Source organism: Streptomyces sp. NPDC059906 (assembly GCF_042730645.1).
GTDB classification, from domain to species: Bacteria; Actinomycetota; Actinomycetes; order Streptomycetales; family Streptomycetaceae; genus Streptomyces; species Streptomyces rubrogriseus.
Genome location: NZ_JBHWKU010000025.1, coordinates 4,096 through 119,438, shown reverse-complemented (window position 1 = coordinate 119,438; position 115,343 = coordinate 4,096). Strand labels below are relative to the sequence as shown.

Genomic DNA, 115,343 nt, shown 5'->3' with positions numbered 1-115,343 from the left:
CCCCACTCGCCGCCCGCCCGGTCGGCGAGGCGCTTGGTGGAGACGGTGGTGCCGGGCAGCCGGTACCAGTCGACGGTGGGCCAGAACCAGTCCGTGTACTGATCCGCGGCGGTCCCGTTCGCCCACCAGGTGAGCATGCCCGCGCCGGTGTGCCAGCCGCGCGGGTTCTCGCCGTTGCCGCACTCGTAGTGGGCGATGCGGTCACTGGCCATGGCGAGGCCCGCGGTGAAGGCGGGGCGGCGGTGGACGGCGCGGTCCATGGCCGCGAAGAGGTGGTGCCCGGCGGGTTCGGGGACGGCCTCGCCGGGGGCGTCGGCGATCGCGTGCAGCCGGGCCAGGTCGGCGACCGGGAACTGGGGCGCGGTCAGGATCGGGGTGACGGTGTCCCGTTCGGTCCAGCCCTTGATCCGGGCGTACCAGCGCTCCCGCTCGGCGTCGCTCGCCCCGCCCGCGAGGACCGCCATGGCGGCGACGAGCTGCTGGCCGTGGAAGTGGTCGCTGCGCATGACGTGCAGGTCGTCGCTCTTGAGGTAGCCCCGGCTGATGGCCCGCCCGTTGACGACGTCCATGACGAGGCCGTCGTGGATCAGGGGTGCGTAGGCATGTTCGACGCTGTCGAGGACGATCTGCCTGCCCGGGTCGGTCACCTCCCACTCGGAGCCGGCCAGCAGGGTGAACAGCCGGCCGAGGCCGTCCAGCATGACCTGGCCGTACGTCCCCGAGTAGGCGACCCAGGTGTGCTGGACGAACGAGCCGTCGGCGTAGAGCCCGTCCCCCTCGGTGACGTACGGGAAGACCGGCGAGAGGGCGTCGCGGGCCAGGGCGAGCTTGTCCGGCGCCCGGCCGAGGACGCCGCGCAGGGCGACGGAGCGGCACAGGTCGACGCGGTTGGCGCCGGTGGAGGTGCCGGTGTAGTCGCCGAGCATGGCGTCGGGGACGAAGTGGTCGACGGCGGCGCAGGCGGCGGCCACGCGGTCGGCGCCGAGGTGGTCGTGGAGGGCGGCCGTGATGTCCATCAGGAGCCGGGGGCTGCCGATCTGCCATTCCCACCAGTTGCCGTAGCGGGTGGTGGCCGGGTTGTAGACGGTGGCCGAGAGATGGTCGAGGCCGCGCAGGATGTCGGCGAGGAGGGCGGGGTCGCCGGTGGCGCCGGTGCCCTCCTGCACGTACGCCTCGGTCATCGTCCACAGGCGGCCGTAGGCGAAGGTGATGCCGGCCGGCGGGTCGAAGGGGTGGCCGGGCCACAGGGAGGTGGGGGTGGGGGCCATGGTGGCGCGGTGCTCGCGGGCGCGCTCGCCGGTCTCGGCGAGGCGGGAGGCGTACGGCTCGGCCGCCGGGTCGTAGCCGGTGCCGAGGGCGATGTCGAGCCAGCGGCGGCGGAGGGCGTCGTAGGGGTCGGCGGTGGCGGCCGCGGCTCGGGGGACGGCGGTGAGGGCGGCGGCGGCCGCCGCGGCGAGCAGGACCGCGCGGCGGGTGGGGGCGGTGGGGCGCTGTGGGGTCATGCTCATGCCGTTTATCACGCCTGGAGGCGGAGGGGAACGGTGCCGCAACACGTGCGGCGCGGGTGGTTGATGGCGGCGCGGAATAGCCCTAGAGTCGAGACCGTTGGACTGGTTGAACATTCAACTTCAACGCCTTCCTCGGAGGACACCATGACCACCACCCCCGACCTCTCCACGCTGACCGGCGACTACACCGTCGACCCGGCCCACACGACGATCGGCTTCACCGCGCGCCACGCGATGGTCACCAACGTCAAGGGCAAGTTCCTCGACTTCACCGGCACGCTGCACCTGGACGGCACCGACCCGTCCCGCTCCACGGCGTCCCTGGACATCACGATGGACAGCATCGACACGGGTTCCCCCGACCGTGACGGCCACCTGAAGAGCTCGGACTTCTTCAACACGGGCGAGCACCCGACGATGACCTTCCGCTCCACCGGCGCGGAGTCCCTGGGCGGCGACGACTACCGCATCACCGGTGACCTGTCGATCCTCGGCACGACCAAGCCGCTCACCATCGACCTGGAGTTCAACGGCGCCGCCAAGGACCCGTTCGGCAACGAGCGCGTCGGCTTCGAGGGCAAGGCGGAGATCAAGCGCTCGGAGTGGGGGCTCACCTGGAACGCGGCCCTGGAGACGGGCGGCGTACTGGTCTCCGACAAGATCAAGCTGAACTTCGACATCTCGGCGATCAGGCAGGCCTGACGTCCCGCGACCGTCGACGGCGAGGAGCGCTGTGGCGGGCGGCATGCGCGCACCGTAGCGCCGCCGCCCGCGGCCGCCGCCCGTCTCACCCGTCCAGCAGCTCCCGCACCTGGTCGAGGGCGGCACCGAAGGGGTCGGGGAGGACGCCCACCCCGTGGGAGACCAGCGCCCCCTCGTGCAGCAGCATGAGCGTCCGCGCCAGCCGGTCGGCACCGGCCGCGTCGATGTCCCGGGCCAGACCGGTGAACAGGTCGAGCATCCACCGCTTCTGCCCGGTGATGACCGGGTACGCCGGATGGCCCGGATCACTGATCTCCGCGTGCGCGTTGATCATGCTGCACCCCTTGGCCCCGTACCGCCGCGACCACGCGCGCGACGCCTCGAAGACGGCCACCACCCGGGCGGCGGGTCCCTCCCCCGCCGTCGCCAGCCGCCCGGCGAGCAGTTCCCGCCAGCGCTCGTCGCGTCCGGCCAGGTACTCGACGACGATCTGCTCCTTCGAGCCGAAGCGGTCGTACAGCGTCTTCTTGGTCACCCCGGCCTCGGCGGCGATGGTGTCCACGCCGACGGCGTGGATGCCGTGCTCGTAGAACAGCCGCTCTGCGGCTGCCAGCACCCGTCGCGCGCCGGGCGTCATCCGGACGCGGCGCGGTTTCGCTTCCGGACCCATCACCTCTGCACCCATGCCGATGAGTATACCGGTCTGTATAGTGGGCACCCAAGATGAGTAAACCGATCTGTCTACTCTGGATGGGGTCGACGTGAACGTCCTACTCTCGGCCGCCTTCGTGCTGTGCTGGAGCTCCGGCTTCATCGGCGCCAAGCTCGGTGCTCAGACCGCGGCCACACCCACCCTCCTGATGTGGCGCTTCCTGCCGCTCGCCGTGGCCCTGGTCGCCGCGGCGGCCGTTTCCCGGGCCGCCTGGCGGGGCCTGACACCGCGGGTCGCCGGCCGGCAGATCGCCATCGGCGCGCTGTCGCAGAGCGGCTATCTGCTCAGCGTCTACTACGCCATCGAGCTCGGCGTCTCCAGCGGCACCACCGCCCTGATCGACGGCGTCCAGCCACTCGTCGCCGGCGCGCTCGCCGGTCCCCTGCTGCGCCAGTACGTCTCGCGCGGGCAGTGGCTCGGACTGTGGCTGGGGCTGTCGGGGGTGGCCACGGTGACGGTCGCCGACGCCGGGGCGGCGGGCGCGGAGGTGGCCTGGTGGGCGTATCTCGTCCCGTTCCTCGGCATGCTGTCGCTGGTGGCGGCCACCTTCCTGGAGGGCCGCACACGGGTGCCGGTCGCGCCCCGCGTCGCCCTGACGATCCACTGTGCGACCAGCGCCGTCCTCTTCTCCGGACTGGCCCTGGGCCTCGGGGCGGCGGCACCGCCGGCCGGTTCCTCGTTCTGGCTGGCGACCGCCTGGCTGGTGGTCCTGCCGACCTTCGGCGGCTACGGCCTGTACTGGCTGATCCTGCGCCGGTCCGGCATCACCGAGGTCAACACCCTCATGTTCCTGATGGCCCCGGTCACGGCCGTGTGGGGCGCCCTCATGTTCGGTGAGCCGTTCGGCGTCCAGACCGCCCTCGGCCTGGCGGTCGGCCTCGTGGCCGTGGCCGTCGTCCGGCGCGGGAGCGGCGCGCACCGGGGGCGGCCCGTGCGGTCCGGCACGGACCGTCCGGCGGTCGGGGAGCCGACGGCGGACAGGCCGGTGGACAGGCCGACGGCGGACAGGCTGACGACGGGCAGGCCGACGGCCGACAGGCGCTGAGACCCGTCGCGGGCGCCTCAGAAGCCGCCGCCGAAGTCCCCTCCGCCGCCGAAGCCGCCGCCACCGCCGAAGTCACCGCCGCCGAAGCCGCCCCCGAAGTCGCCGGGATCGAAGTCGCCGCCCGAGACGTCGCCGCCCTCGTGGCCGCCGAAGTCTCCGTACCCGGTGCCGTAACCGGCTCCGTAGGCGGGGCCCGCCATCATGCCGCCGAGCATGGTGCCGACCAGCAGGCCGGGCAGGATGCCGGCGCCGAAGTAGCCGCCCGCCCAGGGGCCGTAGGCCGGGCCCGCGTCCCAGTAGGGGCGGCGGCCCTGGTCGGTGTCCACCTCGCGGATCATCGGGTCCCGCCCGTCGGACAGCCGGGCCCGGTCGGCGGCGCAGACCGGGACCTGGCGGGTGGTGCCGCCCGGCGGGGTCCAGGTGGCGTCGGCGACCGAAGGGCCGTGGCGCGGGTCGAAGAAACAGGGCGGACGGCGTTCGGGCAGCGCCCTGCCCTCGCGGCGGGCGGCGAGCTGCGCGAGCGAGAAGCGCCCGTCCTCCACCGCCTGGGTGACGGCACGCACGTCCTCCGGTTTGCGGGCGTCGGCCATGTACGTCTTGGCCTGCTCGTAGGCGTCCAGGGCACGTTCGTAGTCGGCCCGCATCGCGTCGTCGGCGCCCGGTTCCCCGGGGTAGAAGTCCAGGCGGTCCAGCTCCTCGCCGAACGCCGTGATGTCCTCGTCGACCACCACCCGCAGCCGCTCCAGCGCCACCCGCTGCTCCTCCTCGCGGCGGTGGCGGTTGCGCCGGGAGAGCGCGTAGACGCCCGTGCCGCCGACCACCACCACCGCGCCCGCGGTGATCAGGGCGCCGGTGGGCGCGGAGCCGCCGCCGGAGTCCCAGGACGAGGGGGCGGAGCCGCGCACGCTGCGCAGCGCGTCGTCGACGAAGTCGTTCAGCTGGGCCTTGGGATCGCCCGCGCCCTGGACGGCGGTGACCAGGTTGTGCACGCCCTGGCGGCTCAGCACGCTGCTGTCGGCGCGGGCGTCGAAGCGGTCGCCGAGGCGGACGCCGTACAGACCGGTGATGCCGGTCTCGGTGCGGAGGTTCTGGAAGAGGTTCTCGGTCGGGTAGCCGTCCGGGAGGACCGCCACGAAGACCGGTTCGCCCGCGTCCTCGATCTTGTCGGCGAGCGCGTCCGCGTCCGACTCGGACAGCAGGTCGGAAGCGGCCGGGTCCACGTACACCGGACTCTCGCGCAGGGCCGCGCCGATCTCGGAGACACCGGTCTCCGCCTGCGCGCCGGGCGCACCGGCGAGCAGCACCGCCAGCGCGGCGACGACCGGCGCGACCAGGAGGCGTATGAGGACTTGCGCACGAACGCCCTTCATACGTTCGAACTTACCCGAATGGACCTCAATCAGACATAAAGAGTGGATCCAGTAACCGCCCCGCTCACTCGGCGGGCGCGACCCCGGCCCGCAGCAGCCCGTACGTGTACGCGTCCTCCAGGGCCTGCCAGGAGGCGGCGATGACGTTCTCCGCGACGCCCACCGTGGCCCACTCCCCCGTGCCGTCGGACGTGGAGATGAGCACCCTGGTGGTGGACTGGGTGCCGTGCACGCCCTCCAGGATGCGGACCTTGTAGTCGACCAGGTCGAGCTTGGCCAGCTCGGGGTAGATCTTCTCCAGGGCGACACGCAGGGACCGGTCGAGGGCGTTGACCGGGCCGTTGCCCTCGGCGGTGGCGACGATGCGCTCGCCCTTGGCCCAGAGCTTGACCGTGGCCTCGTTGGCGTGGCTGCCGTCGGGGCGGTCCTCGGTGATCGCGCGCCAGGACTCGACGTCGAAGTACTTCAGCGGCCTGCCCTCGGCCTCGGCGCGCAGCAGCAGCTCGAAGCTGGCGTCGGCGGCCTCGTAGGTGTAGCCCGCCAGCTCGCGCTCCTTGACCCGCTCGACGACCCGGCCGACCAGCTCGCGGTCGCCGCCGAGGTCGATGCCGAGTTCCTTGCCCTTCAGCTCGATGGAGGCACGTCCTGCCATGTCGGAGACCAGCATCCGCATGGTGTTGCCGACCAGCTCGGGGTCGATGTGCTGGTAGAGGTCCGGGTCGACCTTGATCGCGGAGGCGTGCAGGCCGGCCTTGTGGGCGAAGGCGGAGACGCCCACGTAGGGCTGGTGGGTGGAGGGGGTGAGGTTGACGACCTCGGCGATGGCGTGGGAGATGCGGGTCATCTCGCGCAGGCGGCCCTCGGGCAGCACCTGCTTGCCGTACTTCAGCTCCAGGGCGGCCACGACCGGGAACAGGTTGGCGTTGCCGACCCGCTCGCCGTAGCCGTTGGCCGTGCACTGGACGTGGGTCGCGCCCGCGTCGACGGCGGCGAGCGTGTTGGCGACGGCGCAGCCGGTGTCGTCCTGGGCGTGGATGCCGAGCCGGGCGCCGGTGTCGGCCAGCACCGTGGCGACCACCGCCTGGATCTGCGCCGGGAGCATGCCGCCGTTGGTGTCGCACAGGATGACGACGTCGGCACCGGCCTCGGAGGCGGTGCGCACGACCGCCTTCGCGTACTCGGGGTTGGCGCGGTAGCCGTCGAAGAAGTGCTCGCAGTCGACGAAGACCCGGCGGCCCTGGGCCTTCAGGTGGGAGACCGTGTCGGCGACCATCGCCAGGTTCTCGTCCAGCGTGGTGCGCAGGGCCAGTTCGACGTGCCGGTCGTGCGACTTGGCGACCAGGGTGATCACCTGGGCGCCGGAGTCGAGCAGCGCCTTGACCTGGTGGTCCTCGGCGGCGGTGGCGCCCGCGCGGCGGGTGGAGCCGAAGGCGACCAGCTGGGCGTGCCGGAAGTCGATCTCCTGCTGGGCGCGGGCGAAGAACTCGGTGTCCCGCGGGTTGGCGCCGGGCCAGCCGCCCTCGATGAAGCCCACACCGAAGTCGTCCAGGTGCCGTGCGATGGCCAGCTTGTCCGCGACCGTGAGGTTGATGCCCTCGCGCTGCGCGCCGTCCCGCAGAGTGGTGTCGAAGACGTGGAACGAATCGTCGAGTTCGCTGGTTGCGGTCATGATCTGAAGGCTCCTGTTGGGGATCTCGGTCTACCGGAATGACCGGTTCCACCGTCCGTCTATGATCCCTCGCGCTCTCTTCCCGGCTCGGGTGGGCCAGGAAAGCGAAAAACCTCTCGCGGGTGCGAGAGGTCTGCGCGCGGGTCGAGGACGACGGTGTCCACCCGTACCTGGTCGTACGTGGTGGTCACTGCGGACCGGCGCGCCTGCTGCCAATAATCATGGCGAACGAGAGCACGGTGGCAGTCTGGCACATTCCGTCCCCCTGTCCATCGCCCGTCTCAGGATGCGAACGGCGACCGTCCGCGGGCGGACTCAGTCCCGCCCGTAGAGGCCGTCCGCCAGGAAGTCCCGTACGTGACCGAGCACCTGCGCCCGGTCCGTCCCCCGCAGTCCGATCGCCACGTGGATGGCGAAGCCGTCGAGGAGTGCCCGCAGCCGGGACGCGAAGCGGTCCGGGTCCACGGCGCGGAACTCGCCGCGCGAGATGCCCTCGGCGAGCAGGGCGGCCAGGTCGCGGTGCCAGGCGCCCTCGATGGCGGCCTGCCGGTCGCGGGCCTCGTCGGGGGCGTTCTGTGAGCGGTTCCACACCTCCAGCCACAGCGTCCAGTGCGGGTCGCGGTGGCCGTCGGGGACGTACAGGTCGACGTAGGCGCCGAGGCGTTCCCGGGCGGTGCCGGGCCGGGTGAGCAGGCGGCCGCGCTCGGCGCCGAGGCGGCCCTCGCTCCACTCCAGGGTGCGCAGCAGCAGTTCGTCCTTGGAGCCGAAGTAGTACAGGAGGTGGCCGCTGCTCATGCCGACCTCGCGGCCGAGCGCCGCCATGGTGAGCTTCTCCAGTCCGCGCTCGGCGATCATCTCCATGGCGGCGGCGAGCACGTCCTCGCGCGGCGGGGCCTGCCTGCGCCCACCACCGGCCATGTGCACTCCCGGGTCTTCTAGGTCCTCGGCCGTTGCTGTTGCTGCGTGATGCAGTGGATGCCGTTACTCAGAGCCCCAGCGACTCTCAGTATTCCGGGCATTTCGGCCAGGAAGGTCCGTCTCGTCACCAGAGCGTGAGGGCTTCGGCTTGAGTACGGTCTCTCGTTTCTGTCTGCCGCTGGTGCGGCAGGGTTGCGCCACCTGCCCGCCCCGTCTCCGCCTTGTGGCGGGGGCGGGTGGTGCGGGTCTTCTGGTCGGCTCCACGAGGCTTCGACGCCGCCGGGGCGGTGTCCTGGTCTCCGGCCACTCCGGTACCAGTGGTGCTGGCTGCCGCGAGCGCGGCGAGGTTGACTGCGGCGTTGTCGTCCCGGTCGATGGCCAGGTGGCAGGCGTCGCATTCGAAGGTCCGGACGTGCAGCGGCAGCTTGGCTTTCACCGCGCCGCACCCGGAACAGGTCTTGGAGGAGGGGAACCAGCGGTCGGCGGCCAGGATGCGGCAGCCGTGGCGCTGGGTTTTGTAGGTGAGCTGGCGGCGGATCTCACCGAATCCGGCGTCGGCGATCCTGCGCGCGAGACGCCGGTTGCGGAGCATCCCGGCGACGTTGAGGTCCTCGACGACGACGGTGCCGTACTCGGCCGCCACGCTCGTGGTGAGCTTGTGCAGGGCGTCTTCGCGGAGGTTCGCGACCCGGTGATGCACCTTGTTGCGGGCGGCGTTGGCCTTCTCCCACCGCTTCGACGGCTTCTGCCCGGTCCTGCGGTCGGGGCCCCGGCGGCGGGACACGACGCGGGAGGTGCGGCGCAGCTGCTCACGCGCCCGGTCGTAGTGCCCGGGGTTGGGCACGGTGCTGATCTCGCCGGAGCTGTCGGCCATCACCGCGAGGGTCTTCACCCCGAGGTCGATACCGACCGCTGCACCGGGCCGGGCGACGCGTTCGAGGTCGCGCTTGGCCTCGGCCTGGAAGGAGACGAACCAGCGTCCGCACTCGTGCCGCACGGTCGCAGACAGGATCCGCGCCGTCCCGGCCTGGACGCGGGTGAGGAGCTTCACCGTGGGCTCATGGGTGCGGATCGCGCCCAGCCTCGGCAGCGTCACGTGCCGGCCGTCGGCGTCCACGCGGATCGCGCCGGTCGTGAACCGGCAGGACAGACGCGCCTTCCGCTTCGACTTGAACCGGGGCATGCCAGTCGCACGGCCACGGCGCTTGCCCTGCTTCGACTTCGCGTAGTTGTCGAACGCGGCGGCAGCGTTCGCGAGACCGGTGGAGTACGCCTCCTTGGAGTTCTCCTCCCACCACGCGGCGAACCTGGGGTCGGTGTGCTTGGCGGCGTTGAACGCCTTCCGCAGAGCGGGCAGCGACCACGGCCGCCACTCCGTCAGCTCCGCCTCGGGAATTCCGTAGGACTCCTCCGCGCGGCGCTGCCACCACGACGCCTCGACCCAGCCGACCGCCCAGTTGTACGCGGCCCGCGCAGCACCGCAGTGCGAGCGCAACACGCGCTCCTGGGCGGCGTTCGGGTCCAGGGCGAAACGGAACGCCTGCACCACGAACCCGGGCTGCGGCTGAAACTTCTTCACTCGGCGGCCTCGCCGGTCGCTACGGCCACCGCTCGAGCCGCCCGGTTCTTCGCCGCCCGCCGCCCGTACAGGCGCGCGCACATCGACGTCAGCACCTCGGTGATGTCCCGCACCAGGTCATCGGCGGTCTCGGCGGTCTCGGCGGGGTCGAGGACGACCAGACGCCGCCCGGACGCCGACAGGACGGCCTCCAGGTGCTCGACCCCGAACCGGGCCAGCCGGTCACGGTACTCGACCACGATCACCCCGGCCTGCGGGTCGGACAGCAGCCGGTGCAGCTTGCGTCGCCGCCCATTCAGCCCCGAACCGACCTCGGTCACGACTTCCGCGACCTGCAGGCCAAGACCAGTGGCCCCCTGGACCACGCGGGCCACCTGCCGGTCAAGGTCCGGCTTCTGGTCCGCCGACGAGACCCGGCAGTACGCCACGACCCGGCCAGACGTCTTCGAGGTGGGCTCGTCGACCAGCCACGTTCCGGATGGCGTCTGGCGCACAGGGACCGGCATACGGCCCTCTTTCGCCCACGCCCACGCGGTCTGGTAGTGCACACCGTTGCGCGCCGCCCACTCGGAAAGCTTCACACGATCAAGATAACCGATGAGAAAGACTGAGGTTCACTGATGAATCACGCAGCAGTTGGTAGCCCCCGCCACCCACGAAGATCGTACGCGCGTCCACCAGGGTCACCGTCCGCTCGGGGAACAGACGGCGGAAGATGCCCGCGGCGAGTTCGTCGTTCGGGTCGCCGAAGGCGCAGAAGACGACGCCGCCGTTGCACACGTAGTGGTTGATGTACGAGTAGTCGACCCAGTCGCCCTCCTCGTCCCTCAGGACCGTCGGTGCGGGAACCTCGACGACCTCCAGGCGGCGGCCCCTGGCGTCGGTCCGGCCGCGCAGGAGCTCCAGGTACATCTGCGAGCGCTCGTGGTCGGGGTGCCGGGGGTCGCGCTGGCTGTGCACGACGACCGTGCCGGGCCGTGCGCAGGCCGCGACGATGTCGACGTGGCCCTGGGTGCCGTACCTGCCGTAGTCACCGGCCAGGTCGGCCTGCTCCTCGCCCTCGGCCACACCGCGCTGACCGTGTGGATCGGCGGGGACGTGATGGTGGGCGTGCTCGGGCGGCTGTTCGGCCTGCCGCAGGGCGGTGCGACGTACGCCGTCGTGTACGGTCTGCTCGCCGCCGCGACCGTCGCGGGCGCGGTGTACGGGTACCGGGTGCTGCTCGCCATGTCGGAGTCGGGTGGTGGGCGGGCATAGGCCGGGGATCCGGGGGCGGAGCCCCCGGCGAGGCCCGCCCCCGCGCCGGGGTCGCGTCAGGCCAGCGTGTGCATCCACCCGTGGGTGTCCTCGGCCGTCCCCCGCTGGATGTCCAGCAGCGCGTCCCGCAGCCGCTGCGTCACCTCGCCGGTCTCGCCCCCGCTCTGCTGCCACTCGGCGCCGGCCCGCTTGACCGTGCCGACCGGCGTGATCACGGCGGCGGTCCCGCAGGCGAAGACCTCGGTGAGCGTGCCGTTCTCCGAGTCGCGCTGCCACTGGTCGACCGAGACCCGGCCCTCCTCGGCCTCGTAGCCGAGGTCGCGGGCGACGGTGAGCAGGGAGTCGCGGGTGACGCCCTCCAGGATGGAGCCGGTGAGGGACGGCGTGATGATCTTGTTTCCGTACACGAAGTACAGGTTCATGCCGCCCAGTTCCTCGACCCACTTGCGCTCGATGGCGTCGAGGTAGCAGACCTGGTCGCAGCCCTTGGTCGCCGCTTCCGCCTGCGCGAGCAGCGACGCCGCGTAGTTGCCGCCGGTCTTGGCGTCGCCCATGCCGCCGGGGACGGCGCGCACGCGGTCCTCGGAGACCCAGATGGAGACCGGCTTGACCCCGCCCGGGAAGTAGGCGCCGGCCGGGGAGGCGATGACGAGGAAGAGGTACTCGTTGGCCGGCCTGACGCCCAGGCCGACCTCGGTCGCGATCATGAACGGGCGCAGGTACAGGGACTCCTCGCCGCCGTGCGCCGGGACCCACTTCTCGTCCTGCCCGACCAGCGCGTCGCAGGCCTCGATGAAGGTGTCCACCGGAAGCTCGGGCATGCCCAGGCGGCGCGAGGACGCCTGGAAGCGGGCGCCGTTCTTCTCCGGGCGGAAGGTGGCGACGGAGCCGTCGGGCCGCCGGTAGGCCTTCAGGCCCTCGAAGATCTCCTGTGCGTAGTGCAGGACCATGGTGGCCGGGTCGAGGGAGAGCGGGGCGTACGGCACCAGCTGGCCGTCGTGCCAGCCGCGGCCCTCGGTCCACTTGATCGTCACCATGTGGTCGGTGAAGTGGCGGCCGAACCCGGGGTTGGCCAGAATCGCCGCCCGCTCGGAGTCCGAGAGCGGGTTGGCGGAGGGCTTGAGCTCGATCGTGGGCGTCGTCATGGGTGGCTGTCCTTCACCGGTTCGTATTGTGACGGGCCGCGATCACGCCCGTACGGCCGGTGGCCGGTGCTAGGACGTCCGAGCATTCCCTCAGGTCGCGGCTTCGCGTTCGATTATCGCGCGCGGCCCGCGACGGGTGAAACGGGGTGAATGCGGCCCAGGATTCGATGGTCGCACCTGGCGGACGCAGGAGAAAGCCGCCGGGTGCCTTGTTCTTCGGACCCGGCGGCTTCGAAAGGTTGGGTTTCGAGTGCGCCGGGGTCAGCCGGCTACTCGTGCGGCGAGCGCGTCGCCGATCTCGGAGGTGCTGCGGGCGGGCAGGCCGCCGCGCTCCCCGAGGTCGGTGGAGACCGCGTGCTCGATCCGGGCGGCCTCGTCCTCGTACCCGAGGTGGCGCAGCAGCAGGGCGACGGACAGGACCGTGGCGGTGGGGTCGGCCTTGCCCTGGCCGGCGATGTCCGGCGCGGAGCCGTGCACCGGCTCGAACATCGAGGGGAAGTCGCCGGACGGGTTGATGTTCCCGCTGGCGGCGACGCCGATGCCGCCGGAGACGGCCGCGGCGAGGTCGGTGATGATGTCGCCGAAGAGGTTGTCGGTGACGATCACGTCGAACCGGGCCGGGTCGGTGACCAGGAAGATGGTCGCGGCGTCGACGTGGATGTAGTCGGTGGTGACCTCGGGGAACTCCGCCGCGACCTTGTTGAAGATGTTGGTCCACAGGTGGCCCGCGAAGGTCAGCACGTTGTTCTTGTGGACCAGCGTGAGCTTCTTGCGGGGGCGGGCCTGGGCGCGGGCGAAGGCGTCGCGGACGACGCGCTCGACGCCGTAGGCGGTGTTGACGGAGACCTCGGTGGCGACCTCGTGCTCGGTGCCCTTGCGGATGGTGCCGCCGTTGCCCGTGTACGGGCCCTCGGTTCCCTCGCGGACGACGACGAAGTCGATCTCGGGCTGGCCGGCGAGCGGGGTGGCGACGCCGGGCAGGAGCTTGCTCGGCCGCAGGTTGACGTGGTGGTCGAAGGCGAAGCGGAGCTTGAGCAGGAAGCCGCGCTCCAGCACGCCGGACGGCACCGACGGGTCACCGATCGCGCCGAGCAGGATGGCGTCGTGCGTCTTGAGGGCGTCGAGGTCGGCGTCGGTGAGGGTCTCACCGGTGGCGTGGTAGCGCCGGGCGCCGAAGTCGAATTCCCTGGTCTCCAGCTTCACATCCTGCGGAAGGACGGCGGAGAGCACCTTGAGACCCTCGGCCACGACCTCCTGGCCGATGCCGTCACCGGGAATCACTGCGAGATTGAGGCTGCGAGACATGACGGCACCCTATCGCTCGTCCCACGGGATGACATGAGGCGTCCGCCATGCGGACGCCACTGTCGTCCGCGCGGCTCAGTGACCGGTGGCGCCGCCGTTGTCCCGGCGGTCGAGGGAGCGCTGGAGGGCGGCCGCGGCGTTCTTGCGGTCGGAGTCGCTGGTACGGGAGAGGTGGCGGACTCGGCGGCGGACGGTCGTCTCGGCCATGGGAATCGACTCCTTCGGCACAAAGGGAGCGCGGAAAGCGAGGGTGGTGTCAGACGCCGGAAGGGGCGGGAAGCGCGGTGCCGCAGGGGTTGCCTGCACGGGCACGGGCTCACGACCGCCATTCGCTCGATCGAGCGGGACGTTCGGCTCCTACAAAGCTAAGGGAGCGCGGAGCGTCTGTCTCCACAATTACTCGGACTTCCTACTATCTGAGACGGCCCCTTGGCTCACACCGCTGCGACCTGCGGAAAAGCCCGGCGGGGCCAGGTCGGTCGACCTGGCCCCGCCGGGCGATTCGCGCGCGGGCGTCAGCCCATGTGCGGGTACGTGTAGTCGGTCGGCGCGACCAGCGTCTCCTTGATGGCGCGGGTCAGCGTCCAGCGCATCAGGTTCTGCGGGGCACCGGCCTTGTCGTTGGTGCCGGAGGCACGGCCGCCGCCGAAGGGCTGCTGGCCGACCACGGCGCCGGTCGACTTGTCGTTGATGTAGAAGTTGCCGGCCGCGTAGCGCAGCTTCTCCATCGTGTACGCGGCCGCCGCACGGTCGCCCGAGACGACCGAGCCGGTGAGCGCGTAGTCCGAGACCGACTCCATCTGGGTCAGCATCGTGTCGTACGCGTCGTCGGCGCTGTCGTCGTACACGTGCACGGCGAGGAACGGGCCGAAGTACTCGGTGCGGAAGACCTCGTTCTCCGGGTCGGTGCACTCGACGACGGTCGGGCGGACGAAGTAGCCGACCGAGTCGTCGTAGGAGCCGCCCGCGACGATCGTGCAGGTCTCGTCCTGCTTGGCGCGGTCGATGGCGGCCTTGTTCTTGGCGAAGGACCGCTCGTCGATGACGGCGCCGACGAAGTTCGACAGGTCGGTGACGTCACCCATGGTGAGGTAGTCGACCTCGGCGGCGAACTCCTCCTTGAACCCGTCGTTCCAGATGGACGCCGGGATGTAGGCGCGCGAGGTGGCGCTGCACTTCTGGCCCTGGTACTCGAAGGCACCGCGGGTCAGCGCGGTCTTGAGCACGGCGCGGTCGGCGCTCGGGTGGGCGACGAGGAAGTCCTTGCCGCCGGTCTCGCCGACCAGGCGCGGGTAGGTGCGGTACTTCTCGATGTTGTTGCCGACCGTCTTCCACAGGTGCTGGAAGGTCTTGGTCGAGCCGGTGAAGTGGATGCCCGCCAGGTCCCGGTGCTCCAGGGCGACCTCGGAGACCGCGATGCCGTCGCCGGTGACGAGGTTGATGACGCCCTTGGGCAGCCCGGCCTCCTCCAGGAGCTGCATGAGCAGCACGGCGGCGTGGGTCTGCGTCGGGGACGGCTTCCAGACCACCACGTTGCCCATCAGGGCCGGGGCGGTGGGCAGGTTGGCCGCGATCGCGCTGAAGTTGAAGGGCGTGATCGCGTAGACGAAGCCCTCCAGCGGGCGGTGGTCCATGCGGTTCCACACGCCCTGGGAGTTGGCCGGGGGCTGCTCGGCCAGGATGTTGCGCGCGTAGTGGACGTTGAAGCGCCAGAAGTCGATCAGCTCGCAGGGGCTGTCGATCTCGGCCTGCTGGGCGGTCTTGGACTGGCCGAGCATGGTGGAGGCGGCGATGGTCTCGCGCCACGGGCCGGACAGCAGCTCGGCGGCGCGCAGGATGATCGCCGCGCGGTCGTCGAAGGACATCGCGCGCCACGCGGGGGCGGCGGCCAGGGCGGCGTCGATCGCGTCCTGGGCGTCCGCTTGCGTGGCGTTGGCGTAGGTGCCCAGGCGGGACTTGTGGTTGTGCGGCTGCACGACGTCGAAGCGCTCGCCGCCGCCCATCCGCTTCACACCACCGATGGTGCAAGGGAGGTCGACCGGGTTGTCGGCCAGCTCCTTGAGCTTGGCCTCCAGACGGGCACGCTCGGGCGAACCGGGCGCGTAGCCGTGCACCGGCTCGTTGACGGGGGTGGGGACCTGGGTCACAGCGTCCATGAGTTCGGTAACTCCTTACTGAGCGGGTTGTGCGAGCGGGTGCGGGCAGGGGGTGCCGGTTGGATCAGGTCGCAGGGAACCCGCGGCACCCTTTATTGCCGGTGAGCGGGGTCTGGTGCGTGCGGCTGCAAGGCGGAGGAGGGAGTCGACGCGATGGGGGTCCCCCCGCGCGAGCGCAGTCGAGCGTGGGGGAGTCGGCGAGTGACGACAACGCCGCAGACGTGCGTGCCAGACCCCGCGTCTGCGGCATGATCCAAGCGGCACCCCCTAGCCCTTGCTGACCATCGAGCGGGCGAAGAACCGGAGGTTCGCCGGCTTCTCCGCCAGACGGCGCATGAAGTAGCCGTACCAGTCGGTGCCGTAGGCGGTGTAGACGCGCATGCGGTGGCCCTCGGCGGCCAGCCGCAGGTGCTCGTCGCCGCGGATGCCGTACAGCATCTGGAACTCGTACTCGTCGAGCTTGCGTCCGGCCGTGCGGGCCAGCTCCTGTCCGATGGAGATCAGGCGCGGGTCGTGCGACCCGATCATCGGGTAGCCCTCGCCCTCCATCAGCGTGCGCAGGATGCGGACGTACGCCTTGTCGATCTCGTGGCGCTGCTGGTACGCGACCTCTGCGGGCTCCTTGTAGGCGCCCTTCACCAACCGTACGCGAGAGCCGCAGTCGGCGAGGCGGCGCGCGTCGGCCTCGGTGCGGAAGAGGTAGGCCTGGATGACGCAGCCGGTCTGCGGGACGTCCTTGCGCAGCTCCTCGTGGATGGCGAACATCGAGTCGAGGGTGGTGTGGTCCTCGGCGTCGAGGGTGACGGTGGTGCCGATCTCGGCGGCGGCCTCGACGACCGGGCGGACGTTGCCCAGGGCCAGCTCGTGGCCGCCGTCCAGCGCCTGGCCGAACATGGAGAGCTTGACGGACATCTCGGCGCGGGTGCCCAGCTCCAGCGGCTTGAGCCGGTCGATCAGCTCCAGGTAGGCGTCGCGGGCGGCCTCGGCCTGCGCGGGGGTGGTGATGTCCTCGCCGACGACGTCCATCGTCAGCTCCAGGCCCTGATCGGTGAGGTCCCGGACGATCGGCACGATCTGGTCGACCGTCTCGCCGGGGATGAACCGGTCGACGACCGGCTTGGTCACGGGCGCGGCCGAGACGAGACGACGCATCCGGTCGCTGCGCGACGCGGCGAGAATCACGGGACCCAGCACGGGGCACCTCCACTTACCAACCAACACAGGGGCCGCTGCCCGACGAAGGGGGAACGGCACGGAGAACCACCGTGAAATCTAAGGATCCTCCCGATCGTCGGCCATCGACAGCTGTCACGCATCCGTGCCGCGGATCTCAGACAGATGTATGAAGGCCGCGCGTAAATGCGGCAGAATGCCCGGGTGACGTCCGATTCCAGAGGTGCCACAGGATCCGGCTCCGGTGGTACGCGTGGTGACTACCAGGAGCTGGTCGACGAGCTCTCCGAGCTGCTGGGCGCGCCCGCGACCCTGGAGAACCGCGACTTCGAGCTGATCGCCTTCGGCGCCTACGACAGCGAGGGCGACCTCGACCCGTCCGCCCTGGACCCGGTGCGCACCCGCTCGATCCTCACCCGGCGCTCCACCGCCGCGGTCCGGGCGTGGTTCGAGAGCTTCGGCATCACCCGCGCGACCGGACCGGTGCGCATCCCGCCGACCCCCGAGGCGGGGGTGTACCGGGGGCGCACCTGTCTGCCGGTACGCCATCGGGGTGTGGTCCTCGGCTATGTCTGGCTCCTGGACACCGACCCGGGGCCGACCGAGCGGCAGCTGGCGGCGGGCATGGAGGTCACGGCGCGGATCGGCGCGCTGCTCGCCGACGAGGCGCAGCACGGCGCGGACCTGAGCCGGGAGCTGCGGGCGGTGCTGACGGCGGAGCGGGACTGGCAGCGGGACATGGCGGTGGCGGAGCTGCGCAGCGCGCTGGGCGCCCGGGCCGAGACCCCGCACGCGGTGGTGTGCGTGGCGCCCTGGCCCTCGGCCGATCCCGACGACGCGCCCTCGGTCCGTACTGTGCCGGGAGCCACGGCGCTGTGCACGGTGCCGTGGGGGGTCTCGGCCGTGTCGCTGGCGCTGCTGGTCCGGCTGCGCTCGGCGGAGGTGCGGACCCCGGCGACGTCGGCGGCGGGGCGGCTGCTGGAGCGGGCGGGGACGGCCACGGGCCGGGGCGGACCGGCGGGTGGCGCCGCGGCCGGTGTCTCCGCGCCGCGCACGGGTCTCGCCGACCTGGGGGCGGCCTGGTCGGAGGCGTCGGCGGCGGCCCGGGCGGCGCGGGCGGAGGAGCGGTTCGGGCCGGTCGCGCAGTGGACGTCGATCGGGGCGTTCCGCCTGCTGACCTCGCTGCCCCCGCGCTCCGCCGACGATCCCGCCGTACGCGCCCTGCTCTCCCCCGCCCACCGCGAACTCGCCCGCACGGCCGAGGTGTACCTGGACTGCGCGGGCCAGGCCGGCCGCACCGCCGCCGAGCTGGGCGTCCACCGCCAGACGCTGTACTACCGGCTGTCCCGCGTCGAACAGCTCACGGGTCTGGACCTGGACGACGGCGAGGACCGGCTGCTGCTGCACATGGCGCTCAAGGCGCGTCGCCTGTAGCGGCCCCGATCACCCGGCGCAGGCCCTCGGTCAGCGCTTCGGCGTCGGGTGCGCTCTTCGGGTCGAAGTTCCACTGGGCGATGAGACCGGTCATCAGGGTGACGTAGAACGCGCCCAGGGTGTCCGTCGTCTCGTCCGTGACGTCCTCCTCCCTGCCGCCCATGAGCAGGGGGATGATGCCGCGTCCGGCCTCGCGCTGGGCGCGGCCGAGGTGGTCGCGCAGCGCGGGCATCCGGTCGCCCATGACCAGCACCTCCATGCTGAGGCCCCAGACGGAGCCGGGCTCCCGCATGGTGCCGATGATGTTGGACCACACCTGCTGGAACCGCTCGACCGAGCCCGGTTCGGTGCCGTCCAGAGCGGGAGTCTCCCCCTCGAAGGCGCCCCCCATCGCCTCGATCAGCTCGATGTACGCCTGGGCGAGCAGGACGTCCTTCGACCCGTAGTGGTAGCCGATGGACGCCAGGTTGGTCCCCGACTCCTTGACGATGTCCCGCGCGGTCGTGCGCGCGAATCCCTTGTCCAGCAGGCAGCGCTTGGCGCCCTCGAGCAGATCCTCACGGTGTCCCATGCCGACACCCTACCCAGCCGCCCATACACGCGTCTTAAACGATCGTCCTAGACAAGCGTATAAGACGTGCGTACAGTCCCCGTCATGACAACGAACCCGTCCCGCGCCGGCCGTCGTGAGTGGACCGCGCTGGGCGTACTGATGCTCCCGCTGCTGCTGGTCTCCATGGACGTCTCCGTCCTCTACTTCGCGATCCCTCAGATCAGCGCCGACCTGGACCCGAGCGGCACCCAGCAGCTGTGGATCTTCGACATCTACGGCTTCGTCCTGGCCGGGCTGCTGATGACGATGGGGGCGCTGGGCGACCGCATCGGCCGGCGCAGGCTCCTCCTCATCGGCGCGGTGGCCTTCGGCGCCGCCTCCGTGCTCGCCGCCTACGCGCACACCGCCGAGACGCTGATCGCGGCCCGCGCGGTCCTCGGCATCGGGGGCGCCACCCTGATGCCGTCGACGATGGCGCTGGTCCGCACGATGTTCACCGACCCCGCCCAGCGGGCGAAGGCGATCGGACTGTGGTCCGGGGTGATGACGGCCGGGATCGCGCTCGGCTCGGTGATGAGCGGCATCCTCGTCGAGCACTTCTGGTGGGGCTCGGTCTTCCTGGTCAACCTGCCCGCGATGGCCCTGCTGCTGGTCCTCGGCCCAGTGCTGCTCCCCGAGTCGAAGAGCCCGTCCCCCGGCCGCTTCGACTGGCTGAGCGTCCCGCTGTCGATGGCGGCGGTCCTCCCCGTCGTCTACGGCCTCAAGGAGCTGCCCTCGGAGGGCTGGAACGTCCGCTACGTCGTCTCGATCACCGTCGGTCTGCTCTTCGCGGCGCTGTTCGTGCACCGCCAGCGCACCTCGGCCTCGCCGATGATCTCGCCCGCCCTCTTCCGCGGGCACGGCTTCACCCCGGCGCTGGTCCTCAACACCCTGTCGGCCTTCGGGATGCTGGGCTCGGCGTACTTCACCACCCAGTACCTCCAGTCGGTCCTGGGCAAGAGCGCGCTGGAGGCCGCGCTGTGGAGCCTGCTGCCGTCGGTGCTCATCGGCGCCGCCGCACCGGTCGCCGCCCAACTGGCCCAGCGCGGTGTCGAGCGCGCGTACCTCGTGACGGCCGGATTCGTCGTCGCGGCGGGCGGCTACGGACTCCTCGCGCTGGCCGGTACGGACTCCCTGTGGCTGGTGCTGGCCGCCTGCGGCGTCCTCGCCGCCGGCATCGTCGTGGTGATGTCCCAGCTCACCGACCTGGCCCTCGGCTCGGCGCCGGTCGAGAAGGCGGGCGCGGCCTCCTCACTGCTGGAGACCGGCACCGAGTTCGGCGGCGCCCTGGGCATGGCCACCCTCGGTTCCATCGGTACGGCCCTCTACCGCCACGGTGTTCCCCCGGACGCGCCCGGCGAGGCGCAGGAGACCCTGGGCGGCGCGCTGTCCGTCGCCGCCGGACTTCCCGGGCGCGCGGGAGACGCCCTGGCCACGGCGGCACGCGAGGCGTTCACCGACGGGATGCGGGGCGCCGCGATGGCGGGGGCGCTGCTGCTCCTCGGGGCGGCGGTGCTGGCCGCGCTGGGGCTGCGCAACATCCGGGTGCGCCCGGAGGCGGCCACGGAGGATATCGAAAACGCCGGACAGGCCGACCGATTCAGCCCGTCTGGGGGTACCTCCCACGCCCTTTAGGCAGTGGGGGAGTTTGAGGACCAGGCCCGTTCAGGGCCGTGAGCGGGGGTCCCGGGGGCGGCGGCCCCCGGGTACGGCCGCCTCAGACGAGGTTGACGGACCGGGCGGACGTGGCGCCGATCTCCGCCGAGACCTCCGCCAGAACCCCGGCGGGCACCGTGTCGTCGACGGTGAGGACGGCCAGCGCCTCGCCGCCGACCGTCGCGCGGGCGACCTGCATGCCGGCGATGTTGAGACCCGCCTCGCCGATGATCCGGCCGACGGTGCCGACGACGCCGGGACGGTCCTCGTAGCGCAGGACGACCATGTGGTCGGCGAGGGCGAGGTCCACGTCGTACTCGCCGATGGCGACGATCTTCTGGAGGTGCTTCGGGCCGGCCAGCGTGCCGGAGACCGACACCTCCTCGCCGTCCGAGAGGGTGCCGCGCACGATGACGACGTTGCGGTGCTCCGGGGACTCCGAGCTGGTGGTCAGCCGGACCTCGACGCCGCGCTCCTGGGCGAACAGCGGGGCGTTGACGTACGACACCGTCTCGTCGACGACGTCCTCGAAGACGCCCTTGAGCGCGGACAGCTCCAGCACCTTCACGTCGTGCTGGGTGATCTCGCCGTAGACCTCGACGTCGAGGCGGACGGCGACCTCACCGGCGAGCGCGGTGAAGATGCGCCCCAGGCGCTCGGCGAGCGGCAGGCCCGGCTTGACGTCCTCGGCGATGACTCCGCCCTGGACGTTGACCGCGTCGGGGACCAGCTCACCGGCGAGGGCCAGGCGGACCGACTTGGCGACGGCGATGCCGGCCTTCTCCTGGGCCTCGTCGGTGGAGGCGCCGAGGTGCGGGGTGGCGACGACCTGGTCGAACTCGAACAGCGGCGAGTCGGTGCAGGGCTCCTTGGCGTACACGTCGAGGCCGGCGCCGGCGACGCGGCCCTCCTTGAGCGCCGAGTACAGCGCCTCCTCGTCGACGATGCCGCCGCGCGCGGCGTTGACGATGCGGACGCTCGGCTTGACCTTGCGCAGCGCCTCGTCGCCGATCAGGCCGAGGGTCTCGGGGGTCTTGGGCAGGTGGACGGTGATGAAGTCGGAGACCTCCAGCAGCTCGTCCAGGGACAGCACCTTGACGCCCATCTGCGCGGCCCGCGCGGGCTGCACGTAGGGGTCGTAGGCGACGACCTTCATGCCGAAGGCCGACATGCGCTGCGCGACCAGCGCGCCGATGCGGCCGAGGCCGACGACGCCGAGGGTCTTCTCGGCCAGCTCGACGCCGGTGTACTTGCTGCGCTTCCACTCGCCGTTCTTCAGCGCGGCGTTGGCCTGCGGGATGTTGCGGGCGGTGGCGACGATCAGGCCGCAGGCCAGCTCGGCGGCGGTGACGATGTTGGAGGTCGGGGCGTTGACCACCATCACGCCGGCCTTGGTGGCGGCGGAGACGTCGACGTTGTCCAGGCCGACCCCGGCGCGGGCGACGACCTTGAGCTTCCTGGCGGCGGCCACGGCCTCGGCGTCGACCTTGGTGGCCGAGCGGACCAGGATCGCGTCCACGTCGGCGATGGCGGGGAGCAGTTCGGCCCGGTCCGCGCCGTTGCACTGGCGGATCTCGAAGTCGGGGCCGAGCGCGTCCACGGTCGCGGGCGACAGCTCTTCAGCGATGAGTACGACGGGTTTCGAGCTCACGTGAGTCCTCACAAGTCCAATGCGGACGGCCGTCCCGACGGCCGCATGCGGAGGGTTGCTAGCCGCGTGGAAGACGCACGACGCTGTGGGCCTGACGCGTATGTGTTCAGCAGTCTAGTGGCGTGACGGGCAGTGTCCTGCGCCGCTGCGGAAGCATCACCCGGAAGTGGATCCCGCGGGGGTGCCCGGCGCGCCGGGCACCCCCGCGGGGCAAAGACCTACGCCTCTTCGTCGACCCAGCTCATGAGCTTGCGCAGCTCCTTGCCGGTGGTCTCCAGGAGGTGCTCGGAGTCCTGCTTCTTGTACTCGTTGTACTTCTTCAGACCGCCGTGGTACTCGTCCATCCAGTTCTTGGCGAAGGTGCCGTCCTGGATCTCGGCGAGGACCTTCTTCATCTCGGCCTTGGTGGCGTCGGTGATGATCCGCGGGCCGGTGACGTAGTCGCCCCACTCGGCGGTCTCGGAGATCGACCAGCGCATCTTCTCCAGGCCGCCCTCGTACATGAGGTCCACGATCAGCTTCAGCTCGTGCAGGCACTCGAAGTAGGCGATCTCCGGCTGGTAGCCGGCCTCGGTCAGGGTCTCGAAGCCCGCCTTGACCAGCGCGGCCGTGCCACCGCACAGGACGGCCTGCTCGCCGAAGAGGTCGGTCTCGGTCTCCTCGGTGAAGGTCGTCTTGATGACGCCGGCGCGGGTGCCGCCGATGCCCTTGGCGTACGACAGGGCCAGCTCGAAGCCGTTGCCCGTGGCGTCCTGCTCGACGGCGGCGATGCAGGGAACGCCGCGGCCCTCCTCGTACTGACGGCGCACCAGGTGGCCCGGGCCCTTGGGGGCGACCATGCAGACGTCCACACCGGCCGGGGGCTTGATGAAGCCGTAGCGGATGTTCAGGCCGTGGCCGAAGAACAGCGCGTCGCCGTCCTTCAGGTTGTCCTTGATGTCCTTCTCGTAGACCTCGGCCTGGATCGGGTCCGGGACCAGGATCATGATGACGTCGGCCTCGGCGGCGGCCTCGGACGGGCTCACCACGCGCAGGCCCTGCTCCTCGGCCTTGGCCTTGGACTTGGAGCCCTCGTGCAGACCGACGCGCACGTCGACACCGGAGTCGCGCAGCGACAGGGCGTGGGCGTGGCCCTGGCTGCCGTACCCGATGACCGCGACCTTGCGGCCCTGGATGATGGACAGGTCGGCGTCGGCGTCGTAGAACAGCTCGGCCACTGGGTTCTCTCCTTGTGTGCAGGTGTTGCGTCCCACCGTATGCCGGTGGGGGGAGGCGAAGTTTCGGGGTCTCGGAATGCGGGCGGCCGGCGGTGTCCCCGGCCGCCCGTTTCCGTCGTGGTGCGGACCGTTTCCGTTGTTATGCGGACCGGTCGAGTGCGCGCAGCGAGCGGTCCGTGATCGAACGGGCGCCGCGGCCGATGGCGATCGTGCCGGACTGGACGAGTTCCTTGATGCCGTACGGTTCCAGCATCCGGAGCATGGCGGTCAGCTTGTCGCTGCTGCCGGTGGCCTCGATGGTGACGGCCTCCGGGGAGACGTCGACCGTCTTGGCGCGGAACAGCTGGACGATCTCGACGATCTGGGAGCGCGTCTCGTTGTCGGAGCGCACCTTCACCAGAACGAGTTCGCGCTGGACGGCCTGGGTGGGCTCCAGCTCGACGATCTTGAGCACGTTCACCAGCTTGTTGAGCTGCTTGGTGACCTGCTCCAGCGGGAAGTCCTCGACGCTCACCACGATGGTGATGCGGGAGATGTCGGGGTGCTCGGTGACGCCGACGGCGAGCGAGTCGATGTTGAAGCCGCGGCGGGAGAAGAGGGCGGTGATCCGCGCCAGGACGCCGGGGGTGTTCTCCACCAGGACGGAGAGCGTGTGCTTGGACATGGTCTCTTCGGTCTCTCTCGCTCAGTCGTCTTCGTTGTCGCCGAAGTCGGGGCGGACGTCCCGGGCGGCCATGATCTCGTCGTTGGAGGTGCCGGCGGCGACCATCGGCCAGACCATCGCGTCCTCGTGGACGATGAAGTCGACGACGACGGGGCGGTCGTTGATGGAGTTGGCCTCCTCGATCACCTTGTCGAGGTCGGCGGGGTCCTCGCAGCGGATGGCGTAGCAGCCCATGGCCTCCGACAGCTTCACGAAGTCGGGGACGCGGGTGCCGCGGGCCTGAGGGTTGACGTCGTCCGGGCCGGAGTGCAGCACCGTGTTGGAGTACCGCTGGTTGTAGAACAGGGTCTGCCACTGGCGGACCATCCCGAGGGCGCCGTTGTTGATGACGGCGACCTTGATCGGGATGTTGTTCAGGGCGCAGGTGGTCAGTTCCTGGTTGGTCATCTGGAAGCAGCCGTCGCCGTCGATCGCCCAGACGGTGCGGTCGGGCATGCCGGCCTGGGCGCCCATGGCGGCCGGGACGGCGTAGCCCATGGTCCCGGCGCCGCCGGAGTTCAGCCAGGTGGCGGGCTTGTCGTACTGCACGAAGTGCGCGGCCCACATCTGGTGCTGGCCGACACCGGCCGCGAAGATGGTGCCCTCGGGCGCCAGCTGTCCGACGCGCTCGATGACCTGCTGCGGGGAGAGCGAACCGTCCTCGGGCTGGTCGTAGCCCAGGGGGTAGGTGTCGCGCCAGCGGCTCAGGTCCTTCCACCAGGCGCTGTAGTCGCCCTTGTTGCCCTCGTCGTGCTCCTTCTGGACGGCCTGCACGAGGTCGGCGACGACCTCGCGGGCGTCGCCGACGATCGGCACGTCGGCGGCGCGGTTCTTGCCGATCTCGGCCGGGTCGATGTCGGCGTGGACGATCTTGGCGTACGGGGCGAAGCTGTCCAGCTTGCCGGTGACGCGGTCGTCGAAGCGGGCTCCGAGGGCGACGATCAGGTCGGCCTTCTGCAGCGCGGTGACGGCGGTGACCGCACCGTGCATGCCCGGCATTCCCACGTGCAGCGGGTGGCTGTCGGGGAACGCGCCGAGCGCCATCAGGGTGGTGGTGACGGGCGCTCCGGTGAGTTCGGCGAGGACCTTCAGCTCGGCGGTGGCCTTCGCCTTGAGGACGCCGCCGCCGACGTAGAGCACGGGCCGCTTCGCCGCGGAGATCAGCTTGGCCGCCTCGCGGATCTGCTTGGCGTGCGGCTTGGTGACCGGGCGGTAGCCGGGCAGGTCCATGACCGGCGGCCAGGAGAAGGTGGTTTTCTTCTGGAGGATGTCCTTGGGGATGTCGACCAGGACGGGGCCGGGGCGGCCGGTGGAGGCGATGTGGAACGCCTGCGCGATCACCCGGGGGATGTCCTCGGCCTTGGTGACCAGGAAGCTGTGCTTGGTGATCGGCATGGTGATGCCGACGATGTCCGCCTCCTGGAAGGCGTCCGTGCCGATCGCGGAGGAGACCACCTGCCCGGTGATCGCGACCAGCGGCACGGAGTCCAGGTTGGCGTCGGCGATCGGGGTGACCAGGTTGGTGGCACCGGGGCCCGAGGTCGCCATGCAGACGCCGACCTTGCCGGTGGCCTGCGCGTAGCCGGTGGCCGCGTGGCCGGCGCCCTGCTCGTGACGGACCAGGACGTGGCGCACCCTGGTGGAGTCCATCAGCGGGTCGTAGGCCGGAAGGATCGTGCCACCGGGGATGCCGAATACGGTGTCGGCGCCGACCTCCTCGAGAGAGCGAATGAGGGACTGCGCACCCGTGACGTGCTCGGGGGCGGACTGTCCTCCGGATCGGGGCCGGGGCTGCGGGTGAGCCCCGGTGGCCTGCTCGGTCATCGGCGTTCTCTTCTCGATGCTGAGGGTTTTTGCGAGATTCGGGCGATCTGTGCTGCTGCTCGGCAGGTGCCTGTGCAACAAAAAACCCCTCGTGCCGTAAGGCAAGCGAGGGGAGCGCGTCGGTGTGGGTCGCGGGGAGTCCGGGTCGGTCCGGACGTCACCAGCTTCAGCCGACGCGCTTTCCAAGTACGAGAATTCGGGTGCGCATGGCACTGACCTTCCCTCCGGCGCGCACTCACTGTCAAGTGGGTGGGACGGGAGTCTCATTATGTGAGCGAAGGGCCGTGCCACCACTCAGAACGGCCGGCAGTCCGGAGGGGACACCGCCGGTGACCTGACCGGGGCCCGGGCCGCCGACGCCCTTGGCGCAGACCCCGGCACCGCCGCCCGCGAAGGCCGGCTCGGCCGGCCCGTGGGGCACCGGGTAGTGGCCGGCCGCGAGCGCTCTGCGCAGCCGGTACTCGTCCAGGGCCCCGGAGAACGCCATGCCCTGTCCGTGCGTACAGCCCATCGCGCGCAGGGCGACGATCTGCTCGGGCAGGTCGACGCCGTCGGCCACGGACTTCAGTCCGAGGTCGGTGGCGATGCGCAGCAGACCGCTGGTGATCTTGTGCAGCCGCGCGGACTCCACGACGCCCTCGACCAGGCCCCGGTCGAGCTTGAGGACGTCCACGGGCAGGCGCCGCAGCGCGGTGATCGCCGCGTAGCCGGTGCCGAAGCCGTCCAGGGCGATCCGGACACCGACCCTGCGCAGGGCGTTCAGCCGGCGGTCCAGCTCGTCGAGGCCGACCCGTGGGTCGATGTCCGACAGCTCGATCACAAGGGAGCCCGGGGGCAGTCCGTGGCGGGTCAGCAGGGCCTCCACGGAGCCCAGCGGCATGGAACGGTCCAGCAGGCGGCGGGCGCCGATGCGTATGGCCACGGTCACGGACAGCCCCGTCGCCGCGCGCTCGGCGGCCTGCTCGACGGCCTCGCGCAGCACCCAGCGGTCGAGTTCGGCGGTTCTGTCGCCCTCCTCGGCCACCCGCAGGAACTCGGCGGGGGTGAACAGCACGCCCTGCGAGGAGCGCCAGCGCGGCTGGGCGCACACCGACGTGATCCGGCCGTCGGTCAGCGAGACCACCGGCTGGTGCAGCAGGGCGAACTCCCCGTCGTGCAGCGCGGCCCGCAGCCGGGTGGCCAGCTCGGCCTTGCGTACGACGTCCTGCTGCATCTGCGGCCGGTACAGCTCGACGCGCCCCTTGCCGCCCGCCTTGGCCCGGTACATGGCGAGGTCGGCGTTGCGCAGCAACTCGCCCGCACCGAGGCCGGGTTCGGCGAAGGCGACGCCGATGGAGGCGTTGACCCGGACTTCATTGCCGTCGATGAGGTAGGGCTGGGAGAGCGTCAGTCTGAGCCGGTCGGCCAACTCGCGGATGTGGCCCTCGCGGGCGGCCCGGTCCCGGGCGCCGTCCCCGACGATCAGGGCCGCGAACTCGTCACCGCCCAGCCGGGAGGCGGTGTCGCCCTTGCGGACCGCCTCGTGGAGCCTGCGGGCGGCCTGGACGAGCAGCTCGTCCCCGGCCTGGTGCCCGATGGTGTCGTTGACGCCCTTGAAGCCGTCGAGGTCGATGAAGAGCACCGCCGTCCCGCGCAGGGCGGCGCCCCGGTCCGAGGCGCGGCGGCCGGAGAGGGCCTGCTGGACGCGCCGGGTGAACAGGGCGCGGTTGGGCAGGTCGGTGAGCGGGTCGTGCTCGGCGTTGTGCTGGAGCTGCGCCTGGAGGCGCACTCTTTCGGTCACGTCCCGGCTGTTGAAGATGAGGCCGCCGTGGTGCCGGTTGACGGTGGACTCGACGTTGAGCCACTCTCCCCCGCCCCCGGAACGGAAGCGGCACTCGATGCGTGTGGTGGGTTCCTCGACCGGGTTGGCGGCCAGGAACCGGCGCACCTCGTGCACCACGCAGCCGAGGTCCTCGGGGTGGATGAGCCCGGCCAGTTCGGTGCCCACCAGTTCCTCCGCGGGCCGTCCGTAGACTCCGGCGGCGGCCGGGGAGACGTAGCGGAGGATGCCGTTCGGCGCGGCGATCATGATGACGTCGCTGGAGCCCTGGACCAGGGAGCGGAAGTGGTTCTCCTTCTGGGCCAACTCCTGGGTGAGGACGATGTTGTCGAGCAGCATGATGCCCTGCCGGACGACGAGCGCGAGCACGACGGTGCCGCCGGTCAGCAGGACCACCCGGTCGACGCTGCGGCCGTTGAGCACGTTGTAGAGGATGCCCAGGGTGCAGACGGCGGCCGCGAGGTACGGCGTGAGCGCGGCCAGGGATCCGGCGATGGGGCGGGCGGCCGGATAGCGGCCCCGTTCGCCGCCCTGTCCGGGGCCGGGCAGTGCGGTGGGCGTGGCGGGCGGTACCGAGGGGGGCGTGGGCTGGTGGCCGCTGCCGCGCTGGCCGGGCACGTGCTCGCGCACCACGCGGGTGTGGCCGCCGGTCCCCCTCTCGTCCGGCGTCGCCCGCCCGCGCCGGGACGCGGCCCAGGGGGCGTACGCGAGCAGCAGGGAGCCGGCGAACCAGCCCGCGTCGAGCAACTGCCCGGAGCGGTAGCTGTTGTGCAGCAGCGGTGAGGTGAACAGGGCGTCGCACACCACGGTCAGGGCGAGCGCGCCGATGGCGGTGTTGACGGCGGATCTGCAGACGGGCGACCGCCGGAAGTGCAGCGCGAGCACCATGCTGACGAGGGCGATGTCGAGCAGCGGGTAGGCCACCGAGAGCGCGGAGTGCGCGACGCTCGACCCGCCCTCGGCCTTGGCCGCCTGGGCGAGCGCCAGGCTCCAGGCCAGGGTCAGCAGCGAACCGCCGATCAGCCAGGCGTCCAGGCCCAGGCAGATCCAGCCGGCCTTGGTCACCGGCCGCTTGGCCAGCACGAGGAGCCCCACGATGGCGGGCGGGGCGAAGCACAGGAAGAACAGGTCCGCGTAGCTGGGGCTGGGCACCGACACCCGCAGCACGACCTCGTACCACCCCCAGACCAGGTTGCCCAGGGACGCCATCGCCGAGGAGAGGGCGAAGAGCAGCCAGGCCGGTCGAAAGCGGACGCGGCGTCCGCGGGCGTAGAGGAAGCAGGAGACGGCGGCGGCGGCCGCGGCGGCGCTCAGCCCGAAGTCGCCCATGATCTTGGCGACGTACGGCGAACCCCAGCCGAGCGCGGCACCGACGGCGTAGGCCGCGCAGACCAGGGCGAGCACGAGCTGGCGGACGACGGGTGGCCCGCCGGCGGCGGCCGACGGCCGGGGCAGCAGCGGTCCGGGCGCGGCCTGGCCGCGCAGCGCTCCGTCCAGCGTGGGCACGGGGGGCGGACTCACCGGGGCCTCCCGGTCCGCACCGCTCCCGCGTCCCGCGCGCACCGGTGGGCCGGCCGGTCCTGCCTTCTGCGGTCGCCCGGCCGGCGCGGGTGGGGGCAGCGCGGAGCGGGCCGGCCACCGTGGTGGCCGTGCCGACCCCGTCGGCGCGCGGTCGTGGTCGTGGCCGTGCGCCAGGGTCGCCGGCGGCGGCTCCGCCGCGTCGGATCGTCGGTCCATAGGCCGTGCATCGCCCGTCGCCCCCCTCCACAGTCTGAGATGTCCATCCCCGGCGCCGTACGGTGCGCGGCGCGTCCCCTGTCGGACGATACACCAGTCTCGTCACTCAGGGACATAGGTTCTCTACGCTCCGTGACGACCAGCGGATATGCGCGCACCCCCCGCATCCGAGGAGTCGCGGAGGGTGCCCGAAACGGATTACGACCCCGTCGTCAGGATCACGTTGCGCAGCGGCTCCCGGTTCACGAACCGGGTCAACTGGTCCACCAGCAGCCGCTCGGCGCGCGGCAGGAAGGCGGAGGTCGGACCGCCCGCGTGCGGGCTGACGACTATGCCGGGAGCATGCCACAGGGGGTGACCCGGCGGCAGCGGTTCGGGGTCGGTCACGTCGAGGGCCGCGGTGAGGCGTCCGCTCTCCAGTTCGGCGAGCAACGCCTTCGTGTCCACGACGGGTCCGCGCGCCACGTTGACGAGCAGGGCGCCGTCCTTCATCCGGGCCAGGAACTCGGCGTCGGCCAGTCCCCGGGTGGCCTCGGTGAGCGGTGTGGACAGGATGACGACGTCGGCCTGCGGGAGCAGGCGGGGAAGCTCGGTGAGCGGGTGCACGGGGCCGCGCTCCGTGGTGCGGGCGGAGCGCGCGACGCGCACCACCGGCGCGACCTCGAACGGCACGAGCCGGTCCTCGATCGCGGCGCCGATCGATCCGTACCCGACGATGAGGACCGTCCGGTCCGCGAGCGCGGGCCGGAACCCGCCGAGCCACTCGCCGCGGTCCTGCGCCCGCACGAAGTCCGGGATGCCGCGCAGCGAGGCCAGCACCAGGGCCAGGGTCAGCTCCGCGGTGCTGGCCTCGTGCACGCCGCGCGCGTTGCACAGCCGTACGCCGGCGGGCAGGTGCCCGAGGCCGGGTTCGACGTGGTCGATGCCCGCGGAGAGGGTCTGGACGACCTGGACGGAGCGCATCTCGGGCAGCGGGCGTACCCCCACGGTGCTGGGCTTCATGTAGGGCACGACGTAGAAGGCGCAGTCGGCCGGGTCGGCGGGGAAGGTCTCCTCGCCGTCCCAGTGGCGGTAGGCGGGACCTTCGGGAAGGCCCTCGATCTCGTCCGGCGGGATGGGCAGCCACACGTCAGCAGTCATGGTCAGGAGGCTATGTCAGGGGGCGGAGAGGCAAAGGTTAGGTTGGGTGGTCCGACAAGGGAGGGTCACGACCGGTGGAGCGCAGGACGATCGGCGCGACGGCACTCGCGGTGGGGGCCGTCGGACTGGGGTGCATGCCGATGAACTGGGCGTACAGCGCCTCGCGGCAGCGGGGCGACGAGTCGCTCAGGGCCGTGCACCGGGCCCTCGACCTCGGTGTCTGCCTGCTGGACACGGCGGACATGTACGGCCCGTTCACCAACGAGCTGCTGCTGGGGCGGGTGTTGAGGGAGCGGCGGTCCGAGGCCTTCGTGTCGACCAAGGTCGGCCTGCTGGTGGGTGAGCAGCACATCGTGGCCAACGGCCGCCCCGGCTATGTGCGGCGTGCCTGCGACGCGTCCTTGCGCCGGCTCCAGACGGACGTCATCGACCTCTACCAACTGCACCGCGCCGACCCGGAGATACCCGTCGAGGAGACCTGGGGCGCGATGGCGGAGCTGGTGCGGGTCGGGAAGGTGCGGGCGCTCGGCCTGTGCGCGGTCGGCGCGCGCTCGGCCCGGCGGCCGGGGGCACGGCTGCACGACGCGACGATCCGCCAACTGGAGCGGGTGCAGCAGGTCTTCCCGGTGAGCGCGGTCGAGGCCGAGCTGTCGGTGTGGTCGCCGGAGGCGCTGCGGACCCTGCTGCCGTGGTGCGTCTCGCGCGGCGTCGGTTTCCTGGCCGCGATGCCGCTGGGCAACGGCTACCTGACCGGCACGCTGACGCCGGGCCAGGGCTTCGAACCGGAGGACCTGCGGGCCCGGCACCCCCGCTTCACCGCCGAGATGATGGCCGCCAACCAGCCGGTCGTGGCCGCGCTGCGCCGGATCGCCGCCCGGCACGGCGACGGGGTCACCGCGGCGCAGGTGGCGCTGGCCTGGGTGCTGGCGCAGGGGCGGCACGTGGTGCCGGTGCCGGGCACCAAGCAGGAGCGCTGGGTGACGCAGAACGCGGGGGCGGCCCGGCTGCGGCTGACCGAGCGGGACCTGGCGGAGGTGCGGGCGCTGCCGCCGGCGCAGGGTTCCTGGGAGTGAGGCCCACGGCATCCGGCCGGCCGCCGCCGCCGCCGCCGGATACGGGGTTCGCGGTTCTGGGTTCGGGGTTCGCGGTTCGCGGTTCGGGATTCGGCGATCGGGAACTTGGGGAGCCCCTGCGGTGTATGACAGGGAGAACCCGCCGCGTCGAAGGGACCAAGATCGTGCAACGTCGAGCCGTGCCGGCCGTGCTGACCGCCGCTCTCCTGCTGACGGCCGGCTGCTCCGCCGACTCCTCCGACGGCGCGGACCCGTCCGGAACGGACCGCGGCGCCTCCCCCACCAGTACGGCGGCGCAGTCCTCGCCCGCCGGATCGCCCACCGAGCAGGCACCGCCCGCGAAGGGCTCGGTCAAGGTGCTCCGCACGGTCGCCACGGGGCTGAACAGCCCCTGGGGCCTGGCCCCGCTGCCGGGCGGCGACCTGCTGGTGTCCTCGCGCGACGAGGCCACGATCACACGCGTCGACGCGAAGACGGGCGAGAAGACCGAGCTGGGCGAGGTGCCCGGGGTGTCCCCGTCCGGCGAGGGCGGCCTGCTCGGCATCGCGCTCTCCCCCGACTACGCCTCGGACCACATGATCTACGCGTACTTCACCTCCGCCTCGGACAACCGGATCGTGCGCATGCTGTACGACGAGAAGAAGCCGTCGGGCGAGCAGCTGGGCGCGCCGGACACGGTCTTCCGGGGCATCCCCAAGGGGGTGATCCACAACGGCGGGCGGATCGCCTTCGGCCCGGACAGGATGCTCTACGCGGGCACGGGCGAGAGCGGTGACACCGGTCTGTCGCAGGACGAGAAGTCCCTCGGCGGCAAGATCCTGCGGATGACCCCGGACGGCGAACCGGCGCCCGGCAACCCCTTCCCCGACTCCCCCGTGTACTCGCTGGGCCACCGGAACGTGCAGGGGCTGGCCTGGGACGGCAAGCAGCGGCTGTTCGCCTCGGAGTTCGGTCAGGACACCTGGGACGAGCTGAACGCGATCAAGCCGGGTGACAACTACGGCTGGCCCGAGGCGGAGGGCAAGGGCGGCGGCTCCGGCTTCCACGACCCCCTCGCGCAGTGGAGCACCGACGAGGCCTCCCCCAGCGGCATCGCCTACGCCGAGGGCTCCGTGTGGATGGCGGGGCTGCGCGGTGAGCGGCTGTGGCGGATCCCGCTGAAGGGGACCGAGGCCGCGGCCGATCCGCAGGCGTTCCTGGAGGGCGAGTACGGCCGTCTGCGTACGGTGGCCCCGGCGGGCGGCGACAAGCTGTGGCTGGTGACCAGCAACACGGACGGCCGCGGCGACGCGCAGGGCGACGACGACCGGATCCTGGAGCTGGAGGTGGAGTAGGCGGCCGGCTACTCGTCTTCCGGGGACGGGGTCCCGGGGTCCTCCGCCTCCTCGTCGGCACGCGGCCGGTGGACGACGACCTTGCCCGACGTGAGGTCTATGGGGCCGCGAGCGGGGTCGCCGTCGCCCACGTCCTCGCGGGTCAGTTCGAGGCGGTTCTGCTCGTCGTTGGTGTGTTTGCGGCCGGGCGAGAACAGTTCCTCGAATGCGTTGAACATCGGGCCTCCGTCGGTCGGCGTCCCTTACAGCGTAAGCCTCACTCCGTCGAACGGGACGTGAGCCGTTCGGCGGGGAACAGCGCCAGCCGGTGGGCCACCGCCGCCGCCTCGCCGCGGCCGGAGACGCCGAGCTTGGCCAGGATGTTGGAGACGTGGACGCTGGCCGTCTTGGGCGAGATGAAGAGCTCCTCGGCTATCTGCCGGTTGGTGCGGCCGTCGGAGACCAGCCGCAGGACGTCCCGCTCCCGGCCGGTGAGGCCGAGGGCGTCGGCCGGGTCGGCGGGCCCGGACGCGGGTGCCGGTTCGGCGGCGCGGCCGAGGGTGAGGCGGGCACGCCGGCCGAGCACGGCGACCGCGTCGGACAGCGGGCGCGCGCCGAGGTGGTCGGCGACGGTGCGGGCCAGGCGCAGCAGCTCCGTGGCACGGGCGCGCTCGTCCTCGCCGCCGGTGGCCAGGAGGGCATCGGCCAGCCGGTAGCGGACGCGGGCGAGATCGTAGGGGCGCTCCAGGCATTCGAAGGCGGTGACCGCCTCCGACCAGAGCCGCGGGGTGTCGCGGCCCCGGGCGCGGTGGAGTTCGGCGCGGACCCAGCGCTCGTGGGCGACCCAGACCGGGGCGCCCGTCGTTAGGTGCTTCGCGGCCTCGGCGAGGCGGTGGAGGAGGTCGGCGCGGCCCTCCTCGGCGGCCGGCCGGGCGCGCGCGTCGGCCTCCGCCGCGGCGGCGGACAGCAGCAGGGGCCAGCCGAAGCGCTGGGTGCCGGGCGGGAAGCCCGCGTCCAGGACGCGGACCAGTTCGGCGCGGGCGTCCGGGAGGCGTCCCTCGGCCGCGGCGACGCCGACGGTGAGGGCCGCCAGCGGCAGGCGGTGCTGCGGCATGGGGTCGTGGGTGCCGTAGGCGGCGCGGGCCTCGGCGAGCAGTCCGGCGGCCTCGGCACGCTCGCCGCGGGCAAGGGCGACGACGGCGCGTTTGAGTGCGGCGCCGCCGCGCGGTGCGGGGCTGCGGCCCGGTGCTCCGGCCCGGTCCGCCGCTTCGAGGGCCTCGTCCCAGCGGCCCAGGGAGATGAGCGACTCGGCGAGGTTGCCCCAGACCCAGGCCTCGGACTCCAGCAGCCCCCTGCGCCGGGTGAGGTCGATGCCCTCGCGCAGGATGCCGAGGGCGTCCCGCGAGCGGCCGACGCCTTCCAGGGACGAGGGCAGGTTGACGTGGCTGCGGGCCACCACGGCGGACCGGTCCTGGGCCACCACCAGGTCCCTGACCTGGAACATCTCGGCGAGTCCGGCGTCGATCTGCCCGGCGTCCACCATCAGGCCGCCGAGGGTGAGCCGGGCGTTCAGCTCGATCTCCTCGGCGCCGACCATGCGCGCGTACTCGACGGCACGTTCGGCCGCCGTCATCGCGTCGGGGCCCGGGCTATGGAGCATCGACCAGTTGGCGGACATGGCGAGCACCTCGGCGTGCACCTGGGACGGCGGCAGGCCCCGGACCAGTTCCTGGGCGATGCCCAGCTCCCGCCAGCCGTCGCCGCGGCCCTGGGCCTGGACCAGCAGCGAGCGCTGGGTCCAGAACCAGGCCGCGCGCTGCGGGTCCCGGCCGCTCGCGCCCGCCCCGGTGCCCGTGTCCTGTTCGTCCTCCAGGAGGCGCAGCGCCCGCTTGGTGATCTTCATGGCGCGTTCGCGCTCGCCGCACAGCCGCCCGGCGACGGCGGCCTCGGCCATCAGGTCCAGGTAGCGCAGGGGCGTGATGGCGGGGTCGCAGCCGCTGGGGGTCCCCCCACGCCGTTCGGGCAGTGGGGGAGGGTAGACCTCGGCGCAGTCGACGGGGCGCAGGGTGGCGCGTACGTCGTCGGGGGCGGCGTCCCACAGCTCCATCGCGCGCTCCAGCAGCCGCAGCTGTTCGGAGTAGGCGTGCCGGCGGCGGGCCTCGACGGAGGCGTCCAGGACGGCCGGCAGGGCCTTGGCGGGGGCGTGGGCGTGGTACCAGTAGCTGGCCAGGCGCATCACGCGCTCGGCGGCGGGCACCAGCGTGGGATCGGCGTCCAGGGCTTCGGCGTAGCGCCGGTTGAGGCGGGAGCGTTCGCCGGGGAGCAGGTCGTCGCCGACGGCCTCGCGGACCAGGGAGTGCCGGAAGCGGTAGCCGTCGCCGTCGGGCGCGGGGAGCAGGATGTTGGCGTTCACCGCGGAGCGCAGCGCCTCGATGAGGTCGTCCTCGGCGAGCCGGGCAACGGCGGCGAGCAGCCGGTACTCGACGGTGGAGCCGCCCTCGGCGACGATCCGGGCGACCCGCTGGGCGCTCTCGGGCAGGGCTTCGACGCGGACCAGGAGCAGGTCGCGCAGGGAGTCGGTGAGGCCGGTGCAGCTGCCGACGCGTGCGGCGACGGCGAGTTCCTCGACGAAGAAGGCGTTGCCGTCGGAGCGTTCGAAGATCTCGTCGACCTGGAGCGGGTCGGGCTCGTGGGCGAGGATCCCGGCGATCTGGCGGCCCACCTCGTCGCGGGTGAAGCGGCCGAGTTCGATGCGGCGGACGGTGCGCAGCCGGTCCAGCTCGGCGAGCAGGGGGCGATGGGGGTCCCCCCACGCCGTTCAGGCAGTGGGGGAGGGTGGCGGCGGTGGATGTCGTCGGAGCGGTAGGTGGCGAGGACGACGAGGCGGCCGGTGCGCAGGGTGCGCAAGAGGTAGGCGATCAGGTGGCGGGTGGAGGCGTCGGCCCAGTGCAGGTCCTCCAGGACGAGGACGACGGTGTGCCGGGCGGCGACGCGCTCCAGCAGGCGGGCGGTGAGTTCGAAGAGCCGGGCCATGCTCTCCTCGTCGTGCCGGCCGCCGCCGGTGACCGGGGTGCCCTCGCCCAGTTCGGGCAGCAGCCGGGCCAGTTCCTCCTCCTGGCCGGCGGCCGCGGCGGCCAGCTCCTCGGGCAGGTGGCGGCGCAGGGCGCGCAGCGCGGTGGAGAAGGGCGCGAAGGGCAGCCCGTCGGCGCCGATCTCCACGCAGCCGCCCAGCGCGACGACGGCGCCGCGCCGGTCCGCCGCGGTGGCGAACTCCTCGACGAGGCGGGTCTTGCCCACGCCGGCCTCGCCGCCGAGCAGCAGCGCCTGCGGCTCTCCGCCGGTGGCGGACGCGCGGGCGAGCGCCTCGTTCAACGTGTCCAGTTCGCCGGTGCGGCCGACGAACACGGGACTGACGGACCTGGTCTCCACGGAAGCGAGCATCGCACGCGGGTACGACAGCGGGTCACCGGTTTTCGGCAGCTGGACAGCGGCGGGGACGACGGCGCCGGGAACGACGGCGGGGAGGGAGGCCGTGCGGCCCCCCTCCCCGGCTCCCCCGTTCACGCGGTCCGGGCGAACCGGTGCCCGCGTCGGCGCGGCGTATGGCTCTCGGCCACCGCACCGTCGTGCCGGGCCTGGCGGCGGGCGGCGCGGCGGGCCCGGATCACCTCGCGGGCCAGCCGGGCCTCGTCGGCGCGGCGGATCAGTTCGGCGGAGCGGTACTGCTGGAACTCGTACTCGTACATGGTGTGCCCCTCGGCTTCGCTTCGGTTTCGGCTTCGCTTGCTTGCGATGCCTCAACCTTCGTCTCCCAGGGGGGTGGGCCACATCGGGTAAGTTCCGCATCTTCGGCGCCGCGCGGGGCCTTAGACGCGCGTGAGGGGTCTTAGGGCGCGCGCCACGGGCGGGCGACTGTCCTAAGACCCCTCAAAAATGCCTGGTCAGCCGGTGGCTGGCAGCCCCAGCAGAACGTCCGTGTACTTCAGGACGGCCAGCAGCAGGCCGATGACGCCGAGGGCGACCCCCGCCCAGGCGACGGACTTGATCCACGGGGCCTGCGGGCGGCCGGGCGCGCCGAACGCGGGACGGGCCAGCACGACGACGCCGACGATCAGCGCGACCAGGGCGAAGATGCCGCCCCACATCGCGGTGGCCTGCCAGGCGTTGCCGTAGCCCTTCTCGATCAGCGTGCCGACGTCCGACGACGAGGACGTCTGCAGCTGGCCCATCAGCGACTCGCGCGCGGAGGCCACGGTGCCGACCCAGCTGCCGGTCAGGGAGACGATGCCGAGACCGGCGGAGACCACGGCGCCCGCGCCCTGGCCGACGCCGGTGGGGGCCGCCTCGGTCCCGTCGGTGCCGTCCGGGTCCTCGTCCGCCACCGCGTCGGCGTCCTCGGTGGTGTCGGGGGTGTCGGTCTCGGCCGCCTCAGGGACCTCGGCCGCCTTGGTGACCTCAATGGACTCGGCGGCCCCGGTCGCCTCGGCCGCGTCGGCCGCCTCGTCCGTCTTGTGCTCGTCGGTCTTCACGCCGGTCTCGTCCACTGTCTTCGTTCCCATGCCTCGCACCGTACGGACGCTGTCTGAGAGGTCCCTTAATGATCCCTTTGAGCGGCACGCGCGCGTGCTTCCCGTGCGGCCCGCCACTCGGGTGCGAGCACCGCCCACACCTCCATGTCCTGGCGCGTGCCGCGATAGGGGAAGCTCTCGCGCAGCACGCCCTCCCGCATCATGCCGAGTCGCCGCGCGGCGTTGACACTCGGGGTGTTCGCCGTCGAGGCGTACCACTCCACGCGGTGCATGCCGCGCTCGTCGAAGGCCCAGTCGATCAGTACGCGGGCACCGCGGGTGACCAGGCCGCGACCCGTCCCGGCGGGCTCCAGCCAGCAGCCGATCTCGCAGACGCCGGTGGCGGCGTCGAAGACGCGGTAGAGCAGGCCGCCGACCAGGGTGCCGTCCAGCCACAGCCCGTGCAGGAAGCCGCTGTCGGCGGCGTGCCGGTCGGCGTAGGCCTGGAGCACCTCCCGCGCGGAGTCGACGTCGGTGGCCTTCGCCCCGAAGGGGATGTGCTCGGTGATGAAGTCCCTGCCCCGGTCCAGATGGGCCAGGAACTCCTCGGCGTGCCAGGTCTCCAGGGGGCGCAGTTCGGCTCCGTCGTCACCCAGTGGTATCGCGTACATCCCGCTGCCGTTCCTCCTCCGCCAGGACGTCCGCCACCTCGGCGTCCGTCGCCGCGGCCAGCCTCTCATGGGCGGCCCGGCACTCGGGCGGCTCGATGCTGATGCGCGGCAGGAGGGCGTCCAGGCGGCGCGGCAGCCACCAGTTGGCGCGGCCGAGCAGGTGCATCAGGGCGGGCACCAGGAGGGTGCGCAGGACGAAGGCGTCCAGGGCGACCGCGGCGGCCAGCGCGATGCCGAACATGGCGATCACCCGGTCGCCGCTGAGGACGAAGGCGAGGAAGACCGAGATCATGATGACGGCGGCGGAGTTGATCACGCGGCCGGTCTCGGCGAGCCCGACCCGGACGGCCCGGCGGTTGTCGCCGGTCTCCAGCCACTCCTCGTACATCCGGCTGACGAGGAAGACCTGGTAGTCCATGGAGAGCCCGAAGAGCACCGAGACCATGATCACGGGCAGGAAGGGTTCGATCGGACCCGCGCTGCCGAGGCCGAGCAGTTCGCTCCCCCAGCCCCACTGGAAGATCGCCACGACCACGCCGAAGGCGGCGGCCACGGCGGCCACGTTCATGGCGGCGGCCTTGAGGGGGATGCCGACGGACCGGAAGGCCAGCAGGAGCAGCAGGCAGCCGAGGCCGATGACGACGCCGACGAAGAGCGGCAGCTTGCCGACGATGACGTCGGCGAAGTCGTCGTAGCCCGCCGTCACGCCGCCGACGTGCACGTCGAGCGCGGTGCCGGCCTCGGCGCGCGGCAGCACCTCGGAGCGCAGCCGCTCGACCAGGTCGCTGGTGTCCTCGGACTGCGGCGCCGACTCGGGTACGACGGTGAGGTACGCGGCGTCGCCGCCGGAGTTGTACATCACCGGCGTCACCGAGGAGACGCCCTCGGTGGTGCGCAGGGTGGCGTCGAGGTTGTCCAGGGCGAGGCGGTCCTCGGCGCCGCGGACCTCGGTGACCAGGGTGAGGGGGCCGTTGACGCCGGGGCCGAAGCCGTCGGCGAGGAGGTCGTAGGCCTGGCGGGTGGTGGTGCCCTTGGGGTCGTTGCCCTGGTCGGAGGTGCCGAGGCGCAGGCCGAGGGTGGGCAGGGCGACGACGGTGATGACGACGAGGGCGAGCACGCCGAGCAGTTTCGGGTGCCGCTCGACGAAGGCGGACCAGCGGGCGGCGAACCCGGTCGGCACCTCGGGCTCGGGGCCGTGCTCGGCCAGCCGGCGCCGCTCGCGCCGGCTCAGGGCGCGCGGGCCGATGTACGACAGCAGGGCGGGCAGCAGCGTCACGGAGGCGGCGACGGTCAGGAGCACGGTCAGCGAGGCGGCGACGGCGACGCCGTTGAGGAAGCTCAGCCGGAGGATCAGCATGCCCAGCAGGGCGATGCAGACGGTGGCACCCGCGAACACCACGGCTCGTCCGGTGGTCGCCACGGCCTCGGCGGCGGCGTCCGCCACGGACAGGCCCCGTTTCAGTCCGCGCCGGTGTCTGGTGACGATGAACAGGGCGTAGTCGATGCCGACGCCGAGTCCGACGAGGGTGCCCAGCATGGGCGCGAAGTCGGCGACGGTCATGGCGTGGCCGAGGAGCGTGATGCCGGCGTAGGCGGTGCCGACGGAGACCAGTGCGGTGGCGATGGGCAGCAGCGCCGCGGCGACGGAGCCGAAGGCGAGGAAGAGGACGACGGCGGCCACGGCCACGCCGACGGCCTCGGCGAGGTGGCTGCCGCCGGGCTCGGTGAGCGCTATGGCGCCGCCGCCCAGTTCGATCCGGAGCCCGTCGGTCTCGGCGGCCTCGGCGGTGTCGACGACGGCCCGTGCCTGGCCCGGGTCGAGGTCCTGGGAGGCGTCCTCGAAGGTGACGGTGGCGTACGCGGTGTCGGCGTTCTCGCTGATCAGGGGCGAGTCGGCGTCGTGGTACGGGTTGCTGACCGCGGCCACCCCGGGCAGGTCCGCGATGCGGTCCAGGGTGCGGGTCATGGCCTGTTCGACGTCGGCGGCGCGGACGGTGCCGGACGTGGTGTGCCAGACGATCGTGTCGCTGTCGCCGCCGAGGTCGGGGAAGCGGGATTCGAGCAGCCGGGAGGCGCGGTCGGAGCCGGTGCCGGGGATCCCGTAGTCGTTGGAGTACGCGGAGCCGGCGACCGTGGCGGCCGTGGCCACCCCACCGAGGGCGAGCAGCCAGAGCAGGACGGTGACGAGGCGACGTTGAACACACCAGCGTGCGAGGGCTGCCACGAACGTGCTCCCAGGGTGTCTGATTGTGGATCTTTGACCGGGAACACCCGCGAAGCCGGGAAGACCGGGAATGGCCGCCCGTGGTGTGAACGGACCGCAAAGAACGCATGAGCAATGCGGAATCACTCTTGCAGGCAGAAGTGATCCTTTGCGGACTTAGTGTCCTTATTCACAACAACGGCCCTGGGGGGACGCGTCACGCTCGACGCATCCCCCCAGGGCTCGTGGTGTACCGGGTCTCAGCCCTCGGTCCCCGCCCTCGGGCTCAGCCCTCGGTCACGCCCAGCTTCTCCAGGATCAGCTCCTTGACGCGGGCCGCGTCCGCCTGGCCCCGGGTCGCCTTCATGACCGCGCCGACCAGGGCGCCGGCCGCGGCCACCTTGCCGCCGCGGATCTTGTCCGCGATGCCCGGGTTGCCGGCGATGGCCTCGTCGACGGCGGTGGTCAGCGCGCCCTCGTCGGAGACGACCTTCAGGCCGCGCTGGTCGACGACCTCGTCCGGCGTGCCCTCACCGGCGAGGACGCCCAGGATGACCTGGCGGGCCAGCTTGTCGTTCAGCTCGCCCTTGGTCACCAGCTCGGCGACGCGGGCGACCTGGACCGGCGTGATCGCCAGCTCGTCGAGCGTCTTGCCCGACTCGTTGGCGCTGCGGGCCAGCTCGCCCATCCACCACTTGCGGGCGGAGGCCGCGTCGGCACCGGCGTCGATGGTGGCGACGATCGGGTCCAGGGCTCCGGCGTTGAGGATGGACTGCATGTCGTTGCCGGAGACGCCCCACTCCTCGCGGAGCCGGTTGCGGCGCACCAGCGGCAGCTCGGGCAGCCCGGAACGGATCTCCTCGACCCACTCGCGGGACGGGGCGACGGGCACCAGGTCGGGCTCCGGGAAGTACCGGTAGTCCTCGGCCTCCTCCTTCACGCGGCCCGAGGTGGTGGACCCCGTGTCCTCGTGGAAGTGGCGGGTCTCCTGGATGATCGTGCCGCCGTCGTTCAGCACGGCGGCGTGCCGCTGGATCTCGAAGCGGGCGGCGCGCTCGACGGAGCGCAGCGAGTTGACGTTCTTGGTCTCGCTGCGGGTGCCGAACTTCTCCCGGCCGTGCGGGCGCAGCGACAGGTTCACGTCGCAGCGCATCTGGCCCATCTCCATGCGGGCCTCGGACACGCCGAGGGCACGGATGAGTTCGCGCAGCTCACGGACGTACGCCCGGGCGACCTCGGGGGCCCGCTCGCCCGCTCCCTCGATCGGCTTGGTGACGATCTCGATGAGCGGGATGCCGGCGCGGTTGTAGTCGAGCAGGGAGTGCGAGGCACCGTGGATGCGGCCCGTCGCGCCACCGACGTGCAGCGACTTGCCGGTGTCCTCCTCCATGTGGGCGCGCTCGATCTGGACGCGGAAGGTCTCCCCGTCCTCAAGCTGCACGTCGAGGTAGCCGTCGAAGGCGATCGGCTCGTCGTACTGGGAGGTCTGGAAGTTCTTCGGCATGTCCGGATAGAAGTAGTTCTTCCGGGCGAAGCGGCACCACTCGGCGATCTCGCAGTTCAGCGCGAGACCGATCTTGATCGCCGACTCGACGCCGGTCGCGTTGACGACCGGGAGCGCGCCGGGCATGCCGAGGCAGACGGGGCAGGTCTGGGTGTTGGGGTCGGCACCGAGCGCGGTCGAACAGCCGCAGAACATCTTGGTGTGGGTGCCGAGTTCGACATGGACCTCAAGGCCCATGACGGGGTCGTACGACGCGAGTGCGTCCTCGTACGACACCAGGTCGGTCGTGGTGGTCACGGTGAAACTTCCCTCTCAGCCCAGCAGGACGTCGTCGTCGCCGAGACGCTTCAGCTCGCGGTACAGGATGGCGAGGTTGGTGACGACGGCGGCTCCGGTGACGACGGCGTCGAGCAGTCGCAGCGTGTCGCTCTCGCCACGGGCCTTCTTGATCTGCTTGTAGACCCCGACGGCGCCGAACGCCGACGTGGCCATCGAGACGTACAGACCGGACTTGGACTTCTTGAAGCCCTTGGCCTTGGTCAGTGCACTCACAGCGACGGAGCCTCCTCGATCAGCGGGTGGCCCCACTTTTCCACGAAGGCGGCCTCGACGGCGGCGCCGACCTTGTAGAGCCGGTCGTCCTTCATGGCGGGGGCGATGATCTGCAGACCCACCGGCAGGTTGTCCTCGGGTGCGAGGCCGCAGGGCAGCGACATGGCCGCGTTGCCCGCCAGGTTGGTGGGGATGGTGCACAGGTCGGCCAGGTACATCGCCATCGGGTCGTCGGCGCGCTCGCCGATCGCGAAGGCGGTGGTCGGGGTCGTCGGGGAGACGATCACGTCGACCTGCTCGAAGGCCCGCTCGAACTCCTGCTTGATGAGGGTGCGGACCTTCTGGGCGCTGCCGTAGTACGCGTCGTAGTACCCGCTCGACAGGGCGTACGTGCCGAGCATGATGCGGCGCTTGACCTCGGGGCCGAAGCCGGCCTCGCGGGTCAGGGAGGTGACCTCCTCGGCAGAGTGCGTGCCGTCGTCGCCGACGCGGGCGCCGTAGCGCAGGCCGTCGAAGCGGGCGAGGTTGGAGGAGCACTCGGACGGGGCGATCAGGTAGTACGCGGAGAGCGCGAGGTCGAAGGACGGGCAGTCCAGCTCGACGATCTCGGCGCCCAGCGACTTCAGCAGCTCGACGGACTCGTCGAAGCGCTGCACGACACCGGCCTGGTAGCCCTCGCCGCGGAACTGCTTGACGACGCCGACGCGCATGCCGTCCACGCTGCCGTTGCGGGCGGCCTCGACGACCGCGGGCACGGGCGCGTCGATGGAGGTGGAGTCCATCGGGTCGTGCCCGGCGATCACCTCGTGCAGCAGGGCCGCGTCCAGGACCGTGCGGGCGCAGGGGCCGCCCTGGTCGAGGGAGGAGGAGAAGGCCACCATGCCGTAGCGGGAGACGCCGCCGTACGTCGGCTTGACGCCGACCGTGCCGGTGACGGACGCGGGCTGGCGGATGGAGCCGCCGGTGTCGGTGCCGATGGCGAGCGGGGCCTGGAAGGCGGCGAGGGCGGCGGAGGAGCCGCCGCCGGAACCGCCGGGGATCTTGGTGAGATCCCAGGGGTTGCCGGTGGGCCCGTACGCGCTGTTCTCGGTGCTGGACCCCATGGCGAACTCGTCCATGTTGGTCTTGCCGAGGATGACGACGTCGGCGGCCTTGAGGCGCTGGGTGACGGTCGCGTCGTACGGCGGGATCCAGCCTTCGAGGATCTTCGAGCCGACGGTGGTGGGGATGCCCTCGGTGGTGAAGATGTCCTTGAGCGCGAGGGGGACGCCGGCCAGCGGGCCGAGCTTCTCGCCGCGCTCGCGCTTGGCGTCGACGGCGCGGGCCTGGGCCAGCGCGCCCTCGCGGTCCACGTGCAGGAAGGCGTGCACCTTCTCGTCGACGGCCTCGATGCGGGCCAGGTGGGCCTCGGTGACCTGGACGGCGGTCAGCTCGCCGGAGGCGATCTTCGCGGCGATCTCGGCCGCGGTGAGCTTGATGATGTCGCTCATGGCTTACTCCTCCCCCAGGATCTGCGGCACCTTGAAACGCTGCTGCTCCTGGGCCGGGGCGCCGGAGAGCGCCTGCTCGGGCGTGAGCGACGGACGGACCTCGTCCGGCCGCATGACGTTCGTCAGCGGGAGCGGGTGCGAGGTCGGCGGTACGTCTTGGTCGGCGACCTCGCTGACGCGGGCGACCGCGCCGATGATGTCGTCCAGCTGTCCCGCGAAGTGCTCGAGCTCTTCGGGCTTCAGCTCCAGACGCGCCAGCCGGGCGAGGTGGGCGACCTCCTCGCGCGTGATGCCAGGCATGCAGCGTTCCTCTGGGTGAGTGTGTGGTCGGGGCAGCTCGGCCGGGACAAGTCGCTTGTCCCCGTCGATTCGGCCCGATCGGTTTGGCCCAATCCTATGGGGCCGGGCCCCGTGGCCGTTAAACGGTTTCCCCGGGGGCGGCTCACCCGCGCCGCGCGTCCCAGGCGGCACTGCTCAGGAAGTGGTTGTCGTACAGCTCCTGGACCTCCAGCAGGCTCTCCCGGGTGGCCTCGCCGAGGGCGATGCGCTGGAGGTGGCGGAAGTACTCGAAGCGCTCCACGCCCGGGGTGAGGACGATGAGCAGGTCGGCGTCGGCGCCCGGCACGGCGGCGAAGGCGTGCGGCTTGCCGGGCGGGACCACCACGAGGTCGCCGGGGCCCGCGGTGAGGACCTCGTCGCCGGAGAGGATGTCGGCGGCGCCGTCGAGGAGGAAGAACATCTCGGCGGAGTTGTCGTGCCAGTGCGGCTTGGCGCCGTCCGCGCCCGCGGTGAGGGTGACGCGCTGGGTGGACAGGGCGCCGCCGGTGGAGCTGCTGTCGGCCAGCAGGCGCACGGTGGTGGGCGCGCGGCCGACGACCTCGGCCTCGGCCTCGCGGACGACCACGGATTCGTCGAACTTCGGAACGAACAGCGACATCTCGAACCCCCTGAAGACGGTTGGGCGCACTCAGACCGCGAAGAGCAGTCCGGCACTGATCAGGATGACGATCGCGGTGGCGAAGTGGATCCCGAAGGCCACCGCCTTCGTACCCCCGTGGCGCAGCACTATGAGCGTGTCGGCGAGCGGGACGAGGGCGACGCAGAGCATGAACCACGCCTCGGGGCGGGCACCGGCGAAGGCCAGCAGCGCCAGCCCCACCACACCGAACGTGCCGTCCCGGACGCCCTTGATCGTCAGGTACGCGGCGGCGTCGCCGCCGGCGTCGGCCGGGACGCCGTAGCCGGTGGCGGCGGAGGCGGGCTGGAACAGGAAGCGGTACCCCAGGAACAGGCAGAACAGGTTGAGCACGACGGCCAGGGTGTACGCGGTGACGGTCACGACTACTCCTTGCTAGCAACGCTAGGGACAAGAGTGACGCTAGCAGATCGATGGCAGGATGGCTAGCGTTGCTAGATTCATGGTGGTGACGGTCCACCGACCCGCGCCGGGAGCACGGTCGGGGTAGGGGTAGGGGTTGCGATGCGAGGAGCTGCGAGGAACTTGTGGTCAGGTCACTCGTCGCTCGCCACCGCGGGCAGGGCGGCGGCGGCCCGGACCCAGCCGCGGGAGCCGCGGGCGAGCAGCCAGGCGGTGGTCTCCTCCGGGGGCATCGCGGCCGCGACCAGCCAGCCCTGTACGGCGTCGCAGCCGAGGTCCCGCAGGCGCTCCCAGGTCTCGTCGTCCTCCACACCCTCGGCGACGACGAGCAGGCCGAGCGAGTGGGCGAGGTCGACGGTGCAGCGCACGATCTCGGCGTCCTCGTTGTCGATGGCCAGCCGGGCCACGAAGGAGCGGTCGATCTTCAGCTCGCTGACGGGCAGCCTGCGCAGGTGGACGAGGGAGGAGTAACCGGTGCCGAAGTCGTCCAGGGACATCTTGACGCCGTGTCCGGTCAGCGCGTTGAGGGTGTCGGCCGCGCGCTGCGGGTCCTCCAGGAGGACGTGCTCCGTGATCTCGAGTTGGAGCGCTCCCGCGGGCACTCCGTGCCGGGCGAGCCGGGCGGCCACCGAGCCCGCGAAGCCGGGGGTGTGGACGTCGCGCGGGGAGACGTTGACCGCGACCGGCACGAACAGCCCCTGGGCGCGCCACCGGGCGACCTGGCCGAGCGCCGTCTCCAGTACGTACTCGGTGAGGTGGGGCATCAGCCCGGAGGACTCGGCGATCGCTATGAACTCGTCCGGCGGCACCTTGCCCCGCTCGGGGTGCACCCAGCGCACCAGGGCCTCCAGGCCCGCGACCTGGCCGTCGAAGCGGACCTTGGGCTGGTAGTGCAGCTGGACCTCGTGGGCGTCCAGGGCCCGGCGCAGGTCGCCGAGGAGGCCGAGCCGGTCCGGGGTGTTGGAGTCCCGCTTGGACTCGTAGACCTCCACGCCGGTGCGGTCCCGCTTCGCCTGGTACATCGCCACGTCGGCGCGGCGCAGCAGTCCCTCGGCGTCCAGCGCGTGGTCGGGGAAGACGGCGACGCCCGCGCTGGCCTCCAGGACGAGGGTGAGCCCGTCCAGGTCCATGGGGGAACTGAGGGCGCCCACCAGGCTGCGGGCGATCCGGGTCGCCGACGTGGTGGAGTCGGCGACGGGCAGTAAGACGGCGAACTCGTCACCGCCGAGCCGCGCGGCCTCCGCCCCGCGCGGCAGGGCCTGGCGCAGCCGGTCGGCGGTCTGCAGCAGCAGCCGGTCACCGGCGAGGTGTCCGAGTGTGTCGTTGACCGACCGGAAACGGTCGAGGTCGATCAGCATCAGGGCGGCGCGGGCGCCGATCCGCTCGGCGTCGTCCAGCGCGGTCCAGGTGCGCTCCAGGAGCCACTGCCGGTTGGGCAGGCCGGTGAGCGGGTCGCGCAACTGCTCCTCGGCGCGGGCGCGGGCGATCCACAGCGTGGAGTCGAGGGCGATGAGCGGGATGGCGAACAGCGGCAGCAGCAGCGGCTTGGCGACGGCGACGACGCAGACCAGCGGGGCGATGCCGAGCAGCGCGACCGCGACCAGTCCCTGTCTGACCAGGGCGGTGCGGGCGACGGTGGGCAGGCCGGGGCGCGGGGTCTGGAGATACCACAGCAGGGCCCGGGTGACGGCGAGGTAGGCGACGGCCACGAGCGCCACCTTGGGTGCCGCGTACAGCCCCCAGGTGGCCGGGTCCCAGGGGCGCTCCACGGACGGTACGGAGCCGCAGACGCCGAGGAGCAGGGCGCCCGCGGCGATGCCGAGGATGTCCACCGCGCCGTGCAGGACACCCTGCCGCCAGCGGCCCCGCCGGGCTATCCCGACCAGGACGACGACGGTGAGGCTGACCATGCCGGCCGGGACCCAGCCGTACAGCAGCAGGACGGCGAGGGTGAGGGCGGCGCCCGAGCCGGTGCCGCCCCACCAGCGGGAGCGGCCGAGCATGACCAGGTGGCCGACGACGATGCCGGCCAGCACGGCCAGGGACCAGCCGACGGTGCCGGACGGGAAGAGGGCGTGTCCGTCGCTGAACGCCCGGTAGAAACCGGCGCCCAGGACGAAGGCGGCGGTCGCGACGACGGCCGCGGGCAACGCGGGCCAGGACAGGTGCCGTTCGCCGTCCGGATCGGCGAGGCCGTGGGGGTGTCCTTGCGGGTGGCCGTGGGGGTGGCCGACGGCCTGCGGCACGCGGGTGCCCGTCGCGGAAGGCGGGACGCCGCCATCGCGTTGCCCGAACCACCGGCTCACGTGCCACGCGCCCGCCATGCGACGCATGCGCAGCCGTGAGCCCGCGGCGGCGCTCTCGGTCGGTTCCATTCCCGTCCCTCTCACAGCCGGCGGTGCCCACGCCACGCGGCCCCCGCCTCGACCACCTTCAACGGCTCCGCGTCAAAGACCCCTCCCCCTGTCACTCGGGGCAGGGGGGTGCCCCGACCGCAGCTGGGCACGGCGGGCGCACACCTCAACAGTAGGCCGCGGAAGGCTTCCAGGGGCACTGGTCGTCGACGGTTGCCCGAATGCCACCCGGCCACCCGTATGCATCTGATATGCGCCGATCGGGTGGCCTTCAACCGCTATTCCTCAGCCGAAAGCGCGACGCCCGCCGCCGCTTCGGGTCCTTGTTCGAGCAGGACGGCGAAACCGTCCTCGTTCAGAACCGGCACTTTCAGCTGCATCGCCTTGTCGTACTTCGAACCGGGGTTGTCACCGACCACGACGAACGACGTCTTCTTGGACACCGATCCGGTCACTTTCGCGCCCCGGCTCTGGAGGGCGTCCTTGGCGCCGTCCCGGGTGAAGTTCTCCAGGGTGCCGGTGACGACGACGGTGAGTCCTTCGAGCGGGCGCGGGCCTTCGTCCTCCCCCGTCGAGCGGTCCTCCAACGGGGCCCCGGCCGCCTTCCACTTGCGTACGATCTCGCGGTGCCAGTCCACCGCGAACCACTCCTTGACGGCGGTGGCGATGGTGCCGCCCACGCCGTCCGTGCTCGCCAGCTCCCCCTCGGTGGCCTGCTCGATGCGGTCGATGGAGCGGAACTCCCGGGCGAGGGCCTGGGCGGCGACCGGCCCGACGTACCGGATGGAGAGGCCGTTGATGAAGCGGGCCAGCGGGCGGGCCTTGGCGTCCTCGATGTGCTTGAGCAGCGCCAGGGTGTTCTTCTTCGGTTCGCCCGCCTTGTTGGCGAAGACCATGGCGGTCTTCTCCTCGCCGGTCTCCGGGTCGCGCTTGGGCAGCCCGCTGTCCGGGTCGAGGACGTACGCCTTGATGGGCAGCAGCTTCTCGACCGTGAGGTCGAAGAGGTCGCCCTCGTCGACCAGCGGCGGCTCGGACGGCTCCAGCGGCCCGGTCAGCGCGGCGGCCACGACCCCGCCGAAGTGCTCGATGTCCAGGCACTCCCGGCCCGCGAGGTAGGCGACCCGCTCGCGCAACTGGGCCGGGCAGGCGCGGGCGTTGGGGCAGCGGAGGTCGATGTCGCCCTCCTTCATCGCCTTCAGCGGCGTCCCGCACTCGGGGCACTCCGCCGGCATCACGAACTCCCGCTCGCCGCCGTCCCTGAGGTCGGCGACCGGACCGAGGATCTCGGGGATCACGTCACCGGCCTTGCGCAGCACCACGGTGTCGCCGATGAGCACGCCCTTGGCCTTGACGACCTCCTGGTTGTGCAGCGTGGCGAACTCCACCTCGCTGCCCGCCACCGTGACCGGCTCGACCTGCGCGTACGGCGTGACGCGGCCGGTGCGGCCGACGCCCACCTTGATGTCGAGGAGCTTGGTGTTGACCTCCTCCGGCGCGTACTTGTAGGCGATGGCCCAGCGGGGCGCGCGGGCGGTGGAGCCGAGCCGGCCCTGGAGGCGGATCTCGTCGAGCTTGACGACGACGCCGTCGATCTCGTGCGCGACGGAGTGCCGGTTCTCGCCGTAGTACGCGATGAACTCCCGTACTCCGTCCAGGCCGTCGACCACCCGGTTGTGCGGGGAGGTGGGCAGGCCCCAGGTCTTCAGCAGGTCGTACGCCTGGGAGAGGCGGGTCAGGCCCGCGTAGCCCTCCAGGATGCCGATGCCGTGGACCACCATGTGCAGCGGGCGGGAGGCGGTGACGCGCGGGTCCTTCTGGCGCAGCGAACCGGCCGCCGCGTTGCGCGCGTTGGCGAAGGGCTTGTCCCCCGCCTCGTTCAACCGGGCGTTGAGCTCCTGGAACTTCTCCATCGGGAAGTAGACCTCGCCGCGGATCTCCACCAGGTCGGGGACCTTGTCGCCCGCCAGGCGCTCGGGGATCTCGGCGATGGTGCGGACGTTGGGCGTGATGTCCTCGCCGGTGCGCCCGTCGCCGCGGGTGGCGGCGCGGACGAGGCGCCCGTGCTCGTAGGTGAGGTTGACGGCGAGTCCGTCGACCTTCAGCTCGCACAGGAAATGGTACTCCTGCTCGCCCAGCTCCTTCGCGATGCGGTCGAACCAGGCGGCCAGCTCGTCGTCGTTGAAGGTGTTGTCCAGGGAGAGCATCCGCGTGGGGTGCTGCACGGCCGTGAACTCGGTCGCATAGGCACCGGCGACCTTCTGGGTCGGGGACTCGGGGGTGCGCAGCTCCGGGTGCCGCTCCTCCAGCTCCTCCAGGGTGCGCAGCAGCCGGTCGAACTCCGCGTCGCTGACGACGGGCGCGTCGTTCACGTAGTACCGGAAGCGGTGCTCCTCGATCTGCTCGGCGAGCTGCGCGTGCCGCTCCCGCGCCTCGGCGGGCACGCTCGTCGTCTCCGCCTGCTTGTCGCCCTGCTTGTCGCCGGCCACCGTATGTCCTCCCGTTACTCTGGGTTGTCCGCGAGAGATCTTGCCGCCCGGACGCAGTGGGCGAGCGCGCGCCGGGCGTAGTCCGGGGAGGCACCCGCGAGTCCGCACGCCGGAGTGACGGTGACCGCCTCCGCGAGCAGCTCCGGACGCAGCCCCAGCCTGCGCCACAGCGTTCTGACACCCGAAACGCTACCGGCAGGGTCTGACAATGCGGTGTCCGTGCCCGGCACGACACCGGTGAAGAGCCGGGTGCCGCCCTCGACGGTCTCGCCGATCGCGTCGTCGTCACGCTCGGTGAGGAGCGCGAAGTCGAAGGAGACGCCCGCGACGCCCGCCCGGCGCAGCAGGGCGAACGGCACGTCCGGCGCGCAGGAGTGGACCACGACGGGGCCGCCGTCGTGCACCCCGGCGACCTCGCGCAGCGTCGCCTCCACGGCCTGGCGGTCGACGGCGCGGTGGGTGCGGTAGCCGCTGGCGGTGCGGATCTGACCGCGCAGGACGGCGGTGAGGGAGGGTTCGTCGAGCTGGAGGACGGGGCGGGCGCCGGGGACGCGGCGCCGGATCTCCGCCAGGTGCAGGCGCAGGCCCTCGGCGAGCGAGGCGGCGAGGTCGCGGCAGGCGCCGGGGTCGGAGAGGACCGCCTCGCCGTTGCGTAGCTCCAGGGCGGCGGCGAGCGTCCACGGGCCGACGGCCTGGACCTTGAGCGGACCCTCGTAGCCCTGGGTGAACTCCTCCAGGGCGTCGAGGTCCTCGCCGAGCCAGGCCCGGGCCCGCTTGGTGTCCCGGCCCGGGCGGTCGCCGAGCCGCCAGCCGCTGGGCTCCACGCGCGCGTAGAGCTCGACGAGCATGCCGGCGGTGCGGCCGATCATGTCGGCGCCGGGGCCGCGGGCGGGCAGCTCGGGGAGGAAGGGGAAGTCCTCGAAGCTGCCGGTGGCGGTCTTGGCGGCCTCTCGGGCGTCGTGGCCCGGGAGGCTGCCGATGCCGGTGGCGGGGGCGAAGTCGTCGTTCACGGGGCAAGCGTACGCAGGGGTGCGGGGCTTGTTTTCGCCCCCGCCGCCCCTTCCCGTTCCCGACCCTGGGGGCTGCCGCCCCCAGACCCCCGCTTCGGCCCGGACGGCCTCGTCCTCGAACGCCGGACGGGCTGGATCACCGTCCCGGGCGCACTGTCAGGTCGTTGACCTCGGCGTCCCTCGGGAGGTCCAGGGCCATCAGGATCGTGGTGGCGACGGATTCCGGGTCCATCCACTTCGCCGGGTCGTAGTCCTTGCCCTCCTGCTGGTGGACCTTGGCCTGCATGGGGCTGGCGGTGCGGCCGGGGTAGACCGAGGTGACGCGGACGCCGTTCGCGTGCTCCTCCTGGCGCAGGGCGTCGGCCAGGGCCTTCAAGCCGTGTTTGGAGGCGCCGTACGCGGCCCAGCCGGCGTGGGCGTTGAGGCCCGAGCCGGAGTTGACGAAGAGGACGTGGCCCTGCGCGACGCGGAGCTGGGGCAGCAGGAGGCGGGTCAGCTCGGCGGGGGCGACCAGGTTGACGTTGAGCTGGTTGAGCCAGGTCTTCGGGGTGAGGTCACCGACCGGACCGAGGTCGACGACCCCGGCGACGTGCAGCAGCGAGTCCACCCGGTCGGGCAGCGTCTGGTGGGAGAGGGCCCAGGACAGCTTGCCGGGGTCGGACAGATCGCCGACCAGCGTCTTCGCACCGGGGAGCGCGGCGGCCAGTTCCTTGGCGCGGCCCGCGTCGCGGGCGTGCAGCACGACCTCGTCACCGCGTTCGTGCAGGCGGCGGGCGACGGCCGCGCCGATGCCGGAGCCCGCTCCGGTGATCACATGTGTAGCCATGCCCGCCATGCTCGCACCACCGGCGCCCTACTCGATGCCCTGGCTCTCCTCCAGGTAGGCGAGCGCGCCCACCGGCTCCTCGGCGAAGAAGACCAGCTCGGTGAGGGGGCGGGGCAGGAAGCCCTCGTCCTCCATGCGGCGGAACTGCTCCTTGAGGCCGTCGTAGAAGCCCGCGGTGTTGAGCAGGACGACCGGCTTGTCGGTGTGCCCGTGCTTCTTCAGCTCCAGGATCTCGGTGGCCTCGTCGAGCGTGCCGGTGCCGCCCACCATGATGACCACGGCGTCGGCCTTCTCCAGCAGCAGCCGCTTGCGCTCGGCGAGGTCCTTCGCGATCACCATCTCGTCGGCGCCCTCGCGGGCCTTGGCCGCCAGGAAGTCCACCGAGACCCCGAGCAGCCGTCCGCCGGACTCCTGCACGCCGTCGGCGACCACCTTCATCAGACCGACGTCGGAGCCGCCCCAGACGAGGGTGTGGCCGCCCTTGCCGAGGAGTTCGGCAAACTCCTTGGCGGGGCGCGTGTAGCGCTCGTCGAGGTCGGCGGCGGAGAGGAAGACGCAGATGTTCATGGCTCAACGGTACGTTCCCGCGCGGACGGGAAGAACTCGGCTTCCGGCCGTGCTGTCGTGGGGAGAGGCCGCCACCGAGCCAAGGAGGACTACCGTGACCAAGGGACTCAAGGGACTCAAGGGACTCAAGGGACACATCATCACCGTCGAGCCGAGCGAGCGGCACGTGCGCGTGGTGCACGACGGGCAGGTGCTCGCGGAGAGCGACGGGGCGTTGGTGCTGCACGAGACGGGCTGTCCCGACCGGTACTACATCCCGGCCGACGACGTGCGCCTCGACCTGCTGTCCCCGTCCGACACGCAGACCCACTGCCCCTTCAAGGGCGACGCGTCCTACTGGTCGCTGCCCGACGCGGCGGACCTGGTCTGGGCGTACCCGGACCCGAAGCCGGAGGTCGCGGAGATCAAGGACCACCTCTGTTTCTACGAAGTCGAGGTGTCCTGAGCGATGAATCCGGTGCCGTAGGGCAGTCTGCACAGGCATGGAGATGACGACTGTTTCGCGTGACGGCACCCGCATCGCCTACGAACGCTCCGGGCGGGGGCCGGCCGTCGTGCTCGTCAGCGGCGCGATGTCGACGGGGGCCACGACGGCACCCCTGGCCGCCGAGCTGTCGGGCCGTTTCGACGTCACCGTGTACGACCGCCGGGGGCGCGGCGAGAGCGGCGACACCGCGCCCTACGCGGTGGAACGCGAGATCGAGGATCTGGCGGCGGTGATCGAGGCGCTGGGCGGCGAGGTATCGCTGTACGGCATGTCGTCGGGCGGCGCGCTGGTGCTCCGGGCGGCGGCGAGCGGTCTGCCGGTGCGCCGGGTCGCCGTGTACGAGGTGCCGTACGCCATGGACGACGCGGCTGTGCGGGCCGGGGCCGAGTACACCGAGCGGCTGGGCGAGGCCCTCGGGCAGGGCAGGCGCGGGGACGCCGTGGAGCTGTTCCTGCGCCATACCGGGCTGGGCGAGGAGATGATCCGGGGTGCCCGGCAGTCCCCGATGTGGGCCGGGATGGAGTCGGTGGCGCCGAGCCTCGCGTACGACGACGCCGTGCTGGGTGACGGCCGGGTGCCCCGCTCCGAGATCGCCGCGATCACCGTGCCCCTGCTGGTCCTCGCGGGCGGCGCGAGCGACCGGTGGTGGCACGAGGCGGCACGGGCGATCGCGGAGGCGGCTCCCGACGGCCGGTACGGCACCGTGGACCGGCAGACCCACATGGTGGAGCCGGGCGTACTGGCGCCGGTGCTGGCGGAGTTCCTCGCGGGGCCGTAACGGCGGGCGGGGTTCACCTCACGGCGCCCCGCCACAGCTCCGGCTCCTCCTCGGCGAAGTGGCGCTCACGCTCGTCGGCGTCCGGAAGCGCGCTCCGGAGACGGCCGCGGAACTCGGCTCCGTGACCGGACGTCCGCAGATGGCACAGTTCGTGCACGAGGACGAGGTCCACCAACGCGGGCGGCAGTTGCAGTACCGCCCAGTGAACGACGATCGTCCCATCGGGGCCACAGGCGCCCCATCGCGTACCCAGGTCGCGCACCGCGAGTCCGCTCGGTGAGACTCCGACGACTCCGGCGAACGACGGCATGCGCAGGGCCAGCCAGCGTCGACCGCACTCGGTGTACCAGGCGGCGATGCGGCGTCCGCCCTCGCGCCGGTCGGTGAGGTGGGGCAGTTCGAGCCTGCCCTGGTGCAGGCGTACCGGCCGACGCCCGTCCTCGCCGGGAACGATCAACAGCCGGTGACGGCGACCGAGGTAGGCGAAGCCCGTTCCGTCGACCAGTTCCTTGACCTTCCCAACGGGACGGGCCCGTCGGCGCCGGACCTCGTCCGCTAGGCGTGGCAACCGGGCCCGTACGGCATCGGCCACCGCACGGGGATCCGCGCCCGGCGGCACGGCGAAGCGCACTCCGCCGTCCGGAGCGACGTCGATGCCCAGCGTCCGACGGCGAGGCCGGACGACGAACTCCCACTCCCACTCGTCGGGGAGCGGCAGGGCGGCGATCGCCTGCTGAACGGGGTGGACGGTGCTGGTCACCCGTTCTTCCTACCACCCGGCCACGACGCCCCGGCGAAGGCGGTGGCCGTGACCGTCGAGAGCGGTCGGCATCTCACTCCGTCCGGCGCCGGTACCGCAGGAAGTCGGCGTGCCGATCGCGCGCGAGTTCCACCAGGTCTGCGGCCAGGTCCCCGACCCGGGCCCAGTCCATGTGCAGATCGCTCTCCAAATAGACGCGCACTTCCCTGCGGACCCTGATCTGGGTATCCGCGAGCGTGACGAAGTCCTGGGAACCGACGAGCCGGGCGAGCTCCGCGGTGAGGTCCAACGCTCCCCGGACCAGGTCCGTGTCCTCCGGTACTCCGGTCTCCTCGAACGCCTCTTTGAGTAGCCCGTACACCGGCTGCTCGGTCCACCGGTCAAGGTCATGCACCCGAGGGTCCCCGCCGTCGTACGGGCCGACTTCGTCGCCTTCGGCCGCCACCACGTCGTCCACCAGGTCCGCCAGCGCGGCGGCGGCCTGCTCGAAGTCGTCGCTCATCGCCCGGACGATCTCTTCCAGCCGGTCGCTGAACCGCTGGTAGCGCGACCGGTCGGAGCCAAGGCGGGCGTCGATGTGCAGCCGGAGTCTGCTGCGCATGTAGGCCGTCCTGGTCCGCGGGTCCGGGTTGGCTCCGACCTTCTCCATGAAGTCGACCGCGGTCAGCTCCACGGACGGCACCCGCTCCTCGATCGCCGACACCCGCAGGTGGCGCGAGATGAGCCGGCGCACCTTGGCACCGTAGCGGCGCGGACTGAAGTCCTCGCGGGCGTCCAGGAACCGCTGCCGGGCGAGGTACTGGACCTCGCCGAGCAGACGCGCGTCGGTCTCGTACGCGAGCGCGGCCGGTCTCGGCAGTACGGCGTTGAGAGCGGTGAGGAAGTCCCGTACGAGTTCGTCGAACTCGCCCAGCAGTGTCGGGTCGGCGAGCTCGGCGAGCAGGTCCTCCCGCTGCGCCTCGGTGCCGAGCGAGGTGATGCCCCGGTCGGCGAGGAGCCGGGCGATCTGGGCGCGCAGGTCGGCCAGCCGGTTGTCGGCCGCCGCCTCGGTCTCCAGCCACATGCGGTCACGGACCGGCTGTGTTCCCTGGTAGTCCGGCGTCAGGTGGTCGAGGGACATGTCCTGATAGCCGTATACGGCCCGAAGGTGGGCTTCGTCGTACTCGTCCATGGAGCGGGACAGCTCGGGCCCCACCCCGATGTAGTCGACGATCTGGCCCCACTCCTTGTGCGGATACAGGCGGTTGGTACGGGCGACCGCCTGGAGCAGTCCGACGCCGGAGAGCGGGCAGTCGAGGTAGAGAACCTGCTCGACGGCGGCGTCGAAGCCGGTGAGGAGCATGGACTGGACGACCAGGAAGGCCATTGGGTCGCCCTCGTCCTCCGCCGCCGTCCCGGCACTGCCGTGGACGTCGGGCGATTCTGTTTCCTCGTCCCAGGGATCGTTGCCCGTTGCGGGGTGCCCGCCGGGAGGGGCGGTACCGGGCCAACCGTGGGTGAAAGCGTCCCAAGAAGGGTCGTGAGCCACGGCGTGCGGGTCGCCGAGGCCCTGCTTGAAGCGCGCGATGTGCGCGTCCTGCCGGGACTTGGCGGTCCAGGTCTTCCAGTCCTCCGGGTCCCTGGGCTGCCCGGAGGAGGCCTGGGAGATGACCACGGCGGCGTCGATGGAGCGGAGCAGTGAGAGGTGCGGGAGCAGATCCAGCAGTTCGCGCTCCTCCCGGGAGGCGGAGTCGTAGCCGTTCGGATCGTGCACCAGGTCGGGATCGAGCCGGTCGGCCTTGGCCACGAGGCGGTCACGGGCTGCCAGCAGGGCGGTGCGATACCGGACTGCCGCTTTCCGGGACACGGTGACGATCTGTGCCCCGAACCGGTCGGGCAGCGCCGTGCGCGTCCAGTGGGACAGCATGTGCTCGGCCTTGTCCGCGATGACGGAAGGAGACTCCAGCACCTCCTTCTTCCGAGCGAACTTCCGCAGCACCTGCTCCCGCTGCTTCGAATCCTTCGGCGCCTCGATGTCGAAGGAGGCGTCCAGTGCGGCCTTCTCGATGACCTCCAGGTCGACTTGATGCGCCTCGTAGCGCACGGGGACGACGGCCCCGTCGGTCTCGGCGTCGCGCAGGGTGTAGGTGTCGGTGAAGCCGCCGAAGATGTCCTCGGTGGTCTTGTGTGCCTTGCTGAGAATGGGGGTACCGGTGAAGCCGACCAGTACGGCGTTCGGCAGCATGGCGCGCAGCCGGGCGTGCTGCCAGGCCAGGTGGCCCCGATGGGCCTCGTCGACGAGGACGACGACGTCGTGCCCCGGGTTGGCGACGTGGTTGTGCACCCTGTCCTGCTCGTCAGGTTCCTCGGCGAGCTTCTCCGCACGGCCGTCCCAGGCGGTGTCGTCCCGTCGGGCCTTCTGGAGCATGACCAGGACGACGTCGGGGACGTCCACCGCGAGGTACGTCCGGGCCTGTTCGACCGACCGGGAGCGGTAGATGTCCTCGTCGGCGGCGGCGAGACTGCGCCGGATCTGCTTCTCCAGGTCGATGCGGTCGGTGACCACGACGACCTTGTGTCCGCGCAGGTCCTTGGTGCTGCGCAGGTGACGAACGAGGAAGGCCATGGTGAGGCTCTTGCCGGAGCCCTGGGTGTGCCAGACGACACCGCCGCGCTGGTCGACCTCCTCCTTCGCCTCCAGTCCGGCGCGGCGCCGTCGCAGGGTCTCGGCGATGGCGTGCACGGCCCGGAACTGCTGGTACCGGCCGACGGCCTTCACCGTGCGGTTGCCGTGCCGCGTGTCCGTGGTGAAGTCCCGGACGAGGGTGAGGAGATGGGAGGGCCGCAGAACGCCCGCGACGAGAGTGTGCTGCGCGGTGAGCTCCCGGCTCTCGGGTGTACGGGTCTCCTCCCTGGCCTGTGCTTCCGTCGCCGGGGCGACGGTCCGCCAGGGCGCGAAGTGCTTGGCCTCGGCCGTGATGGTGCCGAGTTCGGCGTGCGCCCGGTCGGTCGCCACCAGCAGTTGGGCGAACCGGGTGAACTCGGCGACGGGCGCGAGGGCGTCCACGCCCGCATAGTCGATGACCTCGATGACCGCCGCGTCGAGGGCGAACCGCGGGTCCTTGCGCCGGGTCGTCACCGGAGCCTTGCACTCGACGACGACCCAGGGCAGCCCGTTCACGAACAGCACCAGGTCCGGGGTGACGGCCTCCGCGTCGGCCCGCTCCACCCGGAACTGGGACACGGCCAGGAGGTCGTTGCCGTTCTCGAACCGCCCGTCCCAGTCGACGAGTCGAACGTGCTCGGGGTCACCCTTCTTCCACCCGGGAAGCGTCCGCGCGTTGACGCCCTCGCGCAGGAGCCGCGTGACTTCCAGATTCCCGGCGACTCCCCGCCCGGCCGGGCCCTGACCGGGGGCGGTGCCGAGGACGCGGGCGAGGAGATGATCGAGCTGCCGCGCGGTGAGCCAGGACGTGCCGTCCTCCGGGCGGACGTTGATCCGGGCCACGGCGTTGCGGAACCGGTCCGCGTAGACGACGTCGGTGAACGAGCCGCGTTCCGTGTCCTGAGGGCGGGTCGCGGGCTGCCCGGGCGGCGCCCCGCGCAGATGCTCCCACCCCATGACCGTCAACTGCTCGATCAGCGGCCGCTCGACCTTCACGTACTCCGGCTGTTCCGCCACCGGCTCCCCTTGCCCGCCCGTTGTTCCCCGTCGCCCACTGCCGTGCCCGCCGTCCACTCCGTCACTCCGGGGGTGAACAGGGGTGCGGATCAGCCTATCGGCGGGGGCGGGTGTCGTCAGGTGCCACGGTGAGGGCGGGGGCGGCCTTCGGCCAGGGGTGGTGGAGGGGTGGGTCTTGGAGGGCGTGAACACTTGGGCCGAAGTGTTCACACTCTCCGGTGGTGGTCACAGGCCGCAGGGGGCCTGCCCGTACTGTGCCGTCAGGCGGCGAGTCCGACGTCTCCAGAGGCCACCGGCCCGGCTCCTCCTCCGCTCGCACCGCCGCCGGTCGGCCGGTCCCCTCCACCGAGGATCAGCTCGAACCAGACGCATTTGCCACCGACCCCGAACACGGACTCCCCGATTCGGCATCCGCCCCAGTCGTCGGCGAGCAGATCGAGAATCAGCAGCCCTCTCCCCCGCTCCGCGTCCGGCCCGGCCGCCACGAACGGCACGGGGACCAACGGGCAGGTGTCCGTGACGCTGACCCGCAGCACGGGGTTGGTCCAGCGCAGTCGGACGGTCGCGGGTCCGACGGAGTACCGGACGGCGTTGGTGGCCAGCTCGGAGGCCAACAGCTCGGCCCGGTCGGTGAACTCCCCCAGCCCGTGCGCGCCGAGCACGGCCTTGAGCGTGGTCCGGGCGACGGCCGGCCCTCGGGGGTCGCGGGGAAAGCGGAGCTCGTACTCCCAGGGTTCGCTGAACGGGATGGGGGCCGGTCCGAGAGCCGGACGGTCGTCCGTCCAGCCGGACGGTTCGGGCATGGACTCGTACTCCGGTTCCGCATTCTTCACGCGGCACCTCCTTGTGCGTGGCGTGTCATGTGCGTGTGCGTGTGTCTGTCGGGTGTCTTGTCCATGGGTGGCGGGGGTTGTGGGGGTGAGCGAGTGCGGATGACGACCATCGCACCGCACGGCGCCCCGACCTTCGCCCACCGGAGGTGGCCTGCCGTGCCCTCGCCTCTCGTTGGATCCACGACGAGCGGGAGGGCTGCGGTGCGCTTCCGCCAGAGGGGACAGGTGGGTGGCGTGAGTCACACCATACCCACGGCCATTTAACCCGTGTAACCAAACTCACTGGAACGAGTTAAATACCCAAGGTCGCTTGCAGACAGTGAGCGACATCGACACACTGTGCGCGAACGAGGGGACGTCCACATGGCACCACGAACGACACCGACTGTCCGACAACGTCGATTTGGCGGGGAGTTGAGGCGACTCCGAGAGGCAGCAGGCATGTCCGCCCCGACCGCCGCGGGCCTCTTGGGGACTGATCGCACCAACATCTCGAACATCGAGGCGGGCAGGTACGGCATCAGCGAGGAACGTCTGCGCCGCCTCGCCAGCATCTACGAATGCGATGACGAGTCGCTCGTGGACGCACTGGCCGCCATGACCGGAGGCCGCAAGGCGGGCTGGTGGGAGGAGTACCGGGGCAAGATCCCGCCCGGCTTCCTCGACGTGTCAGAGGTTGAGCATCACGCCGTACGACTGCGCACCGCGCAAACCGCGCACCTGCCGGGTCTGTTCCAGACGGAGGCACATGCGAGGGCGGTCTTCGAGCTGATCGTTCCGCCTCTCCGACGACTGGAGATCGAACTACGCGTAGCACACCGCATGGCTCGCCAGCGCGCTATCGACGGCGCACACTCGATCCCGTATCTCGGCATCATCCACGAGTCGGCGTTGAGGATTCAGCTGGGCGGTCGCAAGGTGGCGCGAGACCAACTCAACCACCTGCTGGCGGCGACCAAACGGGACAACGTGACCTTGCGTGTCATCCCCTTCACCGCAGGAGGGTTCCCGATGGCCGGAGACACCGTCCTCTACGCGGAAGCGGCCAACCCGCACCTGGACACCGTGCATATGGACTCGCCGGCCGGAGCGATCTTCTACGACGCACCCGTCCAGTTGGAGAACTTCCGCAGGCGACTGGACTTGATCGAGACGGCCGCGTTGACTCCACAGGAGTCAGCCGACTTCATCCACAAGGTGGCCCGCGAGCTGTAGGAGGTACCCCATGCCGTCTGAACCAGTTTGGTACAAGTCGTCATACTCGGAGGAGGGTGGCAACAACTGCGTGGAGATCGCTGACCTGGGTGACCGTTGCATAGGCATCAGGCACAGCGTCCGTCCCGCCATGAGCTTTTCAGTTGAACATGCTACCTTCACCGCATTTATCCGAGCTATCGAGTCTGACGCTGACACCTTCCGCTCCTGAGTGAGATGGAATAAGCGAAGAGGGGTCGAACTCCCTAAGTCGCATGAAGCCACGACTGTCGCCTTTACCATCTCACGGGAGGTAATCCCTCCCACCCAGAAGGCCCTCCACGACTCCGCGCTGAATAACACGAAGCTTCGCTCGAACTTGATCCAATGCCGCAATCCGTTGTTCAACCACCGCGTGGGCGTTGACGATCTTGCGCTGCTCGGCAATGGATGGCAGCGGCACGCGCAGCGATTGGACCAGGGATGCGCTAATTTTAACCATACTTTCGCTTGTGCCACGCGCACCGGCTTGCAATTCTCTTCGCACAGTGGCCGACCCAAGCACCAGCTCGAGATAGCTGGGCAAACATACGATGTCGTTTGGAATCAGGCGCATCATCAAGTCTGGGTAGATGCAGGGATTCCCTACGTCACGGTATATCCCAACCAATCCCACGAGTTCACGCGTATTGGCCCGACTCAAGAGTAGGTCCCCGTCACTCAGCAGGAACCTTCGCGCATAAGCGCTGTCTGGAACTCTTTTCAACTGGCGTGAAAGGAAACCACTCTTCGTAAGGCAACCGAGCCCGAGGGACAGCAGACCTGTCCATTCCGCTACTTCTTTTGGCGAGAAACCATTACTCGGATCGGACCGCAAGATCTCGCCAACAGGAACCAGCGGATACCTGCTTTCACCGCCCATAGCCCAGCTCCTCAACCCACGCCCCGAACTCCTCCGCCGCCCCGTCGCTCTCCGTCTCCAGCTCCGCGAGGGACACCGCGTACTTCTCCGCCCAGCGGCGGAACGCCGCGACCAGTTCCCGGCGGCCAGCCGCGGCGCTCGCGTCGAGGCGGGCGGTGAGGCCCTCGCCGAGGACCTTGAGGACGACGAACTGTCCGTCGTCCTCGGCCTTGGCGTTGTCGGCCCCCGCCTGCAACATGTCCAGGAACTTCGCGTCCAGCGCCGACCGGTGCTTCGACGCCGCCGTTCGTTCCTTGCGGCGCAGGGTGACCTTCTTCTCCAGGGCTGCGAGTTCCTCCGGGTCGACCGGGTCGGGCGAGGGCGTGTCCTCGTCGCTGTCCTCCGGCTCCGGCGGATCCTCGTCGTCCGTGTCGGGCGCCTCCGTCGGGCCCTGGGCCGCCGCGAGTTCGGCCACCGCCGTCTTGTACGCCGCGTCGGCCTTCGCGAGCGCCGCGTCCGCGCGGGCGACCTCCTCCAGGAACTCGGGGATGAGGGCCCGCACCACCGGCTCGTCCAGGGCGCGACGCTTGTCCGCCGTCGAGACGGTCGACTTGGTCCGGCCCCGGCTCGTCCGGCCGCCGCTCTCCGTGTCGTCGTCCGCCGTCGGGGCGACCGGGTTGACCATGGTCTCGACCGTCTCGACCCAGCCGTCCAGCACCCGCTCGTAGCCGCCCGCGGCGAGGGCCTTGACGTCGTAGCGGGCGGACGCCCACCAGTCGGCGATGATGCCGGCCGTCTCGTACTCGTCCAGGACGCCGACCGGTTCGATCGCCTCGCGGAAGCCGGCGAGGAGGCGTTCCCGCAGGCGCATCGGCTGGCGGTCCACGGTGAGGTGGGTGAAGTGTTCCGCCTGCTCGGCCCACCACTTCTCGTGGCGCTCGCGCAGTTCGGTCTCCTTCACCGCCGCGAGCCCCGGGATGCGTGCCGCCGCGGTGTCCGGGCCCTCGGGCAGGAAGTCGACGTAGGCCTCGTCGTCCTGCCGCACCCCGAAGAGGGACAGCAGGTTCACGCCGTACGACGCGAAGGCGTCGCTCTTCGCGTCGATCTCGGCCCGTGGTACTCCCCCGTACAGGTGGGCCCGCACGTCCTGGGGTTCGGCAGGCGGGGAGTTGTCGACCCAGCGGCGGATGTTGAGGTTGCAGTCGGCGGCGAGCAGGTCGTCCCTGCTGACGACGCGGGAGTAGCCGTCGATCGGGGTCCAGTCCCGGTAGACGGTGACGATCTTCTCGACGTGTTCGGGACCGAGGACGTTCTGGTTGCGTCCAGCGCGGTACTCGCGGTCGGCATTGACGAAGAGGACGTTGCCCTGGCGGTCGCCGTGCTTGCGGTGCGGTCTGCGCAGGATGAGGATGCAGCCGGGGATGCCAGTGCCGTAGAAGAGGTTGGGGCCGAGGCCGATGACCGCCTCGACGCAGTCGTCCTCCAGGAGTTTCCTGCGGATGTCCCGCTCCTTGCCGCCCCGGAAGAGCACGCCGTGCGGCATGACGGTGGCGGCGACACCGTCCCGTTCCAGCACGGAGATCATGTGCTGGACGAACATCAGGTCGGCCTTCTTGCCCGTCTCGGGTGCCCAGCCCCACTTCATCCGCCGGCCGTGGGCCTCCTCGGCCTTCTCGACCTCGTACTTGTCGTAGGGGAGGGAGAAGGGAGGGTTCGAAAGGACCTTCGTGAAGGTTCTCAGCTGCCGACTGCCGTCCCGCCGCAGGTGCAACGGCTCGGTGAGGGTGTCCCCCAGGGTCAGGTCGAACTCCCGGATGCCGTGCAGCACCATGTTCATGCTCGCCATGGACCAGGACGGGCCGTTCTTGTCCTGGCCGTTGACGGACAGGGTGCTGGGGTCGCCGCCGTCCTCCTCAACGTGTTCCCGGGCGGCGATGAGCATGCCGCCGGAGCCCGCGCAGGGGTCGTAGACCGACTCCCGTTCCCGCGGGTCGACCAGCCGCACCATCATCCGTACGACCTCGCGCGGGGTGTAGAACTCGCCGCCGCGTTGTCCGGCCGTGTCGGCGAAGCGGGCCAGCAGATACTCGTACGCCGCGCCCAGCATGTCCGGGAACTCGAAGTCCTCGTTGCGCAGCCTGTAGAGCGTGAAGTGGCGGATCAGCGAGCGGAGTTCGGCGTTCGTGAAACGGGTCCTGGTGCCGACCGTGTCGTTGAAGGAGATGTGCGAGGTGACGCCGGTCAGGCGTCGGTTGGAGCCGGTGAGTGCCGCCAGGGCCTGGTCGAGGCCCTCACCCACCTGTTCGGTGAGGCCGGAGATGCCCGGTTCCGGGTCCGGGATCGGGCCGCCTGGCTCCAGGGGCTCGTGGTACTTGTGGGGGCCCTTCCACCAGCGTGCCTTCTGGGGGACGTAGAAGACCCTGGGGTAGCTCTCGGGGTCGTTGGCGCGGGCGAGGGCGTCCTTCTCGTCCTTGCCCGGCCGTTCGAGCTCCGCGCGGTAGATCCGTTCCCACTCAGGCTGGAACTCGTCCGAGGAACGCTTCAGGAAGAGCATCCCGAAGATGTAGTCCCGGTATTCCGAGGCGTCCATCCGCCCGCGCAGGATGTCGGCAGCCGAGTAGAGATGCCGTTCGAGCTGGGGCAGGGTCAGTCTGGCCACGGACCGGTCCTTCGTACACCGTCGGGAATGGGGAGAACCCCGGCAGCGTAGTCCGACCGGCGGCCTCGCCAGAAATCGCCGGACGGGCGGCGTACGGACTCAGCCGCCCCGCGTCTCGTCCTCGACGATCCCGAGCCGGACCAGCAGGCGCCACATGTCGGAGGACGGGTCTCGCTTCAGCGGGTCGCAGTTGGCGGCGTGGCCGCTGCGGCGGGTCCACTGTTCGTAGGTCTCCGTGCCGGGGCCGGGGATCACGGAGTGGTCGACGTCCCGGCCCGAGCAGCCTCCGTGAGCGCACATGCCGACCAGTCTGCGGGCGTTTCGTACGGCCGTCCTCTCACGCCGCTTGTCCGGGTCCGTGAGGGTGCGGGCCTGCTCCTCGGTGATGCCCTTGCCGTGGTCGCCGGAGCCGGTGTCGTAGTTCTCGAAGCCCTTGGCCTCGCGATGCGCTCGCAGCCGTTCCACCACCGTGTCCGGAATGCCGCCCTCCTGGCTGGTGAACTGCTGGAAGTGCAGCAGCAGCCACAGTTCGAAGGAGGGGTGCGACAGGGCCACCTGGACCCCGTACTTGGCCGCGTCGCGCATGGCATCGGGGATGTCCTGATCCCGGTTGTCGGGGGCGTCGCGATCGAAGAGGGCCCACTTCTCGTCGTCGGGAGCCGACGCCGACGCAACGACGAGGTCGACCACCTCCGTCGGGCGGAGTCCCTTCCTGGTCACGCAGAAATTGAGGAAGAACTTCTCGCGCTCTCCGTAGGCCGAGTTCAGCAGGGCGACGTAGTCGCGCTCGGTCCGCTCCCCCTCGCCCGCCACGTAGACCACCCGCCGGGACTCGTCCCCGTAGAACTGGCTCGGTCTGCGCACCGACGGCGCGGACTCCCAGTCGCGGCGGCGACGGCGGCGGTTTCCCTGCTGGTTCCGGTTGTGTTGTCCCCTGCTCACGCTGTTGCCCGCAGCCCCTCTTCGATGAGTGCGATCTGTCGTGCGATCTCGCCGGTAGTCAGGCGGGGGACGCCGCCGTAGTGGCCGTGCAGGTAGCGGCGTTCCAGGTTGTCGTCGCGGCGGGCCTTGCGCGCGGCCGTGATGGGGTAGAGCTGGGATTCGCCGGTGGTCTTCTTCAGTGCGATCCATACCTGGTCGCGGTCGAGTGGCCGTTCCACCACGGACGGGCCCAGCAGGGTCGCGTCGTGCGTGGTGAAGATCAGCTGTGCGAAGCGCGGGTTGGCCTCGTCGTCCTGGAAGAGGCGGAGGACCTCTGCGGCGAGGATGGGGTGCAGGCTGGAGTCGAGTTCGTCGGCGAGGAGGACTCCGCCCTGGTCCAGCATGTGGAAGAGCGGGCCCAGGAAGGCGAACCAGGCGTGGGTGCCGAGGGATTCCTGTGCCCAGAAGTCGAGGGGGCGGGGGGTGCCGTCGGCGCTGCGGTGGAGCAGTTGCACCTCACCGCTCTCGGGGTCGAGAGTCAGTCCTGAGACACCCAGGTCGGCGGCGGCCAGCAGGGCGCCGATGCGCTCCCGCAGGCGGGCGCCCGCTTTGCGGTCGGTGAGCTGCTTTCGGGTCCATTCCGTGCGGTGCGCGACGTCGGGGCCGGTGGTCACCAGCCACAGGTTGTTGACGAACCAGCGGTGGACCGCCGCGAGCCCGGGGTGATTGAGCGTGGCACCGGCCGTGAGGAACAGGGCGTCTGGGCGGGTGGACGTGACGATGAGGTCCTTCTGCCCCTTCAGGCCGGAACCGGGGAAGCGGAATTCACCGCCCTCGTCGTCCGGACGGCCCGCCTCGCGGTCGAACCAGATCTGGCGCCGCCCGGACGGGTAGGCGTGCAGCCACTCCGCCTCGACGCGCTCGTCCGAAAGCTCGAAGCCGTAGGTGTACCGGACCCGATCCTTGCCGAGCATGAGGTCCACTTCGAAGAAGCTCGTCTCGTCCTGTGCGTCCGGATCCAGCTCGAAGGGCTGGCGTGGGATCTCGGCTCTCTTGCTCCAGTCCGCGAAGGAGTCCAGCACGGCCGATCTCATGAACCGCAGGGCGTTCAGGACGTTGCTCTTGCCGGAGGCGTTCGCCCCGAAGATCCCGACCGCCGGCAGGACGGAGACGGGCTTGCCCTCAGAGCGGGCACCGGTCTCGCGTGCGGTGCCCTCATTGAGCTCGGTCGCCACCAAGGAGAGCTCGGTCTCCTCGCGGATGGATCTGTGGTTGGCCACCCGGAAACTGAGCAGCACGGCCGACCTCCTGACGAGGCGGGGGCAGGACCGCCGCCTTAGGGTGCTACGTGCGGGTAATCCGCACTGCCGAGCCTAAGGGGCCGTCTCCGGATGCGCCAGAGCTCGTCACCGGCCGTTGACGGGCGCTGCCGCGCGTCACGGGCGGCCCACGCTTTGTCAGACCGACGACGCAGTCGGTACGGCGCGCACCGTCGACGCGATGGTCGCCGAGCCCACCACGCGCGTGCCGTCGTACAGCACGATCGCCTGGCCGGGGGCGACGCCGCGGACCGGCTCGGTGAAGGTCACCTCCAGGGTGCCGTCGGTCAGTTCGGCGCGGACCTCGGTCTCGCCGCCGTGGGCGCGGAGCTGGGCGGTGTAGGTGCCGGGGCCGGTGGGGGCGGCGCCGCACCAGCGGGGCTTGATCGCGCGGAGGGCGTCGACGTCGAGGGCCTCGGCCGGGCCGACCGTCACGGTGTTGTTCACCGGGGAGATGTCCAGGACGTAGCGCGGCTTGCCGTCGGGGGCCGGGGTGCCGATCCTGAGGCCCTTGCGCTGGCCGATGGTGTAGCCGTAGGCGCCCTCGTGGGTGCCGAGCCGGGTGCCCGCCTCGTCGACGATGTCGCCCTCGGCCTTGCCCAACCGGTCGGCCAGGAAGCCCTGGGTGTCGCCGTCGGCGATGAAGCAGATGTCGTGCGAGTCGGGCTTCTTGGCCACCGCGAGGCCCCGGCGCTCGGCCTCCGCGCGGATCTCGTCCTTGGTGGTGACCGTGTCGCCGAGCGGGAACATGGCGTGGGCGAGCTGCCGGTCGTCGAGCACGCCGAGGACGTAGCTCTGGTCCTTGGCCATGTCGGAGGCGCGGTGCAGCTCGCGGACGCCGTCCTCGCGCAGGATCACCTGGGCGTAGTGGCCGGTGCAGACGGCGTCGAAGCCGAGCGCGAGGGCCTTGTCCAGGAGGGCCGCGAACTTGATCTTCTCGTTGCAGCGCAGGCACGGGTTCGGGGTGCGTCCCGCCTCGTACTCGGCGACGAAGTCCTCGACCACGTCCTCCCGGAAGCGGTCGGCGAGGTCCCACACGTAGAACGGGATGCCGATGACGTCGGCGGCGCGGCGGGCGTCCCGTGAGTCCTCGATGGTGCAACAGCCCCGGGCGCCCGTGCGGAAGGACTGCGGGTTGGCGGAGAGCGCCAGGTGGACGCCGGTCACGTCGTGCCCCGCCTCGGCCGCGCGGGCGGCGGCGACGGCGGAGTCGACTCCGCCCGACATGGCGGCGAGGACGCGGAGGGGGCGGGTGCGCTGCGGGGTCTCAGTCATAACTCCTCCAGAGTACGGGGGAAGCGGGAACCGGAGCGCGCGAGTATGCGTTGAAGATCGCATGGGGGCGAAGCAGGGATCCAAGAGCGGGTCCACACCGGGCGGGCCGGCCGGCGGCGGGTCCGCGGACGGCGACCGCCGCATCGGCCGCCGGGCGCTGATCGTCGGCGGGGCGGCGGCGGCCGTGGGCACCGGTGTGCTGGCCCGTGACGAGCTGGCCCGGCTGTGGTGGCGGATACCGGGCGTCGAGCGGCCCCGCGAGGACGGCGTGGTCGACTACGCGGGCGCGCGCTGGGTGGCGGCGTCGGACGCGAACTGGCGGCGGGCGGACCGACCGGACGACTTCGGCATCGACATGGTGATCGTCCATGTCACGCAGGGCAGCTTCGACAGCGCGGTGCGGGCCTTCCAGGACCCGGGGCACAAGGCGTCCGCGCACTACATAGTCGGGCAGGACGGGCGCGTCACCCAGATGATCCGCGAGCTGGACGTGGCGTACCACGCGGGCAACCGCGACTACAACGAACGCAGTGTCGGCATCGAGCACGAGGGTTTCGTGGACCGCCCGCAGGATTTCACCGACGCGATGTACGCCGCCTCCGCGCGGCTGACGGCGGGGATCTGCGCGCGGTACGGCATACCCGTGGACCGCAAGCACGTCCTCGGCCACGTGGAGGTGCCGGGCACCGACCACACCGATCCGGGGCCGCACTGGGACTGGGACCGGTACCTGGAGCTGGTGCGGCGCGCGGTCACGAGCGCGCCGTCGAAGCCGCCCACCAAGGCCTGAGCCTTACGCCTTACGACAGCCCCGCCGCCCGGGCGCGTTCCACCGCGGGGCCGATCGCCTTGGCGAGTGCCTCCACGTCGGCCTCGGTCGAGGTGTGCCCCAGGGAGAAGCGCAGGGTGCCGCGGGCCAGGTCGGGATCGGTTCCGGTGGCCAGCAGGACGTGGCTGGGCTGGGCGACGCCCGCGGTGCAGGCGGAGCCGGTGGAGCACTCGATGCCCTGGGCGTCGAGCAGGAGGAGGAGGGAGTCGCCCTCGCAGCCGGGGAAGGTGAAGTGGGCGTTGGCCGGGAGGCGGCCCCCGGGCGCCGGGTCGCCGCCGAGGACGGCGTCCGGGACGGCGGTACGGACGGCGTCGACCAGGTCGTCGCGCAGGGCGCCGATCTCGCGGGCGAACCACTCGCGCTGCTCGGCGGCGAGACGCCCGGCGACCGCGAAGGAGGCGACGGCGGGGACGTCGAGGGTGCCGGAGCGCACGTGGCGTTCCTGACCGCCGCCGTGCAGGACGGGGACGGGGCTGTACTCCCGGCCGAGCAGCAGCGCGCCGATGCCGTAGGGGCCGCCGATCTTGTGGCCGGAAACGGTCATGGCGGCGAGCCCGGAGGCGGCGAAGCCGACCGGAATCTGGCCGAAGGCCTGGACCGCGTCGGCGTGCAGCGGCACGTCGAACTCGGCGGCCACGTCGGCGAGTTCCCGGACCGGCATGATGGTGCCGATCTCGTTGTTGGCCCACATGACGGTCGCGAGGGCGACGTCCCCGGGGTCGCGGGCGATGGCCTCGCGGAGTGCCTCGGGGTGGACCCGGCCCTGGGCGTCGACCGGCAGGTACTCCACGGTGGCGCCCTCGTGCTCGCCGAGCCAGTGCACGGCGTCGAGGACCGCGTGGTGCTCGACGGGGCTGGCCAGGACCCGGGTGCGGGCCGGGTCGGCGTCGCGTCGGGCCCAGTACAGGCCCTTGACGGCGAGGTTGTCGGCCTCGGTGCCGCCGGAGGTGAGGACCACCTCACTGGGGCGGGCGCCGAGCGCCTCGGCGAGGGTCTCCCGGGCCTCCTCGACGGTGCGCCGCGCCCGGCGGCCGGACGCGTGCAGGGAGGAGGCGTTGCCGGTGGCGCTCAGGTGCGCGGTGAGCGCCTCGACCGCCTCGGGAAGCATCGGGGTGGTCGCGGCGTGGTCGAGGTATGCCATGGTGCGGCCGATTCTACGGGGCGGTTCCGCCCGGTCTCAGACCAAGGTTGGCCTCGTCGCGCGGCGGGCCGGACGAGGCGGTGGGGTGGTTCACAGACTCCAGGACATCGTGTTGTCCGCGGACATGAACACCACCAGGACCAGCAGGTCGGCGACGCCCAGGCCGAGGCCGAGGAGGGCCCGGCCGCGGCGGGCGGTGCCGCGCCACAGGGCGATGCCGGCCAGGGCGATCGCGATCGGGCCGAGGAAGACGTTGAGGACCAGCAGTCCGAGGAGTCCGAGGACGAAGGAGGCGACGGCCATGCCGTCGGTGTCGTGGATGCCGGTACGGCGGGTGGCGCGGCCGGTGCCTGTGTCGCTGGTGCGCTTGGCCGGTGCGGTGAGCTGCATGGTGTTCTCCCTGCCGTGCGTCGGTGGAGGTGCGTCGGTGGAGTACGTCAGTGGGCGGAGGTGCTCCGCCGGCGGCCGTGCCGCTCGCGGAGGGCGAAGATGCCGAGCCAGACGGCGATGACCAGGCCGGCCGTGACGGAGAAGGTCAGCGGTGCGTGGGCGACGGCGCCCAGGAGCACACCGAGGAGCAGGAGAGCGACGACGAGAAACAGCATGGAACGGGTCCCCCAACCTTGCGTGGACGCTTCGGTGAACGTTTGTGGTTACAGTTGTTCACTGACTTCTCAGTCTAGCGCGCCGCACGGCTTTTCAATTCCAGAGAACAGTTGTTAACTGCATGGCATGAGTCACACCCCCGGCGTTCGGCAGGCGCAGAAGCGGAAGACCCGGCAGGCACTCCTGGACGCGGCGCTCGGCCTGCTGGAGGAGCAGAGCCTGAGCAGCCTGGGACTGCGCGAGGTCACCCGTGCCGTGGGGGTCGCGCCGACCGCCTTCTACCGGCACTTCCACTCCACGGCGGATCTCGGGGTGGCGCTGGTCGAGGAGGCCCTGGGCAGCCTGCACCCGATGATCCGGACCACGATGTCACCGGCCGAGGACGACGACGAACGCATCGACCGCGCGGTCGAGTTGATCGCCGGTCATGTGGCCGCGCACCCGGCCCACGTCCGCTTCATCGCGCGGGAGCGGCACGGCGGCGTGCAGCCGGTGCGCCGGGCGATACGGGAGCAGTTGGCGCGGTTCGCCGAGGAGGTGCGGGCCGAGCTGGCCACGGACGCGTCGGCGGCGGGCTGGAGCGAGACCGACCTGCGCATGCTGGCGGGCCTCTACGTCGACCAGATGCTGATCACGGCCTCCCTCTTCCTGGAGACACTGGACGCCCCGGAAGAGGAGCGCCGCCGGGCCGTCGAGACGGCACGGCGGCAACTGCGGCTGATCAGCGTCGGCCGCACGCACTGGCTGGACTGAGCAGCCCCCGGGTCAGCCGAGCCGGACCCGGGCCAGCTGGCGGGACTGGGCGACCAGCCGGTCCGCGCTGTCCCAGACCTCGGCGTCCTCCTCCAGGAAGCCGCCGGCGAGGTTGCGGGTGGTGATGGAGACCCGCAGCGGGCCGGGCGCCGGGCGGCACCGCACGTGCGCGGTCAGCTCGACCGTCGGCACCCAGCCCTTGAGCCCCAGCTCGAACGCGGTCGGCGGCAGCGCGTCCACCGCGAGGAGCAGCGAGAGCGGGTCGGCGTCGCGGCCGTCGGCGAGGCCGAACCAGGCCCGCATCTCGCCCCGGCCCGAGGGCTGGCCCAGCGCCCAGCCCAGCGTGGCGGGGTCCAGCTTGAGCATCAGCCGGTCGGCGATGGCCGAGCTGCCGTCGACGGGGGCGGGGCCGTCCTCCGGGCCGAAGCACTGGTCCGCCGGCGGGATCGCGGGCGGCTTCGCCGAGGTGCGGACGTCGTCGGGCAGCGCGTCGAGGTCGCCGTAGGAGGCGAGGACGCGGATGCGTTCGACCTCGTTGCCCTCGTCGTCGTACTGGAGGAGGGAGGCCTGGCCGGTGGAGAGGGAGCGCCCCGTGCGGACGGTCTCGGTGCGCACGACCGCCGGGCCCGGCCGGGAGGCGGTGAGGTAGTGCGCCGAGATGGTGAAGGGGTCGGGGTGCGGGAGCGCGTCGCCGAGGGCCCGGCCCAGGACGGCCAGCAGGTAGCCGCCGTTCACGGCGTTGATGATCGTCCAGCCGGCCGACAGGTCGATGTCGTAGACGCCGGGGGCGCGTCGGGTGACGGCGGTGTCCCGGTCGAACTCGCTGTCGCCGATGGTGGCCCGTACGGCCGCTGCGGAGGCTGCTTCTGGCATGACTGCACGGTACAACAGGAAACTACTAAGCGGTAGCTTTCTTTCCTAGTCCCCCTCCACCACCGTCGACCGGCGGTTCCAGGCGCGCGGCGCCCGCCAGTGGTAGCGCAGGGCGAGCAGCCGCAGGACGAAGGCCGTGACGACCGCGAGCCCGCTGGTGAACGGGGTGAGCGCCTCGTAGCGGATGCACAGGGCGACCATCGCGGAGCCGACGATCGCCGGGACGGCGTACAGGTCGCGGTCCCAGCGCAGCAGTGAGGGCACCTCGTTGGCGAGCACGTCGCGCAGGACGCCGCCGCCCACCGCGGTGGTCAGGCCCAGGCAGGCGGAGGCGGTCAGGCCGAGGCCGTAGTCGTACGCCTTGGTGGTGCCGGCGACGCAGAACAGGCCGAGCCCGGCCGCGTCGAAGATGTTCACCCCGGTCTGGAGGCGCTCCACGTGCGGGTGGAGGAAGAAGACCAGCAGCGTCGCCAGCAGCGGTGTGAGGAAGTACCCGAGGTCGGTGAAGGCGGCGGGCGGCACCGCGCCGATCACCAGGTCCCGGAACAGCCCGCCGCCCAGCGCGGTGACCTCGGCGAGGACGGCGATGCCGAAGACGTCGAAGTTCTTGCGCACGGCCAGCAGCGCGCCGGAGATGGCGAAGACGAAGATGCCGACCAGGTCGAGCGTGTGCTGGACGGTGGGGCTGAAGAGTTGCTCGTACACCCTTCCATTCTTACTTGCCCAAGAGCCCCCGCCTTACAAATGAAGGCGGGGGCTCTCGGGTAGGGCACAGTGAACGCGGTCACTTCTCCTTGGCGGGAGGCTCCTCGTCGGTGCTCCCGGCACTCTCGGCGGCCTCGGCGGCGGGCTCGTCGCCGTCCGAGGCGGCATCGTCCGAGGCGGCATCGTCCGACGCGGTGTCCTCCGTCGCCTCGACCTCCGCGGCCACCGCCGCCGAGGTCGCCGCCGACTCGGCCAGCGCGTCCTCCGACACCAGCTCCGCCGCCTCCTTCGCGGCGGTGAGCAGGACGACGTCCTGCGGGGCCTGGTCCTCGAAGTTCTCCGGGTGGTGGCAGGCCACCTGCTGGCCCGGCCGCAGCTCCTTGAGCGGCGGCTCGGTGGTCGTGCAGACCTGCGTCGCCTTCCAGCACCGGGTGTGGAAGCGGCAGCCGCTCGGCGGGGCGATCGGCGAGGGCACGTCGCCCTTGAGCAGGATGCGCTCGCTCTTCGCGCCGCGCCGCGCCGGGTCCGGGATCGGCACCGCCGACATCAGCGCCTTGGTGTACGGGTGCATCGGCGTCTTGTAGAGCAGGTCGCGGTCGGCCAGCTCCATGATCTTGCCGAGGTACATCACCGCGATGCGGTCCGAGACGTGCCGGACCACCGAGAGGTCGTGCGCGATGATCACGTACGTCAGGCCCAGCTCCTGCTGGAGGTCGTCGAGCAGGTTGACGACCTGGGCCTGGATCGACACGTCGAGCGCGGAGACCGGCTCGTCGGCCACGACCAGCCTCGGGTTGAGCGCGAGCGCGCGGGCGATGCCGATGCGCTGGCGCTGGCCGCCGGAGAACTCGTGCGGGTAGCGGTTGTAGTGCTCGGGGTTGAGCCCGACCACCGACAGCAGCCGCTGGACCTCCTTCTTGACCCCGCCCTCGGGCTGGACGCCCTGGAGCTTGAAGGGGGCGCTGACGATCGTGCCGATGGTGTGGCGCGGGTTCAGCGAGGAGTACGGGTCCTGGAAGATCATCTGCACGTCGCGGCGCAGCGGACGCATGCCGCCGACCCCGAGGTGGGTGATGTCCTTGCCCTGGAACTCGACCTTGCCCGCGGTCGGTTCCAGGAGCCGGGTGATCAGCCGGCCCATGGTCGACTTGCCGCAGCCGGACTCGCCCACGACGCCGAGGGTTTCACCGGAGCGGACCTCGAAGTCGATGCCGTCGACGGCGCGGACGGCGCCGACCTGGCGCTGCAGCAGGCCCTTCTTGATGGGGAAGTGCTTCTGCAGCCCGGTCACCTTGAGCAGGGTCTCGCCGGGGGCCGCACCCTTGGTGAGAGTGGCGGCCTGGGCGGCCTTGCTCTCGGTGCCGTCGCTCTGCGCGGGGATGGCCACCGCTTCGTCCTTGGCTTCGTCGCTCACAGCTTCGGCGCAATCTCTTCGGTCCAGATACGCTCCCGCTGCTCCTGCGACATGTGGCAGGCGGCCCAGTGCTTGCTGCCGACCTCGGTCAGCTCGGGGCGGACCGTGCGGGTGACGTCGTCCTTGGGCACGTCGGCGTACGGGCAGCGCGGGTTGAAGGCGCAGCCGGACGGGAGGTTGATGAGGGAGGGCGGCGAGCCCTTGACCGGGATGAGGCGTTCCTGCTGGTCGCGGTCGAGCCGCGGCATCGAGCCGAGCAGGCCCCAGGTGTAGGGGTGCCGGGGCTCGTAGAACACCTTCTCGGCCGGACCGCGCTCCACGCACCGGCCGCCGTACATCACCAGGAGGTCGTCGGCCAGCTCGGCGACGACGCCCAGGTCGTGGGTGATGACGATGACCGCGGAGCCGAACTCCTTCTGCAGGTCCCGGATGAGGTCGAGGATCTGCGCCTGGACGGTGACGTCCAGGGCGGTGGTCGGCTCGTCCGCGATGAGCAGCTCGGGGTTGTTCACCAGCGACATCGCGATCATCGCGCGCTGGCGCATACCGCCGGAGAACTCGTGCGGGTAGCTGTCCACCCGCTTGTCCGGCTGCGGGATGCCGACCCGGTCGAGCATCTCCACCGCGCGGCGCTTGGCGGTCTTCTTGTCCACCTTGTGGTGGATGCGGTACGCCTCCACGATCTGCTGGCCGATCGTGAAGTACGGGTGCAGCGCGGACAGCGGGTCCTGGAAGATCATCGCCATCTCGCGGCCGCGCAGCTTGCGCACGTGGTCGGGGTCGGCGGACAGCAGCTCGGTGCCGTCCAGCCAGATCTCGCCCGATATCCGCGCCTTGCGCTTGCCGTACTGGCCGGCGGTGTGCAGGCCCATGATGCCGAGCGAGGTCACCGACTTGCCGGAGCCGGACTCGCCCACGATGCCGAGGGTCTTGCCCTTCTCCAGCTGGAAGGAGAGCCCGTCCACGGACTTGACCAGGCCGTCGTCGGTCGGGAAGTGGACCTTGAGGTCGCGTACTTCCAGGAAGGCGGTCGGCGCGGGCGAGGTGCCGGCGGGCTCGCCCACCGCTGCCCCGCTCTTGCTCAGTTCGGTCATGCGAGCCTCACTCGGGGGTCGATCACGGCGTACAGGACGTCCACCACGAGGTTGGCGATCAGCACCGCGAGAGAAGTGATCAGGACGACGCCCAGGATGAAGGGCAGGTCGTGGTTCTTGATCGCGTCCAGCACCTTCTGGCCGAGGCCGGGGAGGCTGAACGTGGTCTCGGTCAGGATGGCGCCGCCCATCAGGGCGCCGAGGTCCATGCCGAGCATGGTGAGCAGGGGGGTCAGGGTCGATCGCATCGCGTGCTTGCTGATGACGACCTGTTCCTTGAGTCCCTTGGCCCGCGCGGTGCGGATGTAGTCCTCGCCGAGGATCTCCAGCATGGTGGCGCGGGTGATCCGGGCGTACATCGCGGCGTACAGGAAGGCCAGGGTGATCCAGGGCAGGATCATGCCGCCGAGCCATCCGGTGAGGCTGTCCTCGAGCGGTACGAACTCGCCGTCGATCCAGCCGAGGCCGTAGGAGAAGATCGCCAGGCTCAGCAGACCGGTGAAGTAGATGGGGAGGGAGACACCCGCCAGGGCGACGACCATCGCGCCGCGGTCCCACAGCGTGCCGCGCTTGAGGGCGGAGAGCACACCGGCGGCCACGCCGAAGATCAGCCACAGCACGGCGGCACCGAGCGCGAGAGCCAGGGTCACCGGGAAACGCTCGGTCAGCACCGGCCAGACCGACTGCTCGGTCTTGAAGGAGTAGCCGAAGCAGGGCGCGGCGCATTGGGTCACGTCGCCGCCGGCCGCGTAGGTGCGACCCGCGAAGATGCCCTTGAAGAACTCCCAGGCCTGGACGAGGACCGGGTCGCCCAGACCCAGCTTCTCCCGCACACCCTCGACGGCGGCGGGGTCCGCCTGCTTGCCGACGAAGTTCAGGGCGATGTCGACCCCGGCCCACTTGGGGACGAGGAAGAAGATGCAGAAGACCACCAGGATGATGACCACGAGCATCACTGCGGCGGCGAACAGCCGCCTGATGAGGTAAGCGAGCACGGGTTGCGGCCCGCTGCGTCCCGCGGGCCGCCGGAGATTGTCCGGCGGCCCGCGGTCACGCCGCGCCGGCCTTCACCTGCCTTTCGTGCCGTACGGCGGGTGTACCGGTTACTTCTTGGGGTTCTTCAGACCGATGTTCACGAAGTCGTACATACCGCTGTAGGCGTCGGTGGTGTACACGTTCGCGATGTTGCTGGAGCGCCAGTTGATGAACTTCTCGAAGACGAAGGGCAGGTAGTACGCGCCCTCCATCACCTTGTGGTTGATCTCCGTGGCGATCTGCTTCTTGCCCGCGTCGTCCTTCGCGGTCAGGTAGTCGGCGAAGAGACCGTCGATCTTCGGGTCGTCGATCATCGCGAAGTTGTTGTTCGCGCTGTCGAGGATGTAGTCGCTGTGCCACAGCGGCAGACCGTAGCCCTGCACGGACGGGAAGTCCGGGCCCCAGCCCATGATGATGATGCCGTAGTTCTTCTTCTGCACGTTCGTGGGGCTGCCGATGACGCTGGCGTACTGCGAGCCGTCGTACTGGTCGATCTCGACGTCGATGCCGACCTTCTTCAGCGAGGCCTGGAGGGACTCGGCGGTGGCGACCTCGACCGGCTTGTTGTTGCGGACCGCGATGGTGGTCTTGAAGCCGTCCGGCTTGTTGCAGGCCTTCAGCTCTTCCTTGGCCTTCTCGATGTTGCCCTTCTTGTTCTCACCCGCGATCTTGTACGGGTCGTAGTTCTGCCCCTCGGAGCCCGGGACGGCGGGCGGCAGCATGTTGGTGCCGATGTCGCCGCCGGCGACCGGGCCGCCGCGCGCGGTCTGCAGGGAGACGTGGTCGGCCCCGTAGATCACGGCCTTGCGGCAGTGGATGTTGTCGAACGGCTTCACGTTCTGCGGGAACGCGGCGTACCGGATGTAACCCGAGACCGGGTTGTCCAGGTTGGCCTTGTGCTCCTTGAGGGCGGTGGTGCGGCCCTGCGGGGACAGACCGGTCTGGGCCAGGTCGATGTCGTAGTCGCCGGCGATGAGGCGGGCGTCCAGGTCGTTGGCGTTGGTGAAGAACTTGATCGTGATCTTGTCCGGGTACGCCTTGCGGACCGGGTCCGAGCTCTGCTTCCACTCGGTGTTGCGGACCAGGGTCAGGTCCTTGCCGGGGTTGTAGGACTCGAACTTGTACGGGCCCGAGGAGAACGGGTGCAGGCCGTACTTGGACTTGGTGTCCTTGTCCTGGCGGACCGGGGACGCCGAGGTCAGCGCGAGCATCTCCTCGAAGTCCGAGTTGGCCTCGGGCAGGTGGAAGACGATGGTCTTGTCGTCCGGCGTCTCGATGGCCTTCAGACCGAGCTTGTCCGCGGACTTGTCCTTGTACGGGCCCTGGTACTCGCCCTTGGGGTCGAGCACCTCCTTGAGGTACGTCGGGCCGCCGGACAGCACGTCCTGCGCCCAGACGCGCTCGATGCCGTACTTGACGTCCTTGGACGTGATCGGCTTGCCGTCCTCCCAGGTGACGCCGTCACGCAGGGTGTACGTGTAGGTCTTGCCGTCGTCCGAGACCTTGGCGAGTCCGGTGGCGAGGTCGGGGGTGGTCTCGGCACCCTCGGCGCCCGGCACGGTCTTGTTCGTGACGAGCTGGCGGCTGTAGTAGCGGGAGAAGTTCCACATGAAGCCGTAGTAGCCGCGCGTGGTGTCCCACGAGTCGGCGTCCTGCGTGCTGGCGAACTTCAGCGTGCCGCCCTTCTTGGCCTCGGAGGCCTGGGCGACCTTGTTGTTGGCTGCGTCGTAGCCGGCCGCGCCGTTCTTCGAACCGCCGCCGCTGTCGTCGTCGCCGCCTCCGCCGCACGCCGCCGTGGTCAGCAGCGCGGCGACCACTGCGGCAGCGGCCAAAGCCTGCTTGCGCCGCCCTGAGGTGCGTTGGGTAGTCACGATCTCGGATCCTCCGGATTAGATGAGAGACCCCGTGCAGGTGCCACGGGTCGCCTTGCGGTACGGCAGGGTCAGCGGGACCCCTTCGGGTCCAGCGCGTCGCGCACGCCGTCACCGAAGAGGTTGAAGGCAAGAACGGTGATGAAGATCGCCACACCGGGGACCACCATGTACATGGGGTCCGACTTGTAGTAGTCGATCGCGCTCGAGAGCATCTGCCCCCACGACGACGTGGGCGGCTTGACGCCCACACCCAGGAAGCTGAGCGCCGCCTCGGTGAGGATGTTGGTGGGGATCATCATCGTCGTGTAGACGATGATCGGCGCCACCAGGTTGGGCAGCAGTTCCTTGAAGAGGATGTAGAACCGTCCGGCACCCAGCGACCGGGCCGCCTCGACGTACTCCCGTTCGCGCATCGAGAGTGTCTGACCGCGGACCACGCGACCGATGTAGGGCCAGCCGAAGAAGCCGATGACCACGATCATCATGAGCAGGCGCACGCCCGTGCCGCTCAGTCCGAGCATGTTGTCCGGCATGACGGAGACCAGGGCGATGATGAAGAGCAGCTGCGGGAAGGCCAGCAGGCCGTCCATGACGCGGCAGATGAGGGAGTCGACCCAGCCGCCGAAGAAGCCCGCGAGGACCCCGAGGACGGTGCCGAGGACCACGGCGACCATCGCGGACAGGAAGCCGACCAGCAGCGAGATCCGGGCGCCGTGGACGATGCGGGCGAAGATGTCGCGGCCGTTGACCGGCTCCACGCCGAGCCAGTGCTCGCCGCCGAGGCCGCCCAGGGAACCCGTCGGGGTACCGAACAGCGGGTCGATCATGTCCTCGTTGTACGCGTTGGGGTCCTGCCCGTAGAGCGAGGTGATCAAGGGCGCGAACACGGCGACCACGACGAGGACCAGCACGACGATGCCGCCCGCGAGGGCCAGCTTGTCCCGCTTCAGGCGCTCCCAGGCGATCCGGCCCAGGGAGCGCCCTTGTACCGACTTGGCCTCGGCGCCGGCGACCGCCGCTTCCTCTGCCGCACTCGGGGCCGCTTCCGCGGTCGGCTCGTGCAATGGTGCCGTCATCTGGCAGGGACCCCTCTCAACCGGCGGTAGCCGGCCCGCACTTGCCGCTGTAGCGGCGTGATCAGTCCGTCGTACAAAGAGGCGAGCATCCACCCCTTGTTGCGGGAGTCTTCAACGCTTTGGCGATCTGTAGCCAGACTTGACGGGGAATGGATGCGCAACCGTGATGCTGTTTGAGGTGTTCCGTTATCCGGACAGTGGGTAACGGGGGCCGGACGCGGGCGAGTTGGGACATCGGGGACAAGGCGGCGCTTTGCGTCGTCATCTACGCGCGAAGATCGCCTCTTCCGACGGGGCGGACGGACCCCGCCGCCGTCAGTACCGGCTACCGGCCGGAGGGTATCCGTACCCGCCCGCCGGAGCCTGGGCGGGGGCCGGCGCGTGGGCCTCGCGGTCGTAGAACGGGCGCGCGTTGGCGCGCAGCCACAGGGCCACCGGATCGTGGACGTCGGTCATCGCCACCGTCGACACCGGCAGCCCGTCCGGCACCGCGCCGACGGACTGCTGCATCATGGCGCGCACCGCGTCGACGGCCGGCGGGGAGGTGTCGTACACGTCCAGGCCGATGGCGAGATACGGCGCTCCCAGCGCCGGCTGCACCCAGGCGCGGCGCAGCGCGCGGACCGCCGGGGTGCGGTGGGCGTTCTGTGCGAGCAGGGCGTAGAACTGAGGGATCTCGATGGCCGGTTCGGACAGCCGCAGCGGCCCGGCGGGCTGGCGGTCCAGGCCGGAGGCGATGCGGCGCAGGTCGAGCCAGGGGATGCCGACGCCGCCGCCGGGGGCGTGCGGGTTGAGCCACAGGCCGTAGTGGTCCGGGTACAGGGCGCGGGCCGCCTCCAGGCCGTCGACCACTTCGTACGACCGGTTCCAGCCGCTGGCCGAGAGCTCCTGGGCGGAGGTCACGCAGGGCGCGTAGCCGTAGCCCTCGACCTCCATGTTTCCGTACTGGGCGTCCGGGGAGCCGGCCTGGCCGTGCCACAGCAGCATCCAGACCTGGCCGGAAGTGGGGGTGGCGAGGGCGCGCAGCAGGGCCTCGTAGGCGTCGTAGCGCCCGGGCGTCACCTGGCGCAGCATGTGCTCGACCTGTCCGGTCGTGGTGCCGCTGGCGCTCACGCGTATCGCCCCTTCGAGAAGTTCCCCCGGTGTGGGGACCAGCTTAAGGCTCCGCCGGGTGCGGGGGGCCTTCCAGCTCGGGGTGTGCGGCCATTGTTCGGCTGCGGCGCCGTCGTGGCTTGTCGCGCAGTTCCCCGCGCCCCTGGGTACGTCTTCCCACCCGGTGCTTACAAGTCACCGTTGTAGAAGGGACGGACCTTCTCGCGCATCCAGTCGCAGACCGGGTCCTGGGCTGCTTCCAGGAGGACCAGGTTGACCTGGTACTTCAGGGGGGACTTGGTGAGGGCTCGGCCCAGGGCGTCCAGGGGGAGGGTCCGGGCGTCGCCCTCCCAGTGGGTGAGTTCGACGCCGACGAACAGGACCGGGTCGGCGGTCTCGACGGCGGCCAGGCAGCGGCGCGCGCTGCGTACGACGCCGGTGGCGGCGAACTCGGCGGAGGCCGCGGCCAGGAAGTCCACCGGGTCGTCCTGCCAGTCCGGCTCGAAGAGGCGGACCCGGCCGCCGGAGGAGGGCCCGTCCAGCGGGGTGCGCCCGGCCCGGCACAGCTCGGCCACGGCGGGCGGCGGCAGCGGGATGCCGACCACGCCCTCCGGGTTCACCGCGATGCCGACCTGCGGGGGGAGGCCGCGGGCGAACTCCGCGGCGGGGGCGACGGTGTACGCCATGTGCGCGCCCGCGACCTGGCGCAGCTGCTCCTCGGAGCTGAACACCGGCACGTAGGCCTGGCCGTCGATCTCCAGCGAGGGCAGGTCGAGGGGGCCGCTGTGCGGACCGCCGCCGTTCGGCAGGGGTATCCACAGGAAGCTGCGGCCGAGGACCTCCACGATCCGGCCGCCGGCCGACGGGATGCCGAGGGAGGCGGACAGCACCTCCTCCAGCTCGTTGCCGGGCCACCCGCCGTGCGGGTGGGGGTGCGTCTGTGCCGGGAAGTCCATCTGCCTACCTACCGCCTGCCTGGTACCGCCGTTCGTGGCTGAAAGGCTAACCCGTTCGGCCCTGGGGCCCTACCGTGCGTCACCCCGTGAAGGCGATCCGCCGCAGGGTGTCGGCCGCCGCCCGGTCGAGGACGACCGCCGAGGAGCAGCCCGCGGGCAGGGTGCCGTCGGTGACCGCGCGCAGCAGGCGGGAGTTGGCCGTGCGGTGCCGCAGGAACGCGTACCGCGTCACGCCCCGGCCGCGCTCGCGCTGGCCGGCCAGGGCCTCGCCGGGAGCGACGTCGAGGAGCAGCAGGTGCAGGGTGCCCTCCCGGCGGCGGGCCTCGCGGGCCAGCCAGCCGCGCACCCAGGCCTGGGTGCCGCAGTCGTGCACGACGACGCCTTCGCCGGAGCGCAGCGCGCGGCGCAGCCCCGCGTAGTGGGCGAGGCGGACGAGGGGGCGGTAGAGCGCGTACGGCAGGAAGCGCGGCATGCGGCCGTCCCAGCGGTCGCGGGTGTCCTGGGAGTCGATGCGGCCGCCGCGCACGGTGCGCCGCATCAGCGTGGACTTGCCGCTGCCGGGCAGGCCGGTGATCACCACCAGGTCCCGGGGTCCGAAGAGCAGGGCGTGCGGGCTGCGGCCGTCGCGGTCCCTGAGGTCGCGGACGACGGGTGCGGTCAGTGGGGCGCATGCCGCGGGGGCCGGGGCGGCCGGCTGCTTGGGCAGCGCGAGTCCCGAGGTCGTGGCGTACGCCGTGGTCCTGTTCACCGTGATCGTCCTCCCCTGGGGCGGTACACGAGTACCTCCCCGTCGAGTGTAAAGAGAAGGTAATGCGCGGGTCTCGCGTTTTCGTTCGCTTACTGCCACAAGCCGGTTACAGATCACGGTCTGCCACGGATCGCCCGGGCGTGCAATGATGGCGGCGCCAACTGCATACCGGCCGTTTGAATCCGCGCGGGAGAGTCCCCGGCCGCGCCGGGGCGCCGAAGGAGCAAGTCCCTCCCTTGAATCTCTCAGGCACCGTTACCGCGCGGGCGAGGCACATCTGAAAAGCGGACCGCCCCCGACGGCGGTCCCACCCAAGGTGCAAGCCCTGATCGCCGTACTCCGGTGGCCGTGGCGAACCTCTCAGGTTCCGATGACAGATGGGGAGGACCGACCTCGCCCCGTCCTGTCCTGGGAGACGACCGACCGATGAGCAGTACCGAACTGCGCCGTACCGCGCTGGATGCCACGCATCGCGCGCTGGGCGCGACGATGACCGACTTCGCCGGCTGGGACATGCCCCTGCGCTACGGCTCCGAGCGCGAGGAGCACGTCGCGGTGCGCACCCGCGCCGGTCTCTTCGACCTGTCGCACATGGGTGAGATCACCGTCACCGGGCCGCAGGCGGCCGAGCTGCTGAACTTCGCGCTGGTCGGCAACATCGGCACCGTGAAGCCGGGCCGGGCCCGCTACACCATGATCTGCCGCGAGGACGGCGGCATCCTGGACGACCTGATCGTCTACCGGCTGGACGACACCGAGGCCGGGGCTCCGCACTACATGGTGGTCGCCAACGCCTCCAACGCCCAGGTCGTGCTGGACGCGCTGACCGGGCGGGCGGCCGGCTTCGACGCCGAGGTGCGCGACGACCGCGAGGCCTACGCGCTGCTCGCCGTGCAGGGCCCCGAGTCCCCGGGCATCCTCGCCTCGCTCACCGACGCCGACCTGGACGGCCTGAAGTACTACGCCGGTCTGCCCGGCACGGTCGCGGGTGTCCCGGCGCTGATCGCGCGCACCGGCTACACCGGCGAGGACGGCTTCGAGCTGTTCGTGAAGCCCGAGCACGCGGTCGAGCTGTGGCAGGCGCTGACCGGGGCGGGCGAGGGCGCGGGGCTGATCCCGTGCGGTCTGTCCTGCCGGGACACGCTCCGCCTGGAGGCGGGCATGCCGCTGTACGGCAACGAGCTGTCGACCGCGCTGACCCCGTTCGACGCCGGTCTGGGCCGGGTGGTGAAGTTCGAGAAGGAGGGCGACTTCGTCGGGCGCGCCGCGCTGACCGAGGCCGCCGAGCGCGCCGCTTCCCGGCCGCCCCGCGTCCTGGTCGGCCTGGTCGCCGAGGGCCGCCGGGTCCCGCGCTCCGGGTACCGGGTGGTCGCGGGCGGCGAGGTGATCGGCGAGGTCACCTCCGGTGCCCCGTCCCCGACGCTGGGCAAGCCGATCGCCATGGCGTACGTCGACCCCGCGCACGCGGCTGAGGGCACCGGGGGCGTCGGCGTGGACATCCGGGGCAGCCACGAGCCGTACGAGGTCGTGGCGCTGCCGTTCTACAAGCGCCAGAAGTAGACAGAAGTAGACAGTGGACACGGGGCACCGCCCCTCCGCGGCAGCCCCCTGAGCCGCTCCCCATCCGTCGTCACCCCCTTCACCAGCCACTTCCTCGCGTACAGGAGAATTCAGGCCATGAGCAACCCCCAGCAGCTGCGCTACAGCAAGGAGCACGAGTGGCTGTCGGGCGCCGAGGACGGCGTCTCGACGGTCGGCATCACGGAGCACGCGGCCAACGCGCTCGGTGACGTCGTCTTCGTGCAGCTCCCCGAGGTCGGCGACTCGGTGACCGCGGGCGAGACCTGCGGCGAACTGGAGTCGACCAAGTCCGTCTCCGACCTGTACTCCCCCGTCTCCGGTGAGATCGCCGAGGTCAACGAGGACGTCGTCAACGACCCGTCGCTGGTGAACAGCGCCCCCTTCGAGGGCGGCTGGCTGTTCAAGGTGAAGGTCACGGACGAGCCGGCCGACCTGCTCTCCGCCGACGAGTACACCGCCTTCGCCGGCGCCTGAGGAGTCACGATCCCATGTCGCTTCTGAACACACCCCTGCACGAGCTGGACCCGGACGTCGCCGCCGCCGTCGACGCCGAGCTGGACCGCCAGCAGTCCACCCTCGAAATGATCGCCTCGGAGAACTTCGCCCCGGTCGCCGTCATGGAGGCCCAGGGCTCGGTCCTCACCAACAAGTACGCCGAGGGCTACCCCGGCCGCCGCTACTACGGCGGCTGCGAGCACGTCGACGTGGTCGAGCAGATCGCCATCGACCGGGTCAAGGCGCTCTTCGGCGCCGAGCACGCCAACGTGCAGCCGCACTCGGGCGCCCAGGCCAACGCGGCCGCGATGTTCGCGCTGCTCAAGCCCGGCGACACGATCATGGGTCTGAACCTCGCCCACGGCGGGCACCTGACCCACGGCATGAAGATCAACTTCTCCGGCAAGCTCTACAACGTCGTCCCCTACCACGTCGGCGACGACGGCCAGGTCGACATGGCCGAGGTCGAGCGCCTCGCCAAGGAGACCAGGCCGAAGCTGATCGTGGCGGGCTGGTCGGCCTACCCGCGTCAGCTGGACTTCGCCGCGTTCCGCGAGGTCGCGGACGAGGTCGGCGCGTACCTGATGGTCGACATGGCGCACTTCGCCGGTCTGGTCGCGGCGGGCCTGCACCCCAACCCGGTCCCGCACGCGCACGTGGTGACGACGACGACCCACAAGACGCTGGGCGGCCCCCGCGGCGGTGTGATCCTCTCCACGGCCGAGCTGGCCAAGAAGATCAACTCCGCCGTCTTCCCCGGTCAGCAGGGTGGTCCGCTGGAGCACGTGGTGGCCGCCAAGGCCGTCGCCTTCAAGGTCGCCGCGAGCGAGGACTTCAAGGAGCGCCAGGGCCGTACGCTGGAGGGTGCCCGCATCCTGGCCGAGCGCCTGGTGCGGGACGACGCCAAGGCGGCGGGCGTCTCCGTCCTGACCGGCGGCACGGACGTCCACCTGGTCCTGGTGGACCTGCGTGACTCCGAGCTGGACGGCCAGCAGGCCGAGGACCGGCTCCACGAGGTCGGCATCACGGTCAACCGCAACGCCGTCCCGAACGACCCGCGTCCGCCGATGGTGACCTCCGGTCTGCGCATCGGTACGCCGGCCCTGGCGACCCGCGGCTTCACCGCCGAGGACTTCGCCGAGGTCGCGGACGTGATCGCCGAGGCGCTGAAGCCGTCCTACGACGCGGAGGCGCTCAAGGCCCGGGTGAAGGCCCTGGCCGACAAGCACCCGCTGTACCCGGGTCTGAACAAGTAGAACAAGTAGAACAAGTAGACACCACCCCTTCGGGTGGGGCGCCGCGCCCGCCACAAGCGGCCCGGCGCCCCACCCGGAGTGCCCCACCCTCTGCACCACCCCCGTTCTGAGGAGTCCCCGTGGCCATCTCGGTCTTCGACCTGTTCTCGATCGGCATCGGCCCGTCGAGCTCGCACACGGTCGGCCCGATGCGCGCGGCCCGCATGTTCGCCCGCCGACTGCGGGGCGAGGAGTTGCTGGACTCCGTCGCCTCGGTCCGCGCCGAGCTGTACGGCTCGCTCGGCGCCACCGGCCACGGCCACGGCACGCCCAAGGCGGTGCTGCTCGGCCTGGAGGGCGACTCACCGCGCACGGTGGACGTGGAGAAGGCCGACGACCGCGTCGAGACGATCAAGTCCTCCGGCCGGATCAGCCTCCTCGGCGAGCACGAGATCGCCTTCTCCTACGACGACGACATGGTCCTGCACCGCCGAAAGGCCCTCCCCTACCACGCCAACGGCATGACGCTGTGGGCGTACGACGCCGAGGGCGCCGAGGTGCTGACCAAGACCTACTACTCGGTCGGCGGCGGCTTCGTCGTCGACGAGGACGCGGTCGGCGCCGACCGCATCGTCCTCGACGACACCGTCCTGAAGTACCCCTTCCGCACCGGCGACGAGCTGCTGCGCCTGGCCCGGGAGACGGGCCTGTCCATCTCCGCCCTGATGCTGGAGAACGAGCGCGCCTGGCGCGACGAGGACGAGATCCGCGAGGGCCTGCTGGAGATCTGGCGCGTGATGCGGGCGTGTGTGGAGCGCGGCATGACCTGCGAGGGCATCCTGCCGGGCGGCCTGAAGGTCCGCCGCCGCGCCGCGAACACCGCGCGCAAGCTGCGCTCCGAGGGCGACCCGCAGGCCCTGGCCATGGAGTGGATCACGCTCTACGCGATGGCCGTGAACGAGGAGAACGCGGCCGGCGGCCGGGTCGTCACCGCCCCGACCAACGGCGCGGCCGGCATCATCCCGGCGGTCCTGCACTACTACGTGAACTTCGTGCCCGGCGCCGACGAGGACGGCGTGGTCCGCTTCCTCCTCGCCGCCGGCGCCATCGGCATGCTCTTCAAGGAGAACGCCTCCATCTCCGGCGCCGAGGTCGGCTGCCAGGGCGAGGTCGGCTCCGCCTGCTCCATGGCGGCCGGCGCCCTCGCCGAGGTGCTCGGCGGCACCCCGGAGCAGGTGGAGAACGCCGCCGAGATCGGCATGGAGCACAACCTCGGCCTCACCTGCGACCCGGTCGGCGGCCTGGTCCAGATCCCTTGCATCGAGCGCAACGGCATGGCCGCGGTCAAGGCGGTCACCGCGGCCCGGATGGCGATGCGCGGCGACGGCTCGCACAAGGTCTCCCTGGACAAGGTCATCAAGACCATGAAGGAAACCGGCGCCGACATGTCGGTCAAGTACAAAGAGACGGCCCGGGGCGGGCTCGCGGTGAACATCATCGAGTGCTGAGGGAACAAGCCCTGCCCAGCATGTCCGTGTCTTCCGACACTGTCCTGCGGGAGGTATACCGACGGGCAAACGGACCCGCCAGGGCACACCACTAAATGACATCGTTCGCTATACAGAATTGATATCATTTAGTGGTTCGGATCATGCGAGGAGGCCAGTGTGGCAAGGACAGTGATCGACCTCGACGAGTCCATGGTCGCCGAGGCCATGCGGATCTTCGGCACCAAGACAAAAGCTCAGGCCGTCCGGCTCGCCATGGAGGACGCCGTCAAACGGCACCTGCGGCAGGAGGGCTTCGACGCCATGGACGCGGGCGAATTCGACTTCAGCGAGATCATCGAGAGCACCGGCCCTCGGAACGCCGACGGAACCCTGAAGCGCGAAGGCGGCCGAGCCGCCTGATGCAGGACCGCTACCTGATCGACAAGTCCGCTCTGGCGCGCTGGACGAAACCAGGCGTCAAAGAAGTACTCAAACCCCTCCACGAACGCTACCTGCTCACAGTCTGCGAACCTACCGAGTACGAGATGATCCACTCGGCCCGGGACACCGCCGAGGCAACGCGAATCAGCACCTGGCTCCACGCCTTCGACTACCTGCGCGGTGACGACCACACTTTCACTCGCGCCCTGGAGGTCCAACGCCATGCTCTCAACGCAGGTTTCCACCGGGCACTGTCACTCCCCGACCTCCTCATCGCCGCCACAGCGGAGCTGAACCGCCTGACCGTACTCCACTACGACGGCGACTTCGACATGATCGCTTCCCTCACCGGCCAGCCCACCGAGTGGGTCGTACCACCAGGCACCGCCGACCGCTGAACCGCAGGATTGGCTCCGGCGGTTCAGATGCCGCAGTTGGGTGCCGACCAGTACGGCGACGGGTCGAAGGCCACGTGGGTGTGGTCGTTGTGGCCGGGGTAGCCCGGGCCGAGGATCTCCGAGAAGCCGTGGGTCCTGGCCTGCTGGGCGAGCCGGCAGAAGCTGGGCGAGCCGGTGAGGTCGGCGGCGTCGCCGTAGAGGTGGCGGCTGGTGGACGAGCCGCCGACGGCGTTGTTGCAGGTGCGGGAGCGGAAGCCGCTGGAGATGGTGATCGGCACGTCGCCGAGGGCGTGCCGCATGGCCTCCAGCTTCCACATGGTCTTCAGCGCGTTCGACTTGGCGGTGGCGGCGGAGACCGCGCCGCCCGACCAGTCCGAGTTGCACTTGTTGAGCTCGGCGTAGGTGAAGTGGACGGGCGTGCAGTCCGCGTCCTGAAGCGCGTAGATCTTGCTGAAGGTCGCGGGGCCGGCGATGCCGTCGGCGCCCAGGCCGTAGGCGGCCTGGAACTTCTTGACGGCAGCGGCGGTCCTGGCACCGTACTGGCCGTCGTAGGAGAGGCGTTCGCCGGAGGTGACCCAGCCGGCGACGCGGATCTGGAGCTGCGTCACGTCGCTGCCGGAGGAGCCCTGTCGCAGCGTGCGGTTCCAGGTGTAGCAGGAGTCGGCCTGTGCGGTGCCGGCGGTGGCACCCACGCCGATGACAGCTCCTGTCGCGATCATGACAAATGAGAGAAGCAGACGTGACACGTGTCTGAACATCCCGGCCTCCCGAGCGTCGCAGTCGAGGGTGGTCCGATCGTGGACCAGAGCACAGCGTGGAGCACGGCGCTACGCGCGTCAACAGTGCCTGCGGGCAGCCGTTCGCCGGATAGCATCGGACGGCCAGAGCGACAGTGGACCAGACCGATTCAGGGGACCGGACCGGCGATGACAGGTGGGGCGGAGGCGGTACGACTGCGGGTGCCGGCCGGTGCGGACGCGGAGCGCTGGGTCACCCGGGTGGGCTGCCGGCGCGTGCTGTTCGTCGTGCACAACGTGACGTCCGCGACGCGCCTGCTCGACGTGCTGCCGCTGTTCGACGGCGACCTGCGCGTGCAGATGTTCGCCACCTGCACGGGCTCGTCGCCCTTCCTCGCGGGGGTGCCCGAGCTGCTGGCCCGGGCGGGGCTGCCGGTGCTGCCGTGGGAGCAGGCCAAGGACACGCCGTTCGACCTCGCGGTGTCGGCGAGCTATGGGGGCGAACTGGGGGCAGTCAAGGGGAAGTTGGTCGTACTGTCACACGGCGTTGGATACAATAAGAGGCTGGCTACACCGGACACCGGACACCGGACACCGGACACCGGACACCGGACACCTGCCGCCTGTCTTTGGGCTGGCGCCGGAGTGGGTTCTTGAGGACGGGCGTCCCGTCGCCACCGCGACCGTACTGTCCCATCCCGAGCAGGTGGAGCGGCTGCGCGCGGCATGTCCCGAGGCGGCGCCCACCGCGGTGCTCGCCGGAGACCCGTGCTACGACCGCATCCTCGCCGCGCTCCCCCAGCGCGAACGGTTCCGTCGCGCACTGGGCGTGGGGCCCGACCGGCGGCTGGTCGTGGTCGGTTCGACCTGGGCACCGCGGTCCCTCTTCGGCGGAGACGGCGACGACCGCGACGACCTGCTGCCCTGGCTGCTGTCCCGGCTCGCGGCGGAGTTGCCGGCCGACGAGTACCGTACGACCGCCGTCCTGCACCCCAACATCTGGTACGGCCACGGTCCGGGGCAGGTCCGGGCCTGGCTGGAGAATGCCCGGCGGGCCGGTCTCGACGCCGTACCGCCCCTCGAAGGATGGCGGCAGGCGCTGATCGCGGCCGACTGCGTCCTGGGGGACCACTCCAGCGTCACCTACTACGCGGCGTCCATAGGCATCCCGGTCGTCCTCGGCGCCTTCCCCGAGCAGGATCTCGACCCCGGCTCCCCGGTGGCCGCCCTCGGACGCACGGCGCCCCGGCTGTTGCGGCACGGCAGCCTGCGCGCGCAGATCGACCGTGCCGTCGAGGCACACGAGCCCGGTCGGTACAAGGCGCTGGCACAGCAGACCAGTTCGGCGCCCGGGGAGTCCGCGGTGCTCCTGCGCCGTCTGTTCTACAGCCTGCTGGACCTGCCCGAGCCCCGGTCGCACGCGGCGCTGCTCGAACCGCTGCCGCTGCCGCCGTTCCACCCCGTCCATGCCACCGCACCGGTTCGGGTCCTGGTCCGGCGCATCGGCGCGGATCCCCCGCAGGTGGACCTCGTGCGGTACGCCGTCGGCGGTGACGAGCCGGATCCGCCGCAGGAATCGGAGGCGCCGGTCGAGTCGGCGCACACGATGGTCGACGAGGAGACCCGCGAGCCCGGCCGGCTGAGCGTCGCCGATGTCGTCGTACGGCGCGCGGCCGCGGACGATCCTCGGCTCGGTCCGCCCGCGGCCTGGGCGGCGGAGGCCCTGGCGAGCCATCCGTACTGCGGGCTGGTCGCCTTCGTAGACGGGCCGGACCGCTGTTACGTACGCACCAGGGACGGGGAGCTGTTGCGTCTGACGGCGGCGCCGGACCCCGCCGGGCGGCCCGATCTGTGCGATCCGGCCGCCTACGCCGCCGCGCTCTACGCCTGGACGGCGAGCGGCCGGGCACCGGCCGACGCCGGCCCCGTCCTCCGCGTGCGCACCGGGGCCGCCGTGCACCGTGTCACCATCGAGCCGTCCGCCGCACGGCCGGCGTGAACCGGGACAGCTTCGGGGCCGCCGGTCAGGTCTCGATCTCGGTCAGGCGGGCCCGTACGCGGGCGAGTGCCGCCTCGTCGTCGTTTCCCGCGTCCTCGTAGCACCCCGCGGCACCGCGCAGGTCGTCCGCCTCCTGCGTGGTGCGGTCGGCGACGCGGTGGCAGCGGGCCCGGGCCTGGAGGGCGTCGGCGAGTTGCAGGCCCGCGCCGTCCTCGGTCATGACCTTGACGGCCTCGTCCAGGCACACCCGCGCCTGATCCGGGTCTCCCGCGTCCAGGTGCAGATCGCCCAGGCTCATGTAGACCCGGCCTTCGTTGTAGCGGTCGCCGCCGCCGTCCAGACGCCGGAACCGCGCGAGGGCGTCGTACAGGGGGGCCGCGGCCTCCGTGAAGCGCCGCTGCTTGGTCAGGGCGCGGCCGATGTGGTGCGTCAGCAGGGCGGTGGCCCGGGGGACGTCCCGCCATCCGTCGTCGTCCGGGCCGATGCGGTCCAGGATCTCCCTGGCCTCCTCGAAGTACCGCTCGGCCGCCGTGAATTGCCACTGCCGCAGCCGCAGCAGCCCTCGCGCCTCGACGGCGCTCGCCTCCCCCCGGTGGTGTCCGCAGTCCCGGTCCGCCACCTCGGCCCGCTGGAGCGCGGCCTCGGCCTCGTCCGTGTGCCCCGCTCCCATGTGCCCGAAGGCGAGCTGGGTCCACATGCGGCCCACGGCGCGGCGGTCGCCGAACTCCGCGGCGCTGCGCTGTGCCGCCTCGACGCCGAGCACGTGGGTGTCGATCCACTGGGCGTGGAATCCGAGGCGCAGATGCAGGGTCCACACCGCCTCGCACAGCTGCCACACGAGGTCGTCGAAGCCGTGGTGCGCGGCGGACCTGATGACGGCCGCGAGATTCTCCCGTTCCCGGCGCAGGCTCGCCAACGCGCGCTTGCCGTCGGCCGGGTCCCGCTCCGCCGGGAGGACGAGGCCCTGGTAGGCGGGGCCGAGCCGCCACCGTTTCGGCATGACACGGAAGTCCGCGGCGGCCGCGAAGCGTAACTGCCCGACGGCCACCCGGCGGACGGCGGCGGAGATCCTGGTGTGACCGTCCTCGGCCGACGCCAGTTCCCGGGCGTGGGCGCGGGTCAGGTCGTGGAAGCGGTACCGCTCCTCGCCGACCTCCTCCAGCAGATGCACCCGGCTCAGCTGTTCGAGCAGTACGCGGGCCTCCCGTTCCCGGACGTCGGCGGCCTGCGCGGCGCACGGGACGGTCACCGTCGGCCAGGCGGCAGCCGCGATGGCGCGGTAGAGGGCGGCGCAGGCGGGCGTCAGTTCGCGGTAGGCGACGTCCTGGGCGGCCCGGACCGGGTCGGCCGGAGTGCCGGGACCGTCGTCATCGGGGTGCGCGTCCCGCACGGCGGTGTCCTCCCGGTCGTGGCCGTGGATCCGGTCGGACAGCCGGTGCGCGACGCGCTCCCAGCTGAGGTGTTCGCGTACGGCGAGGCCCGCGCCCGTGGTGCACAGCGCGAGGGGGACGCCGCCGGTGCCGTCCGCGACGGCCCGCACGGCGTGGTCGGGCACGGCGGGGCGCCGGTCCCCGACCACCCTCCTGAGCAGGTCCACGGAGTCCTCGGACGACAGCGGTCCCAGAGCGAACGGCCGGGCCCCGTGCTGCGCCACGAGTCGCCCCGGCCGGTGCCGGCTCGTCACCAGGACCAGACACCCCGGGGAGGCCGGCAGCAGCGGGATCACCTGGGCGTCGTCGTGGGCGTTGTCCAGTACGACGATCATGCGGCGGTCGGCCGTGCAGTCGAGGTACAGGTCCCGCTGCCGTGCCTCGTCGCCCGGTACCGCGGCGGGCGGCACCCCCAGCCGCTCCAGGAACCGGGCGAGTACCTCGGAGGGCGGCAGCGCGGTACCGGCCGACGCGCCGTTCAGGTCCGCGAAGAGGACGCCGTCGGGGAACCGGTCCGCCAGTTCCAGGGCGCAGTGCACGACCGCGGCGGTCTTGCCGATGCCGCCGGGACCGGTCAGCGCGGCGAGCACGGGCGCTCCCCGCGGGCGGTCCACGTCGTCCACCAGGGCGGTGAGCCAGGCGAGTACGTCCGCGCGGTCGGTGAACACCGCGGTCGTGGGTGGCAGCATCCGCGGCCGGGAGGCACCGTGCGCCACCGCGGGCACGGGGCGGGGGGCCAGCCAGGCGGCCTCCCGCACCCACTCCGACACGTCACGTGCGGCCTGCGGGGAACTGTGCACCAGTTCCATCAGCCGTAACGCGGCCGCCGACCGCTCGGACGCGGTGACGGGCAGGGTGGGACCGTCACCCGAAGCGTCCCCGTCCGTGCCGCCGCCCGGGTGACGGCTCAGCAGGTCGAACAGTCGCTCGGAGGTTCGCCGGCCCAGCTCGCCGCCGGCGCCGGACAGCGCGCCCGAAGCGACCGTGCCGACCGCCGAAACCACCATGCCCAGCACTGGCTCCACGCCGGCCCCCTCCCCAACTCCTCGTCCTCGCAATGCTATCGACGAGCGCGAGGACCTCGAGGGGAATCTCCGACTCCGTCACGGGGAATGGGGAGGGGAAGAAGAAGGACCGGGGAACGAACACGAACACGATCCCCCCCACACACAGCCCCTCATCCCCCACAGCCCCTCAGGGAGGCCCCATGCTGCGTGGCATCGACGTCAGCGCGTACCAGTCCGCCGACTACGACACGGACGGCCTCTCCTTCGTCTTCGTGAAGGCGACGGAGGGCCGTTCGTACGTCAACCCCAAGCTCTCGGCCCAGACGAAGCGGGCCCGCGACGCCGGGCTGGTCGTCGGCTTCTACCACTTCCTGTGGCCGGGCAACCTCACCGCCCAGGCCGAGTACTTCGTCTCCAAGGCCCCCGACCGCAAGGGCGACGTCCTCGCCGTCGACTGGGAGACGAACGGCGAGGGCACCCATCCGAGCAACGCGGAGAAGGACAGCTTCATCCGGAAGGTGAAGGCGCTGCGGCCGGACAACAGGGTGATCCTCTATGCGAACAGGAATTTCTGGTTGAACATCGACACCACTTCGTACGCCGGTGACGGCCTCTGGATCGCCGACTACGTCTCGGCGGGCAAGCCGCGCATCCAGGCCAAGTGGCGCTTCCACCAGTACACCGACGACCCGGTCGACACCAACGTGGCGGACTTCGCGAGCAGGGCCGCGCTGAAGGAGTGGGCCCAGGGCGCCTGAGGGCGGAGTCAGCCCCGGAAGGCCGCGGGCCGCTCCGGGGACGCCTGCGCCAGCGCCTCGGCGACGCCGTCGACGCCCTCGCGCAGGCCGTAGACCGGGGTGTCCGGCTGCTGGCGCCAGGAGTCGTCGATGCCGCCCGCGTCGACGGTGTCGAAGCCCAGCTCGTCGATCAGGGTGCGGACCTTCGCCTTGGCCGCCTCGTCGTCGCCCGCCACCGGGAGCGCCAGGCGGTCGGGCGCGCCGGCCGGACGGGGCCGGTCGAGGATGTCCTGGGCGTAGGTGCCGTTGAAGGCCTTGATCACCGGGTGGCCGAGGTGGCGTTCGGTCCAGCGGCTCTCGGTGAGGCCCTCGTCCTCGACGCCCGCGATCCTGCCGTCCCGCTGCTGCGGGTAGTAGTTGCCGGTGTCGATGACCGCGACGCCCTCGGCCGCGCCGTCCAGGACGCCGGACGGCAGGTCCGGGACCCGCTTCAGCGGGATGGTGACGACCACGATCTCGGCGCCCCGCGCCGCCTCCTCCACCGGCACCGGGGTGGCGCCGGTCTCCTCGGCCAGTGCGCCGAGCGTCTGCGGCCCGCGCGAGTTGGCGACGGAGACGTCGTGTCCGAGTGCGGTGAGCCGCCGGGTGAGGTTGCCGCCGATGTTGCCCGCGCCGATGATGCCGATCTTCATGATGCTGACTCGCCTGGCCCTTCGGAGGTCGTGTCCTGCCGTTGAGCACCAGCAACCTCCGTGCCCGGCGGGCTATTCCGCCGTCGCCCCGCCTTCACTCCCCCGCAGCAACGTGCCCGGACGGCGAAGGGGCGCCCGTCCGGGTCACCGGCGGGCGCCCCTCTCGGCACGTCGTCGTCACTTGTTCAGGTGGGCCCAGAACTCGTCGAACGACAGCTGCTTGTCGCCGTCGAGGTCGCGGCCGGCGATGATCGCCTCGGCCACCGACTCGGTGACGTTCCAGTCGCCGCCCTGGGCGAGCGCGGCCTTGAACTCGGCCGCGGTGATGAGGCCGTCACCGTCCGTGTCGATCCGCTCGAACTGCTTGCGTGCTTCTTCGATGTCGGCCACCGGTCCGCCCCTCGTTCCGTGCATTGGGTCCATCTGACGCAGGTCAGATTAACCGGCCGTCCGAGCGCTCAGTGCGGCGACCACCCACCTGAACTGGTCCTCGTGGGCGGAGGGCGGCTCCAGGCCGTTCACGATCGCCGACAGTTCCCGGTAGCGGGCGAGCCGGACGTTGGTCACCGCGGTCAGGCGTTCGAGTACGACGGCCGGGTCGGCGTCGCCGATCAGCGCGCGCACGATGTCCGCGGCCCGCGGCGAGTCCGGTTCGATCCCCTCGTGCAGCGCGTCGCTCGCGAGCCGCACCATGCGGCTCACGAACCAGAGCGAGGAGCTGGTGGGCACGTCCGCGCCCCGGTCCGCGGCGTTGAACTCGATCATCTGGCGCATCGTGACCCGGAACTCCGGGTCCTGGATCAGCTCGGCCAGCTCCACCCAGGCGTCCACCTGCTCCGCCGTGGGGTCGTCGGGCAGGTCGGCCGCGGCGAAGCGCAGGCGGGTGCGGATGTCGGGGTCCGCGGTGTCGATGCCCGCGAAGACCTCCGCCATGAAGTCCTCGATGATGCGGCGCCGTTCGGCGGCGGACAGTCGGGCCAGCTTGTTCATCAGTGTCATCTCCTCGGCGGTCGAACCGCGTCGCGCCACGGTCGACAGCACCGCCCGGGTCACCCTCAGCGCGGCGATCTGCGCGTCCAGCGCGCTCACGTGCGCCGCCGCGACCTGCGCGACGGTGGTCTCGCCGGCCAGGACGCGGCGTACGGCGTCCAGGCCGAGGCCCAGTTCGCGCAGGGTGCGGATCAGCTCCAGGCGGGCGACGGACCCGGCGTCGTAGAGCCGGTAGCCGCCCGCGGAGCGGGCGTGCGGGGGCAGGGCGCCCTCGTCGGACCAGTAGCGGATGGTGCGCACCGTGAGGCCGGTGGCGCGCGCCAGTTCGCCGATGGTCATGAGGCCGGTGCCGTCGTCGGTCATGTCTGGGAGTCTGTGCCTTCCAGTGGGTGGAGACTCAAGGAGCGCGGTGTGGCGAAGAGCCTGCGGGAGATTCTGGACGCGGCGGCGCGGGGTGTGTTCCCCGCGGCGGACGGCGGCACGAGCGTGGTGCCGCAGTCCGGCGGCCGGGACGCGGGGGTCATCGCCTTCACGGCGCACTCGGTGGTCTTCACCGACGAGGACGAGGGATGGGTGCGCAAGACGCTGGCGTCGCTGGGCTGCGACCCCCTCGCCGCGACGATGAACGCCCGGTTCCTGGCGGCGTTCGCGGAGCGCACGGGGCGTACGACGGACACGGTCGACGTGCTGCTGACCGGTGCCCCGCTCCCGGGGCGCCCGGAGGTGGCGCTGACGGAGGTCGCCGATCCGGGGCATCCCCGCGTGGTCGCGGCCCGGCGGCGGCGCGACGGGGTGCGGGTGTGGGCGGCGGACGGCGGGGTGCTGGTGCTGGGCCGCGGGGTCGGCGGGCGGCTGGAGGTCGCCGTGGAGGTGGCGGAGGGCGCCCGGCACCGGGGGCTGGGGCGGCGGCTGGTGACGGCGGCGCGGCGGCTGGCCGGGGGTGAGCCGGTGTGGGCGCAGGTGTCGGCGGGGAACGCCCGCAGTCTGCGGGCGTTCCAGGCGGCGGGCTACCGGCCGGTGGGCTCGGAGGCGCTGTTCCTGCGCCCCTGAGCCAGGGCGGTCGGTGTCAGTGCCAGGGCTGGTAGTGCGGGTTGCTCTCGCAGTCGCTCATGATCTCGGTCTTGGTCTGCCGGTCGACCGGACAGACGCCGATGATGTACTTCCGCTGGATGCCACCGGGGAAGGCGACCTCGACCTGGTCGGCCCACTTGTGGGTGTCGCCGATGGTCTTGTTGACGTCGATGCCGCCGGGGGCGTCGATGTAGTAGTTGTAGCCGGACTTGTACCAGGTCTTGTAGAGGTCGTGGTCGTAGCTCGTCGAGACGTACGGCGAGGGCTGGTTGACCAGGACGTACTTCTCGACGTCGTACTGCCCGTGCTCGACGTCCTTGGCGTGGAAGCCCTCTTCGAAGACGACCTGCGGGCCGCGGCTGTCGCTGCGGTAGAGGGTGCCGCAGGTGGTGCGCCAGACCGGCTCGGGCGTGATGCGCTCGACGTCGACGCCGCGGTCGGCGGCGGCCTTGGTCTTGTCGTCGAACTGGGGGCAGGCCGGGGCGGCCTTGGCGGGGGCCGCCGTGGGGGCGGGCGCGGCACCGGGGGCGGTGGCGGCGGTGGTGGCGAGGACGGCGGAGAGCGACAGGACGGCGGCGGCGGTCCGGCGGCGCAGACGAGTGGTGATCATGCGGATACGATCCCGGCTGCGGAGCGGCGCGTTCCGGATTCTCACCCGTAGGTGGCGTGTCCGTCGAACCGGGTTGATTTCAGCGGCAGATGGGCGGCACGGGTCCTCAGCGGTCCAGGACCCGCATCTCGAACCAGGTGGTCTTCCCGCGCGGCAGCAGATCGACGCCCCACCGGTCGGAGAGCTTGTCGACGAGGAAGAGGCCACGCCCGCTGATGTCCGTCTCCTGCACCGGCATCAGACAGGGCAGCCCCCGGGAGGGGTCGCGGACCTCGACCCGGATCCAGCCGGGGCGGCGCCGCATCCGCAGGCCGAAGACCCGGGCACCGGTGTGGCGTACGGCGTTGCCGACCAGTTCGGAGACGAGGAGGACGGCGTCCTCGGTGACCTTGGGGCCGAGCTGCCACTGACGCAGGGCGACGACCTGGGCCAGCCGGCGGGCGGTGGCGGCGGACTCGGGCCGGGAGGGTAACGGAACTTCGCGCTCCGTCGGGTTGCCGAACAGGTCCAGCGCCTTGAGCGCGCGCTCGTCCTCGACCGCCGGCGACCAGCGCGCCGCGGTCGCACGTCCGGCTCCCCGCGGCTGTTCCGTACCATCCAGCCCCGCCATGCCCCCATCATGGCCGCCCTCGGGGGCCTCCGGGGCCGTTCCCGGGGAATACGCCTCCGCGGGAGCCCGGTCGGACGACGGTCGATCGGCATATGCCACAGGCAGTTCGGGGCCGGAAACAGCCCTGGTGACCTGCGCGAACGGCTCGGCCCGAGACAAGCGACGGACTCCCTCGACAAGGCGCGCTTAATGGTGCGTTAAGGCTGCCATAAACCGCCCCATCGAGGGACCCGGATCAGACATCGCGTCAATTGCAAGCGGTACAACGCGACTTCGGATGAAACTTGTACTTCTTGCGGGGGTGTTCAGCGGGGGTGTTCAGCGCGGGTGTTCGGCGGGCGTGTTCAGAGGAACTTGGCCTTGCCGGGGCCCTCTTCCACGAAGCTGCGCATCCCGCGCTCGCGGTCCTCGGTGGCGAACAGGCCCGCGAACCAGTTGCGCTCGACGGCGAGGCCGGTCTCGATGTCCGTCTCCAGACCCGTGTCGATCGCCTCCTTCGCCGCGCGCAGTGCGATGGCGGGGCCCTTGGCGAGCCGCGCGGCCCAGGCGTGCGCCTGCTCGTAGACCTCGGCGGCCGGGACCACCCGGTCCACCAGGCCGAGCGCCAGCGCCTCGTCGGCCCTCACCTGGCGGCCGGTGAAGATCAGGTCCTTGGCCTTGGAAGGGCCGATCAGCCGGGACAGCCGCTGGGTGCCACCCGCGCCGGGGATCAGGCCGAGCAGGATCTCGGGCTGGCCCAGCTTGGCGTTCTCCCCCGCGATGCGGAAGTCGGCGCACAGGGCGAGTTCGCAGCCGCCGCCCAGCGCGTAGCCGGTGACGGCCGCGACCACCGGCTTGGGGATGCGGGCCACCGCGGTGAAGGAGTCCTGCAGGGCACGGGACCGCGCGATCATCGCCGCGTGGTCCATCACCTGCATCTCCTTGATGTCCGCGCCCGCCGCGAACACCTTCTCGCCGCCGTGGATCACCACGGCGCGCACGTCCTCGCGCCGGGTGATCTCCTCGGCCAGCTCCTTCAACCGGTCCTGGGTGGCGACGTCCAGCGCGTTCATCGGCGGACGGTCCAGGCGCAGCGTTCCGACGCCTTCGGCGACTTCGAGATGTACGGTCATGCCCCGCAGGTTAGCGGGCGTTCACTGACCGTGGCAGCCGCCCCCTCAGGCCTTCCACTTCTCCCAGGACATGTTCCAGCCGTTGAGGCCGTTGTCGGGGGCGATGGTGGCGTCCTCGGAGTTCTTGACCACGACCACGTCGCCGATGATCGAGTTCTCGAAGAACCAGCGGGCCGGCGCGTCCTTGTCCCAGCCGCCGCGTACGTCGCGCAGGCCGATGCAGCCGTGGCTGGAGTTGCGGTTGCCGAAGGCGTCGCCGCCCCAGTAGTTGCCGTGGATGAAGGTGCCGGAGGTGGACAGGCGCATGGCGTGCGGCACGTCCTTGATGTCGTACTCGCCGCCGTAGCCGACGGTCTCGCCGTTCATACGGGTCACCGCGAGCCGCTCGGTGATGACCATCTGGCCGTTCCAGGTCTCGTAGCCGGGCGCGCCGGTGGTGACGGGGACGGTCTTGACGGTCTTGCCGTCCCGCACGACCTTCATCGTGTGCTTCTTGGCGTCCACGACGGAGACCTGGCTGCGTCCGACGGTGAAGGAGACGGTCTTGGCCTGCTTGCCGTAGACGTCGTCGCGGCCCTCGACGCCGTCGAGGTTGAGGTCGACGGTGACCTTGGTGCCGGCCCTCCAGTACTTCTCCGGCCGGAAGTCGAGGCGGTCGTTGCCGAACCAGTGGCCCTCGACCTCGACGGCCGGCTCGGTCTTGATGGTGATGGCCTTCTCGACGTCCTCCGGGTTGGTGATGCCCCGGGTGAAGCGGACCGAGAACGGCATGCCGACGCCGACCTTCGAGCCGTCCTCCGGTGTGAAGGTGCCGACGAAGGTGTTCTTCGGCGTCAGGGTGGTGAAGCGGGAGTCCTCGGCGGCCGTGCGGCCCGCGGAGTCCTTGGCGACCGCGTGCACGCTGTACGTGGTGGCGGCGGCCAGGTGGGTGGACGGCGTCCAGGTGGCGCCGTCCCCGGATATCTTCCCGTCGACCTTCGTGCCCTTGCCGTCCTTGACGACGACCTCGGTGAGCCTGCCCTTCGCGGCGCCGACCTTCAGGGCGCCGCTGGTGTCCACGGCCTTGGCCCCGTTGTCGGGGGCGATGGTGACGACGGCCTCGGACTGTTCGCTCTGTGCCGCGGTGGCGTCCTTGGCCTTGTCCCCCTTGCCGTCCCCGGCCCCCGAGCCCGAGCCGCCCCCACCGCATGCGGTGACGGTCAGCATCAGCAGCCCGAGTACCGCCCCCGCTATCGGACGCACGTTCACCTTGTTCTCCCCTCGCCGGGCCTGGTCGGGCCCGCGCCCCAGTGCGCCCGCGCGCGCACCGGCGCATCGTAACCGCAGGCCAGGGGGTTGAGGGACAGGTGAATTGTCACCGTTCCGTACCGAGTTGGCGGCCGGGTGCCGAAGGACGCGTCGGCGTCACTTCACCGCGCTGCCCGCCTTCCACTCCTTCCACTTCATGTTCCAGCCACCCAGGCCGTTGTCGGGGGCCACGGTCTTGTCCTTGCTGTGGACCACCTCCACGACGTCGCCGATGAGGCTGCGGTCGAAGAACCAGCCCGCCGGGGTGTCGGAACCGCCGCCCTTGTCGTCGCGCAGTCCGACGCAGCCGTGGCTGACGTTGGCCCGGCCGAAGGTGTCGGCGGGGGCCCAGTAGTTGCCGTGCAGGAAGGTGCCCGAGCTGGTCAGCCGGATGGCGTGCGGGACGTCGGGGATGTCGTACTCGCCGCCGAAGCCGACCGTGCGGCTGTTCATGCGGGTGACCTCCAACATCTCGGTGATCACCATCCGGCCGTTGTAGGTGGGCGTCGTCGGCGCGCCCGCGGTGATCGGCACGGTGGCCAGCAGGGTGCCGTCCCGGCGCACCTGCATGGTCCGCTCGACGGCGTCGACGCGGGAGACCTGGCTGCGGCCGACGGTGAAGGAGACCTTCTTGCGCTGGAGCCCGTAGACCCCCTTCGCGCCCTCGACGTCCCGCAGCTCCAGGTCGACGGTGACCTCGGTGCCGGGCTTCCAGTACTCCTTCGGGCGGAAGTCGAGGCGGTCCCTGCCGAACCAGTGGGGGCGGATCTCGGTGGCGGGCTCCGCGGTGACCGTGACGGCGCGTTCGACGGCGGCGCGGTCGGTGATCTCCCGGTTGAACTCCAGCGAGACGATCATTCCGGTGCCGACGACCGAGCGGTTCTCGGGGGCGACGTAGGCGATGAAGCGTTCCTCGGGGACCTGGGTGGTGAACGTGGTGTGCCGGGCCGAGCGGTGTCCGCCGCCGTCCAGGGCGACGGCGTCGACGGTGTACTTGGCGGCGAGGGCGAGCCGGCCGTCGTCGGGCCGCCAGGACAGGCCGTCCTCGGAGATCCGGCCGGGCACCGGGGTCTCCTGCGCGTCCTGCGACCGGACGACCTTCACCGACTCCAGACGCCCGTCGGGCACCCGCACCGACAGCTTCCCGTCCGGCCGGACGGCCTTGCTCCCGTCGTCGGGGGTGACGCGGATGACGTCCTCGGCGGCGGGTTGCTTGCCGAACATCTCGCCGATGCCCGAGCCGATGCCGGAACCGACGCCGCCGCCGTCCGAGGTGCATCCGGCGGCCCCGGCCAGCAGTCCTGCCCATGTCAGAAGGGCGGCCAGAGCGGCGCCCGCGCGCCGTGCGCGCTCGTGTACGTGCCTCACATCCACCCGTAACGACCGGTCGGCCCTGGGGAAACGTGAGTGCGAGCCACCCGGTGGGCAGAACTGTGGGGAGGACGACGCGACGGGGAGCAGCGGCCGGGACGCCGTGCGCCCTCCTGCCGGACGTCGTTCCACGAGCCGTGGGAGGCTGACAGGTGTCCAGCGCAGCCGAGCGGGAGGCGGTGCCCGGGAAGCGGGCCGCCGCGGACGGGCGCCCCGCCGTCGTGGTCAATGGCGCGCGGCGTGCCGCTCCGCCGCCCGCCGTGCCGGCCCGGCCGGGCACCCCGGTGCCGCTGGGCGCCCGGTTCCGGACCGGCCCGGACCAGGTGGCGGGGACCAACTTCGCCCTGTGGGCGGGCGGGGCGGAGGCGGTGGAGCTGTGCCTGTTCGACGGGCCGGGTCCCGGTGCCGGGGAGAGCCGGGTGCGGCTGACCGAGCTGACGCACGAGATCTGGCACGGCTTCGTGCCGGGCGTGCGGCCCGGGCAGCGCTACGGCTACCGGGTGCACGGCCGCTGGGACCCGTGGACCGGCGCCCGCTGGAACCCGGCGAAGCTGCTCCTCGACCCGTACGCCCGCGCCGTGGACGGCGACTTCGGCCTGCCGCCCGAGGTGTACGGCCATGTGCGGGACTGGCCGAAGCAGCGGGTCGCGGACACCGTGCGCGACGACCGCGACTCGGCGCCGCACGTCCCCAAGGGCGTCGTGGTCCATGACGACGACGACTGGTCGGACGACCGGCGGCCCAAGACGCCGTGGGCGGACTCGGTCATCTACGAGCTGCACGTGCGCGGCTTCACCAAGCTCCACCCGGAGATCCCGCCCGGGCTGCGCGGCACCTACGCGGGCCTCGCCCACCCGGCGGCGATCGCGCACCTGACGCGGCTGGGCGTGACGGCGGTGGAGCTGCTGCCGGTGCACCAGTTCGCGCACGAGAGCCATCTGCTGGACCGCGGCCTGCGCAACTACTGGGGCTACAACTCGGTCGGCTACTTCGCCCCGCACGCCGCCTACGCCGCCTCCGGCACCACCGGTGAGCAGGTCGGCGAGTTCAAGCGGATGGTGCGCGCGCTGCACGCGGCCGGTATCGAGGTGATCCTCGACGTGGTCTACAACCACACGGCGGAGGCGGGCGAGCTGGGCCCGACGCTCTCCCTGAAGGGCATCGACAACCGCGGCTACTACCGTCTCCCGCCCGACGCCCGCCGGTACGCCGACTACACCGGCTGCGGCAACACCCTGCACGTGGTCCAGCCGCACGTGCTGCGCCTGATCACCGACTCCCTGCGGTACTGGGTCACCGAGATGGGCGTGGACGGCTTCCGCTTCGACCTGGCGGCGGCGCTGGCCCGCTCGATGCACGACGTCGACATGCTCTCCCCGTTCCTCGCGGTGATCGCGCAGGACCCGGTGCTGCGCCGGGTGAAGCTGATCGCCGAGCCGTGGGACGTGGGCTCGGGCGGCTACCAGGTGGGCGCCTTCCCGCCGCTGTGGACCGAGTGGAACGACCGCTACCGGAACGCGGTCCGGGACTTCTGGCGGCACGCGCTGCCGGACGTGCGGGAGATGGGCTACCGCCTGTCGGGCTCCAGCGACCTGTACGCGTGGGGCGGGCGGCGCCCGTACGCCTCGGTCAACTTCGTCACCGCGCACGACGGCTTCACGCTCCGCGACCTCGTGTCGTACGAGCGCAAGCACAACGAGGCCAACGGCGAGGGCAACCGGGACGGCACGGACGACAACCGGTCCTGGAACTGCGGCACGGAGGGCGAGACGGACGACGCGCAGGTGCGCGCGCTGCGGCGGCGCCAGCTCCGCAACCTGCTGACCACGCTGCTGCTGTCGACCGGGGTCCCGATGCTGGTCGCGGGCGACGAGATGGGCCGCACCCAGCGCGGCAGCAACAACGCCTACTGCCAGGACAACGAGACCGGCTGGGTGGACTGGAGCCTGCTGGACGACCCGCAGTGGCGCCCCCTGTTCGCGCTGGCCTCCCGCCTGATCGCGCTGCGCCACCGGCACCCGGTGCTGCGCCGCCGGGCCTTCTTCTCCGGCCGCGCGCACTCCGCGGACGGCCTGCGCGACCTGGCCTGGTTCACCGCGGGCGGCACGGAGATGACGGAGCGGGACTGGTACGCCCCGGCCGCCACCCTCGGCATGTACCTGTCCGGGCGGGACATCCCGGGCCGCGACGAGCACGGCGACCCGGTCGTCGACGACAGCTTCCTGGCCGTCCTGCACGCGGGCGGGGAGCCGGCCCGCTTCGTGCTGCCGGGCGCCCCGTGGGCGGAGCGGTACGAGGTGGTCGTCGACACCGGGCAGGAGGAGCAGGACGAGGCACCGGGCACCGCACACCCGGCGGGAGCGGAGATCACGGTCCCGGCGCGGACGGTGCTGCTGCTGAGGGCGGGGTGAGCGCGGGCGGTGCCCCCGTACGACCCCGGTGGGCCCCGGTGGGCCCCGGAAACTCGGTAGGCAGTGTCAGTGGCAAACCGTAGGCTCGCTGCTGATGCCCACGAAACCTGCCCCCGCCACGGATCTCGCTGCCGACCCCGCTCCGGATGCCGCCCCGAACGCCGCCCCGGACGCCGCCGAGAGGCGTTCCACCGTACGTGCCCTGCTGCGGCTGTGGCCCTATGTGCGGCCGGTGCGCGCGCGGTTGGGGACGGCCGCGGTGATAGCGATCCTCGCCTCCTGCGTGGGTCTGGTGATCCCGCTGGTCCTGAAGTGGATGGTGGACGGGCCGGTCGCCGACGGTGATCCGGCGGGCGTGTGGCTCGGGGCGCTGTACCTGCTGCTCCTCGGGCTGGCGGAGGCGCTGCTGTTCGGTTTGCGGCGGTGGCTGGTGGCCAGGCCGCTGGCGGGCGTCGAGGCGGGCATGCGGGCGGATCTCTACCGGCATCTGCAGCGCCTGCCGGTGGCCTTCCACGACCGCTGGGCCTCGGGGCAGTTGCTGTCGCGCGGGACGACCGACCTGATGCTGCTCCGCATGTTCCTCGCCTTTCCGCTGACGTTCCTGCTGGTCAACGGCGTGACGATCCTGGTCGGCGTGGGCATCATGCTGGTCCAGGACTGGACGCTGGGGCTGGTCATCCTCGGGCCCGCCATCCCGGTGATGATCACCTGCGGGATCTTCGAGAAGAAGTACTCGGCGGTGGCGCGGCGCGCGCAGGACCAGGTCGGGGATCTGACGACCGTGGTCGAGGAGAGCGTGCTCGGCATCCGGATCATCAAGGGGTTCGGGCGGCACCGCAGCCAGGCCCGCGCCTTCCACGAGCTGTCGCACACACTGCGGGGCACGGAGCTGCGCAAGGCGCGGCTGCTTGCGGCCATCTGGGCGGTCATCGTGACGCTGCCCGAGGTGGCGATCGGGGCGGCGCTGGTGGTCGGGGCGGTCCAGGTGGCGGACGGGGCGCTGTCGGCGGGGACGCTGGTGGCGTTCCTGTCCACGGCGCTGGCGCTGCGGTGGCCGGTGGAGTCCATCGGCTTCCTGCTGGCGATGAGCCAGGAGGCAGCGACGGCGACGGACCGGTACTTCGAGGTGATGGACGCGGAGGTTGAGTCGGCGGGGGGTGCTGGTGACGGTGCGTCGGTGCGGGGCGGTGGGGAGCGCGGCCCGGCGGAGCGGGGTGCCGCTGCGCCCACCCGTGCCGCCCCAGCGGCACGACTGCCCGCAGCGGCGGGGGGGCTGCCCGCAGCGGCGGGGGGACTGCGGTTCGAGCACGTGCGGTTCCGGTATCCCGACGCCGCACCCGACTCCCCGCCCCTCCTGACGGACGTCGACCTGCACGTCCGCCCCGGTGAGTCCATGGCCCTGGTCGGTGCCACCGGCAGCGGCAAGACGACGCTGACCGCGCTCGTCCCGCGCCTGCACGAGGTGACCGAGGGCCGGATCACGCTGGACGGCGAGGACATCACCGCCCTGTCCCGCGAGGAGCTGCGCTCGATGGTCGCCGTGGCCTTCGAGGAGCCCACCCTCTTCTCGGCCACCGTCGGTGAGAACGTGCTGATGGGTGCGGGTGAGGGCGTCGACGACGAGGCGCTGGACCGCGCGCTCGCCGTCGCCCAGGCCGACTTCGCGCACGCCCTCCCCCAGGGCACCGGCACCCAGGTCGGTGAGCAGGGCCTGAGCCTCTCCGGCGGCCAGCGTCAGCGCCTCGCGCTCGCGCGGGCCGTGGTGGGCGGACCGAGGTTCCTCGTCCTGGACGACCCGCTGTCCGCGCTGGACGTGCACACGGAGGCCGCCGTGGAGGCCGCCCTGCGCCACGTCCTCGCGGACACCACCGCGCTGATCGTGGCCCACCGCCCCTCCACCGTCCTGCTCGCCGACCGCGTCGCCCTGCTCTCCGGGGGCCGCATCACCGCCGTCGGCACCCATCACGAACTGCTGCGCACCAGCCCCGAGTACGCCCATCTGATGTCCGGGCTCGACGGGCACGAGAGCGACGCGGGACCCCAGGAAGGAGACGGCCGATGACCGCGCCCACGGCCACCGCGCCGGACCGGGAGCAGCCGGAGGGCCCCGAGCCCGGGGACCCGGCCGGGGCGGGGACCGGCACCACCGCCGCCGACGAGGCCTTCGACCAGGACGTCCTGCCCAGCCCGCCGGGTGCGACCGGCGCCCTGCTGCGCTCCCTGCTGGTGCCCATGAAGGCCCGGGTCGCCCTCACCGTCCTCCTCCTGCTGCTCCAGCAGGCGGCCGTGCAGGCGGGCCCGCTGCTGGTGGCGTACGCCATCGACCACGCCGTGCCCGCCCTGCGGGACGACGACCACGGCCCGCTGATCGCGGTGGGCGCCGGCTACCTGCTGTGCTCGCTGGCGGCGGGCGGACTCCAGTACGCCTTCACCGTTGCCGCGGCCCGCGTCAGCCAGGACGTGCTGCTCGACCTGCGCGGCCGCATCTTCCGGCACGCGCAGGCGCTGAGCGTCGACTTCCACGAGCGCTACACCTCGGGCCGCCTCATCTCCCGCTCCACCACGGACGTGGAGTCCCTGCGCGAGCTGCTGGAGGAGGGCCTTCAGGAGCTGGTGACGGTCATCCTGTCCTTCGTCTACATCGCGGCGCTGCTGCTCTGGCTGGACCTCGGCCTCGGCGCCGTGGCGGTGGCGTCGTTCGTGCCGCTGTACGCGCTGGTGCGGCTCTACCGGCGGCGCGCGGGGCGGGTGTACCGGCAGCGGTCCACGGCGATCGCGGCGGTGATCGTGAAGTTCGTGGAGACGATGAACGGCATCCGGCCGGTGCGCGCCTTCCGCCGCGAGGCCGCCAACGACGCCGACTTCGCGGTGCTGAACCACCGCCACGAGCGGACCAACGGCAACGCGCTGCTGGAGATGGCCCGTTACGTGGTGGGTTCCCGCCTGGTGGCGAACACGGCCGTGGCGGGGATCGTGCTGTGGGGCGCCTACCGGGTCGCGGACGGCACGCTGGCGCTCGGCGTGCTGGCCGCGGCGGTGCTGTACCTGCGCCGTCTGTACGACCCCATCGACCGGCTGGGCATGTTCCTGAACTCGTACCAGTCGGCGGCGGCCTCCCTGGAGAAGATCGCCGGGCTGCTGGCCCAGACGCCGTCGGTGCCGGAGCCGACCGCGCCGAAGGAGCTGCCGCCGCTGGAGTCCGAGCACCCCGGCCGCGAGGTCGTCTTCGACTCGGTGAGCTTCGGCTACCGCACCGGCGGCGAGGTGCTGCCGCGCTTCGGGCTGACGCTCCCGGCCGGGCAGACGGTCGCCGTGGTGGGCTCGACCGGCGCGGGCAAGTCGACGCTGGCCAAGCTGCTCGCCCGGTTCTACGACCCCTCCGCCGGCCGGGTCCTGCTGGACGGCACCGACCTGCGCGACCTGGCCGTGCCCGAGCTGCGGCGCGGGGTGGTGATGGTGACGCAGGAGGCGTTCCTGTTCTCCGGCACGGTCGCCGACAACATCGCCATCGGCCGTCCGGATGCGACGCGGGAGGAGATCGAGCGGGCCGCGAAGGCGATCGGCGCCCACGACTTCGTCGCCGCGCTGCCGGACGGCTACGACACCGACGTGCGCAAGCGGGGCGGCCGTATCTCCGCCGGTCAGCGGCAGCTCGTGGCGTTCGCGCGGGCGCTGCTCGCGGACCCGGCGGTGCTGATCCTGGACGAGGCGACCAGTTCGCTGGACATCCCCGGGGAGCAGGCCGTGCAGCGGGCGATGACGACGGTGCTGAAGGGCCGTACGGCGGTCGTGATCGCGCACCGGCTCTCCACCGTGGAGATCGCCGACCGGGTGCTGGTGATGGAGCACGGCCGGATCGTCGAGGACGGCGCGCCGGACGAACTCATCGCCGGTACGGGCCGGTTCGCGGATCTGCACCGCGCCTGGCGGGACAGTCTGGCGTGAGGATCGACGCGTACGAGGACCCGGGCACCCCGGGCCGCGGGGGCGGCTGGCGGTACCTGGGCTGGCTGGTCGGGCGGCAGTGGCCCCGGTGCCTGGCGGGGGCGGTGCTCGCCAGTGTCTGGATGGTGCTGCTGGCGGCGACGCCGTACCTGATGGCCCGGGCTGTCGACCACGGCCTGGAGCCCGGTGACATGGGCGCGCTGGCGGGCTGGACGGGCGCCATGGTCGCCGTCGGCGGGGTCAACGCGTGGCTGGGCATGATGCGGCACCGCACGATGACGAAGGTGCGGATGGACGCCAACTTCCGCACGGTCAAGGTGGTCGTCGGGCACGCCACCCGGCTCGGCGCGGCGCTGCGCGGGCAGGTGGGGACCGGCGAGGTCGTCACCATCGGGGTGGGCGACGTGCAGACGATCAGCACGTCCCTGACGGCCGTGGGGCCGGGCGTCGGCGCGGTCGTCGCCTACGCGGCGATCGGCGGACTGATGCTGTCGGTGTCGACCCCGCTCGCCCTGGTGGTGCTGCTCGGAGTCCCGGCGCTCGGGGTGCTCCTCGGCCCGCTCATGGGACGGCTGCAGGGCAGGGAGGCGGAGTACCGGGAGCGGCAGTCCGTGCTGACCGCGCGGATCGGCGACCTCGCGGGCGGGCTGCGGGTGCTGAACGGGCTGGGCGGCAAGGACCTGGTCGCGGACGCCTTCCGCGACGACTCGGGCCGGCTGCGCGAGCAGGGCTACCGGGTCGGCGCGGTGACCAGCTGGATCCAGGCCCTCGGGGTGGGGCTGCCGATGCTGTTCCTGGCCCTGGTGACCTGGCTGGGCGCCCGGCAGGCCGCGCAGGGGCACATCAGTGTGGGCGAACTGGTCTCGGTGTACGGCTATGTCGTCGCGCTGGGCTGGCCGGTGGCGTTCCTCATCGAGATGGGCCACCAGCTCAGCCGGGGCGTGGTGGCCGCCCGCCGGGTCGTCGCCTTCCTGCGCCTGGAACCGGCCCCGGACGAAGGCACCCGGGACGCCCCCGCGGAACCCTCGGCGCTCTACGACCCGGCCTCGGGCGTCCGGATCACCCCCGGCCGCCTGACCGCCCTGGTCACGACCCACCCGTCCGACGCCACCGACATCCTGGACCGCCTGGCCCGCTACACCCCGTCGGACGCGACCTGGGGGGACATCCCCCTGACCGACATCCCCCTCCCCCAGATCCGCACCCGCATCCTGGTCGCGGACCCGGAGGCCGACCTCTTCGCAGGCTTCCTGAGCGATGTCATAGGCGCTCAGGAAACCAACCTCAGGGGCGCGGGGAACTGCGCGACCAGCCACGACGTACGCGCGGACGCCCAACGACCAATCGGGGCAGACGAGACAGCGAAGCTCACCGCAGCCATCCACGCAGCCGCCGCGGAGGACATCGTCCGCGCTCTCCCAGACGGACTGCAAACATTGGTCGCGGCCCAGGCCCGAGACCTGTCCGGAGGACAACGCCAACGCATCCGCCTGGCCCGCGCCCTCCTCACCGACCCCGAGATCCTCCTCGCCGCAGAACCCACCTCCGCCCTGGACGCCCACACGGAGGCCACCGTGGCCGACCGCCTCAAGAGGGCCCGCGAGGGCCGTACGACCGTGCTGGCCGCCACCTCACCGCTCCTGCTGGACCGCGCGGACGTCGTGCACCACCTGGTCGACGGCAAGGTCGCGGCCACCGGCTCGCACCGCGAACTCCTGGACACCGAACCGGCGTACCGCGCCCTGGTCGCGCGAGACGACGAGGGCGCGGAGGAAGAGGAAGAGAAAGGGGCACCGGCCCGATGACACACCTGCCCGTCGCCGAACGCACCGACGTCCGCCGCGCGGCGGCCGGCCTCGTGCGCACCGACCGGAGGTCCTTCGCCGTCGTCCTGGGTCTCAACGCGCTGGCCGCGCTGGCCGGCCTCGCGGGTCCGTGGCTGCTGGGCCGGATCGTCGACGAGGTGCGCGGCGGGGGCGGGGTCGGCGCCGTGGACCGGATGGCCCTCGCCATCCTGCTGTGCTCGCTGGCGCAGTTGCTGCTGGCCCGCTGGGCGCGGTACGTGGGGCACCGGTTCGGGGAGCGGACGCTCGCCCGGGTGCGGGAGCGGTACGTGGAGCGGGCGCTGGCGCTGCCCGCGTCGGTGGTGGAGCGGGCGGGGTCCGGGGACCTGACGACGCGCGGCACGGCCGACGTGACCGCCGTCGGCACGACGCTGCGCGACGCCGGTCCCGAGCTGCTGGTCAACGCGGTGCAGGCGCTGTTCCTCACCGCCGCGGTCTTCGTGCTCGACCCGCTGCTCGGCCTGGTCGGGGTGCTGGGGCTGACGCCGGCCTGGCTCGCGCTGCGCTGGTACCTGCGCCGGGCGCGGGCGGCCTACCTCGCCGAGGGCGCGGCCAACTCCGACGTCGCGGAGAGCCTGGCGGCCACGGTGGCGGGGGCCCGCACGGTGGAGGCGTTCGGGCTGGCCGAGCGGCGCGTCGCGACGAACCGCGGGGCGCTGGAGGTCTCGCTGCGCACCCGGTTGCGGACGTTGTTCCTGCGCAGTGTGTTCTTCCCGGCGGTGGACATCTCCTACGTCCTTCCCGTGGCGGGCGTGCTGCTGCTCGGCGGGGTCCTGCACGCGCACGGGTCGGCGAGCCTCGGCGCGGTGGTGTCCTGCGCCGTGTATCTCCAGCAGCTGGCGGGGCCGCTCGACGAGGTGCTGATGCGGGTCGAGCAACTGCAGTCCGGTGCCGCCTCGTTCGCCCGGGTGGAGGGGCTGGCGCGGGCCCCGCGGGCGACGGCGGACGAATCGGCGGTTCCGGACGGCGACCGTATCGACGTGTCCGGGGTGCGGTACGCCTACGACCGGGGCGGGGAGGTGCTGCGCGGGGTGGACCTCACCGTGCGGCCGGGTGAGCGGCTGGCGGTCGTCGGTCCTTCGGGGGCGGGCAAGACGACGCTGAGCCGGCTCCTCGCGGGCGTCGACGCGCCGACGGAGGGTTCGGTGACGGTGGGCGGGGTGCCCGTGGTCGCCCTGGGTCCGGAGCGGCTGCGCCGTCAGGTGGTGCTGGTCACCCAGGAGCACCACGTGTTCCTGGGGACGGTCCGCGACAATCTCCTGATCGCCGAACCGGCCGCCGCCGACGAGGAGTTGTGGGCCGCGCTCGCCGCGGTGGGCGCCGCGGGCTGGGTGCGGGAGCTGCCCGGGGGCCTCGGCGCCGAGCTGGGCGCGAAGGGGCACTCCACGGACGGCTCGCAGGCCCAGCAACTCGCCCTGGCCCGGGTGGTGCTGGCCGACCCGCACACCCTGATCCTGGACGAGGCCACGGCCCTGCTGGACCCGACGACGGCCCGGCACACGGAGCAGGCGCTGGCCGCCGTGCTGAAGGGCCGTACGGTCATCGCCATCGCGCACCGCCTGCACACCGCGCACGACGCCGACCGGGTGGCGGTGATGGAGGACGGCCTGCTGACCGAGCTGGGCACGCACGACGAGCTGGTGGCGGCGGGCGGGGCGTACGCGGCCCTGTGGGGCTCCTGGCACGGGGAGCCGTCCACCGCTTACTGACTGACCGGACAGTAACCGGACCGCGACAGCAACGATTCCGTTTATCGAACGTGAACGCCCGGTCAACGAACCATTTCCAGCCAACTTACTGACGCGCTCCTGACAAGTAGCGCTTTCTCCTGCCACTCTTCCGTCGGCCCCTTCACAGTGCCCCCACAGCTTCCCCACGAGCGCTGTGCCGCGGCCAGCTCCTAGCACCAGGTTTCTGCGTACCGCACAGTTCCGCCCGGCCGGCCACCCGCCGACCGGTCTCCCCTGGCCGCGCAACCCGTGGCCACGCAGAAGGAGTCAGTGTTGAGCAGCAGCACTCCCCACAGACGCACCTCCCACACCACCTCCCACACCTCGCGCCGTACCGGGCACCGTCGTGCCGCGGCCGTCGCGCTGGCCGGTGTCGCCGCGCTGATCGCCACGGCGGTCCAGTCCGGCACCGCCACCGCGGCCCCCGACCCGTCGCCCGCGAAGGGCAACGAGCTGGTCAGGCTCAGCCCGGCCCAGCGCGCCGAGCTGATCCGCGACGCCGACGCCACCAAGGCGAAGACCGCCGACGAGCTGGGTCTGGGCGCCAAGGAGAAGCTGGTCGTCCGGGACGTGGCCAAGGACCGCGACGGCACCCTGCACACCCGCTACGAGCGCACCTACGACGGTCTGCCCGTCCTCGGCGGCGACCTCGTGGTGGCCACGGACGCGGGGCAGGCCGAGCAGGTCGTGAAGGCCACGGCGAAGGCGCTCAGGCCGGCCACCGTGACGCCGAAGATCTCCGCCGCCAGGGCGGAGTCCCAGGCGGTGTCCGCCGCGAAGGCCGCCGGCGCCGAGCAGCCGGACGCGAACCGTGCCCCGCGCAAGGTGATCTGGGCGGCGAGCGGCACTCCGGTCCTGGCGTACGAGACGGTCGTGGGCGGCCTCCAGGAGGACGGCACCCCGAACGAGCTGCACGTCATCACCGACGCCGCCACCGGCGCCAAGCTGTACGAGTACCAGGGCATCGAGAACGGCACCGGCCACACCACGTACAGCGGCACCGTGACGCTGGGCACCGCGCGGTCCGGGTCGTCGTACACGCTGACCGACACCGCGCGCGGCAACCACAAGACGTACAACCTGAACGGCCGGACCTCGGGCACCGGTTCGCTGTTCACCAACTCCGACGACGTGTGGGGCAACGGCAGTTCCTCCGACCCGGAGACCGCCGGCGCCGACGCCCACTACGGCGCGGCGCTGACCTGGGACTACTACAAGAACGTGCACGGCCGCTCGGGCATCCGCGGCGACGGGGTGGGCGCGTACAGCCGGGTCCACTACGGCAACAACTACGTCAACGCCTTCTGGTCCGACAGCTGCTTCTGCATGACCTACGGCGACGGCTCGGGCAACGCCAACCCGCTGACCGCCATCGACGTGGCCGGGCACGAGATGACCCACGGCGTCACCTCCAACACCGCGGGACTCAACTACAGCGGCGAGTCCGGCGGTCTGAACGAGGCCACGTCCGACATCTTCGGCACGTCGGTCGAGTTCTACGCCAACAACCCCGAGGACGTCGGTGACTACCTCATCGGCGAGGAGATCGACATCAACGGCGACGGCACCCCGCTGCGCTACATGGACAAGCCCAGCAAGGACGGGGCGTCCTACGACGACTGGTTCTCCGGCATCGGCAACTCCGACGTGCACTACTCGTCGGGCCCGGCCAACCACTTCTTCTACCTGCTGAGCGAGGGCAGCGGCACCAAGACCATCAACGGTGTCACGTACAACTCGCCCACCTCGGACGGCCTCCCGGTGACCGGCATAGGCCGCGCCAAGGCGGAGAAGATCTGGTTCCGCGCGCTGACCACCAAGTTCACCTCGACCACCAACTACGCGGGCGCCCGCACCGGCACCCTCGCGGCGGCCGGTGAGCTGTACGGCACCGACAGCGCCGAGTACACCGCGGTGGCGAACGCGTGGGCGGGCATCAACGTCGGTTCACGGCCCGGCGGCGACCCCGACCCCGGCGACGGCGACACGTTCGAGAGCGACACGAACGTGAACATCCCCGACTACGGCTCCGCGGTCACCTCGTCCCTCACCGTCTCCGGTCGCGCCGGCAAGGCGCCGAGCAACCTCCAGGTGGGCGTGGACATCGTGCACAGCTGGCGCGGTGACCTGCGGATCGACCTGGTCGCGCCCGACGGGTCGACGTACCGCCTGAAGAACAGCGGCTACGACCCGGCGGAGGACGTGCACGAGACCTACACGGTGAACGCCTCCTCCGAATCGGCCAACGGCACCTGGAAGCTGCGCGTCCAGGACCAGGGTCCGGCGGACACCGGCTACATCGACGCCTGGCGGCTCACCTTCCCGTAGGCCGACCGGCCCGCGGGTGCACCACCCCAAGTCAGGGCGCCGCTCCGGAGGTTCGATTCCTCCGGGGCGGCGCCCTCTCCATGTCCTTCACATTTCGTACCCACACAACCGGCCGACGATTTTCGGCCAACATCATCAGGCCCCCCTGACATGTACGCGCCTTCGGTGTCAGTCTTCCGTCACCCACAGCACAACTTCGCAGTAACCGGCCGGACACCCCACGCCGTCCGGGTCCCCCCACCGAAGGAGCTTGTGTGTCTTCCCTCTTCGCGTGCCACAGGCGCACCACTCTGGCCCTCGCCACCGCGGTCGCCGCCGGAGCGATGCTCACCACCGGCCTGACCGCGGGCAACGCCGCCGCCGACAGCGCCGCGCCGTCGGCGCTCCCGGGTGCGCCCGTCCTGCTGTCGGGCACCGCCCGCAGCGCGCTCATACAGGAGCAGCAGGCCGGCGCGGCCGCCACCGCCCGGGCGATGGGCCTCGGCGCCAAGGAGAAGCTGGTCGTCAAGGACGTGGTGAAGGACCGCGACGGCTCCGTGCACACCCGCTACGAGCGCACCTACGACGGCCTGCCCGTCCTCGGCGGCGACCTCGTCGTGCACCAGTCGGAGTCCGGCGCCACCAGAGGCGTCACCAAGGCGACCGAGGCCGCCGTCAAGGTCGCCACCGTCACCCCGAAGGTGAAGGCGGCCAAGGCCGAGCAGCAGGCGCTGTCCGCCGCCAAGGACGCCGGGTCGTCGAGGACCGCGGCCGACTCCGCGCCCCGCAAGGTGATCTGGGCCGCCCAGGGCAAGCCCGTGCTCGCCTACGAGACCGTGGTCGGCGGCCTCCAGGACGACGGCACCCCGAACGAGCTGCACGTCATCACCGACGCCGCCACCGGCGCCAAGCTGTACGAGTACCAGGGCATCGAGACCGGCTCCGGCAAGAGCCTCTACTCGGGCACGGTCGAACTCGGCACCACCAAGTCGGGCTCGTCGTACCAGCTCTACGACACCGGGCGCGGCGGCCACAAGACGTACAACCTGGCCCGCAAGACCTCCGGCACCGGCACCCTGTTCACCGACGCCGACGACACCTGGGGCACCGGCGCCGCCTCCAGCGACCCGCAGGACCAGACCGCCGCCGTCGACGCCGCCTACGGCGCCCAGGTCACCTGGGACTTCTACAAGGAGAGCTTCGGCCGCAACGGCATCAAGAACGACGGCAAGGCGGCCTACTCCCGCGTCCACTACGGCAGCAACTACGTCAACGCCTTCTGGTCGGACGCCTGCTTCTGCATGACGTACGGCGACGGCACGGGCAACACCAACCCGCTGACCTCCCTGGACGTGGCCGGGCACGAGATGAGCCACGGCGTCACCTCCAACACCGCGGGCCTCGAGTACAGCGGCGAGTCCGGCGGCCTCAACGAGGCGACCAGCGACATCTTCGGCACCGGCGTGGAGTACTTCGCGAACAGCTCGACCGACAAGGGCGACTACCTCATCGGCGAGGCCATCGACATCAACGGCGACGGCACCCCGCTGCGCTACATGGACAAGCCCAGCAAGGACGGCGCGTCCAAGGACTACTGGGACTCCGGTCTCGGCGGCGTCGACGTGCACTACTCGTCCGGTCCGGCCAACCACTTCTTCTTCCTGCTGTCGGAGGGCAGCGGAGCGCGGACGGTGGACGGGGTCGACTACGACTCCCCGACCTCCGACGGCTCCACGGTCACCGGCATCGGCCGCGACAAGGCCCTGCAGATCTGGTACAAGGCGCTGACCGAGTACATGACGTCGACGACCGACTACGCCGACGCCCGCACGGCCACCCTGAGCGCGGCGTCCGACCTGTACGGCGCCGACAGCACGGAGTACAAGACGGTGGGCGCGGCCTGGACCGCGATCAACGTGAACTGACCGACACGACCGCGGCACCCGGAACCAGCGGTTCCCGGGTGCCGCCCTAGTCTTGGTACCCATGTCCTTCACGTACGACGACGTCGGCGCCACCCGCGAGCAGGACGCCTGCCCGCCCGGCTTCCGCCCCATGCACGTACGCACCCGCCTCGGGGAGGGCGAACCGGTGTTCCGGCGGGCGGTCGAGGCCGTGCTCACCTGGGAGATGCACCGGGAGATGGGCGTCGGCATCGAGGCGAGCGCGGAGCGCGCCGCGCCCGGCGTCGACGTCACCGTCACCCTCGCCGGCATGATCAAGGCGCCCTGCCGGGTGGTGTGGACCCTGGACGAGCCGCGCCGGGCCGGCTGGGCCTACGGCACGCTGCCCGGCCACCCGGAGTCCGGCGAGGAGGCCTTCGTGGTGGACCGCACGGGTGACGGGACGGTCTGGCTGACGGTGCACGCCTTCAGCCGCCCGGCCAAGTGGTACGCCAAGGCCGGCGGACCGGCGGCCCGCGCCTTCCAGCACGCCTACGCCCGCCGGTGCGGCACCGTCCTCAGGCGGCTGAGCGGGGGGGGCGGGGGGGGCGGGGGCCCCCCCCGGGCCCCCCCCCCCCCCCCCCCGCGGCAGCCGCGGGGGCCCCAAAAAAACGGCCCCCCGCGCCACCCCGGGGCCCG

At 71.5% G+C, this 115,343-nt stretch carries 94 protein-coding genes, 5 pseudogenes and 1 riboswitch (1 of these 100 running past the window's edge); of the genes and pseudogenes, 31 read left to right on the top strand and 68 right to left on the bottom strand.

Features of this window, described 5'->3' with window-relative positions; genetic code table 11:
* Positions 1-1,502 carry the 5' portion of a polysaccharide lyase 8 family protein gene (locus tag ACFV9J_RS30265; RefSeq protein ID WP_385359329.1) on the bottom strand. Its footprint begins 829 nt before the window's first position, so 1,502 of the gene's 2,331 nt are visible here — the first part of the coding sequence; its start codon is at positions 1,500-1,502; the stop codon falls past the left edge of the window.
* Between the two features lie 150 nt (positions 1,503-1,652).
* Between ACFV9J_RS30265 and ACFV9J_RS30260 the strand changes: the two genes are divergently transcribed.
* Complete coding sequence (locus ACFV9J_RS30260) at positions 1,653-2,210, top strand: YceI family protein (RefSeq protein WP_385359318.1); 558 nt, start codon at positions 1,653-1,655, stop codon at positions 2,208-2,210.
* An 85-nt stretch (positions 2,211-2,295) separates the two neighbouring features.
* Here the strand turns inward: ACFV9J_RS30260 and ACFV9J_RS30255 are convergent, their stop codons facing one another.
* Positions 2,296-2,895, bottom strand: coding sequence for a TetR/AcrR family transcriptional regulator (locus ACFV9J_RS30255; protein ID WP_385359316.1), 600 nt, complete (start codon positions 2,893-2,895; stop codon positions 2,296-2,298).
* 76 nt (positions 2,896-2,971) lie between these two features.
* Between ACFV9J_RS30255 and ACFV9J_RS30250 the strand changes: the two genes are divergently transcribed.
* Positions 2,972-3,967 (top strand): DMT family transporter, encoded by a 996-nt coding sequence (locus tag ACFV9J_RS30250; protein ID WP_385359314.1) that lies wholly within the window; start codon positions 2,972-2,974, stop codon positions 3,965-3,967.
* A gap of 17 nt (positions 3,968-3,984) precedes the next feature.
* On the opposite strand, the gene ACFV9J_RS30245 is transcribed toward ACFV9J_RS30250, so the two are convergent.
* From ACFV9J_RS30245 to ACFV9J_RS30220, 6 genes and pseudogenes are all read right to left on the bottom strand, one after another.
* Positions 3,985-5,337 (bottom strand): hypothetical protein, encoded by a 1,353-nt coding sequence (locus tag ACFV9J_RS30245; protein WP_385359312.1) that lies wholly within the window; start codon positions 5,335-5,337, stop codon positions 3,985-3,987.
* 64 nt (positions 5,338-5,401) lie between these two features.
* Positions 5,402-7,006, bottom strand: a complete 1,605-nt coding sequence (cimA, locus tag ACFV9J_RS30240; protein ID WP_385359310.1) for a citramalate synthase — start codon at positions 7,004-7,006, stop codon at positions 5,402-5,404.
* Between the two features lie 315 nt (positions 7,007-7,321).
* Complete coding sequence (locus ACFV9J_RS30235; RefSeq protein WP_385359308.1) at positions 7,322-7,924, bottom strand: TetR/AcrR family transcriptional regulator; 603 nt, start codon at positions 7,922-7,924, stop codon at positions 7,322-7,324.
* A gap of 124 nt (positions 7,925-8,048) precedes the next feature.
* On the bottom strand, positions 8,049-9,503 hold the full coding sequence (tnpB, locus tag ACFV9J_RS30230; protein WP_385359306.1) for an IS607 family element RNA-guided endonuclease TnpB: 1,455 nt from the start codon (positions 9,501-9,503) through the stop codon (positions 8,049-8,051).
* A complete protein-coding gene (locus ACFV9J_RS30225; protein WP_385359304.1) occupies positions 9,500-10,084 on the bottom strand; it encodes an IS607 family transposase in 585 nt (194 codons plus the stop codon). Before ACFV9J_RS30225 ends, tnpB begins: the two co-directional genes overlap by 4 nt.
* A gap of 4 nt (positions 10,085-10,088) precedes the next feature.
* Positions 10,089-10,544: pseudogene (locus ACFV9J_RS30220) on the bottom strand (agmatine deiminase family protein); the annotation flags it as partial.
* Between ACFV9J_RS30220 and ACFV9J_RS30215 the strand changes: the two are divergent.
* Positions 10,530-10,736: pseudogene (locus ACFV9J_RS30215) on the top strand (cytosine permease); the annotation flags it as partial. The pseudogenes ACFV9J_RS30220 and ACFV9J_RS30215 overlap by 15 nt on opposite strands.
* Before the next feature lie 80 nt (positions 10,737-10,816).
* Here the strand turns inward: ACFV9J_RS30215 and ACFV9J_RS30210 are convergent.
* The 5 genes from ACFV9J_RS30210 to ACFV9J_RS30190 form a co-directional block, all read right to left on the bottom strand.
* Entirely contained in the window at positions 10,817-11,905 is a 1,089-nt protein-coding gene (locus ACFV9J_RS30210; RefSeq protein ID WP_385359302.1) for a branched-chain amino acid aminotransferase, read from the bottom strand.
* Positions 11,906-12,166: 261 nt separating this feature from the next.
* Entirely contained in the window at positions 12,167-13,210 is a 1,044-nt protein-coding gene (locus ACFV9J_RS30205; RefSeq protein WP_385359299.1) for a 3-isopropylmalate dehydrogenase, read from the bottom strand.
* Positions 13,211-13,285: 75 nt separating this feature from the next.
* Positions 13,286-13,417, bottom strand: coding sequence for a hypothetical protein (locus ACFV9J_RS30200; RefSeq protein WP_011030289.1), 132 nt, complete (start codon positions 13,415-13,417; stop codon positions 13,286-13,288).
* Between the two features lie 308 nt (positions 13,418-13,725).
* On the bottom strand, positions 13,726-15,366 hold the full coding sequence (gene pruA / locus ACFV9J_RS30195) for an L-glutamate gamma-semialdehyde dehydrogenase (protein ID WP_385359297.1): 1,641 nt from the start codon (positions 15,364-15,366) through the stop codon (positions 13,726-13,728).
* Positions 15,367-15,633: 267 nt separating this feature from the next.
* Entirely contained in the window at positions 15,634-16,560 is a 927-nt protein-coding gene (locus ACFV9J_RS30190; protein WP_385359294.1) for a proline dehydrogenase family protein, read from the bottom strand.
* Positions 16,561-16,725: 165 nt separating this feature from the next.
* On the opposite strand from ACFV9J_RS30190, the gene ACFV9J_RS30185 reads away from it, so the two are divergent.
* The gene (locus tag ACFV9J_RS30185) at positions 16,726-17,973 is read left to right on the top strand and encodes a PucR family transcriptional regulator (RefSeq protein WP_385359292.1); all 1,248 of its coding nucleotides are present in this window, start codon (positions 16,726-16,728) and stop codon (positions 17,971-17,973) included.
* Here ACFV9J_RS30185 and ACFV9J_RS30180 read toward each other — a convergent pair.
* On the bottom strand, positions 17,954-18,544 hold the full coding sequence (locus ACFV9J_RS30180) for a TetR/AcrR family transcriptional regulator (protein WP_385359290.1): 591 nt from the start codon (positions 18,542-18,544) through the stop codon (positions 17,954-17,956). The two genes, ACFV9J_RS30185 and ACFV9J_RS30180, sit on opposite strands and share 20 nt — an antisense overlap.
* 84 nt (positions 18,545-18,628) lie before the next feature.
* Between ACFV9J_RS30180 and ACFV9J_RS30175 the strand changes: the two genes are divergently transcribed.
* A complete protein-coding gene (locus ACFV9J_RS30175) occupies positions 18,629-20,200 on the top strand; it encodes an MFS transporter (RefSeq protein ID WP_385359288.1) in 1,572 nt (523 codons plus the stop codon).
* 82 nt (positions 20,201-20,282) lie between these two features.
* On the opposite strand, the gene serA is transcribed toward ACFV9J_RS30175, so the two are convergent.
* The 6 genes from serA to ACFV9J_RS30145 all read right to left on the bottom strand — a co-directional run bounded on the left by serA (position 20,283) and on the right by ACFV9J_RS30145 (position 30,312).
* Positions 20,283-21,872 carry a phosphoglycerate dehydrogenase gene (gene serA, locus ACFV9J_RS30170; RefSeq protein WP_385359286.1) on the bottom strand — a complete coding sequence of 530 codons (1,590 nt, stop codon included), beginning with the start codon at positions 21,870-21,872 and terminating at the stop codon, positions 20,283-20,285.
* A 218-nt stretch (positions 21,873-22,090) separates the two neighbouring features.
* Positions 22,091-23,089: a ketol-acid reductoisomerase gene (gene ilvC, locus ACFV9J_RS30165; protein ID WP_385359284.1), complete on the bottom strand. Its 999-nt coding sequence runs from the start codon at positions 23,087-23,089 to the stop codon at positions 22,091-22,093.
* 139 nt (positions 23,090-23,228) lie between these two features.
* Entirely contained in the window at positions 23,229-23,753 is a 525-nt protein-coding gene (gene ilvN, locus ACFV9J_RS30160; RefSeq protein ID WP_003973483.1) for an acetolactate synthase small subunit, read from the bottom strand.
* 21 nt (positions 23,754-23,774) lie between these two features.
* A complete protein-coding gene (locus tag ACFV9J_RS30155; protein ID WP_385359281.1) occupies positions 23,775-25,616 on the bottom strand; it encodes an acetolactate synthase large subunit in 1,842 nt (613 codons plus the stop codon).
* A gap of 241 nt (positions 25,617-25,857) precedes the next feature.
* Positions 25,858-28,956, bottom strand: coding sequence for a putative bifunctional diguanylate cyclase/phosphodiesterase (locus tag ACFV9J_RS30150; protein ID WP_385359279.1), 3,099 nt, complete (start codon positions 28,954-28,956; stop codon positions 25,858-25,860).
* A gap of 414 nt (positions 28,957-29,370) precedes the next feature.
* Positions 29,371-30,312, bottom strand: a complete 942-nt coding sequence (locus ACFV9J_RS30145) for a 2-hydroxyacid dehydrogenase (protein ID WP_385359276.1) — start codon at positions 30,310-30,312, stop codon at positions 29,371-29,373.
* Between the two features lie 74 nt (positions 30,313-30,386).
* Between ACFV9J_RS30145 and ACFV9J_RS30140 the strand changes: the two genes are divergently transcribed.
* Both ACFV9J_RS30140 and ACFV9J_RS30135 read left to right on the top strand, forming a co-directional pair.
* Entirely contained in the window at positions 30,387-31,385 is a 999-nt protein-coding gene (locus ACFV9J_RS30140) for an aldo/keto reductase (protein WP_385359274.1), read from the top strand.
* Positions 31,386-31,510: 125 nt separating this feature from the next.
* Complete coding sequence (locus tag ACFV9J_RS30135) at positions 31,511-32,719, top strand: PQQ-dependent sugar dehydrogenase (protein WP_385359271.1); 1,209 nt, start codon at positions 31,511-31,513, stop codon at positions 32,717-32,719.
* Positions 32,720-32,727: 8 nt separating this feature from the next.
* Here the strand turns inward: ACFV9J_RS30135 and ACFV9J_RS30130 are convergent, their stop codons facing one another.
* The 17 genes and pseudogenes from ACFV9J_RS30130 to ACFV9J_RS30050 form a co-directional block, all read right to left on the bottom strand.
* Positions 32,728-32,937 (bottom strand): DUF6191 domain-containing protein, encoded by a 210-nt coding sequence (locus ACFV9J_RS30130; protein WP_385359269.1) that lies wholly within the window; start codon positions 32,935-32,937, stop codon positions 32,728-32,730.
* A gap of 38 nt (positions 32,938-32,975) precedes the next feature.
* Positions 32,976-36,139: pseudogene (locus ACFV9J_RS30125) on the bottom strand (AAA family ATPase).
* 119 nt (positions 36,140-36,258) lie between these two features.
* Positions 36,259-36,444 carry a hypothetical protein gene (locus ACFV9J_RS30120; protein ID WP_385359267.1) on the bottom strand — a complete coding sequence of 62 codons (186 nt, stop codon included), beginning with the start codon at positions 36,442-36,444 and terminating at the stop codon, positions 36,259-36,261.
* Positions 36,445-36,639: 195 nt separating this feature from the next.
* Entirely contained in the window at positions 36,640-37,257 is a 618-nt protein-coding gene (locus tag ACFV9J_RS30115) for a hypothetical protein (RefSeq protein WP_385359265.1), read from the bottom strand.
* A 35-nt stretch (positions 37,258-37,292) separates the two neighbouring features.
* The gene (locus tag ACFV9J_RS30110; RefSeq protein WP_385359263.1) at positions 37,293-37,877 is read right to left on the bottom strand and encodes a GNAT family N-acetyltransferase; all 585 of its coding nucleotides are present in this window, start codon (positions 37,875-37,877) and stop codon (positions 37,293-37,295) included.
* Entirely contained in the window at positions 37,855-40,101 is a 2,247-nt protein-coding gene (locus ACFV9J_RS30105; protein WP_385359261.1) for an MMPL family transporter, read from the bottom strand. The genes ACFV9J_RS30110 and ACFV9J_RS30105 overlap by 23 nt, the downstream gene beginning before the upstream one ends.
* A gap of 265 nt (positions 40,102-40,366) precedes the next feature.
* Complete coding sequence (gene gatB / locus ACFV9J_RS30100) at positions 40,367-41,881, bottom strand: Asp-tRNA(Asn)/Glu-tRNA(Gln) amidotransferase subunit GatB (protein WP_385359259.1); 1,515 nt, start codon at positions 41,879-41,881, stop codon at positions 40,367-40,369.
* A 15-nt stretch (positions 41,882-41,896) separates the two neighbouring features.
* The gene (locus ACFV9J_RS30095; RefSeq protein WP_007444751.1) at positions 41,897-42,136 is read right to left on the bottom strand and encodes a hypothetical protein; all 240 of its coding nucleotides are present in this window, start codon (positions 42,134-42,136) and stop codon (positions 41,897-41,899) included.
* On the bottom strand, positions 42,133-43,626 hold the full coding sequence (gene gatA, locus ACFV9J_RS30090) for an Asp-tRNA(Asn)/Glu-tRNA(Gln) amidotransferase subunit GatA (RefSeq protein WP_356864477.1): 1,494 nt from the start codon (positions 43,624-43,626) through the stop codon (positions 42,133-42,135). Before gatA ends, ACFV9J_RS30095 begins: the two co-directional genes overlap by 4 nt.
* Positions 43,627-43,629: 3 nt before the next feature.
* On the bottom strand, positions 43,630-43,926 hold the full coding sequence (gene gatC, locus ACFV9J_RS30085) for an Asp-tRNA(Asn)/Glu-tRNA(Gln) amidotransferase subunit GatC (RefSeq protein ID WP_003973500.1): 297 nt from the start codon (positions 43,924-43,926) through the stop codon (positions 43,630-43,632).
* 142 nt (positions 43,927-44,068) lie between these two features.
* A complete protein-coding gene (locus ACFV9J_RS30080; RefSeq protein ID WP_385359256.1) occupies positions 44,069-44,563 on the bottom strand; it encodes a cupin domain-containing protein in 495 nt (164 codons plus the stop codon).
* 30 nt (positions 44,564-44,593) lie between these two features.
* A complete protein-coding gene (locus ACFV9J_RS30075; protein WP_385359253.1) occupies positions 44,594-44,965 on the bottom strand; it encodes a DUF4267 domain-containing protein in 372 nt (123 codons plus the stop codon).
* Between the two features lie 173 nt (positions 44,966-45,138).
* Positions 45,139-47,379 (bottom strand): cyclic Di-GMP phosphodiesterase RmdB, encoded by a 2,241-nt coding sequence (gene rmdB, locus ACFV9J_RS30070; protein WP_385359251.1) that lies wholly within the window; start codon positions 47,377-47,379, stop codon positions 45,139-45,141.
* Between the two features lie 257 nt (positions 47,380-47,636).
* Positions 47,637-49,844 carry an NAD-dependent DNA ligase LigA gene (gene ligA, locus ACFV9J_RS30065; protein WP_385359249.1) on the bottom strand — a complete coding sequence of 736 codons (2,208 nt, stop codon included), beginning with the start codon at positions 49,842-49,844 and terminating at the stop codon, positions 47,637-47,639.
* Between the two features lie 14 nt (positions 49,845-49,858).
* The gene (locus tag ACFV9J_RS30060) at positions 49,859-50,854 is read right to left on the bottom strand and encodes a methionine synthase (RefSeq protein WP_385359247.1); all 996 of its coding nucleotides are present in this window, start codon (positions 50,852-50,854) and stop codon (positions 49,859-49,861) included.
* 136 nt (positions 50,855-50,990) lie between these two features.
* On the bottom strand, positions 50,991-51,680 hold the full coding sequence (locus ACFV9J_RS30055) for an SDR family oxidoreductase (protein ID WP_385359245.1): 690 nt from the start codon (positions 51,678-51,680) through the stop codon (positions 50,991-50,993).
* A 27-nt stretch (positions 51,681-51,707) separates the two neighbouring features.
* Positions 51,708-52,247, bottom strand: coding sequence for a TIGR00730 family Rossman fold protein (locus ACFV9J_RS30050; protein WP_361011276.1), 540 nt, complete (start codon positions 52,245-52,247; stop codon positions 51,708-51,710).
* A 94-nt stretch (positions 52,248-52,341) separates the two neighbouring features.
* Between ACFV9J_RS30050 and ACFV9J_RS30045 the strand changes: the two genes are divergently transcribed.
* Positions 52,342-52,692: a DUF427 domain-containing protein gene (locus ACFV9J_RS30045; protein ID WP_385359242.1), complete on the top strand. Its 351-nt coding sequence runs from the start codon at positions 52,342-52,344 to the stop codon at positions 52,690-52,692.
* A gap of 37 nt (positions 52,693-52,729) precedes the next feature.
* Positions 52,730-53,512 (top strand): alpha/beta fold hydrolase, encoded by a 783-nt coding sequence (locus tag ACFV9J_RS30040; protein ID WP_385359240.1) that lies wholly within the window; start codon positions 52,730-52,732, stop codon positions 53,510-53,512.
* A 13-nt stretch (positions 53,513-53,525) separates the two neighbouring features.
* Here ACFV9J_RS30040 and ACFV9J_RS30035 read toward each other — a convergent pair whose 3' ends face one another.
* The 3 genes from ACFV9J_RS30035 to ACFV9J_RS30025 all read right to left on the bottom strand — a co-directional run bounded on the left by ACFV9J_RS30035 (position 53,526) and on the right by ACFV9J_RS30025 (position 58,766).
* Positions 53,526-54,272: a M48 family metallopeptidase gene (locus ACFV9J_RS30035; protein ID WP_385359238.1), complete on the bottom strand. Its 747-nt coding sequence runs from the start codon at positions 54,270-54,272 to the stop codon at positions 53,526-53,528.
* A 73-nt stretch (positions 54,273-54,345) separates the two neighbouring features.
* On the bottom strand, positions 54,346-57,933 hold the full coding sequence (locus tag ACFV9J_RS30030) for a type I restriction endonuclease subunit R (protein WP_385359235.1): 3,588 nt from the start codon (positions 57,931-57,933) through the stop codon (positions 54,346-54,348).
* Positions 57,934-58,193: 260 nt separating this feature from the next.
* Positions 58,194-58,766: an ATP-binding protein gene (locus ACFV9J_RS30025; protein ID WP_385359233.1), complete on the bottom strand. Its 573-nt coding sequence runs from the start codon at positions 58,764-58,766 to the stop codon at positions 58,194-58,196.
* 363 nt (positions 58,767-59,129) lie between these two features.
* Between ACFV9J_RS30025 and ACFV9J_RS30020 the strand changes: the two genes are divergently transcribed.
* A complete protein-coding gene (locus ACFV9J_RS30020) occupies positions 59,130-59,981 on the top strand; it encodes a helix-turn-helix domain-containing protein (RefSeq protein ID WP_385359231.1) in 852 nt (283 codons plus the stop codon).
* Between the two features lie 10 nt (positions 59,982-59,991).
* A complete protein-coding gene (locus tag ACFV9J_RS30015) occupies positions 59,992-60,192 on the top strand; it encodes a DUF397 domain-containing protein (RefSeq protein WP_385359229.1) in 201 nt (66 codons plus the stop codon).
* Between the two features lie 72 nt (positions 60,193-60,264).
* Here ACFV9J_RS30015 and ACFV9J_RS30010 read toward each other — a convergent pair whose 3' ends face one another.
* The 5 genes from ACFV9J_RS30010 to mnmA form a co-directional block, all read right to left on the bottom strand.
* Positions 60,265-60,882 (bottom strand): hypothetical protein, encoded by a 618-nt coding sequence (locus ACFV9J_RS30010; protein WP_385359226.1) that lies wholly within the window; start codon positions 60,880-60,882, stop codon positions 60,265-60,267.
* Entirely contained in the window at positions 60,872-63,520 is a 2,649-nt protein-coding gene (locus tag ACFV9J_RS30005; RefSeq protein WP_385359223.1) for an N-6 DNA methylase, read from the bottom strand. Before ACFV9J_RS30005 ends, ACFV9J_RS30010 begins: the two co-directional genes overlap by 11 nt.
* Before the next feature lie 99 nt (positions 63,521-63,619).
* Positions 63,620-64,462, bottom strand: coding sequence for an RloB family protein (locus tag ACFV9J_RS30000; RefSeq protein WP_385359221.1), 843 nt, complete (start codon positions 64,460-64,462; stop codon positions 63,620-63,622).
* Positions 64,459-65,739, bottom strand: a complete 1,281-nt coding sequence (locus ACFV9J_RS29995; protein ID WP_385359218.1) for an ATP/GTP-binding protein — start codon at positions 65,737-65,739, stop codon at positions 64,459-64,461. The genes ACFV9J_RS30000 and ACFV9J_RS29995 overlap by 4 nt, the downstream gene beginning before the upstream one ends.
* Positions 65,740-65,898: 159 nt before the next feature.
* Positions 65,899-67,035 (bottom strand): tRNA 2-thiouridine(34) synthase MnmA, encoded by a 1,137-nt coding sequence (gene mnmA, locus ACFV9J_RS29990; protein WP_385359216.1) that lies wholly within the window; start codon positions 67,033-67,035, stop codon positions 65,899-65,901.
* A 61-nt stretch (positions 67,036-67,096) separates the two neighbouring features.
* Here mnmA and ACFV9J_RS29985 point away from each other — a divergent pair, with 61 nt between their 5' ends.
* Positions 67,097-67,825: an N-acetylmuramoyl-L-alanine amidase gene (locus ACFV9J_RS29985; protein WP_385359213.1), complete on the top strand. Its 729-nt coding sequence runs from the start codon at positions 67,097-67,099 to the stop codon at positions 67,823-67,825.
* Between the two features lie 10 nt (positions 67,826-67,835).
* On the opposite strand, the gene ACFV9J_RS29980 is transcribed toward ACFV9J_RS29985, so the two are convergent.
* The 3 genes from ACFV9J_RS29980 to ACFV9J_RS29970 form a co-directional block, all read right to left on the bottom strand.
* Positions 67,836-69,005, bottom strand: coding sequence for a cysteine desulfurase family protein (locus ACFV9J_RS29980; RefSeq protein WP_385359210.1), 1,170 nt, complete (start codon positions 69,003-69,005; stop codon positions 67,836-67,838).
* A gap of 90 nt (positions 69,006-69,095) precedes the next feature.
* Entirely contained in the window at positions 69,096-69,395 is a 300-nt protein-coding gene (locus ACFV9J_RS29975) for a DUF4190 domain-containing protein (RefSeq protein WP_385359208.1), read from the bottom strand.
* A gap of 47 nt (positions 69,396-69,442) precedes the next feature.
* Positions 69,443-69,610, bottom strand: coding sequence for a hypothetical protein (locus ACFV9J_RS29970; protein ID WP_385359206.1), 168 nt, complete (start codon positions 69,608-69,610; stop codon positions 69,443-69,445).
* 127 nt (positions 69,611-69,737) lie between these two features.
* Here ACFV9J_RS29970 and ACFV9J_RS29965 point away from each other — a divergent pair, with 127 nt between their 5' ends.
* Entirely contained in the window at positions 69,738-70,364 is a 627-nt protein-coding gene (locus tag ACFV9J_RS29965; RefSeq protein WP_385359204.1) for a TetR family transcriptional regulator, read from the top strand.
* Positions 70,365-70,376: 12 nt separating this feature from the next.
* On the opposite strand, the gene ACFV9J_RS29960 is transcribed toward ACFV9J_RS29965, so the two are convergent.
* The 10 genes from ACFV9J_RS29960 to ACFV9J_RS29915 form a co-directional block, all read right to left on the bottom strand.
* Complete coding sequence (locus tag ACFV9J_RS29960; protein ID WP_385359201.1) at positions 70,377-71,237, bottom strand: thioesterase family protein; 861 nt, start codon at positions 71,235-71,237, stop codon at positions 70,377-70,379.
* 45 nt (positions 71,238-71,282) lie between these two features.
* Entirely contained in the window at positions 71,283-71,942 is a 660-nt protein-coding gene (locus ACFV9J_RS29955) for a trimeric intracellular cation channel family protein (protein WP_125628708.1), read from the bottom strand.
* Positions 71,943-72,021: 79 nt separating this feature from the next.
* Positions 72,022-73,356: an ABC transporter ATP-binding protein gene (locus tag ACFV9J_RS29950; protein ID WP_385359197.1), complete on the bottom strand. Its 1,335-nt coding sequence runs from the start codon at positions 73,354-73,356 to the stop codon at positions 72,022-72,024.
* Entirely contained in the window at positions 73,353-74,450 is a 1,098-nt protein-coding gene (locus ACFV9J_RS29945; RefSeq protein ID WP_385359194.1) for an ABC transporter ATP-binding protein, read from the bottom strand. Before ACFV9J_RS29945 ends, ACFV9J_RS29950 begins: the two co-directional genes overlap by 4 nt.
* On the bottom strand, positions 74,447-75,445 hold the full coding sequence (locus ACFV9J_RS29940) for an ABC transporter permease (RefSeq protein ID WP_385359191.1): 999 nt from the start codon (positions 75,443-75,445) through the stop codon (positions 74,447-74,449). Before ACFV9J_RS29940 ends, ACFV9J_RS29945 begins: the two co-directional genes overlap by 4 nt.
* Positions 75,446-75,553: 108 nt before the next feature.
* On the bottom strand, positions 75,554-77,356 hold the full coding sequence (locus ACFV9J_RS29935; protein WP_385359189.1) for an ABC transporter substrate-binding protein: 1,803 nt from the start codon (positions 77,354-77,356) through the stop codon (positions 75,554-75,556).
* A gap of 71 nt (positions 77,357-77,427) precedes the next feature.
* A complete protein-coding gene (locus ACFV9J_RS29930; RefSeq protein ID WP_361011243.1) occupies positions 77,428-78,435 on the bottom strand; it encodes an ABC transporter permease in 1,008 nt (335 codons plus the stop codon).
* Between the two features lie 315 nt (positions 78,436-78,750).
* The gene (locus ACFV9J_RS29925) at positions 78,751-79,548 is read right to left on the bottom strand and encodes an enhanced serine sensitivity protein SseB C-terminal domain-containing protein (RefSeq protein ID WP_385359187.1); all 798 of its coding nucleotides are present in this window, start codon (positions 79,546-79,548) and stop codon (positions 78,751-78,753) included.
* Between the two features lie 167 nt (positions 79,549-79,715).
* Positions 79,716-80,483, bottom strand: coding sequence for an enhanced serine sensitivity protein SseB (locus ACFV9J_RS29920; protein WP_385359184.1), 768 nt, complete (start codon positions 80,481-80,483; stop codon positions 79,716-79,718).
* Positions 80,484-80,562: 79 nt separating this feature from the next.
* Complete coding sequence (locus ACFV9J_RS29915) at positions 80,563-81,231, bottom strand: AAA family ATPase (protein WP_385359182.1); 669 nt, start codon at positions 81,229-81,231, stop codon at positions 80,563-80,565.
* A gap of 177 nt (positions 81,232-81,408) precedes the next feature.
* A riboswitch (glycine riboswitch) is annotated at positions 81,409-81,502 on the top strand.
* Positions 81,503-81,657: 155 nt separating this feature from the next.
* Here ACFV9J_RS29915 and gcvT point away from each other — a divergent pair.
* The 6 genes from gcvT (at position 81,658) to ACFV9J_RS29885 (ending at position 86,871) form a co-directional block, all read left to right on the top strand.
* Positions 81,658-82,791: a glycine cleavage system aminomethyltransferase GcvT gene (gcvT, locus tag ACFV9J_RS29910; protein ID WP_385359180.1), complete on the top strand. Its 1,134-nt coding sequence runs from the start codon at positions 81,658-81,660 to the stop codon at positions 82,789-82,791.
* 117 nt (positions 82,792-82,908) lie between these two features.
* Complete coding sequence (gene gcvH / locus ACFV9J_RS29905) at positions 82,909-83,286, top strand: glycine cleavage system protein GcvH (protein ID WP_102928483.1); 378 nt, start codon at positions 82,909-82,911, stop codon at positions 83,284-83,286.
* Between the two features lie 14 nt (positions 83,287-83,300).
* Positions 83,301-84,563, top strand: a complete 1,263-nt coding sequence (glyA, locus tag ACFV9J_RS29900; RefSeq protein ID WP_385359177.1) for a serine hydroxymethyltransferase — start codon at positions 83,301-83,303, stop codon at positions 84,561-84,563.
* A 119-nt stretch (positions 84,564-84,682) separates the two neighbouring features.
* Complete coding sequence (locus ACFV9J_RS29895) at positions 84,683-86,050, top strand: L-serine ammonia-lyase (protein ID WP_385359175.1); 1,368 nt, start codon at positions 84,683-84,685, stop codon at positions 86,048-86,050.
* A gap of 159 nt (positions 86,051-86,209) precedes the next feature.
* Positions 86,210-86,452: a type II toxin-antitoxin system VapB family antitoxin gene (locus ACFV9J_RS29890; RefSeq protein ID WP_385359173.1), complete on the top strand. Its 243-nt coding sequence runs from the start codon at positions 86,210-86,212 to the stop codon at positions 86,450-86,452.
* A complete protein-coding gene (locus ACFV9J_RS29885; protein ID WP_385359171.1) occupies positions 86,452-86,871 on the top strand; it encodes a PIN domain nuclease in 420 nt (139 codons plus the stop codon). The genes ACFV9J_RS29890 and ACFV9J_RS29885 overlap by 1 nt, the downstream gene beginning before the upstream one ends.
* Positions 86,872-86,894: 23 nt before the next feature.
* Here ACFV9J_RS29885 and ACFV9J_RS29880 read toward each other — a convergent pair whose 3' ends face one another.
* Complete coding sequence (locus ACFV9J_RS29880) at positions 86,895-87,629, bottom strand: D-Ala-D-Ala carboxypeptidase family metallohydrolase (RefSeq protein WP_385359169.1); 735 nt, start codon at positions 87,627-87,629, stop codon at positions 86,895-86,897.
* Positions 87,630-87,797: 168 nt separating this feature from the next.
* Here ACFV9J_RS29880 and ACFV9J_RS29875 point away from each other — a divergent pair, with 168 nt between their 5' ends.
* Together ACFV9J_RS29875 and ACFV9J_RS29870 are read left to right on the top strand one after the other, a co-directional pair.
* Positions 87,798-88,265, top strand: a complete 468-nt coding sequence (locus ACFV9J_RS29875; RefSeq protein ID WP_385359167.1) for a hypothetical protein — start codon at positions 87,798-87,800, stop codon at positions 88,263-88,265.
* A gap of 49 nt (positions 88,266-88,314) precedes the next feature.
* On the top strand, positions 88,315-89,607 hold the full coding sequence (locus ACFV9J_RS29870; RefSeq protein ID WP_385359165.1) for a hypothetical protein: 1,293 nt from the start codon (positions 88,315-88,317) through the stop codon (positions 89,605-89,607).
* A gap of 25 nt (positions 89,608-89,632) precedes the next feature.
* On the opposite strand, the gene ACFV9J_RS29865 is transcribed toward ACFV9J_RS29870, so the two are convergent.
* Positions 89,633-92,062 carry a tetratricopeptide repeat protein gene (locus tag ACFV9J_RS29865; RefSeq protein ID WP_385359162.1) on the bottom strand — a complete coding sequence of 810 codons (2,430 nt, stop codon included), beginning with the start codon at positions 92,060-92,062 and terminating at the stop codon, positions 89,633-89,635.
* A gap of 182 nt (positions 92,063-92,244) precedes the next feature.
* On the opposite strand from ACFV9J_RS29865, the gene ACFV9J_RS29860 reads away from it, so the two are divergent.
* Positions 92,245-92,802: a glycoside hydrolase family 25 protein gene (locus tag ACFV9J_RS29860; RefSeq protein ID WP_385359159.1), complete on the top strand. Its 558-nt coding sequence runs from the start codon at positions 92,245-92,247 to the stop codon at positions 92,800-92,802.
* Positions 92,803-92,810: 8 nt separating this feature from the next.
* Here the strand turns inward: ACFV9J_RS29860 and ACFV9J_RS29855 are convergent.
* The 3 genes and pseudogenes from ACFV9J_RS29855 to ACFV9J_RS29845 all read right to left on the bottom strand — a co-directional run.
* A pseudogene (locus ACFV9J_RS29855) lies at positions 92,811-93,494 on the bottom strand (NADPH-dependent F420 reductase); the annotation flags it as partial.
* A 156-nt stretch (positions 93,495-93,650) separates the two neighbouring features.
* Positions 93,651-93,863 (bottom strand): EF-hand domain-containing protein, encoded by a 213-nt coding sequence (locus ACFV9J_RS29850; RefSeq protein WP_385359157.1) that lies wholly within the window; start codon positions 93,861-93,863, stop codon positions 93,651-93,653.
* A 48-nt stretch (positions 93,864-93,911) separates the two neighbouring features.
* Positions 93,912-94,826 (bottom strand): MerR family transcriptional regulator, encoded by a 915-nt coding sequence (locus ACFV9J_RS29845; RefSeq protein WP_385359155.1) that lies wholly within the window; start codon positions 94,824-94,826, stop codon positions 93,912-93,914.
* Positions 94,827-94,874: 48 nt separating this feature from the next.
* On the opposite strand from ACFV9J_RS29845, the gene ACFV9J_RS29840 reads away from it, so the two are divergent.
* Complete coding sequence (locus tag ACFV9J_RS29840) at positions 94,875-95,513, top strand: GNAT family N-acetyltransferase (protein ID WP_385359153.1); 639 nt, start codon at positions 94,875-94,877, stop codon at positions 95,511-95,513.
* A gap of 16 nt (positions 95,514-95,529) precedes the next feature.
* On the opposite strand, the gene ACFV9J_RS29835 is transcribed toward ACFV9J_RS29840, so the two are convergent.
* The 5 genes from ACFV9J_RS29835 to ACFV9J_RS29815 form a co-directional block, all read right to left on the bottom strand.
* Positions 95,530-96,144, bottom strand: coding sequence for an ADP-ribosyltransferase (locus ACFV9J_RS29835; RefSeq protein ID WP_385359151.1), 615 nt, complete (start codon positions 96,142-96,144; stop codon positions 95,530-95,532).
* Positions 96,145-96,250: 106 nt separating this feature from the next.
* Positions 96,251-96,754 (bottom strand): ATP-binding protein, encoded by a 504-nt coding sequence (locus ACFV9J_RS29830; protein ID WP_385359149.1) that lies wholly within the window; start codon positions 96,752-96,754, stop codon positions 96,251-96,253.
* Between the two features lie 344 nt (positions 96,755-97,098).
* On the bottom strand, positions 97,099-97,866 hold the full coding sequence (locus ACFV9J_RS29825) for an enoyl-CoA hydratase/isomerase family protein (protein ID WP_385359147.1): 768 nt from the start codon (positions 97,864-97,866) through the stop codon (positions 97,099-97,101).
* A gap of 45 nt (positions 97,867-97,911) precedes the next feature.
* On the bottom strand, positions 97,912-99,114 hold the full coding sequence (locus ACFV9J_RS29820; RefSeq protein WP_385359145.1) for an Ig-like domain-containing protein: 1,203 nt from the start codon (positions 99,112-99,114) through the stop codon (positions 97,912-97,914).
* A 156-nt stretch (positions 99,115-99,270) separates the two neighbouring features.
* Complete coding sequence (locus ACFV9J_RS29815; protein WP_385359143.1) at positions 99,271-100,521, bottom strand: Ig-like domain-containing protein; 1,251 nt, start codon at positions 100,519-100,521, stop codon at positions 99,271-99,273.
* Between the two features lie 155 nt (positions 100,522-100,676).
* Here ACFV9J_RS29815 and glgX point away from each other — a divergent pair, with 155 nt between their 5' ends.
* The 8 genes and pseudogenes from glgX to ACFV9J_RS29775 form a co-directional block, all read left to right on the top strand.
* The gene (glgX, locus tag ACFV9J_RS29810) at positions 100,677-102,935 is read left to right on the top strand and encodes a glycogen debranching protein GlgX (protein WP_385359141.1); all 2,259 of its coding nucleotides are present in this window, start codon (positions 100,677-100,679) and stop codon (positions 102,933-102,935) included.
* A gap of 94 nt (positions 102,936-103,029) precedes the next feature.
* Complete coding sequence (locus ACFV9J_RS29805; RefSeq protein WP_385359138.1) at positions 103,030-104,997, top strand: ABC transporter ATP-binding protein; 1,968 nt, start codon at positions 103,030-103,032, stop codon at positions 104,995-104,997.
* A complete protein-coding gene (locus tag ACFV9J_RS29800) occupies positions 104,994-106,880 on the top strand; it encodes an ABC transporter ATP-binding protein (RefSeq protein WP_385359136.1) in 1,887 nt (628 codons plus the stop codon). The genes ACFV9J_RS29805 and ACFV9J_RS29800 overlap by 4 nt, the downstream gene beginning before the upstream one ends.
* Positions 106,877-108,685, top strand: a complete 1,809-nt coding sequence (locus ACFV9J_RS29795; protein WP_385359134.1) for an ABC transporter ATP-binding protein — start codon at positions 106,877-106,879, stop codon at positions 108,683-108,685. Before ACFV9J_RS29800 ends, ACFV9J_RS29795 begins: the two co-directional genes overlap by 4 nt.
* Entirely contained in the window at positions 108,682-110,433 is a 1,752-nt protein-coding gene (locus ACFV9J_RS29790) for an ABC transporter ATP-binding protein (protein ID WP_385359132.1), read from the top strand. Before ACFV9J_RS29795 ends, ACFV9J_RS29790 begins: the two co-directional genes overlap by 4 nt.
* A gap of 294 nt (positions 110,434-110,727) precedes the next feature.
* Positions 110,728-112,782 carry a M4 family metallopeptidase gene (locus ACFV9J_RS29785; RefSeq protein WP_385359130.1) on the top strand — a complete coding sequence of 685 codons (2,055 nt, stop codon included), beginning with the start codon at positions 110,728-110,730 and terminating at the stop codon, positions 112,780-112,782.
* Between the two features lie 254 nt (positions 112,783-113,036).
* A complete protein-coding gene (locus tag ACFV9J_RS29780) occupies positions 113,037-114,686 on the top strand; it encodes a M4 family metallopeptidase (RefSeq protein ID WP_385359128.1) in 1,650 nt (549 codons plus the stop codon).
* 61 nt (positions 114,687-114,747) lie between these two features.
* Positions 114,748-115,242 (top strand): annotated as a pseudogene (locus tag ACFV9J_RS29775) (DUF1990 family protein); the annotation flags it as partial.
* Positions 115,243-115,343: the final 101 nt, after the last annotated feature.

Excerpts from the sequence above, each read along its gene's own strand:
- ACFV9J_RS29970 (WP_385359206.1), bottom strand. The coding sequence starts at position 69,610 with ATGCTGTTTCTCGTCGTCGCTCTCCTGCTCCTCGGTGTGCTCCTGGGC.
- ACFV9J_RS30145 (WP_385359276.1), bottom strand. The coding sequence starts at position 30,312 with ATGACTGCTGACGTGTGGCTGCCCATCCCGCCGGACGAGATCGAGGGC.
- gatC (WP_003973500.1), bottom strand. The coding sequence starts at position 43,926 with ATGCCTGGCATCACGCGCGAGGAGGTCGCCCACCTCGCCCGGCTGGCG.
- ACFV9J_RS30015 (WP_385359229.1), top strand. The coding sequence starts at position 59,992 with ATGCCGTCTGAACCAGTTTGGTACAAGTCGTCATACTCGGAGGAGGGT.
- ACFV9J_RS30260 (WP_385359318.1), top strand. The coding sequence starts at position 1,653 with ATGACCACCACCCCCGACCTCTCCACGCTGACCGGCGACTACACCGTC.
- ACFV9J_RS30245 (WP_385359312.1), bottom strand. The coding sequence starts at position 5,337 with ATGAAGGGCGTTCGTGCGCAAGTCCTCATACGCCTCCTGGTCGCGCCG.
- cimA (WP_385359310.1), bottom strand. The coding sequence starts at position 7,006 with ATGACCGCAACCAGCGAACTCGACGATTCGTTCCACGTCTTCGACACC.
- mnmA (WP_385359216.1), bottom strand. The coding sequence starts at position 67,035 with ATGACTGAGACCCCGCAGCGCACCCGCCCCCTCCGCGTCCTCGCCGCC.
- ACFV9J_RS30080 (WP_385359256.1), bottom strand. The coding sequence starts at position 44,563 with ATGTCGCTGTTCGTTCCGAAGTTCGACGAATCCGTGGTCGTCCGCGAG.
- ACFV9J_RS30050 (WP_361011276.1), bottom strand. The coding sequence starts at position 52,247 with ATGAACATCTGCGTCTTCCTCTCCGCCGCCGACCTCGACGAGCGCTAC.
- ACFV9J_RS30185 (WP_385359292.1), top strand. The coding sequence starts at position 16,726 with ATGCGGCAGAATGCCCGGGTGACGTCCGATTCCAGAGGTGCCACAGGA.
- gatA (WP_356864477.1), bottom strand. The coding sequence starts at position 43,626 with ATGAGCGACATCATCAAGCTCACCGCGGCCGAGATCGCCGCGAAGATC.
- ACFV9J_RS29800 (WP_385359136.1), top strand. The coding sequence starts at position 104,994 with ATGACCGCGCCCACGGCCACCGCGCCGGACCGGGAGCAGCCGGAGGGC.
- ACFV9J_RS29960 (WP_385359201.1), bottom strand. The coding sequence starts at position 71,237 with ATGCCAGAAGCAGCCTCCGCAGCGGCCGTACGGGCCACCATCGGCGAC.
- ACFV9J_RS29845 (WP_385359155.1), bottom strand. The coding sequence starts at position 94,826 with ATGACCGACGACGGCACCGGCCTCATGACCATCGGCGAACTGGCGCGC.
- ACFV9J_RS30010 (WP_385359226.1), bottom strand. The coding sequence starts at position 60,882 with ATGGGCGGTGAAAGCAGGTATCCGCTGGTTCCTGTTGGCGAGATCTTG.
- ACFV9J_RS29965 (WP_385359204.1), top strand. The coding sequence starts at position 69,738 with ATGAGTCACACCCCCGGCGTTCGGCAGGCGCAGAAGCGGAAGACCCGG.
- ACFV9J_RS29790 (WP_385359132.1), top strand. The coding sequence starts at position 108,682 with ATGACACACCTGCCCGTCGCCGAACGCACCGACGTCCGCCGCGCGGCG.
- ACFV9J_RS30120 (WP_385359267.1), bottom strand. The coding sequence starts at position 36,444 with ATGTACGAGTACGAGTTCCAGCAGTACCGCTCCGCCGAACTGATCCGC.
- ACFV9J_RS30200 (WP_011030289.1), bottom strand. The coding sequence starts at position 13,417 with ATGGCCGAGACGACCGTCCGCCGCCGAGTCCGCCACCTCTCCCGTACC.
- ACFV9J_RS30180 (WP_385359290.1), bottom strand. The coding sequence starts at position 18,544 with ATGGGACACCGTGAGGATCTGCTCGAGGGCGCCAAGCGCTGCCTGCTG.
- ACFV9J_RS30210 (WP_385359302.1), bottom strand. The coding sequence starts at position 11,905 with ATGACGACGCCCACGATCGAGCTCAAGCCCTCCGCCAACCCGCTCTCG.
- ACFV9J_RS30175 (WP_385359288.1), top strand. The coding sequence starts at position 18,629 with ATGACAACGAACCCGTCCCGCGCCGGCCGTCGTGAGTGGACCGCGCTG.
- rmdB (WP_385359251.1), bottom strand. The coding sequence starts at position 47,379 with ATGGAACCGACCGAGAGCGCCGCCGCGGGCTCACGGCTGCGCATGCGT.
- ACFV9J_RS30055 (WP_385359245.1), bottom strand. The coding sequence starts at position 51,680 with ATGGCTACACATGTGATCACCGGAGCGGGCTCCGGCATCGGCGCGGCC.
- ACFV9J_RS30110 (WP_385359263.1), bottom strand. The coding sequence starts at position 37,877 with ATGTACGCGATACCACTGGGTGACGACGGAGCCGAACTGCGCCCCCTG.
- ACFV9J_RS29875 (WP_385359167.1), top strand. The coding sequence starts at position 87,798 with ATGACAGGTGGGGCGGAGGCGGTACGACTGCGGGTGCCGGCCGGTGCG.
- ACFV9J_RS30040 (WP_385359240.1), top strand. The coding sequence starts at position 52,730 with ATGGAGATGACGACTGTTTCGCGTGACGGCACCCGCATCGCCTACGAA.
- ACFV9J_RS30020 (WP_385359231.1), top strand. The coding sequence starts at position 59,130 with ATGGCACCACGAACGACACCGACTGTCCGACAACGTCGATTTGGCGGG.
- ACFV9J_RS29985 (WP_385359213.1), top strand. The coding sequence starts at position 67,097 with ATGGGGGCGAAGCAGGGATCCAAGAGCGGGTCCACACCGGGCGGGCCG.
- ACFV9J_RS29885 (WP_385359171.1), top strand. The coding sequence starts at position 86,452 with ATGCAGGACCGCTACCTGATCGACAAGTCCGCTCTGGCGCGCTGGACG.
- ACFV9J_RS30255 (WP_385359316.1), bottom strand. The coding sequence starts at position 2,895 with ATGGGTGCAGAGGTGATGGGTCCGGAAGCGAAACCGCGCCGCGTCCGG.
- ACFV9J_RS30235 (WP_385359308.1), bottom strand. The coding sequence starts at position 7,924 with ATGGCCGGTGGTGGGCGCAGGCAGGCCCCGCCGCGCGAGGACGTGCTC.
- gcvT (WP_385359180.1), top strand. The coding sequence starts at position 81,658 with ATGAGCAGTACCGAACTGCGCCGTACCGCGCTGGATGCCACGCATCGC.
- ACFV9J_RS30155 (WP_385359281.1), bottom strand. The coding sequence starts at position 25,616 with ATGACCGAGCAGGCCACCGGGGCTCACCCGCAGCCCCGGCCCCGATCC.
- pruA (WP_385359297.1), bottom strand. The coding sequence starts at position 15,366 with ATGGACGCTGTGACCCAGGTCCCCACCCCCGTCAACGAGCCGGTGCAC.
- ACFV9J_RS29980 (WP_385359210.1), bottom strand. The coding sequence starts at position 69,005 with ATGGCATACCTCGACCACGCCGCGACCACCCCGATGCTTCCCGAGGCG.
- ACFV9J_RS30130 (WP_385359269.1), bottom strand. The coding sequence starts at position 32,937 with ATGTTCAACGCATTCGAGGAACTGTTCTCGCCCGGCCGCAAACACACC.
- ACFV9J_RS29830 (WP_385359149.1), bottom strand. The coding sequence starts at position 96,754 with ATGGCGGGGCTGGATGGTACGGAACAGCCGCGGGGAGCCGGACGTGCG.
- ACFV9J_RS29835 (WP_385359151.1), bottom strand. The coding sequence starts at position 96,144 with ATGATCACCACTCGTCTGCGCCGCCGGACCGCCGCCGCCGTCCTGTCG.
- ACFV9J_RS29825 (WP_385359147.1), bottom strand. The coding sequence starts at position 97,866 with ATGACCGTACATCTCGAAGTCGCCGAAGGCGTCGGAACGCTGCGCCTG.
- ACFV9J_RS29930 (WP_361011243.1), bottom strand. The coding sequence starts at position 78,435 with ATGACGGCACCATTGCACGAGCCGACCGCGGAAGCGGCCCCGAGTGCG.
- glyA (WP_385359177.1), top strand. The coding sequence starts at position 83,301 with ATGTCGCTTCTGAACACACCCCTGCACGAGCTGGACCCGGACGTCGCC.
- ACFV9J_RS29975 (WP_385359208.1), bottom strand. The coding sequence starts at position 69,395 with ATGCAGCTCACCGCACCGGCCAAGCGCACCAGCGACACAGGCACCGGC.
- ACFV9J_RS30115 (WP_385359265.1), bottom strand. The coding sequence starts at position 37,257 with ATGGGAACGAAGACAGTGGACGAGACCGGCGTGAAGACCGACGAGCAC.
- ACFV9J_RS29945 (WP_385359194.1), bottom strand. The coding sequence starts at position 74,450 with ATGACCGAACTGAGCAAGAGCGGGGCAGCGGTGGGCGAGCCCGCCGGC.
- ACFV9J_RS29860 (WP_385359159.1), top strand. The coding sequence starts at position 92,245 with ATGCTGCGTGGCATCGACGTCAGCGCGTACCAGTCCGCCGACTACGAC.
- ACFV9J_RS29880 (WP_385359169.1), bottom strand. The coding sequence starts at position 87,629 with ATGTTCAGACACGTGTCACGTCTGCTTCTCTCATTTGTCATGATCGCG.
- ilvN (WP_003973483.1), bottom strand. The coding sequence starts at position 23,753 with ATGTCCAAGCACACGCTCTCCGTCCTGGTGGAGAACACCCCCGGCGTC.
- ACFV9J_RS29805 (WP_385359138.1), top strand. The coding sequence starts at position 103,030 with ATGCCCACGAAACCTGCCCCCGCCACGGATCTCGCTGCCGACCCCGCT.
- ACFV9J_RS29920 (WP_385359184.1), bottom strand. The coding sequence starts at position 80,483 with ATGGACTTCCCGGCACAGACGCACCCCCACCCGCACGGCGGGTGGCCC.
- ACFV9J_RS30205 (WP_385359299.1), bottom strand. The coding sequence starts at position 13,210 with ATGTCTCGCAGCCTCAATCTCGCAGTGATTCCCGGTGACGGCATCGGC.
- ACFV9J_RS30135 (WP_385359271.1), top strand. The coding sequence starts at position 31,511 with ATGACAGGGAGAACCCGCCGCGTCGAAGGGACCAAGATCGTGCAACGT.
- gcvH (WP_102928483.1), top strand. The coding sequence starts at position 82,909 with ATGAGCAACCCCCAGCAGCTGCGCTACAGCAAGGAGCACGAGTGGCTG.